At 72.2% G+C, this 111,092-nt stretch carries 111 protein-coding genes and 1 pseudogene (2 of these 112 only partly in view); 59 read left to right on the forward strand and 53 right to left on the reverse strand.

Features of this window, described 5'->3' with window-relative positions:
- The 7 genes in view from ACZ7CH_RS14465 to ACZ7CH_RS14495 are tightly spaced (at most 9 nt apart) and all read left to right on the forward strand, a layout consistent with a single transcriptional unit that may run on beyond the window.
- On the forward strand, positions 1 to 837 hold the 3' portion of the coding sequence (locus ACZ7CH_RS14465) for an ABC transporter substrate-binding protein (protein ID WP_470374089.1). Its footprint begins 168 nt before the window's first position; 837 of the gene's 1,005 nt are visible here — the last part of the coding sequence; its start codon lies beyond the left edge, outside the window; it ends in the stop codon at positions 835 to 837.
- Complete coding sequence (locus ACZ7CH_RS14470; RefSeq protein WP_360384008.1) at positions 834 to 1,655, forward strand: ABC transporter ATP-binding protein; 822 nt, start codon at positions 834 to 836, stop codon at positions 1,653 to 1,655. The genes ACZ7CH_RS14465 and ACZ7CH_RS14470 overlap by 4 nt, the downstream gene beginning before the upstream one ends.
- Positions 1,652 to 2,503 carry an ABC transporter permease gene (locus tag ACZ7CH_RS14475; RefSeq protein ID WP_470374090.1) on the forward strand — a complete coding sequence of 284 codons (852 nt, stop codon included), beginning with the start codon at positions 1,652 to 1,654 and terminating at the stop codon, positions 2,501 to 2,503. Before ACZ7CH_RS14470 ends, ACZ7CH_RS14475 begins: the two co-directional genes overlap by 4 nt.
- A gap of 9 nt (positions 2,504 to 2,512) precedes the next feature.
- Complete coding sequence (locus ACZ7CH_RS14480; protein ID WP_470369085.1) at positions 2,513 to 4,069, forward strand: FAD-dependent oxidoreductase; 1,557 nt, start codon at positions 2,513 to 2,515, stop codon at positions 4,067 to 4,069.
- Complete coding sequence (locus ACZ7CH_RS14485; RefSeq protein WP_470369084.1) at positions 4,066 to 4,419, forward strand: 4Fe-4S dicluster domain-containing protein; 354 nt, start codon at positions 4,066 to 4,068, stop codon at positions 4,417 to 4,419. Before ACZ7CH_RS14480 ends, ACZ7CH_RS14485 begins: the two co-directional genes overlap by 4 nt.
- The gene (locus tag ACZ7CH_RS14490) at positions 4,416 to 5,576 is read left to right on the forward strand and encodes an ROK family protein (protein ID WP_458432484.1); all 1,161 of its coding nucleotides are present in this window, start codon (positions 4,416 to 4,418) and stop codon (positions 5,574 to 5,576) included. The genes ACZ7CH_RS14485 and ACZ7CH_RS14490 overlap by 4 nt, the downstream gene beginning before the upstream one ends.
- Before the next feature lie 2 nt (positions 5,577 to 5,578).
- Positions 5,579 to 6,925 carry an LLM class flavin-dependent oxidoreductase gene (locus tag ACZ7CH_RS14495; RefSeq protein WP_458432485.1) on the forward strand — a complete coding sequence of 449 codons (1,347 nt, stop codon included), beginning with the start codon at positions 5,579 to 5,581 and terminating at the stop codon, positions 6,923 to 6,925.
- 21 nt (positions 6,926 to 6,946) lie between these two features.
- On the opposite strand, the gene ACZ7CH_RS14500 is transcribed toward ACZ7CH_RS14495, so the two are convergent.
- The 3 genes from ACZ7CH_RS14500 to ACZ7CH_RS14510 are packed head-to-tail and all read right to left on the reverse strand — an operon-like array spanning position 6,947 to position 9,427.
- Complete coding sequence (locus tag ACZ7CH_RS14500) at positions 6,947 to 8,527, reverse strand: hypothetical protein (protein ID WP_470374091.1); 1,581 nt, start codon at positions 8,525 to 8,527, stop codon at positions 6,947 to 6,949.
- Entirely contained in the window at positions 8,520 to 8,993 is a 474-nt protein-coding gene (locus ACZ7CH_RS14505; RefSeq protein ID WP_470369081.1) for a P-loop NTPase family protein, read from the reverse strand. The genes ACZ7CH_RS14500 and ACZ7CH_RS14505 overlap by 8 nt, the downstream gene beginning before the upstream one ends.
- A gap of 35 nt (positions 8,994 to 9,028) precedes the next feature.
- Complete coding sequence (locus ACZ7CH_RS14510) at positions 9,029 to 9,427, reverse strand: VOC family protein (RefSeq protein WP_470374092.1); 399 nt, start codon at positions 9,425 to 9,427, stop codon at positions 9,029 to 9,031.
- A 92-nt stretch (positions 9,428 to 9,519) separates the two neighbouring features.
- Here ACZ7CH_RS14510 and ACZ7CH_RS14515 point away from each other — a divergent pair, with 92 nt between their 5' ends.
- Both ACZ7CH_RS14515 and ACZ7CH_RS14520 read left to right on the forward strand, forming a co-directional pair.
- Complete coding sequence (locus tag ACZ7CH_RS14515; protein ID WP_470374093.1) at positions 9,520 to 10,497, forward strand: helix-turn-helix transcriptional regulator; 978 nt, start codon at positions 9,520 to 9,522, stop codon at positions 10,495 to 10,497.
- 147 nt (positions 10,498 to 10,644) lie between these two features.
- Positions 10,645 to 11,181 (forward strand): GNAT family N-acetyltransferase, encoded by a 537-nt coding sequence (locus tag ACZ7CH_RS14520; protein WP_470374094.1) that lies wholly within the window; start codon positions 10,645 to 10,647, stop codon positions 11,179 to 11,181.
- A gap of 76 nt (positions 11,182 to 11,257) precedes the next feature.
- Here ACZ7CH_RS14520 and ACZ7CH_RS14525 read toward each other — a convergent pair whose 3' ends face one another.
- The 7 genes from ACZ7CH_RS14525 to ACZ7CH_RS14555 are packed head-to-tail and all read right to left on the reverse strand — an operon-like array spanning position 11,258 to position 19,003.
- The gene (locus ACZ7CH_RS14525; RefSeq protein WP_360384040.1) at positions 11,258 to 11,467 is read right to left on the reverse strand and encodes a DUF2795 domain-containing protein; all 210 of its coding nucleotides are present in this window, start codon (positions 11,465 to 11,467) and stop codon (positions 11,258 to 11,260) included.
- Positions 11,468 to 11,522: 55 nt separating this feature from the next.
- On the reverse strand, positions 11,523 to 13,361 hold the full coding sequence (locus tag ACZ7CH_RS14530; RefSeq protein WP_470374095.1) for a glycoside hydrolase family 3 protein: 1,839 nt from the start codon (positions 13,359 to 13,361) through the stop codon (positions 11,523 to 11,525).
- Positions 13,362 to 13,375: 14 nt separating this feature from the next.
- Positions 13,376 to 14,947, reverse strand: a complete 1,572-nt coding sequence (locus ACZ7CH_RS14535) for a glucoamylase family protein (RefSeq protein WP_470374096.1) — start codon at positions 14,945 to 14,947, stop codon at positions 13,376 to 13,378.
- Between the two features lie 11 nt (positions 14,948 to 14,958).
- Positions 14,959 to 15,771 carry a carbohydrate ABC transporter permease gene (locus ACZ7CH_RS14540; protein ID WP_360384049.1) on the reverse strand — a complete coding sequence of 271 codons (813 nt, stop codon included), beginning with the start codon at positions 15,769 to 15,771 and terminating at the stop codon, positions 14,959 to 14,961.
- 2 nt (positions 15,772 to 15,773) lie between these two features.
- On the reverse strand, positions 15,774 to 16,670 hold the full coding sequence (locus ACZ7CH_RS14545) for a carbohydrate ABC transporter permease (protein ID WP_458432493.1): 897 nt from the start codon (positions 16,668 to 16,670) through the stop codon (positions 15,774 to 15,776).
- The gene (locus ACZ7CH_RS14550; protein WP_360384055.1) at positions 16,667 to 17,941 is read right to left on the reverse strand and encodes a sugar ABC transporter substrate-binding protein; all 1,275 of its coding nucleotides are present in this window, start codon (positions 17,939 to 17,941) and stop codon (positions 16,667 to 16,669) included. The genes ACZ7CH_RS14545 and ACZ7CH_RS14550 overlap by 4 nt, the downstream gene beginning before the upstream one ends.
- Before the next feature lie 36 nt (positions 17,942 to 17,977).
- Positions 17,978 to 19,003, reverse strand: coding sequence for a LacI family DNA-binding transcriptional regulator (locus ACZ7CH_RS14555; RefSeq protein WP_458432495.1), 1,026 nt, complete (start codon positions 19,001 to 19,003; stop codon positions 17,978 to 17,980).
- A gap of 352 nt (positions 19,004 to 19,355) precedes the next feature.
- Here ACZ7CH_RS14555 and ACZ7CH_RS14560 point away from each other — a divergent pair, with 352 nt between their 5' ends.
- Both ACZ7CH_RS14560 and ACZ7CH_RS14565 read left to right on the forward strand, forming a co-directional pair.
- Positions 19,356 to 20,840, forward strand: coding sequence for a family 43 glycosylhydrolase (locus ACZ7CH_RS14560; protein ID WP_470374097.1), 1,485 nt, complete (start codon positions 19,356 to 19,358; stop codon positions 20,838 to 20,840).
- A 48-nt stretch (positions 20,841 to 20,888) separates the two neighbouring features.
- A complete protein-coding gene (locus tag ACZ7CH_RS14565; protein WP_360384063.1) occupies positions 20,889 to 21,476 on the forward strand; it encodes a histidine phosphatase family protein in 588 nt (195 codons plus the stop codon).
- Between the two features lie 136 nt (positions 21,477 to 21,612).
- On the opposite strand, the gene ACZ7CH_RS14570 is transcribed toward ACZ7CH_RS14565, so the two are convergent.
- From ACZ7CH_RS14570 to ACZ7CH_RS14580, 3 genes are read right to left on the reverse strand one after another with little or no spacing between them, the layout of a single operon-like run.
- The gene (locus tag ACZ7CH_RS14570) at positions 21,613 to 22,890 is read right to left on the reverse strand and encodes a PEP/pyruvate-binding domain-containing protein (protein WP_470374098.1); all 1,278 of its coding nucleotides are present in this window, start codon (positions 22,888 to 22,890) and stop codon (positions 21,613 to 21,615) included.
- On the reverse strand, positions 22,878 to 23,480 hold the full coding sequence (locus ACZ7CH_RS14575; protein ID WP_470374099.1) for a transcriptional regulator: 603 nt from the start codon (positions 23,478 to 23,480) through the stop codon (positions 22,878 to 22,880). Before ACZ7CH_RS14575 ends, ACZ7CH_RS14570 begins: the two co-directional genes overlap by 13 nt.
- On the reverse strand, positions 23,477 to 24,544 hold the full coding sequence (locus ACZ7CH_RS14580; RefSeq protein ID WP_470374100.1) for a TetR/AcrR family transcriptional regulator: 1,068 nt from the start codon (positions 24,542 to 24,544) through the stop codon (positions 23,477 to 23,479). Before ACZ7CH_RS14580 ends, ACZ7CH_RS14575 begins: the two co-directional genes overlap by 4 nt.
- Positions 24,545 to 25,093: 549 nt before the next feature.
- On the opposite strand from ACZ7CH_RS14580, the gene ACZ7CH_RS14585 reads away from it, so the two are divergent.
- Together ACZ7CH_RS14585 and ACZ7CH_RS14590 are read left to right on the forward strand one after the other, a co-directional pair.
- On the forward strand, positions 25,094 to 26,443 hold the full coding sequence (locus ACZ7CH_RS14585) for a glycoside hydrolase family 10 protein (RefSeq protein ID WP_458432503.1): 1,350 nt from the start codon (positions 25,094 to 25,096) through the stop codon (positions 26,441 to 26,443).
- Between the two features lie 93 nt (positions 26,444 to 26,536).
- Positions 26,537 to 27,799, forward strand: a complete 1,263-nt coding sequence (locus tag ACZ7CH_RS14590; RefSeq protein WP_470374101.1) for a cellulose binding domain-containing protein — start codon at positions 26,537 to 26,539, stop codon at positions 27,797 to 27,799.
- Between the two features lie 233 nt (positions 27,800 to 28,032).
- Here ACZ7CH_RS14590 and glgX read toward each other — a convergent pair whose 3' ends face one another.
- Positions 28,033 to 30,144, reverse strand: a complete 2,112-nt coding sequence (gene glgX / locus ACZ7CH_RS14595; protein WP_470374102.1) for a glycogen debranching protein GlgX — start codon at positions 30,142 to 30,144, stop codon at positions 28,033 to 28,035.
- Between the two features lie 80 nt (positions 30,145 to 30,224).
- Between glgX and ACZ7CH_RS14600 the strand changes: the two genes are divergently transcribed.
- Complete coding sequence (locus ACZ7CH_RS14600; protein ID WP_470374103.1) at positions 30,225 to 30,617, forward strand: hypothetical protein; 393 nt, start codon at positions 30,225 to 30,227, stop codon at positions 30,615 to 30,617.
- Between the two features lie 108 nt (positions 30,618 to 30,725).
- On the opposite strand, the gene ACZ7CH_RS14605 is transcribed toward ACZ7CH_RS14600, so the two are convergent.
- The gene (locus ACZ7CH_RS14605) at positions 30,726 to 31,478 is read right to left on the reverse strand and encodes an alpha/beta fold hydrolase (RefSeq protein WP_470374104.1); all 753 of its coding nucleotides are present in this window, start codon (positions 31,476 to 31,478) and stop codon (positions 30,726 to 30,728) included.
- A gap of 148 nt (positions 31,479 to 31,626) precedes the next feature.
- Here ACZ7CH_RS14605 and ACZ7CH_RS14610 point away from each other — a divergent pair, with 148 nt between their 5' ends.
- From ACZ7CH_RS14610 to ACZ7CH_RS14640, 7 genes are all read left to right on the forward strand, one after another.
- Complete coding sequence (locus ACZ7CH_RS14610; RefSeq protein ID WP_360384087.1) at positions 31,627 to 32,526, forward strand: SDR family oxidoreductase; 900 nt, start codon at positions 31,627 to 31,629, stop codon at positions 32,524 to 32,526.
- 221 nt (positions 32,527 to 32,747) lie between these two features.
- Positions 32,748 to 33,368 carry a DUF47 domain-containing protein gene (locus ACZ7CH_RS14615; RefSeq protein WP_360384090.1) on the forward strand — a complete coding sequence of 207 codons (621 nt, stop codon included), beginning with the start codon at positions 32,748 to 32,750 and terminating at the stop codon, positions 33,366 to 33,368.
- Positions 33,368 to 34,357 (forward strand): inorganic phosphate transporter, encoded by a 990-nt coding sequence (locus tag ACZ7CH_RS14620; protein WP_458432506.1) that lies wholly within the window; start codon positions 33,368 to 33,370, stop codon positions 34,355 to 34,357. Before ACZ7CH_RS14615 ends, ACZ7CH_RS14620 begins: the two co-directional genes overlap by 1 nt.
- A gap of 116 nt (positions 34,358 to 34,473) precedes the next feature.
- Entirely contained in the window at positions 34,474 to 36,342 is a 1,869-nt protein-coding gene (locus ACZ7CH_RS14625; protein ID WP_470374105.1) for a sigma-70 family RNA polymerase sigma factor, read from the forward strand.
- 68 nt (positions 36,343 to 36,410) lie between these two features.
- Positions 36,411 to 37,469 carry a DUF1996 domain-containing protein gene (locus ACZ7CH_RS14630; RefSeq protein WP_470374106.1) on the forward strand — a complete coding sequence of 353 codons (1,059 nt, stop codon included), beginning with the start codon at positions 36,411 to 36,413 and terminating at the stop codon, positions 37,467 to 37,469.
- Positions 37,469 to 38,035, forward strand: a complete 567-nt coding sequence (locus ACZ7CH_RS14635; RefSeq protein WP_470374107.1) for a DUF305 domain-containing protein — start codon at positions 37,469 to 37,471, stop codon at positions 38,033 to 38,035. Before ACZ7CH_RS14630 ends, ACZ7CH_RS14635 begins: the two co-directional genes overlap by 1 nt.
- Positions 38,036 to 38,081: 46 nt before the next feature.
- On the forward strand, positions 38,082 to 38,897 hold the full coding sequence (locus ACZ7CH_RS14640; protein ID WP_470374108.1) for a lipoyl protein ligase domain-containing protein: 816 nt from the start codon (positions 38,082 to 38,084) through the stop codon (positions 38,895 to 38,897).
- 275 nt (positions 38,898 to 39,172) lie between these two features.
- On the opposite strand, the gene ACZ7CH_RS14645 is transcribed toward ACZ7CH_RS14640, so the two are convergent.
- Together ACZ7CH_RS14645 and ACZ7CH_RS14650 are read right to left on the reverse strand one after the other, a co-directional pair.
- Complete coding sequence (locus ACZ7CH_RS14645) at positions 39,173 to 39,736, reverse strand: M15 family metallopeptidase (protein ID WP_470374194.1); 564 nt, start codon at positions 39,734 to 39,736, stop codon at positions 39,173 to 39,175.
- Positions 39,737 to 40,022: 286 nt separating this feature from the next.
- Positions 40,023 to 40,211 carry a hypothetical protein gene (locus ACZ7CH_RS14650; protein ID WP_360384110.1) on the reverse strand — a complete coding sequence of 63 codons (189 nt, stop codon included), beginning with the start codon at positions 40,209 to 40,211 and terminating at the stop codon, positions 40,023 to 40,025.
- Positions 40,212 to 40,557: 346 nt separating this feature from the next.
- Here ACZ7CH_RS14650 and ACZ7CH_RS14655 point away from each other — a divergent pair, with 346 nt between their 5' ends.
- The 5 genes from ACZ7CH_RS14655 (at position 40,558) to ACZ7CH_RS14675 (ending at position 44,606) form a co-directional block, all read left to right on the forward strand.
- Complete coding sequence (locus ACZ7CH_RS14655) at positions 40,558 to 41,577, forward strand: GAF and ANTAR domain-containing protein (RefSeq protein ID WP_470374109.1); 1,020 nt, start codon at positions 40,558 to 40,560, stop codon at positions 41,575 to 41,577.
- A 40-nt stretch (positions 41,578 to 41,617) separates the two neighbouring features.
- Positions 41,618 to 42,385 (forward strand): IclR family transcriptional regulator, encoded by a 768-nt coding sequence (locus ACZ7CH_RS14660; protein WP_470374110.1) that lies wholly within the window; start codon positions 41,618 to 41,620, stop codon positions 42,383 to 42,385.
- Between the two features lie 105 nt (positions 42,386 to 42,490).
- Positions 42,491 to 43,525: a Rieske 2Fe-2S domain-containing protein gene (locus tag ACZ7CH_RS14665; protein ID WP_470374111.1), complete on the forward strand. Its 1,035-nt coding sequence runs from the start codon at positions 42,491 to 42,493 to the stop codon at positions 43,523 to 43,525.
- Entirely contained in the window at positions 43,522 to 43,680 is a 159-nt protein-coding gene (locus ACZ7CH_RS14670; protein WP_360384125.1) for a hypothetical protein, read from the forward strand. The genes ACZ7CH_RS14665 and ACZ7CH_RS14670 overlap by 4 nt, the downstream gene beginning before the upstream one ends.
- Positions 43,677 to 44,606, forward strand: a complete 930-nt coding sequence (locus ACZ7CH_RS14675; protein ID WP_360384128.1) for a PDR/VanB family oxidoreductase — start codon at positions 43,677 to 43,679, stop codon at positions 44,604 to 44,606. Before ACZ7CH_RS14670 ends, ACZ7CH_RS14675 begins: the two co-directional genes overlap by 4 nt.
- Before the next feature lie 13 nt (positions 44,607 to 44,619).
- On the opposite strand, the gene ACZ7CH_RS14680 is transcribed toward ACZ7CH_RS14675, so the two are convergent.
- On the reverse strand, positions 44,620 to 45,780 hold the full coding sequence (locus tag ACZ7CH_RS14680) for a beta-ketoacyl synthase N-terminal-like domain-containing protein (protein WP_360384131.1): 1,161 nt from the start codon (positions 45,778 to 45,780) through the stop codon (positions 44,620 to 44,622).
- A 203-nt stretch (positions 45,781 to 45,983) separates the two neighbouring features.
- On the opposite strand from ACZ7CH_RS14680, the gene ACZ7CH_RS14685 reads away from it, so the two are divergent.
- Entirely contained in the window at positions 45,984 to 48,743 is a 2,760-nt protein-coding gene (locus tag ACZ7CH_RS14685; RefSeq protein ID WP_470374112.1) for a sensor domain-containing protein, read from the forward strand.
- Between the two features lie 42 nt (positions 48,744 to 48,785).
- Here ACZ7CH_RS14685 and ACZ7CH_RS14690 read toward each other — a convergent pair whose 3' ends face one another.
- Together ACZ7CH_RS14690 and ACZ7CH_RS14695 are read right to left on the reverse strand one after the other, a co-directional pair.
- Complete coding sequence (locus ACZ7CH_RS14690) at positions 48,786 to 49,883, reverse strand: ricin-type beta-trefoil lectin domain protein (protein WP_470374113.1); 1,098 nt, start codon at positions 49,881 to 49,883, stop codon at positions 48,786 to 48,788.
- 133 nt (positions 49,884 to 50,016) lie between these two features.
- Positions 50,017 to 50,661 (reverse strand): TetR/AcrR family transcriptional regulator, encoded by a 645-nt coding sequence (locus ACZ7CH_RS14695; RefSeq protein WP_360384140.1) that lies wholly within the window; start codon positions 50,659 to 50,661, stop codon positions 50,017 to 50,019.
- A 217-nt stretch (positions 50,662 to 50,878) separates the two neighbouring features.
- Here ACZ7CH_RS14695 and ACZ7CH_RS14700 point away from each other — a divergent pair, with 217 nt between their 5' ends.
- Complete coding sequence (locus tag ACZ7CH_RS14700; RefSeq protein WP_470374114.1) at positions 50,879 to 52,162, forward strand: YncE family protein; 1,284 nt, start codon at positions 50,879 to 50,881, stop codon at positions 52,160 to 52,162.
- Here the strand turns inward: ACZ7CH_RS14700 and ACZ7CH_RS14705 are convergent.
- Positions 52,131 to 52,433 carry a hypothetical protein gene (locus ACZ7CH_RS14705; RefSeq protein WP_470374115.1) on the reverse strand — a complete coding sequence of 101 codons (303 nt, stop codon included), beginning with the start codon at positions 52,431 to 52,433 and terminating at the stop codon, positions 52,131 to 52,133. The genes ACZ7CH_RS14700 and ACZ7CH_RS14705 overlap by 32 nt on opposite strands.
- On the opposite strand from ACZ7CH_RS14705, the gene ACZ7CH_RS14710 reads away from it, so the two are divergent.
- Positions 52,419 to 52,772 carry a hypothetical protein gene (locus ACZ7CH_RS14710; RefSeq protein WP_470374116.1) on the forward strand — a complete coding sequence of 118 codons (354 nt, stop codon included), beginning with the start codon at positions 52,419 to 52,421 and terminating at the stop codon, positions 52,770 to 52,772. The two genes, ACZ7CH_RS14705 and ACZ7CH_RS14710, sit on opposite strands and share 15 nt — an antisense overlap.
- Here ACZ7CH_RS14710 and ACZ7CH_RS14715 read toward each other — a convergent pair.
- On the reverse strand, positions 52,748 to 53,479 hold the full coding sequence (locus ACZ7CH_RS14715; protein WP_470374117.1) for a hypothetical protein: 732 nt from the start codon (positions 53,477 to 53,479) through the stop codon (positions 52,748 to 52,750). The genes ACZ7CH_RS14710 and ACZ7CH_RS14715 overlap by 25 nt on opposite strands.
- A gap of 85 nt (positions 53,480 to 53,564) precedes the next feature.
- A complete protein-coding gene (locus ACZ7CH_RS14720; RefSeq protein WP_470374118.1) occupies positions 53,565 to 54,446 on the reverse strand; it encodes an NmrA/HSCARG family protein in 882 nt (293 codons plus the stop codon).
- A gap of 99 nt (positions 54,447 to 54,545) precedes the next feature.
- On the opposite strand from ACZ7CH_RS14720, the gene ACZ7CH_RS14725 reads away from it, so the two are divergent.
- The 3 genes from ACZ7CH_RS14725 to ACZ7CH_RS14735 all read left to right on the forward strand — a co-directional run bounded on the left by ACZ7CH_RS14725 (position 54,546) and on the right by ACZ7CH_RS14735 (position 58,959).
- The gene (locus ACZ7CH_RS14725; RefSeq protein ID WP_458432526.1) at positions 54,546 to 55,103 is read left to right on the forward strand and encodes a TetR/AcrR family transcriptional regulator; all 558 of its coding nucleotides are present in this window, start codon (positions 54,546 to 54,548) and stop codon (positions 55,101 to 55,103) included.
- A gap of 132 nt (positions 55,104 to 55,235) precedes the next feature.
- Entirely contained in the window at positions 55,236 to 56,366 is a 1,131-nt protein-coding gene (locus tag ACZ7CH_RS14730) for a BMP family lipoprotein (protein WP_470374195.1), read from the forward strand.
- 274 nt (positions 56,367 to 56,640) lie between these two features.
- Complete coding sequence (locus ACZ7CH_RS14735) at positions 56,641 to 58,959, forward strand: DUF7617 domain-containing protein (RefSeq protein ID WP_470374119.1); 2,319 nt, start codon at positions 56,641 to 56,643, stop codon at positions 58,957 to 58,959.
- A gap of 99 nt (positions 58,960 to 59,058) precedes the next feature.
- Here ACZ7CH_RS14735 and ACZ7CH_RS14740 read toward each other — a convergent pair whose 3' ends face one another.
- A complete protein-coding gene (locus ACZ7CH_RS14740; protein ID WP_470374120.1) occupies positions 59,059 to 60,645 on the reverse strand; it encodes a molybdopterin-dependent oxidoreductase in 1,587 nt (528 codons plus the stop codon).
- A 266-nt stretch (positions 60,646 to 60,911) separates the two neighbouring features.
- Here ACZ7CH_RS14740 and ACZ7CH_RS14745 point away from each other — a divergent pair, with 266 nt between their 5' ends.
- A complete protein-coding gene (locus ACZ7CH_RS14745) occupies positions 60,912 to 61,661 on the forward strand; it encodes a GH12 family glycosyl hydrolase domain-containing protein (protein WP_360384162.1) in 750 nt (249 codons plus the stop codon).
- A 24-nt stretch (positions 61,662 to 61,685) separates the two neighbouring features.
- Here ACZ7CH_RS14745 and ACZ7CH_RS14750 read toward each other — a convergent pair whose 3' ends face one another.
- Positions 61,686 to 62,954 carry an ArgE/DapE family deacylase gene (locus tag ACZ7CH_RS14750; RefSeq protein WP_470374121.1) on the reverse strand — a complete coding sequence of 423 codons (1,269 nt, stop codon included), beginning with the start codon at positions 62,952 to 62,954 and terminating at the stop codon, positions 61,686 to 61,688.
- A 106-nt stretch (positions 62,955 to 63,060) separates the two neighbouring features.
- Between ACZ7CH_RS14750 and ACZ7CH_RS14755 the strand changes: the two genes are divergently transcribed.
- Positions 63,061 to 63,498, forward strand: a complete 438-nt coding sequence (locus ACZ7CH_RS14755) for an Lrp/AsnC family transcriptional regulator (protein ID WP_360384166.1) — start codon at positions 63,061 to 63,063, stop codon at positions 63,496 to 63,498.
- 35 nt (positions 63,499 to 63,533) lie between these two features.
- On the opposite strand, the gene ACZ7CH_RS14760 is transcribed toward ACZ7CH_RS14755, so the two are convergent.
- Both ACZ7CH_RS14760 and ACZ7CH_RS14765 read right to left on the reverse strand, forming a co-directional pair.
- Positions 63,534 to 64,646, reverse strand: coding sequence for a carboxylate-amine ligase (locus tag ACZ7CH_RS14760; protein WP_470374122.1), 1,113 nt, complete (start codon positions 64,644 to 64,646; stop codon positions 63,534 to 63,536).
- 297 nt (positions 64,647 to 64,943) lie between these two features.
- Entirely contained in the window at positions 64,944 to 65,531 is a 588-nt protein-coding gene (locus ACZ7CH_RS14765; protein WP_470374123.1) for a TetR/AcrR family transcriptional regulator, read from the reverse strand.
- A 109-nt stretch (positions 65,532 to 65,640) separates the two neighbouring features.
- On the opposite strand from ACZ7CH_RS14765, the gene ACZ7CH_RS14770 reads away from it, so the two are divergent.
- From ACZ7CH_RS14770 to ACZ7CH_RS14780, 3 genes are all read left to right on the forward strand, one after another.
- Entirely contained in the window at positions 65,641 to 66,429 is a 789-nt protein-coding gene (locus ACZ7CH_RS14770) for an SDR family NAD(P)-dependent oxidoreductase (RefSeq protein ID WP_360384172.1), read from the forward strand.
- Between the two features lie 65 nt (positions 66,430 to 66,494).
- A complete protein-coding gene (locus ACZ7CH_RS14775; protein ID WP_470374124.1) occupies positions 66,495 to 66,983 on the forward strand; it encodes a MarR family winged helix-turn-helix transcriptional regulator in 489 nt (162 codons plus the stop codon).
- 1 nt (position 66,984) lies between these two features.
- Positions 66,985 to 68,085 (forward strand): amidohydrolase family protein, encoded by a 1,101-nt coding sequence (locus ACZ7CH_RS14780; RefSeq protein ID WP_470374125.1) that lies wholly within the window; start codon positions 66,985 to 66,987, stop codon positions 68,083 to 68,085.
- A gap of 3 nt (positions 68,086 to 68,088) precedes the next feature.
- Here ACZ7CH_RS14780 and ACZ7CH_RS14785 read toward each other — a convergent pair whose 3' ends face one another.
- The gene (locus ACZ7CH_RS14785; RefSeq protein ID WP_360384178.1) at positions 68,089 to 68,649 is read right to left on the reverse strand and encodes a CGNR zinc finger domain-containing protein; all 561 of its coding nucleotides are present in this window, start codon (positions 68,647 to 68,649) and stop codon (positions 68,089 to 68,091) included.
- Between the two features lie 54 nt (positions 68,650 to 68,703).
- Here ACZ7CH_RS14785 and ACZ7CH_RS14790 point away from each other — a divergent pair, with 54 nt between their 5' ends.
- Positions 68,704 to 69,684, forward strand: a complete 981-nt coding sequence (locus ACZ7CH_RS14790; protein ID WP_470369056.1) for an EamA family transporter — start codon at positions 68,704 to 68,706, stop codon at positions 69,682 to 69,684.
- On the opposite strand, the gene ACZ7CH_RS14795 is transcribed toward ACZ7CH_RS14790, so the two are convergent.
- On the reverse strand, positions 69,681 to 70,271 hold the full coding sequence (locus ACZ7CH_RS14795; RefSeq protein WP_458432532.1) for a GNAT family N-acetyltransferase: 591 nt from the start codon (positions 70,269 to 70,271) through the stop codon (positions 69,681 to 69,683). The genes ACZ7CH_RS14790 and ACZ7CH_RS14795 overlap by 4 nt on opposite strands.
- A 251-nt stretch (positions 70,272 to 70,522) precedes the next feature.
- Here ACZ7CH_RS14795 and ACZ7CH_RS14800 point away from each other — a divergent pair, with 251 nt between their 5' ends.
- Positions 70,523 to 70,798: a hypothetical protein gene (locus ACZ7CH_RS14800; protein WP_360384184.1), complete on the forward strand. Its 276-nt coding sequence runs from the start codon at positions 70,523 to 70,525 to the stop codon at positions 70,796 to 70,798.
- A 44-nt stretch (positions 70,799 to 70,842) separates the two neighbouring features.
- On the opposite strand, the gene ACZ7CH_RS14805 is transcribed toward ACZ7CH_RS14800, so the two are convergent.
- From ACZ7CH_RS14805 to ACZ7CH_RS14840, 8 genes are all read right to left on the reverse strand, one after another.
- On the reverse strand, positions 70,843 to 71,865 hold the full coding sequence (locus tag ACZ7CH_RS14805) for an LLM class flavin-dependent oxidoreductase (RefSeq protein WP_360384186.1): 1,023 nt from the start codon (positions 71,863 to 71,865) through the stop codon (positions 70,843 to 70,845).
- 112 nt (positions 71,866 to 71,977) lie between these two features.
- Positions 71,978 to 72,772: an MBL fold metallo-hydrolase gene (locus ACZ7CH_RS14810; RefSeq protein ID WP_458432534.1), complete on the reverse strand. Its 795-nt coding sequence runs from the start codon at positions 72,770 to 72,772 to the stop codon at positions 71,978 to 71,980.
- Between the two features lie 3 nt (positions 72,773 to 72,775).
- On the reverse strand, positions 72,776 to 72,982 hold the full coding sequence (locus ACZ7CH_RS14815; protein ID WP_470369053.1) for a hypothetical protein: 207 nt from the start codon (positions 72,980 to 72,982) through the stop codon (positions 72,776 to 72,778).
- A gap of 39 nt (positions 72,983 to 73,021) precedes the next feature.
- Positions 73,022 to 74,227: a PP2C family protein-serine/threonine phosphatase gene (locus ACZ7CH_RS14820; protein WP_458432536.1), complete on the reverse strand. Its 1,206-nt coding sequence runs from the start codon at positions 74,225 to 74,227 to the stop codon at positions 73,022 to 73,024.
- 112 nt (positions 74,228 to 74,339) lie between these two features.
- Positions 74,340 to 75,305, reverse strand: coding sequence for a TIGR03564 family F420-dependent LLM class oxidoreductase (locus ACZ7CH_RS14825; protein WP_470374126.1), 966 nt, complete (start codon positions 75,303 to 75,305; stop codon positions 74,340 to 74,342).
- Between the two features lie 47 nt (positions 75,306 to 75,352).
- Positions 75,353 to 76,285 (reverse strand): LysR family transcriptional regulator, encoded by a 933-nt coding sequence (locus ACZ7CH_RS14830; RefSeq protein ID WP_360384196.1) that lies wholly within the window; start codon positions 76,283 to 76,285, stop codon positions 75,353 to 75,355.
- A 39-nt stretch (positions 76,286 to 76,324) separates the two neighbouring features.
- Positions 76,325 to 76,741 (reverse strand): nucleoside deaminase, encoded by a 417-nt coding sequence (locus tag ACZ7CH_RS14835; protein ID WP_458432539.1) that lies wholly within the window; start codon positions 76,739 to 76,741, stop codon positions 76,325 to 76,327.
- The gene (locus tag ACZ7CH_RS14840) at positions 76,738 to 77,565 is read right to left on the reverse strand and encodes an LLM class flavin-dependent oxidoreductase (RefSeq protein WP_458432540.1); all 828 of its coding nucleotides are present in this window, start codon (positions 77,563 to 77,565) and stop codon (positions 76,738 to 76,740) included. The genes ACZ7CH_RS14835 and ACZ7CH_RS14840 overlap by 4 nt, the downstream gene beginning before the upstream one ends.
- Before the next feature lie 94 nt (positions 77,566 to 77,659).
- Here ACZ7CH_RS14840 and ACZ7CH_RS14845 point away from each other — a divergent pair, with 94 nt between their 5' ends.
- Positions 77,660 to 78,118 carry an Lrp/AsnC family transcriptional regulator gene (locus ACZ7CH_RS14845; RefSeq protein ID WP_470374127.1) on the forward strand — a complete coding sequence of 153 codons (459 nt, stop codon included), beginning with the start codon at positions 77,660 to 77,662 and terminating at the stop codon, positions 78,116 to 78,118.
- Between the two features lie 36 nt (positions 78,119 to 78,154).
- Here ACZ7CH_RS14845 and ACZ7CH_RS14850 read toward each other — a convergent pair whose 3' ends face one another.
- Positions 78,155 to 78,547, reverse strand: a complete 393-nt coding sequence (locus ACZ7CH_RS14850) for a hypothetical protein (RefSeq protein ID WP_360384204.1) — start codon at positions 78,545 to 78,547, stop codon at positions 78,155 to 78,157.
- A 172-nt stretch (positions 78,548 to 78,719) separates the two neighbouring features.
- Between ACZ7CH_RS14850 and ACZ7CH_RS14855 the strand changes: the two genes are divergently transcribed.
- Together ACZ7CH_RS14855 and ACZ7CH_RS14860 are read left to right on the forward strand one after the other, a co-directional pair.
- The gene (locus ACZ7CH_RS14855) at positions 78,720 to 79,655 is read left to right on the forward strand and encodes a patatin-like phospholipase family protein (protein WP_470374128.1); all 936 of its coding nucleotides are present in this window, start codon (positions 78,720 to 78,722) and stop codon (positions 79,653 to 79,655) included.
- Positions 79,656 to 79,819: 164 nt separating this feature from the next.
- Entirely contained in the window at positions 79,820 to 80,602 is a 783-nt protein-coding gene (locus ACZ7CH_RS14860) for an MHYT domain-containing protein (protein ID WP_470374129.1), read from the forward strand.
- Positions 80,603 to 80,672: 70 nt separating this feature from the next.
- Here ACZ7CH_RS14860 and ACZ7CH_RS14865 read toward each other — a convergent pair whose 3' ends face one another.
- Complete coding sequence (locus tag ACZ7CH_RS14865; protein WP_360384210.1) at positions 80,673 to 80,849, reverse strand: CsbD family protein; 177 nt, start codon at positions 80,847 to 80,849, stop codon at positions 80,673 to 80,675.
- Between the two features lie 66 nt (positions 80,850 to 80,915).
- Positions 80,916 to 81,812, reverse strand: coding sequence for an AraC family transcriptional regulator (locus tag ACZ7CH_RS14870; protein WP_470374130.1), 897 nt, complete (start codon positions 81,810 to 81,812; stop codon positions 80,916 to 80,918).
- 81 nt (positions 81,813 to 81,893) lie between these two features.
- On the opposite strand from ACZ7CH_RS14870, the gene ACZ7CH_RS14875 reads away from it, so the two are divergent.
- On the forward strand, positions 81,894 to 82,718 hold the full coding sequence (locus ACZ7CH_RS14875) for an NAD(P)H-binding protein (protein WP_470374131.1): 825 nt from the start codon (positions 81,894 to 81,896) through the stop codon (positions 82,716 to 82,718).
- A gap of 55 nt (positions 82,719 to 82,773) precedes the next feature.
- On the opposite strand, the gene ACZ7CH_RS14880 is transcribed toward ACZ7CH_RS14875, so the two are convergent.
- Genes ACZ7CH_RS14880 through ACZ7CH_RS14895 form a run of 4 tightly spaced genes read right to left on the reverse strand, consistent with a single transcriptional unit; the run spans position 82,774 to position 88,152 of the window.
- On the reverse strand, positions 82,774 to 85,167 hold the full coding sequence (locus tag ACZ7CH_RS14880) for a bifunctional salicylyl-CoA 5-hydroxylase/oxidoreductase (protein ID WP_470374132.1): 2,394 nt from the start codon (positions 85,165 to 85,167) through the stop codon (positions 82,774 to 82,776).
- Positions 85,164 to 86,750 (reverse strand): AMP-binding protein, encoded by a 1,587-nt coding sequence (locus ACZ7CH_RS14885; protein ID WP_470374133.1) that lies wholly within the window; start codon positions 86,748 to 86,750, stop codon positions 85,164 to 85,166. Before ACZ7CH_RS14885 ends, ACZ7CH_RS14880 begins: the two co-directional genes overlap by 4 nt.
- A gap of 26 nt (positions 86,751 to 86,776) precedes the next feature.
- Positions 86,777 to 87,673: an acyl-CoA thioesterase gene (locus ACZ7CH_RS14890; protein ID WP_360384222.1), complete on the reverse strand. Its 897-nt coding sequence runs from the start codon at positions 87,671 to 87,673 to the stop codon at positions 86,777 to 86,779.
- A complete protein-coding gene (locus ACZ7CH_RS14895) occupies positions 87,670 to 88,152 on the reverse strand; it encodes a cupin domain-containing protein (RefSeq protein ID WP_360384224.1) in 483 nt (160 codons plus the stop codon). Before ACZ7CH_RS14895 ends, ACZ7CH_RS14890 begins: the two co-directional genes overlap by 4 nt.
- 40 nt (positions 88,153 to 88,192) lie before the next feature.
- Between ACZ7CH_RS14895 and ACZ7CH_RS14900 the strand changes: the two genes are divergently transcribed.
- The 3 genes from ACZ7CH_RS14900 to ACZ7CH_RS14910 are packed head-to-tail and all read left to right on the forward strand — an operon-like array spanning position 88,193 to position 90,359.
- The gene (locus ACZ7CH_RS14900; protein WP_470374134.1) at positions 88,193 to 88,615 is read left to right on the forward strand and encodes a RidA family protein; all 423 of its coding nucleotides are present in this window, start codon (positions 88,193 to 88,195) and stop codon (positions 88,613 to 88,615) included.
- A 33-nt stretch (positions 88,616 to 88,648) separates the two neighbouring features.
- Entirely contained in the window at positions 88,649 to 89,536 is an 888-nt protein-coding gene (locus tag ACZ7CH_RS14905) for a fumarylacetoacetate hydrolase family protein (protein WP_470374135.1), read from the forward strand.
- Positions 89,526 to 90,359 carry a PaaX family transcriptional regulator gene (locus tag ACZ7CH_RS14910; RefSeq protein ID WP_360384230.1) on the forward strand — a complete coding sequence of 278 codons (834 nt, stop codon included), beginning with the start codon at positions 89,526 to 89,528 and terminating at the stop codon, positions 90,357 to 90,359. Before ACZ7CH_RS14905 ends, ACZ7CH_RS14910 begins: the two co-directional genes overlap by 11 nt.
- Before the next feature lie 21 nt (positions 90,360 to 90,380).
- Here the strand turns inward: ACZ7CH_RS14910 and ACZ7CH_RS14915 are convergent, their stop codons facing one another.
- Positions 90,381 to 91,169: a PRC and DUF2382 domain-containing protein gene (locus ACZ7CH_RS14915; RefSeq protein WP_360384232.1), complete on the reverse strand. Its 789-nt coding sequence runs from the start codon at positions 91,167 to 91,169 to the stop codon at positions 90,381 to 90,383.
- Between the two features lie 169 nt (positions 91,170 to 91,338).
- On the opposite strand from ACZ7CH_RS14915, the gene ACZ7CH_RS14920 reads away from it, so the two are divergent.
- Both ACZ7CH_RS14920 and ACZ7CH_RS14925 read left to right on the forward strand, forming a co-directional pair.
- Positions 91,339 to 91,746 (forward strand): SRPBCC family protein, encoded by a 408-nt coding sequence (locus ACZ7CH_RS14920; RefSeq protein ID WP_360384234.1) that lies wholly within the window; start codon positions 91,339 to 91,341, stop codon positions 91,744 to 91,746.
- A 91-nt stretch (positions 91,747 to 91,837) separates the two neighbouring features.
- On the forward strand, positions 91,838 to 92,296 hold the full coding sequence (locus tag ACZ7CH_RS14925; RefSeq protein ID WP_360384236.1) for an RDD family protein: 459 nt from the start codon (positions 91,838 to 91,840) through the stop codon (positions 92,294 to 92,296).
- Here the strand turns inward: ACZ7CH_RS14925 and ACZ7CH_RS14930 are convergent.
- The 3 genes and pseudogenes from ACZ7CH_RS14930 to ACZ7CH_RS14940 all read right to left on the reverse strand — a co-directional run bounded on the left by ACZ7CH_RS14930 (position 92,289) and on the right by ACZ7CH_RS14940 (position 94,569).
- On the reverse strand, positions 92,289 to 92,933 hold the full coding sequence (locus tag ACZ7CH_RS14930; protein ID WP_360384238.1) for a response regulator transcription factor: 645 nt from the start codon (positions 92,931 to 92,933) through the stop codon (positions 92,289 to 92,291). The two genes, ACZ7CH_RS14925 and ACZ7CH_RS14930, sit on opposite strands and share 8 nt — an antisense overlap.
- Positions 92,934 to 93,350: 417 nt before the next feature.
- Positions 93,351 to 94,082: pseudogene (locus ACZ7CH_RS14935) on the reverse strand (histidine kinase); the annotation flags it as partial.
- A gap of 37 nt (positions 94,083 to 94,119) precedes the next feature.
- Complete coding sequence (locus ACZ7CH_RS14940) at positions 94,120 to 94,569, reverse strand: hypothetical protein (protein ID WP_360384242.1); 450 nt, start codon at positions 94,567 to 94,569, stop codon at positions 94,120 to 94,122.
- A 210-nt stretch (positions 94,570 to 94,779) separates the two neighbouring features.
- On the opposite strand from ACZ7CH_RS14940, the gene ACZ7CH_RS14945 reads away from it, so the two are divergent.
- Entirely contained in the window at positions 94,780 to 96,180 is a 1,401-nt protein-coding gene (locus tag ACZ7CH_RS14945) for a M1 family metallopeptidase (RefSeq protein WP_360384244.1), read from the forward strand.
- Positions 96,181 to 96,249: 69 nt separating this feature from the next.
- Here ACZ7CH_RS14945 and ACZ7CH_RS14950 read toward each other — a convergent pair whose 3' ends face one another.
- The 3 genes from ACZ7CH_RS14950 to ACZ7CH_RS14960 form a co-directional block, all read right to left on the reverse strand.
- Positions 96,250 to 97,185 carry a LysR family transcriptional regulator gene (locus tag ACZ7CH_RS14950; protein WP_470374136.1) on the reverse strand — a complete coding sequence of 312 codons (936 nt, stop codon included), beginning with the start codon at positions 97,183 to 97,185 and terminating at the stop codon, positions 96,250 to 96,252.
- An 84-nt stretch (positions 97,186 to 97,269) separates the two neighbouring features.
- A complete protein-coding gene (locus ACZ7CH_RS14955; protein WP_470374137.1) occupies positions 97,270 to 98,565 on the reverse strand; it encodes a purine-cytosine permease family protein in 1,296 nt (431 codons plus the stop codon).
- Between the two features lie 4 nt (positions 98,566 to 98,569).
- On the reverse strand, positions 98,570 to 99,250 hold the full coding sequence (locus tag ACZ7CH_RS14960; protein ID WP_360384250.1) for a tRNA-dependent cyclodipeptide synthase: 681 nt from the start codon (positions 99,248 to 99,250) through the stop codon (positions 98,570 to 98,572).
- Between the two features lie 182 nt (positions 99,251 to 99,432).
- Here ACZ7CH_RS14960 and ACZ7CH_RS14965 point away from each other — a divergent pair, with 182 nt between their 5' ends.
- The 4 genes from ACZ7CH_RS14965 (at position 99,433) to ACZ7CH_RS14980 (ending at position 102,564) form a co-directional block, all read left to right on the forward strand.
- Positions 99,433 to 100,371 (forward strand): LysR family transcriptional regulator, encoded by a 939-nt coding sequence (locus tag ACZ7CH_RS14965; protein WP_470374138.1) that lies wholly within the window; start codon positions 99,433 to 99,435, stop codon positions 100,369 to 100,371.
- 88 nt (positions 100,372 to 100,459) lie between these two features.
- Positions 100,460 to 100,822: a rhodanese-like domain-containing protein gene (locus ACZ7CH_RS14970; protein ID WP_360384254.1), complete on the forward strand. Its 363-nt coding sequence runs from the start codon at positions 100,460 to 100,462 to the stop codon at positions 100,820 to 100,822.
- Between the two features lie 53 nt (positions 100,823 to 100,875).
- Positions 100,876 to 101,322: a thioredoxin family protein gene (locus ACZ7CH_RS14975; protein WP_360384256.1), complete on the forward strand. Its 447-nt coding sequence runs from the start codon at positions 100,876 to 100,878 to the stop codon at positions 101,320 to 101,322.
- A 99-nt stretch (positions 101,323 to 101,421) separates the two neighbouring features.
- Entirely contained in the window at positions 101,422 to 102,564 is a 1,143-nt protein-coding gene (locus ACZ7CH_RS14980) for an MFS transporter (RefSeq protein WP_470374139.1), read from the forward strand.
- 120 nt (positions 102,565 to 102,684) lie between these two features.
- Here the strand turns inward: ACZ7CH_RS14980 and ACZ7CH_RS14985 are convergent, their stop codons facing one another.
- On the reverse strand, positions 102,685 to 105,150 hold the full coding sequence (locus ACZ7CH_RS14985; RefSeq protein ID WP_470374196.1) for an ABC transporter permease: 2,466 nt from the start codon (positions 105,148 to 105,150) through the stop codon (positions 102,685 to 102,687).
- Positions 105,150 to 105,914 carry an ABC transporter ATP-binding protein gene (locus ACZ7CH_RS14990; protein ID WP_360384260.1) on the reverse strand — a complete coding sequence of 255 codons (765 nt, stop codon included), beginning with the start codon at positions 105,912 to 105,914 and terminating at the stop codon, positions 105,150 to 105,152. The genes ACZ7CH_RS14985 and ACZ7CH_RS14990 overlap by 1 nt, the downstream gene beginning before the upstream one ends.
- A 145-nt stretch (positions 105,915 to 106,059) precedes the next feature.
- Here ACZ7CH_RS14990 and ACZ7CH_RS14995 point away from each other — a divergent pair, with 145 nt between their 5' ends.
- The 6 genes from ACZ7CH_RS14995 to ppk2 form a co-directional block, all read left to right on the forward strand.
- On the forward strand, positions 106,060 to 106,611 hold the full coding sequence (locus ACZ7CH_RS14995) for an RNA polymerase sigma factor (protein WP_360384968.1): 552 nt from the start codon (positions 106,060 to 106,062) through the stop codon (positions 106,609 to 106,611).
- The gene (locus ACZ7CH_RS15000) at positions 106,608 to 107,399 is read left to right on the forward strand and encodes a cupin domain-containing protein (protein WP_470374140.1); all 792 of its coding nucleotides are present in this window, start codon (positions 106,608 to 106,610) and stop codon (positions 107,397 to 107,399) included. Before ACZ7CH_RS14995 ends, ACZ7CH_RS15000 begins: the two co-directional genes overlap by 4 nt.
- Positions 107,396 to 108,163 carry an ABC transporter ATP-binding protein gene (locus ACZ7CH_RS15005; RefSeq protein WP_360384264.1) on the forward strand — a complete coding sequence of 256 codons (768 nt, stop codon included), beginning with the start codon at positions 107,396 to 107,398 and terminating at the stop codon, positions 108,161 to 108,163. The genes ACZ7CH_RS15000 and ACZ7CH_RS15005 overlap by 4 nt, the downstream gene beginning before the upstream one ends.
- A gap of 25 nt (positions 108,164 to 108,188) precedes the next feature.
- Positions 108,189 to 109,547: a hypothetical protein gene (locus ACZ7CH_RS15010; RefSeq protein WP_470374141.1), complete on the forward strand. Its 1,359-nt coding sequence runs from the start codon at positions 108,189 to 108,191 to the stop codon at positions 109,545 to 109,547.
- The gene (locus ACZ7CH_RS15015; RefSeq protein ID WP_470374142.1) at positions 109,544 to 110,062 is read left to right on the forward strand and encodes a hypothetical protein; all 519 of its coding nucleotides are present in this window, start codon (positions 109,544 to 109,546) and stop codon (positions 110,060 to 110,062) included. Before ACZ7CH_RS15010 ends, ACZ7CH_RS15015 begins: the two co-directional genes overlap by 4 nt.
- Before the next feature lie 77 nt (positions 110,063 to 110,139).
- Positions 110,140 to 111,092: the 5' portion of a polyphosphate kinase 2 gene (gene ppk2 / locus ACZ7CH_RS15020; protein ID WP_458432568.1), read on the forward strand. It continues 13 nt past the right edge of the window; only the first 953 of its 966 coding nucleotides appear in the window; its start codon is at positions 110,140 to 110,142; its stop codon lies off the right edge, out of view.

Consider the following 111,092-nt stretch of genomic DNA (forward strand, 5'->3'; position numbering starts at 1 on the left):
CTCGGCGACGTGAAGCTCGAGTGGGTCGGCAACACGATCAGCGGCCCGCAGGACATCCAGTCCGCCGCCACCGGGCAGGTCGACTTCGGCGGCGCGTTCAACGGCGCCGTGGTCAAGCTCAAGGCCGCCGGAGCGCCGATCCGGTCCGTGATCGGCTACTACGGCGCCGACGAGAACGCCTACAGCGGCTTCTACGTGCTCGACGACAGCTCGGTCCGCACGGCCCGCGACCTGCTCGGCAAGAAGGTCGGCATGAACACCCTCGGCGCGCACCACGAGGCCATGCTCGGCATCTACCTCAAGCGGGCAGGCCTGAGCCAGGACGAGGTCAAGAAGGTCGAGCCGATCGTCGTGCCCCCGGTCAACACCGAGCAGTCGGTGCGGCAGAAGCAGATCGAGGTCGGTGTGCTCGGCGGCATCCTGCGCGACAAGGCGCTGGAGAAGGGCGGTGTGCGCAAGCTGTTCTCCGACTTCGACCTGCTGGGCCCGTTCACCGCCGGCACGTACGTCTTCACCGAGAAGTTCCTGCGCGACAACCCCGGCACGGTCCGGACGTTCACGAGCGGCATCGCGAAGGCGATTGAGTGGAGCCGCACCACCCCGCGCGAGGAGGTGGTGGCGCGCAAGGTCGAGGTCCTCACCCGGCGCGGGCGCAACGAGGACCCTGCGGCGCTCAGGTACTGGAAGTCCACGGGGGTCGCCGAGAAGGGCGGCAAGATCCTCGACCGGGAGCTGTCCATCTGGGTCGACTGGCTCGCCGAGCGCGGGGAGATCACCCGGGACCAGGTGCGGCTCACCGACCTGTACACCAACGAGTTCAACGAGCTGGCCCGATGAGCGCGCACATCGCCTTCCGCGGCGTCACCAAGCGGTTCGACGTCAAGGTCCGCGGTTCCCGGCAGCGCACCGGGTTCACCGCCGTCGACCGGATCGACCTCGACGTCGAACGGGGCGAGTTCGTCGTCCTCGTCGGCCCCAGCGGGTGCGGCAAGTCCACGCTGCTCGACCTGCTCGGCGGACTCACCGAACCGAGCGAGGGCGAGATCCTGCTCGACGGCCGCCCGATCACCGGTCCCGGCCTCGACCGCGGCATCGTCTTCCAGCAGTACGCGCTGCTGCCGTGGCGCACCGCACAGGGCAACGTCGAGTTCGGGCTGGAGGCGACCGGGGTGCCGCGCAGGCAGCGCGCAGGGCGGGCCCGCGAGTTCCTCGACCTGGTCGGGCTGACCGGGTTCGAGGACCGGCACCCGCACCAGCTGTCCGGCGGCATGCGGCAACGGGTCGCCATCGCCCGCAGCCTCGCCTACGACCCGCAGGTGCTGCTGATGGACGAGCCGTTCGCCGCGCTCGACGCGCAGACCCGCGAGTCGTTGCAGGACGAGCTGCTGCGGATCTGGCAGCGCACCGGCAAGACCGTCGTGTTCATCACGCACTCCATCGACGAGGCGGTCCACCTCGGTCAGCGGGTGGTCGTGCTGACCTCGCGGCCGGGCCGGGTGAAGGAGGTCGTGCCGATCGACCTCGGTGACCGGACCCGGCAGGACGACCTGCGCTCGAGCCCCGAGTTCGCGCGCTGCCGGCACCGCATCTGGGACCTCCTGCACGACGAGGTGTCCCGTGCCCAGCAACAGGAGAAGGAGGTGGTGGGCGCATGACCGCGCTGCTGGAGACCCCGTCACGGACCGAGGACCACGCCCCGCCGGCACCGGCGCGGCCACGCGGGGCGGTGGCCCGGCTGGCCGACGCGCTGCTGACCGCCGTGGGCAAGGTCGTGGCCATCGCGGTCGTGCTGGCCGTCTGGGAGATTGCGCCCCGGTTCGGCCTGGTGGACTCCACGTTCCTGCCGCCGTTCTCGACGGTCCTGGAGTCGTGGTGGGACCTCGCGGTGAGCGGGAAGCTGCTCGACAACACGCAGGCGAGCCTGGTGCGGTCGCTGTCCGGCTTCGGGCTCGCGGTCGCGGCCGCGGTCCCGCTCGGGCTGCTGATCGGCTGGTACAAGCCGGTCGCGAACCTGCTCAGCCCGCTGCTGGAGGTCTTCCGCAACACCGCCGCGCTCGCGTTGCTGCCGGTGTTCGTGCTGCTGCTGGGCATCGGTGAGACGTCGAAGATCGCGATCGTCTGCTACGCCTGCACCTGGCCGGTCCTGCTCAACACGATCAGCGCCGTGCGCGCGGTGGACCCGACGCTGCTGCGGCTCGCGCGGTCGATGGACCTGGGCGGCTTCCGGTTGTTCCAGAAGGTGATCCTGCCCTCGGCGGTGCCCACGGTGTTCACCGGCGTCCGGCTCGCCGGCGCGTTGTCGATCCTCGTGCTGGTGGCCGCGGAGATGGTCGGCGCCAAGGCCGGTCTCGGGTACCTGATCAACGCCTCGCAGTTCAACTTCGCGATCCCGCAGATGTACGCCGGGATCATCACCCTGTCCGCCATCGGCGTGCTGTTCAACCAGGTGCTGGTCGCTCTGGAGCGCCGGTTCACCTCGTGGCGCGTCCCGGTCGGGGCCTGAGGAGGGGTCATGACGCTCACAGCTGACGTGCTGGTGGTGGGTGGCGGTCCGGCCGCCACGTGGGCCGCGCTCAAGGCCGCCGAGCAGGGTGCCTCGGTCGTGCTGGCGGACAAGGGGTACTGCGGGACGAGCGGCGCGACCGCGTCCGTCGGCACCGGTGTCTGGTACGTGCCGCCGGAGGAGAAGGCCCGTGAGGCGGCCATGGCCAGCCGTGAGGCGCTCGGCGGGTACCTCGCCGACCGCCGGTGGATGGCCCGCGTGCTCGACGAGACCTACGAGCGGGTCAACGAGCTGGCCGATGCCGGGCGCTACCCGTTCCCCACCGGACCGGACGGCACACCGCTGCGCAACGGCCTGCAGGGGCCGGAGTACATGCGGCGCCAGCGGATCCGGGTCAAACGCGCCGGGGTCGTCGTCCTGGACCACAGCCCGGTCACCGAGCTGCTCACCGCCGACGACGGCGCGGTCGCGGGCGCTGCCGGGTACCGGCGGCAGGCCGGTCGGCCGTTCGAGGTGCGCGCGGGCGCGGTGGTCGTCGCCACGGGCGGGTGCGCGTTCCTGAGCAAGGCGTTCGGGTGCGACGTGAACACCGGCGACGGGGCGTTGCTCGCGGTGGAGGCCGGCGCCGAGCTGTCCGGCATGGAGTTCTCCAACGCCTACGGCATCGCCCCGGAGCACACGTCCGTCACGAAGACCGCGTTCTACAACTACGCCACCTTCTACCGCGCCGACGGCGAGGTGCTGGAGGGCGCGGGCAGCCAGCGCGGGCGTTCGGTGATCGCGAGGACCCTGTTGTCGGAGAAGGTGTTCTGCAAGCTGGACCTGGCCGACGACGCGGCGCGCAGGGCGATGCGGCTGGCGCAGCCCAACTTCTTCCTCACGTTCGACCGGCTGGGCGTCGACCCGTTCACCGAGCCGTTCGCCGTGACGCTGCTGGCCGAGGGCACCGTGCGCGGCACCGGTGGCATCCGGATCGTCGACGACGGCTGCGCCACCACCGTTCCCGGTCTGTACGCCGCCGGTGACGCCGCCACGCGCGAGCTGATCTGCGGCGGGTTCACCGGCGGTGGCAGCCACAACGCCGCGTGGGCCATCTCGTCCGGCTCGTGGGCCGGCCGGTCCGCCGCCCGGTTCGCGCTCGCGCTCGGCCGCGGCACCCGGCGGGTCACCGCGGCCGGTGGCGCGGGCCTGCGCCCGACCGGCCGTTCCGCGGAGGTCGACGTCGAGGAGGTGGTCCGTGCGGTGCAGGCCGAGGTCCTGCCCTACGACAAGAACTACCTGCGCCACGGCGACGTGCTGCGGGCGGCGCTGGGAGAGCTCGACGAGACCTGGCGGTCGGTGCGGTCGGGCCTGCGGGCCGAGGGTGCCGCGGTCGTGCGGGCCCGGCAGGCGGCGGCGATGGTCGCGCACGCGCGGTGGATGTACACCTCCGCCCTGCTGCGGGAGGAGAGCCGCGGCATGGCCAGGCGGCTCGACCGCCCCGGCCTCGACCCCGCCCAGCACCACCGGATCACCTCCGGCGGCCTGGACGAGGTGTGGGCCCGCCCGCAGGAGGTGGCGGCGTGATCGAGCTGGTGTCGGCGGCGCAGTGCATCACCTGCGACAAGTGCATCGAGGTGTGCCCCACCAACGTGTTCGACCGGGGTGCGGACGGGCTGCCGGTGGTCAGCAGGCAGTCCGACTGCCAGACGTGCTTCCAGTGCGAGGCCAACTGCCCGGCGGACGCGCTGTTCGTGGCACCGCAGACCCACCCGCTGCCACCGGGGTCGCCCGCGCACGACGAGGACCACCTGCGCCGGACCGGGCTGCTCGGCAGCTACCGCAGGGAGATCGGGTGGGGCCGCGGCCGCACGCCGGGCGCGGCGCGCGCCGTCGGCCCCGCCCTGTCCCCCTCCGCCCCGCCGCTGATCTCGTGAGCGGCACCGCGTCGGTCGTGCTCGGCACGGTGCTGCGGTGCGGGCCGATCGCCCGCAGCACCATCGCCCGCACGTCCGGTCTGAGCCCGGCCGCGGTGACCCGTGCCTGCGCGGCCCTGACCGAGCTCGGGCTGCTCGCCGAGGTGCCGCAGGCCGTGCCGTACCGGGGCATCGGACGGCCGCACGTGCCGGTCGACGTCGACACGAGCCGGCACGTCGTGGCCGGCGTCCACGTCGCGCACCTGTTCAGCACGATCACGCTGGTCGACCTGCGCGGCCGGGTGCTCGTGCGGCGGACGATCCCGCACACCGCGGCGGACGACCCGCACGAGGTGCTGACGACGGCCGCCGACGAGCTGCTGCGGCTGCACGCCGACCGGTTCCCCGGCCACATCCCGATCGGTCTCGGCGTGGCAGCGGGCGGCTGGGTCGACCCGACCGGCGGTGTGGTCGTCCGGCACGCCTCGCTGGGCTGGCGCGACGTCGAGGTCGCCGCGCTGCTCACCGCGAGGACCGGGTTGCCGGTGCGGGTCGACAGCCACGCCAGGGCGCTGGCACGGGCCGAGCAGCTCTTCGGTGCCGCCCGCGGCCGCGAGTCGTTGCTGCACCTGTTCGTCGGCAACGTCGTCGACGCGGCGATCGTGACCGCCGGCACCACCCACCGCGGGCCGCGGTCGGCCGCAGGGGACGTGGCGCACCTGGCGCTGGGCGACCCCGGCGTCCGGTGCGGGTGCGGCAAGCGCGGGTGCCTGGAGGCCACCGTGTCCGACCGCGCCTGGGCCGAGCGGGCCCGCCTGGCCGGGGTGGTGCGGCGGCCGTCGATCTTCGACCTGGTCGACGACGCCGTGGCCGGGTCACCCGCGGCGCGGGCGGACCTCGTCGAGCGGGCCCGCGTGGTCGGGAGGGCGGCGGCCGTGCTGTTCGACTTCCTCGACCCGGAGGTCCTGGTCGTCACCGAGATCGGCACGAACCGGCTGCCCGACTGCGCCGCCGCGCTGCGCGAGGAGGTCGCGGCCATGTCGCGCGCGTCCGCGGACGCGGTGCTGGCGAGCAGCTTCGGCGAGGACGTGCTGGCGGTCGCGGCGGGTGCCGTACAGCTGGACGCCCTCTACGCCGACCCCTTGAACATCCGAAACCCAGTCTGGCAGGGAGTCTGAAGTTGTCCGCACGCGAACTCCACCTCAACGCGTTCCTGATGGGCGTCGGCCACCACGAGGCCGCCTGGCGGCACCCGCGCACCGACCCGCGGGCGCTGGGCGACGTCACGCACTTCCAGCACCTCGCGCGCACCGCCGAGCGCGGCACGTTCGACTCGGTGTTCCTCGCCGACGGCGTGCAGATCTGGGGCGACGTCCGGCACACCGCCGCCGGTCACTTCGAACCGCTCACCCTGCTCACCGCGCTGGCGCAGGCGACCGACCACATCGGACTGATCGCCACCGCGTCCACCGGGTTCAGCGAGCCCTACAACCTCGCGCGGCTGTTCTCCTCGCTCGACCACATCAGCGGCGGCCGGGCCGGCTGGAACATCGTCACGACCGCCCAGGACCGATCGGCGCAGAACTTCAACCGCGAGGTCAACACCGAGCACGCCGAACGCTACGAGCGCGCAGCGGAGTTCCTGGACGTGACCACCGCCCTGTGGGACTCCTGGGAGGACGACGCGGTCGTCGCCGACCCCGGTTCCGGCGTCTACGCCGACGAGGCGAAGGTGCACGAGGTCGGCCACCGCGGCCGGTTCTTCTCCGTGCGCGGGCCGCTCAACGCGGTGCGCAGCCCGCAGGGGCGTCCGCTGCTGGTGCAGGCCGGGTCCAGCGAGGACGGCAGGGCGTTCGCGGCGGCCTGGGCGGAGGCGGTGTTCACCGCCCAGCAGACGCACGAGGACGCCACCGCGTTCTACGCCGACCTCAAGCGCCGGGTGGTCGCGGCCGGTCGACCGGCGGACGGCGTGAAGGTGCTGCCCGGCATCGTCCCCGTGCTCGGCGGCACCGAGGCCGAGGCGCGGCGCCTGGCCGCGGAGCTCGACGAGCTGATCATCCCCGAACGGGCGGTGCGGCAGCTGACCGACATGATCGGCGTCGACCTCACCGGCCACCCGCTCGACGCGCCGCTGCCCGCGTTGCCGCCGGTCAGCCGCATCAACGGGGCCAAGAGCCGGTTCGAGCTGGTCCGCGACCTGGCCGAGCGGGAACGGCTGACGCTGCGGCAGCTGCTCGGCCGGCTCGGCGGCGGCCGCGGCCACCAGGTCGTCGCGGGCACGCCCGAGCAGATCGCCGACCACGTCGAGCTGTGGTTCACCACGGGTGCCGCCGACGGGTTCAACGTGATGGCGCCCCTGCTGCCGTCGGGGCTGGAGGAGTTCGTCGACCACGTCGTGCCGCTGCTGCGGGCGCGCGGCCTGTTCCGCACCGAGTACACCGGCCGGACGCTGCGCGAGCACTACGGGCTGGCCAGGCCGGTCAGCCGGTACGCCGCCGGGACGGAGGTCGTCGCCGAGGTCGGGTGAGCGCCGACGGACGCGCGGCGGTCACGTTCGCCGTGCGTCCAGCCGGGCGCCGATGTCGGCGAGCCGTTGGTCCAGCGGCACCCGGTGGGCGACGTCGAGGCGTTCGAGCACGGCGATCAGCGGTGGGCACCCGGCCAGGTCCCGGCTTCCCAGCTCCGCCGCGTCGACCACGTGGGGGAACCGGGCGAGCGCGGGGTGGTCCTTCGTCAGCCGTTCACCACCGGTCCTGGGCAGGAACGCCTGCGTCATCGGGTCGTCGAGCCGGTCGAGCACGACCAGCGTGTCCTCGCCGCGCCCCTCGGCGGTCAGGAGCTCCAGCTCCCGCGCCAGTCCCGGCGTGAGCTCCGCCGCCCACACGACCACCTGGGCGGTGACGGTGATCAGCGTCGACACGGTGTCGAACCACGTCTCGTGCGGCAGGTAGAGCCGGACCGGCGCGGTGAACTGACCCCAGTCCTGGTGGTCCAGCTCCAGCTCACCGGCGGTCGTGCTGGCCACGAGGACGAGCGGCACGGAGGCGGCCAGCTCGGTCAGCGCGGGTGTGGCGCCGCCGCCGAGGCTGATCACCTGGACGTGGTCCGCCGGGTCGTCGGGGCCGGCCAGGAGCGTCGAGGTCCCGGAGCGTTCGGTGAGCTCGAAGTTGCGCAGCAGCAGGACGAACGGCTCTCCGGTGCACAACCAGCTCCGCACCGTGCCGACGGACCTGCGGTGCACGGCCCCGGCCTGGCGGACCAGCTCGCGCAGGTGGTTGCGCGGTGCGCCGGCCCGCAGCCAGGACGCGAACCCGCGCGGGGTGGACCGGCGCCGCCGGTCCCAGTACCGCTGGCGTTCGAGGTGGCCCAGCTCGAACTCGGGCTCGCCCACGTGGAACCGGTCGAGCACCCCGGCGGCGTGCCGTGCCCGGACACGCCACAGGTCCACGTCCTCCGACGCACCCGGCGGGTCGGCCGCGAACTCGGCCGCGATCAGGTCGAGCAGCCGGCGTGCGGGCTCCTCGTCCCCGAGCTGGAGCCGCAGCAGGGCCTCGTTGCCCAGCCCCTGCGCCCGCCACCCGCGCAGGCCGGGGTCGGCGCTGCCGCGGCACCGGGTGCCCAGCTCACGCCACAGGGCGGCGACCTCCTCGACCCCCGCCCGGCCGGACGTGACGTGCCGGCCGCTCAGGTGCGCGAGGGTGGACAACGCCCGGCACACCGCGTCCTCCACCTGGACGTCCCCGGCTGCGCGAACCCCGTCCACGACCTCGCGCAGCACCCCGATCGCCAGCGCGGCCGACTCCCGGTCGACCGCCCGCACCGCGCACGTGTCGGTCAGCGCCATGACCGTGCGCACCGCCGTGTCACCGGCGGGTGCACGTCCCACGTGCCGCGCCAGCCAGCCCAGCAACAGGAACGCGTCGGGGGCACGCCCCCGGTCGAAGAGCTCGACCGCCGTCTCGAACGTCAGGAACGCGAAGGTGTGCGGATCGCCGTGGGTCGACACGACGTCGAAGTACCAGCGCCGGAACTGCTCGTCACCGGCCCTCCCGGCGTCCCGCCGCAGCTCGTCCCAGCCGGCGAGCGTGTCCGCCACGACCCGTGGCACGGTGAACTCGTCCTCATCCACCGGCACTCCCGGCGCTCGCCAGGAACGCGGCGGTGGCACGGGGGTCGCGCAGCACGTGCAGCGTCGCGCCGGGCGCGTGCTCGTTGACCGCCTCCAGCAGCAACGGCCGGCTCCGGCGCCGCCAGAACCACAGCCACACCCAGAAGTCGGCCCGTTCGCGCGACCGCAGCAACGCCCGCCAGGCACAGCGCCAGAACGGGAAGTCGAGCAGCACCACCGTGTCGGCCCGCCGCAGCCGCACGGCGAGCACGTCGTGCGGACCCAGGTCGCCGTCCATGACCCACCGGTCCGCCTCGGCGAGCTCGCCCTGCACGATCGCCCACAGGTCGTGCGTCATCGGTTCGAGCTTCGGACCCCAGAAGTGCTTGTCCAGCTCGACGACGGGCAGTCCAGTGGCCTTGCCCAGTGCGACCGCCAGCGTCGACTTCCCCGCTGCACCGCGGCCCAGGAGCACCACGCGTTCCATTGCCGCCATGTTGCCAGTGGATCACAGACGGGCCGTCAGCGTGCGAACTTCGCGACAGCCTTCGGGGTCACCGGGGTGAAGAAGTTGACGAGGTTGCCGTCGGGGTCGCGGAACAGCAGCGCGCGGTTGCCCCAGGGCATCGTGGTGGGCTCGGTGACGAACTCGTCCACGACCCCGGTCAGGTTCCGGTGCACGGCGTCCACGTCGTCGACCAGGAACTCGATGATGACGCTGCGGTTGTCGGCGGGCCGCGCGGAACCGGGCGCGAACAGCGGCACGGTGCGGGTGCTGCCGATCGCGAGGGTCGCGCGACCGGTCCTGATCTCGGCGAAGTCCTCGGTCGCCCAGTCGGCGCGGATGCCGGTGGCGCGTTCGTAGAACCCGGCGAGGCGGGCGACGTCGGCGGTGATGACGCGGATCGAGACGAGGTCCATGAGCTTTCTCCCTTTGTTCGTCGGTACCTGTGCCCGCACGCTAAAGCGGATACCGGGCAGAACCCGCCCGGTATTTCCTGGAGACTTGTGCCATGACCCGGCCCACCGCCCGAGTGCTCACGCTGCTGGAGCTCCTGCAGTCCGGCGGCGTGCGGACCGTGGCCGAGCTCGCCGACCGGCTCGGCGTCAACGAGCGCACTGTGCGGCGCTACGTCGACCACCTCCTCGACCTGGACGTCCCGGTCGAGTCGGTGCGCGGCCGCTACGGCGGCTACCGGCTGGCCCCCGGCTACCGCATGCCGCCGCTGATGCTGACCGACGACGAGGCCTTGGCCGTGCTGCTCGGCCTGGTCGCGGGCCGCCGGACGGGCCTGACGACGGCGGCGGGCGCGGCCGGTGAGACGGCGGCCGCGAAGATCCGCCGAGTGCTCCCGGACCACCTCGGCCGCCGGCTCGACGCCGTGCTCGGCTCCCTCGCGTTCACCGCTCCCGGCGCGGAGGCCACCGTCCCGGAGGGCGCCGTGCTGCTGACCCTCGCCGACGCGGTGGCGCACCGGCGGCCGGTGTCGATCCGGTACACCGGCGCCGACGGGCGGCGCAGCGAGCGCACCCTGCACCCGTACGGGCTGGTCAACCACGCGGGCCGGTGGTACGTGCGGGCCGAGGACCCTGCGCTCGGTGAGGGCCGCACGTTCCGGCTGGACCGCATCGGCGGCGCGCGGACGTTGCCCGGCACGTTCGCCGTGCCCGAGGGGCTCGACGCGGCGGAGCAGGTGGTGACGGGACTCGCCACGGCACCGCACCGGTACGAGGTGGCGTTGCGGGTGCGGGGCGACGAGGAGCAGGTCCGCGCGCGGCTCCCGGCCGGGGTGGCGGTGGTGGAGCCGGAGCCGGACGGCGGGGAGTGGGTGCGGGTCGGGCTGCGGGTGGAACGGCTCGACTGGCTGCCCGGTGTGCTGGCGGCGCTGGACCTGCCGTTCGTTGTCGACCGGCCGGACGAGCTGCGCGGGCTGGTCGCGGAGTTGGCTGAGCGACTGGCGCGGTCGGCGCGGCGGCGGCAGGAGGACTAACCGCGCCGGTTCAGCGGCGGGCGCGGTCGGCACGTCGGCGGCCGGAGGATTAGCCGCGCGGTCGGCACGCCGGAAGCCGGAGCGCTGGTCGCGCCGGCTCAGTGAAACCGGACGCTCTGAGCCGTCCGCAGCGCCTACTCTGTCCGCGTGCTCCTCACCAGCGCCCGTCTCACGCTCCGGCCGTTCCGCCCCGAGGACGCACCCGCCCTCGCCGCTTACCGGTCAGACCCGGACGTCGCTCGCTACCAGGGCTGGGACGCCCCGTTCCCGCTCGACGCCGCCACCCGCATGATCGCCGAGATGACCGACCCCGCCGCACCCGGCTGGTTCCAGTACGCCCTCGACCGCGACGGCACCGTCATCGGCGACGTCGGCGTGAACACGCACGACAACCTCGTGCAGGCCGAGATCGGCTACACCCTCGCTCCCGCCCACCAGGGCCGCGGATACGCCACCGAGGCCGTGCACCGGATGCTGGAGCACCTGTTCACCGACCGCGGCCTGCACCGCGTGTCCGCCGAGACCGACGCGCGCAACGAGCCGTCGGTGAAGGTGTTGCTGCGGCTGGGTTTCCGGCAGGAGGGCCACCGCGTCGAGCACACCTGGACCGGTGGCGAGTGGACGGACGACCTGCTGTTCGGGTTGCTGGCGCGCGACTTCCGGCCGTCCGGCACGACGCCCTGACGCGGGTGAGGCACCAGGGCGGCGCCGGGTGCCCGTCCGGCCGGTGACCGAGCGGAACGAGCACCCGGCGGAGCGGTCAGGCCTCCCGGGACTGGTCCACGGCCACCGCGTCGAGCACCTCGTCGAACGACCCGTACAGCTGGTCCGGCACGGCGTGCAGCGCGTGGACCGTGTCCTCGTCGGCGTTGTTGCGCGAGGCGTGGTCGACCAGCTGGCCCTTGTCGGCCGGGTAGGTGGCGTCCGCCAGCACCGTGCGCAACCGGTCGACCGTGGTCGTGTCGCTCATCGCTCTCCTCCGCATCGGGGTGTGGTGGCCCCCGGCTACCCGTGACCGCGCGGGACTAACCCGCCGGGTGGAGGCCGTGCCCGAACGGGAACAGCGGGTCGTCGTACCCCGCCACGTCCTCCGGGTGCCGCCGGACCTGCTCCATCGAGCGCGGCAGGTCGAACGGCAGCCGTCCCCGCGGCGGGATCGCGCCCGTCAGCGCGTCGGCCAGGGCCTCATCGGTGGAGCCGTAGCTGACGACCAGGGTGGAGGCGATCGGCAGCAGCGGGGTGAGCACCGCGGCGCGGTCCAGGGTCACGTCCACGACCAGCGGGCACGCGGCGGCGATGCGGGCCAGGCGTGCGGGCAGGCCCGGTGGGAACTCCAGCGAACCCTGGTGGAACCACGACTCCAGGAACAGGTCCGAGCGCGGGTCGAACGGCGCCATGAGCCGCACGAGCGCCAGGTCGGCCTCCTGCGGGGTGGCGACGACGGTGCCCAGGCGGGCGGCGGCCTCGGGTGAGACGTTCTCCACGTAGAGCTTCAGGCCGGGCCGCAGGGGCAGGGCCGCCGCCGAAGAACCGGTCTGCAGCACCGTGACCGAACGGGCCTGCGCGGCGTGGCCCTCGTCGCGGAAGTCCTGCCGTCCCACCACCTCGGCCGCGCGGTCCTCGTCCACGAACGGGTCGTCGAAGAGGCCGAGCCGGAACTTCGCGGTGAGCAGGCGGCGGGCGGACTCGTCGATGCGGGCCTGCGTCACACGGCCCTGGGCCACGAGGTCGAGCAGCACGTCCACGCACTCCTCGCCGCCGAACTGGTCGGCGCCCGCGTGGAGGATCAGCTCCATCCTGCCGTGCGCGTCGAGGTGCTCGACGCCCCAGGCGCGGGCCGGGAGGACCTTGTCGCCGACGTGGTTGTCCATCACCAGTTCCCAGTCGGTGAGGACCACGCCGTCGAAGCCGAGGTCGCCGCGCAGCATGCCGGTGACCACCTGGCGGTTGTAGCCGAAGCCGACCGCCTCGATCGGCTCGCCGTCGACCTCCAGGCCCACGGGCATGCCGTAGTAGGGCATCACCGCCGCCGTGCCCGCCTCGACGACCGCGCGGAACGGGGCCAGGTGGTCGGCGAAGCGGCCACCGGGGTAGACCTGCTCGCGGCCGTACGGGAAGTGCGCGTCCTCGCCGTCCTTCTGCGGGCCGCCACCGGGGAAGTGCTTGCTGGTGCAGGCGACCGACCCGGCTCCCAGGGACGGCCCCTGGAAACCGCGCACGTACGCCACCGCGAGCTCGGCGGTCAGCGCCGAGGACTGGCCGAAGGTGCCGGCCTGCCGCGCCCAGCGGGGTTCGGTGGCGAGGTCGATCGCCGGGTGCAGGGCGCAGCGGATGCCCACCGCGACGTACTCCTGGCGGGCGATGTCCGCGAACCGCTCCACGAGTGCCGGGTCGCCGAGCGCGGCCAGGCCCAGCGACTCGGGCCACTGCGAGAACGCCTTGGCGGTGAAGGAGACGCCGGCGTTCTCCAGGAACGCGTGCCGCGGGTCGGTGGAGATGGTCACCGGGATGCCGTGCGGGGTGCTCTCCGCGATCAGCTGGAGGTTGTTGTGCCAGCGCGCGGCCATGCGCGCGTCGTGCAGCGCGTGAACGTTGAAGTGCGACAGGTGTTTCTGCGTGACCACGACGCTGGTGGGCGACTTGCTGATGGCGCCGGGCGCCTCCTTCACCGTGCCGTCCTCACCCGCCTCGATGACGGTGTGGAACAGCAGACCGGCCTTCTCCTCCAGCGACAGCCGCGCCAGCAGGTCCTCGACCCGGTCGGCCACGGGCAGGCGCGGGTCCTCGTAGGGGTCCATGACGCCGTTGCCGTTGAGGTCGCGGTACTCGACGCCGTCCTCGGATGTCAGCCGAACAGGCCGCATGTCAGAAACCTCCATCACATTCGGCTCGCGCCGAACTCCTCGACACCGATCACCGGGCGCAGCGCGCGTTCGACGGCAGGGGTCGAGAACGCGCGGCGGACCACGTCACGGCACAGGACGTTGCCGATGGCACCCATGACCATCGCCTGGTCCAGGGACAGGTAGCGCCGTGCGACGGTGCCCGACCGCACGGCGACGGCGTCGAAGAAACCGCCGCGGCCGTAGGCGCGCAGGTCCCGTTCGATGCCCAGCAGGTTGGTGTACGCCTCGTCGCGCTCGTGCATCATCGCCAGGAACGCCGCGTGCGGGGTGACCACGCCGTCGCCGTAGGACGGGGTGGGCGCGGTGGCCGGGCGGCACGTGCCGAAGCCGGCGTCGTAGTTCGTCATCTCCTGGTCGGAGAAGTAGCCGTTGGCGCCGTTGCCCGGTTCGTTGCCGGGTCCCATGCCGAGCGCGTCCACGCCGTACTCGCGGTAACCACCGGCCGGGTTGCTCGACGGGCTGAAGCCCCAGAAGCCGTACTTCGCCTCCAGCAGGCCGTGTTCGCGTTGCGCCCGCACGTGCAGCGCGTGGTTGCGGCCCCACGACCGCGGCGCCCACCTGGCCTCGGGCACGAACACGTCCGGCATCAGCTCCTCGAACATCGAGCCGCCCCAGCCGGGCACGATCCGCATGCCGCGGTAGGTGTAGGCGCCTTCGAAGACCTCGATGCCGTAGTAGGTGCGGTTCTCCCCCACCGGCTGCATCTCGTGCCACGACCAGTCGCACGACGCCGGGAACGTCCGCCACATCGCGAAGTACTGCTTCGCCGGCACCTGGCCGGTGATGATGCCGAGGTAGCTGGTGATCCGCGTTTCGGACACGGTGGTGTCGTAGTGGTGGGTGGTCAGCCACACGGGGTCGCCGCCGATGTGCGTGCCCTGGTACACGCCGCCGGGCCGGTCGTGGTCGAACGGGAAGAACCCGCCGTGGATCAGGCCGCCGGGCCGCACCGCGGGGTGCGCGGGGTCGTCACCGGGGTTGTAGAAGGAGTCCCAGCGCATCCGGGCGAAGATCCGGCGTGCGAGGCCCGCCGCCGCGCGGTCGGCCCCGGCCACCACGAGCAGGGCGGCGCCGAGCCAGCCGTTGTCGACGCTGGAGCAGAACGGGTGCACGACGGTGCCGGTGCCGGGCCAGGCGCGCAACGCCTCCCCGGTCTCCTCGTCGTACCAGTTGAAGTACATGCCGCTGGGGACGTGGTGCTCCATCCGGTCCAGGGTGGTGAGCGTGCGGACCAGCCGGGCGGACGCCTCGTCCTTCGAGATGAACCCGAGTTCCCTGGCCACGACGGTCGACCACAGGTAGCCGCCGATGTTGGTCGGCGAGGTGTAGCCGGACCGGTCTGCCGGGGCGAGCGACTCGGGGATGTTGTCGGCGGGCAGGCCGGTGCTCGCCGGGGTCATGGCGACCAGGCTGCGCCACGTGTCGCGGGCCCAGCCGCGAACGCGTTCCCGGTCGAACCCGCGGGCGGCGGACGCGGCCCCGGGCACCACGAGTGCCGCTGTCGTTCCCAGCAGGACGGTTCGGCGGGTGATCCTTGCAGTCATGTGAGACCTCGTCACTTGATGCCGGTGGTCGCGATGCCTTCGATGAAACGCCGCTGGAAGACCAGGAACACGGCCAGCACCGGCACGACGACGATGGTGGCCCCGGCCAGCAGCAGGCCGTACTGGATGGAGTTCTGGCCGGTCGAGTAGAGGGCGAGCGCGACCGGGAGCGTGTACTCGCTCTCCTGCTGCGCCACGACGAGCGGCCACAGGAAGTTGTTCCAGCTGCCCAGGAACGTGAGGATGCCGAGCGTGGCGAGCGCGGGCCCGCACAGCGGCAGCACGATCCTGGCGAAGATCCGCAGCTCGCCCGCACCGTCGACCCGGCCGGCGTCGAGCAGTTCGCTCGGCAGGCCGGCGATGAACTGGCGCATCAGGAAGACGCCGAACGGCGAGACGAGGAACGGCAGGATCAACGCGGGCAACGAGTTCGCCAGCCCGGCGTTGACGACCAGGACGTACAGCGGCACGAACGTGACCACGCCCGGGATCATCAGCGTCGCCATCACGACCAGGAACAGCGTCCGCCTGCCGCGGAACTCCAGCTTGGCGAGTGCGTAGCCGACCATCGAGCAGAACAGCAGGTTCCCGGCCGTCACGGCCACCGCGACGATCGTGGAGTTGAGGAAGTACGTGCCGAACTGCAGCCGGGAGAACAGCTGCGTGTAGTTGTCCAGCGACGCCGTGCCGGGCCACCACGTCGGCGGGTTCGCCCGGATCTCGCCCTCGCCCTTGAAGCTGCCCAGCACCATCCACGCGAACGGCGCGACGACGGCGGCGAACGCGACCGTCAGCGGGACGTAGAGCCACCAGCGGTTCCTCATGCTCAGCCCCTCTCCCGCAGCAGCCGGAACTGCAGGGCGGTGACGACGGCGATGACGACGAAGATCAGGTAGCTCATCGCGGAGGCGTAGCCGTAGTTGCCGAACCCGAACTGCCGGTAGGTGTACATCGACGCGGAGATCGTCGAGTTGAGCGGGCCGCCGTTGGTCATGACGTAGGGCTCCTCGAAGAACTGCAGGTAGCCGATCGCCGTGGTGACCGACACGAACAGGATCGTCGGGCGCAGCAGCGGCAGCGTGATGTGCCGGAACCGCTTGAGCGCCCCCGCGCCGTCGATGGACGCCGCCTCGTGCAGCGACGCGGGCACCGCCTGCAACCCGGCCAGGAAGATGATCATCGCGGTGCCGAAGTTGCGCCACGCGGCCATCAGGATCAACGCGGGCATCGACCAGTCCGGGTCGCCGAGCCAGTTCGGCCCGTCGATCCCGAACCAGCCGAGCACGGTGTTGACCAGGCCGAACTCGTCCTGCAGCAGGAACCGCCACACCACCGCGACCGCGACGATCGAGGTGATCACCGGGGTGTAGAAGCCCAGCCGGAAGAACGCGCGGAACCGGGTGATGCCCTTGTCCAGCACCACGGCGGCCAGCAGCGCGATGCCCAGCGTGAGCGGCACGCCGACGAGCACGAAGTACGCGGTGTTCGCGGCGGCCGTGCGGAACAGCGGGTCCGCGAACGCCCGCACGTAGTTCTCGAGCCCGACGAACTCCACCGCGAACGGCGTGCGCAGGTCGCGGTTGCGGGTGTCGGTGAGGCTCATGAACAGCGACTGGAGCACCGGCCAGGCCGTGAACACGAGGAACAGCACGCAGAACGGGACGACCAGGCCCCACGCCGCCCGCTCGACCCCGCGGCGGCGGGCCGCGGCGGGCGAGCTCACCTGCCGGTGCCGATGGAGTCGGCCGCCGACTGGGCCGCCTTCAGCGCGCCGGCCGGGTCGGCACCGGAGCGGGCCACCTTCTCGACCTCGGTGTCGAGCGCGGTGATCACCTGCTCCCAGGTGGCGAAGGTGGGCGGCGACTGGGCGGTGTCGAGCTGCTTGCCGAACGTCGCGAGCTTGGTGTCGGCGGTGAGCGCCGGGTCCTGCCACGCGCTCTTCACCGACGGCAGGTCCGTGGACTGCCGGTACCACTTGACCTGCGTCTTGGCGTCGGCGAGCCAGCTCACGAACTTCCAGGCCGAGTCGCGGTTCTTCGTCTCCTTGAACACCACGAAGTTGGAGCCGCCGACGAAGCTCGACGAGGTCTTCTTGACCGGCATCGGCATGACGTCGTACTTGTCCTTGAAACCCTCACCGCCGAGCTTCTCGACCGCGGACATCATCCAGGGACCGGAGATGAACATCGGCACGCGGCCGCTGACGAAGTCGGGTTCGGTCGTGGGCTGCGCGGGTGCTTCCCCGTCCGCGATGCCCTCGGAGAAGTAGGAGCCGTAGTACTCCAGCGTCTCCTTCAGCTCCGGGCTGTCGAAGTTGTAGGCAGCACCGTCGTCCTTGGTCAGCTGCGCGCCGTTGGACCAGGCGAAGGGCAGCAGCGACTGCCACGAACCGGTTCCGCCCGCCTGCAGGCCGATCCCGAACTTGGCGCCCGCCTTGGCCTGCATGGCCTTGGCCATCTCCTTGAGGCCGGCCCAGTCCTTCGGCGGCGTCTCGAAGCCCGCGGTCTTGGCGAGGTCCTTGCGGTAGTAGACGAGCCGCGTCTCGACGTACCAGGGGATGCCGTAGGAGGTGCCGCCGACCTCGGTGGTGCGCTGCGCGCCGTCGAAGAACGCGCCCTTGTCGATCGACGACGGGGTCGGGTCGAGCGCGCCCATGCCCGCGAACTCCCCCATCCACGTCGAGCCGACCATGGCCGCGTCGGGCGCCTGGCCCGCGGTGATCGCCGAGGTGAACTTGTTGTGCGCGGCGTCCCACGGGATCGCGGTGACCTGGACGTCCACACCGGGGTTGGCCTTCTCGAACTCCTCGGCGAGGGCAGGCAGCTTCTCCCCCTCGGCGCCCATGGCCCAGACGGTGACGGTGCCCGTGGCGGGTCCCTGGGAGATGTCGCCTCCCTGCTGGCCACCGGCCCGGTCGTCACCGCGCCCGCACGCGGCGAGCACCAGCACCAGGGCGGACAGGCCCGCGAGCGACTTGGCGGTCTTGCGCACCATTGGTTTCCCGCTTCCTCTCTGAAGTGGACGGTGTGATCAGGGGCAGCCGCACGACGAGCGCACGACCAGCTGCGTCGGCAACGTCTGCGCGTTCTTCCGCACCGGCTCCCCGCTCACCAGGTCGTGCAGGCGGCTCGCGGCCAGCGCGCCGAGCGCGTGGACGGGCTGGCGGACGGTGGTGAGCCCCGGCCGCACGTACCGCGAGGTCATGACGTCGTCCCAGCCGACCACCGCGATGTCACCGGGCACGTCCTTCCCGGCGTCCTGCAACGTGGTCATGACGCTCAACGCGAGCTCGTCGTTGGCGCACATCAGCGCGTCCACGTCGTGCTCGCCGCGCAGGAGGTCCCGCGCGAACGCGGCACCGTCGGCCTCGCGCAACCCGACCCCGACCGGCTCGGCGGCCGTGCGCCCGCGGTCTTCGTGGGCGGCCACGAACCCCGCGTACCGGTCGCGGATGTCGGGCCCGCTGTCCGGGTCGCCGACGAACAACGCCCGGTGCCGCCCGTGGTCGAGCACGTGCCCGGCCAGCTCCCGCGCGCTCTCCAGGTTCTCCGCCGCGACCGCCTCGACCCCGTCCAGCGGCTCACCGGCGATGACGACGACGGGTTTCCTGGCGTGCAGCAACCGCACCACGTCCCGCGAGATCGCCGCCGCCCCGAACACCGCGATGGCGTCGACCCTGGTGGCGAGCTGCCGCACCGCCGCGGCCAGGTCCGTCCGGCTGTCGGTGAGCACCAGCACGACCGACTGCGCGAGCTCGGCGGCCCGCGCCTCGAACCCCATCAGCAGCTCGGCGTAGTAGGGACCGGACAGCTCCGGCAGCACCAGCCCGTGCGCCTCGTGGTGCCGCACCGCCAGGCTCCGCGCCGCCCCGAGCGGCACGTACCCGAGCTCCTCGACCGCGGTGAGCACCTTCTGCCGGGTCGTCTCGGCCACGACGGTGGCCCCCTGCAACACCCGCGAGACGGTGGCGATGCTGACCCCGGCACGCTCGGCGACCGAGTAGATCGTCGCGCCCGCGGGCTTGGCCTCCTGGGAGGCGTGGTGCTGCTTTGCCATCGTGCTGCCTGCCACCTCGTCGTCACTGAAGGTTCCATGTAAGCGCTTACATGTCACTATTTGTGATGTAAGCGCTTACATAGGCTTGATGGGGCAAATATAGGCACGTGTTGCGGCGGGACACAAGACCGACGACTGCCGGCCAGCTCGCCACGACACCAGAAAAGCGCTGTTCAGGCGCGTGTTGGAAAGTTTCGAGGATTGTCGGTGAGCTGCCCGCCGGGCCAAGGGCGCGACCGATTGCTGTCCAGGACAGATCCGCCCCGCAACCTGGACAGTGTTCATCCGCTGGTGTTTGGATGATTACGCACCGTGCTTACAACGTTGTATCCCGGCAGATTGGACCGAGACGTTGACCTCCAGGATCGTCGCCTCCGCCTTGGCCGCCCTGCTGCTCGGCAGCGTGCCCGCCGTGGCCTCGTCCACGGCCGCCGTACCCGACTTCGCGACGGCGGAGGCCGGCAACCCCTTCGTGGACGGGTGGTACGCCGACCCCGACACCGCGTTCTACGAGAACAGGTACTGGGTCTTCCCCACCTCGTCGCGCCCCTACGACGAGCAGACCTACCTCGACGCCTTCTCCTCGACCGACCTGGTCACCTGGACCAAGCACCCGAACGTCCTGACCACCGCGTCCGTCTCCTGGGCCCGCCGCGCCGTCTGGGCACCGGCCCCCGTGCAACGCAACGGCAAGTACTACCTGTACTTCGGCGCCAACGACATCCAGTCCGACTCCGAGCTCGGCGGCATCGGCGTCGCGGTCGCCGACCGGCCGGAGGGACCGTACCGGGACGCGATCGGCAAGCCGTTGATCGCGCAGTTCGTGAACGGCGCGCAACCCATCGACCAGGACGTCTTCATCGACACCGACGGCCAGGCGTACCTGTACTACGGCGGCTGGGGTCACGCGAACGTCGTCAAGCTCAACGCGGACATGACGAGCCTCGGCACGTTCGCGGACGGCAGCACGTACAGGGAGATCACCCCGGCGAACTTCACCGAGGGGTCGCAGATGTTCAAGCGCGGCGGCAAGTACTACTTCATGTGGTCCGAGGACGGCTGGACCGGCCCGAACTACGCCGTGGCCTACGCGATCTCCGACTCCCCCACCGGCCCGTTCACGAAGGTCGGCCGCGTGCTTAGCCAGGACCCAGCGGTGGCACGGGGTTCCGGCCACAACGGCGTGATCAACGTGCCGGGCACCGACATCTGGTACATCACCTACCACCGCCGCCCGTTGAGCAAGTCCGGCGCCAACGACCGCCAGCTCGCCTACGACCGCATGACCTTCAACGCCGACGGCACCATCCAGCCGGTCACCATGCGGGTCAAGGACAACTTCGCCGACGACAACGCGATCGGCTGGACCACCCACGGCGGCACCTGGGCAGCCCGCGCCGGCCGCTACGAGGCCGGCTCGTCGTTCGGCGGGAAGTCGTTGCTGGACACCAACTTCACGAACTTCGTCCAGGACGTCGACGTCATCCCCCGCTCGGCCGCAGGTGACAGCGGCGTCGTGTTCCGCGTGACGCAGGCGGCCACCGGCACCGACAGCTACCGCGGCTACTACGCGGGGATCACCGGCAACGGCCGGGTGGTGCTGGGCAAGGCGGACAACAGCTGGACGCAGCTGGCGTCTGCGCCGGCGACCGTGCGGCCGAACGCGGCGCACCGGCTGCGGGTGGAGGCGGTCGGGTCGTCGATCAAGGTGTACGTCGGGGACCTGACGACGCCGAAGATCTCGGTGACCGACACGAGCTACGCCAGCGGGGCCAACGGGGTGCGCGTGTTCAACACGGGTGCGGCGTTCGACAACTTCGCGGTTGCGCACCGGTGAGCCGTCTGTTGTTACCATCCGGATGTTGACGACATCCAGGATTGGTGAATGGCTACTCGGCACCTGTACGTGGTGCGGCACGGCGCGGCGGACCCGTTCGGCGAGCTGACGGAGGTCGGGGAACGCCAGGCGCACCTGCTCGGTGAGCGCCTGGCGGAGTCGCCGATCACGGCGGTGTGGCACTCCCCTCTGCCCAGAGCCGTGCGCACCGCCCGGATCCTCGGCACGCACCTGCCGGGGGCGACGGTGGCCGAGGCACCGGAGCTGGTCGACCACGTGCCGCACGTGCCGGAGGACGTCCCACCGGCGTGGGCGGGGTTCTTCGACGGCTACGACGCCGCGGAGGCCGCGGCAGGCGCACGGTTGGCGGAGGCCTTGACCGCGCGGTTCGCCGGGCCGGCCGCTGCCGAGTCGCACGAGGTGCTGGTGACGCACGCCTACCAGGTGGCGTGGCTGGTGCGTGACGCCCTCGGGGCGCCGCCGGCCCGGTGGCTGGGGATGAGCTGCGGGAACGCGGCGTTGACGGTGGTCGAGCACCGGCACGGGAGTCCGCCGGCTTTGGTGGTCTACAACGACATGGGGCACCTGCCGGCAGAGCTGCGGTGGACGGGGTTCGGGCCGGGGCTGCGGCCGTGAGGTGAGGAGGCCGGATCGTCCGGCTGCGGCCGTGCGGTGAGGACGCCGGGTCACCCGGCTGCGGCCGTGCGGTGAGGACGCCGGGTCACCCGGCTGCGGCCGTGCGGTGAGGGAGCCGGGTCACCCGGTGGTGCCCTTATCGGCGCAGCACCGCCTGCGCGGCGACCAGCCGCTCGACCTCGCCGCCGCCCCCGGCTCCTCCGACGACCTCGTCCGCCCACCCGAGCAACCGCTCCAGGCGCGAATCCGCCTCTCCCGTCACCACTTCGGGCCGCCCGAGCACGACCTCACCACTCGTCCCGTCCAGCGTGACCACCACACCGGCGGCGAGGGTCAGCTCCCCTGCCCCGACAACGGCCGGCTTCCCCATCGACCGCGCCACCACCGCCGCATGACTCGCCGGCCCACCGCGCGCAGTCACCACGCCGGCCGCCACGGCCAGCCCGCGGATGTCGTCCGGTGATGTCTCCGGCCGCACCAGCACGACGGGACCACCCGCGGCCGAACGCACCGCGTCGTCGGAGGTCAGCGCCACCTGCCCGGTCGCGACCCCGGGACACACGCCCACGCCTCGCGCCACCACCTCCGTTCCCGCGGCGATCCGCGGCACGCGCACGTGCCGCAGGTGCGAGGGCGACACCCGCAGCAGGGCCTCGGCGCGGGTGATCAGGCCTTCGTCGGCGAGGTCGGTGGCGGTGCGAACGGCGGCGGCCCCGGTGAACCGTCCCGGCCGCACCTGCAGCAGCCACAGCCGGCCGGACTCGAAGGTGAACTCGACGTAGCAGGCGTCGCGGTGGTGCCGCTCGATTCGGTGCAGCGCGTCGTGGAGGTCCTGCCGCACAGGGGGTTCCAGTGCGGTCAGCGGCAGGGTCAGTGACCGGCCGGAGACGACGGCCTCGCCGTGGTGTCCGAAGAGGACCTCGCCGAACGGCGTGCGCGCGCCGGTGCTCGGGTCGCGGCTGAAGGCGACGCCGGCGCCGCTGTGGTCGTCGCGGGTGCCGAACACCATCTGCTGCACCACGACGGCCGTGCCGAGGTCGTGCGGGATGCCGTGCAACGTGCGGTAGGTGCGGGCACGGGGTGTGTTCCACGAGGCGAACACGGACTCGACCGCGTCGTCCAGGGAGGTCGGGTCCACGTCGAGGATCGTGTCCATCATGCCGGGCATCGACACCGCGGCGCCGGAGCGGACCGAGACCGCGGACATCCCCGCCACGGCCGCCGCGAGCTCGGCACCGAGTCCGGGTGGAAGCCTGCCGTCGCGCAGGAACGCGCGGCACGCGTCCGTGGTCACGACGACCGCGGCGGGGACGGGCAGGCCGAGGCGGTGCAGCAGGGCCAGGCCGTGCGCCTTGCCGCCCACCACCTCCGGCGGCTCGTGCAGGTCCGCGGAGACCGTCCTCACCCAGCCCATCGCTGGATCCCCATGGTCGCGAGGAGGTCCTCGTGCAGTTCGGCCCACACGGTGTGGAACGAGTCGATCGTGTCGGTGAGGTGGTCCCGCTCGCCCGCTTCCGCGCGGGCCAGGGCGGTGCCGAGGCGGGTCTCGTAGCGGCCGAACCGGGGCAGCGCGGCGGCCAGAGCGGCGATCACGACGAGCGCGCGGTCGTGGAAGTCGCGGAACAGGCCCACGACGCGGTCGTCGTAGGCAGCGTCCGTGTGGTCGTTGATGGTCGTGGCGCCGTCGACCGGGCGGATCTGCCACGCCGTGCAGAGGTCGAGCAGCTCGGGGTTGAGGACGAGGAACTCCTCGAACGCGGCCTTCAGCTCGGTACGGGTGCCGGCCCCGTCCAGCTCGGCTGCGGTCTGCTCGGCGTCGGCGGCCTTGCCGTCCCCCGTCAGCGACCAGCCGCCGAAGTCGCGGTGGTGGGTGACGAGGCCGGCAACGGCGAGGTCGATCAGGTCGGACTCCACTTCGGACGGTGACAGCCCGGTGAACGCGGCCACCCGCGTCACGTTCGTGGCACCGGTGCAGCGCAGGGCGTGCAGCACCAACGGGTTCACGACGTCGCCTCCCGCCTGCGCGCACCGGCCGCGTGACTGGCGCCCAGCCCCTGAGCGCGGGCCACGACCACGCCGTCGCGCACCCGGACCGCCGCCTCCGTGTCGTCGCCGGCGTTCCCGAGCCCGAGCGCGGACGGCACCGCCGCGTCCTCGTCGAGCACCAGCCGTACGTGCCGCCACACGTCGGGCGCGAACACCCGCCGCAGGCAGCCGACGAGGTCGGTGAGCCGCAGCCGCACGAGGCGGCCGGTCTCCTCCTGGTCGCCGGTCACCACGACCAGCACGACCTGTTCGCCGGGCCGCACCGACCGCAGCGCCTCCTCAGCCGCGCCGAGCCGGCCGGCGCCGAGCACCGCGACCAGGCCGTCGGTCAGGTCGACCGGGCCTCCGCCGATCAGGTCGACTAGACCCTCCGGCGCGGTCCAGGCGTCGGCGCAGGTCCGCGCCGGGGCGACGTAGGGCAGGTGCGGTGGCGCCCAGGTGTCCGCGAGGTCGACCTGCGCCAGGTGCCGGCACGCGTGCGCCACGTCGAACGGGTCGCCGAAGCCCGGCGCCGACTCGGCCCGGTGCGCCGCGCCGTCGAGCAACGTCAGCACCACCTGCGCCAGCCGCACCTGTCGCGCGGGACCACCGCGTTCCAGCGCCGTCGCCAGCAGGACCGCCTCCAGCGCCGCGACCTGGGCGAGCACCGGTCCGTGCCGGTCTTCGAGCACACCGTCCAGCGACCTGAGCTGCAACCGCCCGCCCGCGGCCGAGTCGCCCACCAGCGGCAACCGCTCCAGCCACACCCGCGCGAACACGCCCAGCGCGTCGACCGCCGACGACGGCGACACCTCGGCCGGCATCCCGCTCGCGGCACCGGCCAGCTCGATCAGCACGGCGAGGTACAGCGCGCGCTTGCCGGGGAAGTTGGAGTACACCGCGCCACGGGTCAGCTCCGCCCGCTCCGCGATGCGGTCCACCTTGGCCCCGGCGTAGCCGTGCTCGGTGAACTCCTCCTTCGCCGCCGCCAGCACGGACGCCCGCGTGCGCGCCTGTTGCTGTGCCCTCGTCAGCCGCACCATCGGCCACCCCCCGCTACCGTTCAGATGTTGTGAACATCCAGATTACCGCAACGTCCGAATCAGTTCAGGACCGCCGCCCCGGCGGCACATGCTTGAGGGTGGGTCCCGCCGTGGTGCCGCCCGCGACACGAATGGCGGAGCACAATTCATGATCGTCGGCACGCGCACGGGTCCTGATCAAGAACCACACGCGCCGGAGTTTTCGAAAAGAGTTTCGAAACTTCGCCGATTCACGCGTCGGCACAGCGAGTCGGAAGCACTCGCACAAGAGTGAATCCCATGTAGTCGAACATGTCGTTCACCTGGTCGTTCGACAACGATTCGACACGGGTCTTGACAGCTTCAACGGTCCTCCCCGGACCGCACCAAGGCCTGTGAGCAGCGCGAACGCGACCCTTGATCCGTCGAACGGATTCGGTTAATACTGCTCGCAGTTCGGCGTCGGGCGGGGTGGTTTTGGCGCAATCCGCATCGCCCGCACCGGATAGATCAGCAACTGAACCCATTCCACCCGCGAAGCTGCGGGTGCAAACTCAGAAAGCGCCGAATATGACGCTGACAGCGAAGTCAGTCGCACGGGTGACCCTCGTGTCCAGCCTTGTCGCCGCCACCGTCGGTGCCGCGATCATCGCGGCGTCGCCCGCCAGTGGGGCCGCGTCCACACTGGCCGCGGCGGCCCAGCAGAGCGGCCGGTACTTCGGCACCGCGGTGGCCGCGAACAAGCTCGGCGACTCGACCTACGTGGGGATCTTGAACCGCGAGTTCGACATGGTCACCGCCGAGAACGAGATGAAGATGGACGCGACCGAGCCGAACCAGAACCAGTTCAGCTACGGCAACGCGGACCGGATCGTCAACCAGGCCCGCAACCAGGGCAAGCGGGTGCGCGGGCACGCGCTGGCCTGGCACATGCAGCAGCCCGGCTGGATGCAGAACATGTCCGGCACCGCCCTGCGCAACGCGATGCTCAACCACGTCACGCAGGTCGCCACCTACTACCGGGGCAAGATCTACGCCTGGGACGTGGTGAACGAGGCGTTCGCCGACGGCAACAGCGGCGGGCGTCGCGACTCGAACCTCCAGCGCACCGGCAACGACTGGATCGAGGCCGCGTTCCGCGCGGCCCGTGCGGCGGACCCGAACGCGAAGCTCTGCTACAACGACTACAACACCGACAACTGGTCGCACGCCAAGACCCAGGGCGTCTACCGGATGGTGCAGGACTTCAAGTCCCGCGGCGTCCCGATCGACTGCGTCGGCTTCCAGGCGCACTTCAACAGCGGCAACCCGGTTCCGTCGAACTACCACACCACGCTGCAGAACTTCGCGGCGCTGGGCGTGGACGTCCAGATCACCGAACTGGACATCGAGGGCTCCGGCAGCTCGCAGGCCCAGCAGTACCAGGGCGTCACGCAGGCCTGTCTCTCCGTGGCCCGCTGCACCGGCATCACGGTGTGGGGCATCCGCGACACCGACTCGTGGCGCGCCTCGGGCACCCCGTTGCTGTTCGACGGCAGCGGCAACAAGAAGGCCGCGTACAACTCGGTCCTCAGCGTCCTGAACAGCGGCACGGGCGGCACCGACCCCACGACCACCACCACGACGACGACCACGACGTCCAACCCCGGCGGCGGGGGCTGCACGGCGACGTACTCCGAGGGTGAGAAGTGGGGCGACCGCTTCAACGGCAACGTCACGGTGTCGGGCACTGACAACTGGATCGTGACGGTGACCGTGAGCTCGCCACAGCGGATCATCGCCACCTGGAACACCAGTGCCTCGTGGGACTCCGCGAACGTGATGACCGCGCGCCCCAACGGCAGCGGCAACACGTTCGGCTTCACCATCATGCACGGCGGCAACTGGAACTGGCCCAGCATCTCCTGCCGGGTCGCCTGATCACACCAGCGGAGGGCCCCGGTGACCACCGGGGCCCTTCCCCCGTCCGCGCTACGCCACTCCGCCGCCACCCGGACTGGACGGAGCAAAGCCATGCACTCCACCGATTCCCGCACGTTCAGAGCAGCCGCGGCCATGGCCGCCGCGGTGCTCGTCACGACAACGGCCGCCGTGGCCGGGTCGCAGTCCGCGGCAGCCGCCGCCGGCTGCAGGGCCGACTACAGGATCGGGTCCCAATGGCAGGGCGGCTTCACCGCCGAGGTCGTCGTCACGAACCTCGGTGACGCGGTCACCGGCTGGCGGCTCGCGTGGACGTTCCCCGGTGACGAGCGGATCACGCAGTCGTGGAACGGGTCGCACACCCAGTCCGGCGCGAACGTGACCGCCGTCAACGCGGCCTGGAACGGTGGCATCGCCACCGGCGCGACCGTCTCGCTCGGGTTCAACGCCACCGCCAGTGCGCGCGCGGCGACCCCGGCGGTGTTCACCCTCAACGGCACCGCGTGCACCGGCACCACCGACCCCACCACGACGACCACCACGACCACGACCACGACGAGCACGGACCCCCAGCCGGGTCGGCCCGCGATCGAGAACAACTTCCCCGTCACCCGCGAGGGCGCGTACGGCGACAACCGCTTCACGGTGTTCCGCCCGGCGAACCCGCAGGCGGCCGACCGGCCACTGCCCGTGCTGGCGTTCGGCAACGGCGCCTGCGCGCACACGAACAACAGCGAGGTCACCCGCATCCTGACGTTCGTCGCGTCGAAGGGCTTCGTGGTCGTGGACACCGGCTCGGTCGACGGCTCGCCCAACGGCGTGCCGAGCGGGTCGCCGATCCCCTCCCTGCTGACGGACGCGATCACCTGGGCCGAACGGGAGCAGAACCGCTCCGGCGCCGCCCTGCGCCAGCGCCTCGACCTGACCAGGGTCGCCACCGCGGGCCACTCGTGCGGCGGGCTGGAGGCACTGGTCGCCGCGCAGGACCGCCGGGTGTCCGCCGTGATCGCGTTGAACAGCGGTTTCTTCGCCGACGGCGCCTTCGGCTACCCGCGCTCCGAGCTCGGCAAGCTGCACACGCCGGCGCTGTTCATGGACGGCGGCTCCTCCGACATCGCCTACGCCAACAACCAGGCCAACTACGACCTGGCCACCGTGCCGTCCGTCCTGGCGCGGCACCCGCAGGCCGGGCACGTCGGGTTCATCACCGGCAGCCAGCTGACCGACGGCATGACGACGGTCGTGCAGTTCCTCGACATGGTGCTCAACGGCAACCAGACCGCCCGCAACTACGTCCTCAGCCCGTCCGGCCTGGCCGCCAAGGCGCCGTGGGTGGTGGCCAAGAAGAACTTCTGACCCGGTTCCAGACCCCGGCAGTTCCAGACCCCGGCAGTTCCAGACCCCGGCAGTTCCAGACCCCGGCAGGGCGGGGGCCGCCGCAACGCCGTGACGGCGCAGGGGCGCAGGGCGCACCCGCACGGCGTTGCGGCGTCGGGCTGCGCGGGTCACCGGCCGGTTCCGGGCACTGCCACGGGTGGCTGCCGCGGACGTCCGCGGCAGCCACCCGTGGCCTACCGGTCACCTGACCGTCAGCCCACCCGCTTCAGCACCACCAGCGACCGCGCCGCCAGGACGAGCTGGCCGGTCGCGGGGATCGGCTTCTCCCGTTCGCCGACCTCACCGGTCGCGGTGTCCACCACGACCACCCACTCCGGGCCGTAGGTGGGCTCGGGCAGCGTCACCTCGATGTCCTCGTGGTGGGCGTTGAACGCGATGAGGAACGAGTCGTCGACCACCCTCATCCCGCTCTGGTCCAGGTCGGGGATGCCTTCGCCGTTGAGGAAGACGACGATGCACTTGCCGAAGTCGTCCCCCCAGTTCTGCTCGGTCATCTCCTCACCGGAGGGGGTGAACCACGCGATGTCGCGCAGCTCCTCGCCCTTGCGGATCGGCCGGCCGACGAAGAACCGCTTGCGCCGGAACACCGGGTGCGCCTTGCGGAACGCGGTCAGCGCCGAGGTGAAGTCGACCAGCTCGGCGTTCGCGTCGGCCAACGTCCAGTCCACCCACGAGATGGCGTTGTCCTGGCAGTAGACGTTGTTGTTGCCGTCCTGCGTGCGGCCGAACTCGTCGCCGTGCAGGATCATCGGCACGCCCTGCGACAACAGCAGCGTCGCCATCATGTTCCGCCGCTGCCGGGCGCGCAGCGTGAGGACGCCCTCGTCGTCGGTCGGTCCTTCGGCGCCGCAGTTCCACGAGCGGTTGTGGCTCTCGCCGTCGTTGTTGTCCTCGCCGTTGGCGTCGTTGTGCTTCTCGTTGTACGACACCAGGTCGTTGAGGGTGAAGCCGTCGTGGGCGGTGACGAAGTTGATCGACGCGTAAGGCCGGCGGCCGTCGTTCTGGTAGAGGTCGGAGGAGCCGGTGATGCGCGAGGCGAACTCGCCCAGCGTCGCCGGCTCACCGCGCCAGAAGTCCCGGACGGTGTCGCGGAACTTGCCGTTCCACTCCGTCCACAGCGGCGGGAAGTTGCCCACCTGGTACCCACCGGGACCGACGTCCCACGGCTCGGCGATCAGCTTGACCTGCGAGACCACCGGGTCCTGCTGCACGACCTCGAAGAACGTCGCCAGCCGGTCCACGTCGTAGAACTCCCGCGCCAGCGTCGCCGCCAGGTCGAACCGGAAGCCATCGACGTGCATCTCGGTGACCCAGTACCGCAGCGAGTCCATGATCAGCTGCAACGTGTGCGGCGTCCGCACGTTCAGGGAGTTACCGGTGCCCGTGTAGTCCATGTAGTACTGCGGGTCGTCCTCGACGAGCCGGTAGTACGCCTCGTTGTCGATGCCCTTCATCGACAGGGTCGGCCCGAGGTGGTTGCCCTCGGCGGTGTGGTTGTAGACCACGTCGAGGATGACCTCGATGCCCGCTTGGTGCAGGGTGCGGACCATGCCCTTGAACTCCTGCACCTGGTCGCCGGAGCCGGCGAGGGAGGCGTAGGCGTCGTGCGGCGCGAAGAAGCCGATCGTGTTGTAGCCCCAGTAGTTGGTGAGGCCCTTGTCGGCGAGGGTGTGGTCGCTGATGAACTGGTGCACCGGCATCAGCTCGACCGCGGTCACACCCAGCCTGGTCAGGTGGTCGATCATCACCGGGTGCGCGAGGCCCGCGTACGTGCCGCGCATCCGCTCCGGGATCTCCGGGTGGTCGATCGTGAGGCCGCGGACGTGCGCCTCGTACACGACGCTCTCGTTGTAGGGCGTCCTCGGCAGCCGGTCCTCCGCCCAGTCGAAGAACGGGTTGACCACCACGGACTTCGGCACGAACGGCGCCGAGTCGTCGTCGTTGCGCTCGTCCGGCGCGCCGAACCGGTAGCTGTAGAGGGACTCGTCCCACCGCAGCCCGTCGCTGATCGCCTTCGCGTACGGGTCGATGAGCAGCTTGGTGGGGTTGCAGCGAAGGCCCCGCTCCGGGTCGTACGGCCCGTGCACGCGGTACCCGTACCGCTGTCCCGGTCCGACGCCGTGCAGGTAACCGTGGTGGACGAAACCGCTCACCTCGGGCAGGTGAACCCGCGTCTCGGTGCCGTCGTCGTCGAACAGGCAGAGCTCGACGCGGTCTGCCACCTCCGAGAACAACGCGAAGTTGGTACCGACGCCGTCATAGGTGGCGCCGAGCGGGTAGGACGTTCCAGGCCAGGCTTTCACGCGCGAGGTATGCCCAGGATCACCCGATCTAACTCTTTCGAGTGCAGGTTGTGCTCGCGATCACCGGGTAACCGGCTCTCATGGCAACACATGATCTGGGCGCGGGCGACGACCAGGCGTCCTACACGCCCCCGCACGACACCGGCTCACCCGACTCGGTCGAAACCGATCCCGCGGCCCTGAACAGCGCGGAGGACCTCGACGAGGACCGCCTCAAGCTGGACCCGCTCGAAGCGGGGATGGACCCGCCGGAGCGGTGGACGGCCGCCGACAAGTACGGCACGACGCCGTACGAGCAGGCCCACCCGCGTCCGCTGGACGACCGGCTGGCAGAGGAACAGCCCGACGTGCCGGTCGTGCCGAGCGAGCTGGACGAGGAGTCGCAGACCGAGGCCGTGGGACGGGGCCAGCTCGCCGACGAGCCCGGTGGCTCGGTGGCGAGCACGGCACGGACGCCCGACGAGCCGATCTGATCCCGCAGCGGCCGCGCCCGCCGGACGCAACCGTCCGGCGGGCGCCGTTCTGCGCCGAAGACCGCGTCACCGGCTGAGACGTCCGAACAGGACCTCGACGCCGCTCAGCTACCCGGTCACCCCGGCGATCAGCTGCGCCGTCATCCCCCCGCGGTGGAACAGGAACGCGTGGGCACCGGGTACCACCACCGCCCGCCCGTCCGGTGCCGCGGCGGCGAGCCGTTCGACCCAGTGCACCGGCGACAACGCGTCGTGCTCACCGCGCACCACCAGCACCGGGCAGCTCACCCGCGCGACGACCTGCTCCGGCCGGTCCCGCTGGGCCGAGCGGACGAAGCGCGCGATCTCCACCGGACCGGCGCGCAGGTAGTCGGGCACCGTCCCGCGCACCACCGAGGGCGGCTCGTGCGGCAGGGTGCGCAGGAACCCGCTGACCAGGCCGCCCAGGCCGCGTTGTTCCGGTGGGAAGGTGGGGCCGAGCAGCACCAGCGACCGCACCAGCTCGGGCCGGGCCGCGGCGGCGTGCAGTGCGGCCTGGGCGCCGGTGGAGTGCCCCGCCAGCACCACCGGTGCCGCGACCACCTCCTCGACCCAGTCGCACACCGCCCGCGCGACCGCGCCGATCCCGGCCGGGCACACCCGTGCCGCGCGGTGGCCGAAGCCCGGCACGTCGAGCAGGTGCGCCCTGGTGAAGGCACCGCAGCCGGCGAGGGTGTCGGCGAGGTAGCCGAGTGCGCCGAGGCCGGGCACCAGCACGACGTCGGGCCGGTCGCCGACGCGGTGCCCCGCCGTCAGGCTGCGGAACTCCCGGTCCCCGACCCGGTCCCACCGTTCCCGCACGTGCCGCGGGCGGTCCGGCATGGCTGGCTCCCTCCGTCGTGGTCCACACCGGAACTACCGCTCCCCTGATCGGCGAAACGTGACGCACGGCGGAGATCCGCGTGATTGGACGTCCGGTGCGCGGGAACACCTGCGGTTCCGACGTTCGATCATCGTGAGGTGACCGCCCATGGCAGCAGACCAGTACACCCGGCAGGACCCGAGGGAGCAGTACCCGCGTCCCGGCCGGCAGGAGGGCCAGGAGCAGGAGCACCCCGGCACCGGCAGCCGGATGGGTCCAGAGCCCGACCACGGCGAGCACACCTACCGGGGCAGCGACCGGCTGCGCGACACCAAGGCCGTGATCACCGGCGGCGACTCCGGCATCGGCCGCGCCACCGCGATCGCGTTCGCCCGCGAGGGTGCTGACGTGCTGCTCTGCTACCTGGAGGAGGAGCAGGCCGACGCCGAGCGCACCGCCGAGCTCGTGCGCGAAGCTGGCCGGCAGGCCGTGCTGGTCCCCGGCGACCTGCGCACCGAGGAGGCGTGCCGGGAGGTCGCCCGGCGCGCGGAGGAGGAGTTCGGGCGGATCGACGTCCTGGTCAACAACGCGGCCTACCAGATGGCGCAGGACGAGGGGCTGCTCGGCATCAGCAGCGACCAGTTCGACCGCGTGTTCAAGACGAACGTCTACGCGATGTTCTGGCTGACCAAGGCCGCCGTGCCGCTGATGCGACCGGGTGCGGCGATCATCAACACGTCGTCGATCCAGGCGTTCCAGCCCTCGCCCGAGCTGATGGACTACGCCGCCACCAAGGGCGCGATCGTCAACTTCACCAAGGCGCTCTCCGCCGACCTGGTCGACAAGGGCATCCGGGTCAACTCCGTGGCCCCCGGTCCGGTGTGGACACCGCTGATCCCCGCGACCATGCCCGCCGAGAAGGTCGACGACTTCGGCGCGCAGACACCGCTGGGCCGGGCCGCGCAACCGGCCGAGCTGGCACCGGTCTACGTCTTCTTCGCCTCGCAGGAGTCCAGCTACATCACCGGCGAGGTCCTCGGCGTCACCGGCGGCCAGCTGCTCACCTGACGAGGTGACAACGCGCTGTTTGCCCGCGACCCCGCCGGGTAACCGAGCCGCGTGCGCACCACCGACCGCATCCGCACCACGAGCCTGCCGGCGGTGCCACGCCGGCGGGCTGCGGGCGGGCAACCGCCGGGCTCCCCACCTCCCCCGGACGCGCACGCGACTGACCTCGGGCACGTCCGGAGACGCCGCACGACCCACCACGGCGAGGGAGGAACGACCGCATGCGCATCAGCCGCAAGCCCACGGGTGCCAAGTTCTTCGAGCTGTTCACCGAGATCGGCGCGAACATCGGCAGGAGCGTGGAGCTGCTGGGCGAGTTCGTGCGGGCGCCCGCCGACCGGCGGCAGGAGCTGGCGGAGCGCATGCACGCGCTGGAGAACGCCGGTGACGACGCCACGCACGCGATCATCGAGCACCTGGACCGGTCGTTCGTCACGCCGTTCGACCGGGAGGACATCTACCGGCTCGCGGCCAGGCTGGACGACGTCGTCGACCACATGGACGCCGCGGTCGACCTGGCGACCCTCTACCGCGTGGGTGAGCTGCCCGACGGCGTGAACGCGCAGGTGGACCTGCTGTGCCGGGCCGCCCAGCTGACCGCGGCGGCCATGCCCCGGCTGGCAGAGCCGCAGGAGCTGACCGCCTACTGGGTGGACGTGAACCAGGTCGAGAACGAGGCCGACCAGGTCTACCGGCGGCTGTTGTCGGAGCTGTTCAACGGGCAGCGCGACGCCCTGGAGGTCATGAAGCTCAAGGAGGTCGTGGACGAGCTGGAGGCAGCGGCCGACGCGTTCGAGCACGTGGCGAACGCCGTGCACTCGATCGCGGTCAAGGAGGCCTGATGCTCACCGCGGGCCTGGTGCTCGTGGTGGTGCTGGCACTGGCCTTCGACTTCACCAACGGCTTCCACGACGCCGCCAACGCCATCGCCACCGCGGTCTCCACCCGTGCGCTCACCCTGCGCGCCGCACTCGCGCTCGCGGCGGTGATGAACCTGGTCGGCGCGCTGCTGGGCACCGGCGTCGCGGTCACCATCGCCTCCGGTCTCATCGACACCCCGGTCGGCGACGACGCGCTGCACGTGGTCACCGCCGCCCTGGTCGGTGCCATCGCCTGGAACCTGGTCACCTGGTACTTCGGGCTGCCGTCGTCCTCGTCGCACGCGCTGGTGGGCGGCCTGGTCGGTGCCGCGCTGGCCTCCGCGACCACGGTGCACTGGGCGGGCGTGGTGGAGAAGGTCGTGATCCCGATGGTGGTCTCACCCGTCGTCGGCCTGCTGCTCGGCTACCTGGTGATGACGGTGATCATGTGGGCGTTCCGCAACGCGAACGCGCACCGCGCGGGCCGGCTGATGCGCCGCGCCCAGGTGTTCTCCGCGGCGAGCCTCGCGCTGGGCCACGGCCTGCAGGACGCCCAGAAGAGCATGGGCGTGATCGTCCTGGCGCTGGTCGTCAGCGGCAACCAGGCCGGCTACTCGGTGCCGTTCTGGGTGATCGGGGCCTGCGCGCTGGCCCTGTCGGCCGGGACGTACGCCGGTGGTCTGCGGATCATGCGCACCCTCGGCCGGCGCATCTTCCACCTCACGCCGCCGCACGGCTTCGCCGCCGAGCTGTCCGCCTCCTCGGTGCTGTACCTGACCGCGTTCGTCTTCCACGCCCCGATCTCCACCACGCACGTCATCACCTCGGCGGTGATGGGCGTCGGCGCCACCACCCGCCGGTCCGCGGTGCGCTGGTCGGTGGCGGCGGACATCGCGAAGGGCTGGGTGCTGACGCTGCCCGCGTCCGCTACCGTCGCCGCCGGTGCCTACGGGCTCGTGGCGCTGCTCTGAGCTCCTGCCCGCGGCGGCGGCGGAGCGCTCGAAAGTTCTTCGAAGTTTTTTCGTTATTGCCGGGCGCCGGGGACATCTCCTGGTCAGAGGACCCTGGACCGGCAAGTGGGGTGGGCATGGCGGTGGCCGAGGAACCCGGCGTCGCGACGGTGGTGGCCGCACGCGACGGCGACCAGCGCGCGCTGGACGACCTGGTGAGCGGATACCTGCCCCTCGTCTACAACATCGTGGGGCACGCGCTCGGCGGTCACGCCGACACCGACGACGTGGTCCAGGAGACCATGCTGCGCGCGGTGCACGGGCTGTCCTCGCTGCGCGACCCGGCCGGGTTCCGGTCGTGGCTCGTCGTGATCGCGATGAACCAGATCCGGCTGCGGCACCGCGAAAGCCAGCGGGTCCCGGTCACCGGACCGGTCCTGGAGGACGTCGCCGACCCCGGCGCTGACTTCGTCGACCTCACGATCATGCGGTTGCAGCTGTCCGGGCAGCGGCGCGAGGTCGTCGCGGCCACCCGCTGGCTCAGCGCCGACGAACGCGAACTGCTGTCGCTGTGGTGGCTGGAGGCGGCCGGCCGGCTGACCCGCACCGAGGTCGCCGACGCGCTGGAGCTGACGCCGCAGCACACCGCCGTGCGGGTGCAGCGGGTCAAGGCGCAGCTCGACGCCGCGCGGATCGTCGTGCGGACGCTGGAGCGCACGCCGCGCTGCCCCGAGCTGGCCGAGGTCGTCGCCGACTGGGACGGTGACCCCAGCCCGTTGTGGCGCAAGCGGATCGTCCGGCACAGCCGCGGCTGCCCCCGGTGTGAGCGGTGCGGGTACGACCTGGCCGCGGTCGAGGGACTGATCGCCCGGCTGCCGCTGGTGCCGCTGCCCGCCGCGTTCGGGTTCGGGCTCGACCAGTCGGCGCTCGTCGGGACGCAGGTGAGCATCTCCCCCGTCACCACGGCGCCCGCCGCCACCACGACGTCCACGGCGGCGACCGGCAAGTTCGGGGTGTTCCTGCAGGGCGCGCTGGTCAAACCGATCGCCGCCGCGGCGGCCGCCGTGCTGGCCGCGGGCATCGTGGTCGCCGTGCTGCCCTCGAAGGAGGAACCGGTCACCCGCGCGGTGTCCGCGACCACCTCCCAGAGCGCGCCCACGACCACACCGCCGGCCATCACCACCACTCCGTCACCAGCGCCGTCCACGGCGCCGCCGTCCTCGACGACGGTGGCCGCACCGCCCGTGCCCGCCGCGGCGCCGAAACCCGTTGCGGCGTCGGCGAAGAAGGGCGTCAGCACGTGGAACTTCTCCGGCGTCGGCAAGGCGCTCACCGACGTGCGCGCCGGGTGGTACTACAACTGGGCCGTGCACCCGGACGGCATCGCCACGCCGCCGAACGTCGAGTTCGTGCCGATGATCTGGGGCGCGAAGTTCACCGACGACGCCACGATCGCCCGCGCGAAGGCCAACGGGAAGGTGCTGCTCGGGTTCAACGAGCCGGACTTCCCCGATCAGGCCAACATGACGCCGGAGCAGGCGCTCGACCTGTGGCCGAAGCTCGCCGCCACCGGGTTGCGGCTCGGCAGCCCCGCCGTCGCGCACAGCGGTGACAAGCCGGGCGGCTGGCTCGACCGGTTCATGACCGGTGCGGCCCAGCGCGGCCTGCGGGTCGACTTCATCACCGTGCACTGGTACGGGTCGGACTTCAGCGCGGCGGCCGTGCAGCACCTGAAGAACTACCTCGACGCGGTGCACGCGCGGTACGGCAAACCGGTGTGGCTCACCGAGTACTCGCTCATCGACTTCTCCGGCGGCACACCCCGCTACCCGACCCAGGCGCAGCTCGCGGCGTTCGCCCGCGGTTCCAGCGCGATGATGGAGGGCCTGCCGCACGTCGAGCGGTACGCGTGGTTCGCGCTGCCCGCCGACAAGCCCGGCACCGGCCTCTACGCCCCCGGCGGCACCCCGAACCAGGCCGGCGAGGCCTACCGCGACGCGGGCTGAGCTCCCGCTCGCGTCCGCTCGTCCCGTTCCACCCCTGTGTCAGTCCACCCTGCCCGAAAGGACTTCCGATGACCCACGCCCCCACCCCGTCACGGCTGCGGAGGCGCGTCCTGATCGCGGTCCTCGCCGTGGCCGGTGTCGCGGCGTCCGCGGTGACCGCGAACGCGATGTTCTTCTCACCGCCCAAGCCACCGCCGGCCGCGGTCGCGCCGACCACGACCACGACGCCCGCCGCGCAGACCCGCACCGCGACGGCCGTTCCCGGGACTCCCGCTCCCGCTTCCGCACCGGCGACCACCCCGGCCACCACTCCGCCCACCACCGAGGCCGTCGCTCCCCTGCCGCCGCAGGCGCCGATCCCGCCGAACGCGGTGCGCGTGGCGGAGTTCGTGGCCGAGTGCCCGTTCACCCACCGGCTGCCGGACGACCCGATCGTCTTCCCGAACCTGCCCGGTGTCTCGCACATGCACAGCTTCTTCGGCAACGTCTCCACCAACGCCCGCTCGGACGTGACGAGCCTGGGCGGCGCGACGAGCATGTGCAGCCCCAAGACCGACCTGTCGTCGTACTGGGTGCCCACCCTGCTGGTCGACGGCCAGCCCGTCGAGCCGACCGGCACCACGTTCTACTACCTCGGCGAGGGCGTGCGCGACGACGTGATCGCCCGCACCCAGCCGTTGCCGCGGGGCCTGCGGATCGTCGCGGGCAACGCCAAGGCCACCGCGCCGGACGACAGCACGCGGTCGCGCTGGTCGTGCCTGCACGCCGGTCACGTCGGCGCCTCGAAGGACTTCGTGAACTGCCCGGCCGGCACGATGATCGAGTCCTACCTGGACTTCCCGCAGTGCTGGAACGGCAAGGACCTCGACTCCGCCGACCACAAGAGCCACATGTCCTACCCGGTCGCGGGCGACTGCCCGGCCACGCACCCCGTGCCCGTGCCGAAACTGCGCCAGGTGCTGCGCTACCCGGCCAACGGCGACCCGGCGCGGTTCAGGCTGTCGTCCGGTCCCGGCTACACGATGCACGGCGACTTCTTCAACGTGTGGCCCGAGGCCGAGATGGCGCAGCGCGTGCGCGACTGCATCAACCGGATCGTCAAGTGCGGACCGGACGGCCGCCCGTAGTGCGGGTCCTGCACGTCGCGGTGGTCCTGCTGGCGGCGGTCCTGCCGACGGGGTGCGGTGCGGTGGCCGAGGCACCACCGGCCGCTGTCCCGTCGCCTGCCGTCTCGTCGCCTGCCGTCTCGTCGCCAGCCGGGCCGACCGCGACGGACCTGGCGTTCGTGGACCTCGTGATCCCGCAGAACGAGTCGGCGCTGGCCGCCTTGGCGCTGGTCGCCGGCCGTCCCGGCTCCGCGCTGCGTCCGGTGGCCGAGCAGTTCGGTGCCGGTTATCGAGCTGAGCTGGTCCAGGCCAGGGAGGTGCTCGCGCGGGCGGGCCGGCCGGAGTCCGGTGAGCACGCGGGCCACGACATGCCCGGCATGATCACGCCCGCCGAGCTGGCCGCGGCCGGCGGCGCGCGGGACGCCGACTTCGACGGGCAGCTGCGGACGTTGCTGCGTACCCAGTGCGAGGAGGCGCGGACAGTCGCCCTTGCGGAGCTGTCGGCCGGAACGAGCAGGCAGGCACTCGACCTGGGTGCGCGGATCGAGCGCAGCAGGGCGGAGTTCCTGGTGCTGCTGGGGTCGTGACCGGCTCACCGCGACGGTCATCGGGGCGGTGGTCGAGAATCGTCGCGTGTCTCCTGCGAACGACCTCGACCTCCCCCGGCTGCTGGCCACCGGCAGCACCGGCCCCGCACCCACCGAGCTGGTGGTCCCGGCCCTGCTGCTGCGCGCCCCCACCGCGACGTGGTCGGAGCTCGTCCACATCTACGTGCCGCACGGCCCGACGGTCGCGTTCAGCGGCCGTGACCTCCGTTCACCCGGCATCGCGAAGGCCACCGAGGTGGCCCGTGCGGCGGGGTTCGCGACGGTGGTGCGCTCGCCGGGCGGGCGGATGGTCGCCTACGACGCCGGTGCCGTCGTGATCGACCACCTCGACCGCACCACCGGAATCCGGCACGCCGGCAGCGCCACGTTCGCCGCCAACGCCGAGAGCCACGTGCGGGTGCTGCGCGGGCTCGGTGACGTCGACGCCCGCGTCGGCGAGGTCGACGGCGAGTACTGCCCCGGCGAGTACAGCATCAACGTGGCGGGCACCGCCAAGGTCGTGGGCTCGGCCCAGCGGGTCACCGCGACCGGGTCGCTGTTCAGCACCGTCGTCCAGGTCGCCGTGTCGGACGAGGTCCGCGCCGTGCTCACCGCGGTGTCGCAGGCGCTGGGCTACGGACTGCGGGAGAGCTCGATCGCCGGGCTGGCCGACTACGCGCCGGGGCTGTCCTCGGCGGAGGTCGCGGCGGCGTTCGCGGCGGACTACCGCGACCGGCTCGGGTTGGCCGACGGGCAGGTCCCCGCCGCGGTCGCCGCCCACGCGGCCGGGGTGGTGCCGGAGGGAGCGGGACCGTTCCACGTGGACGACTGGACCCGCGCGCACCCGGTGCCCGGCGCCTGACGCCCGATGCCGGTATCCGGGACCGATCCGCTCCGGCAACCCCGCCGCTGCCGTCAGCAGCAGCACGGCGAAGCTCAGCGCGTAGCCGTTGACCGTCCACTCCAGCTCGGTGACCGACGCGCCGAGGTCCGTTCTGACCGCCGTCAGCGCGGTCGTCACGAGCACCCACGTGCGGGTGGCCACTGTCCTTCCCCCTCTGGCTCCGGCCGGTGTCACCCGACGCCGGCACTTCGGGGGTGTGGACCCGTGGAGGCGGTGAAAGGAATCGGAAGGGTTCAGCCCAGTGCGGTGCCCTGCGGTTGCGGGCACTGGCCGCCGGGCGTGGTCAGCAGTTCGAAGTGCCACATCTCGTTGGCGAACGCCTGGCAGAGCCCGTGGTCCGCGCCGTGCTGGACCAACCAGTCCGCGGCGGCGGTCGGCCCGATGTCGATGGCGTGCCCGGTCACGTGCTTCGACTTCTCCGGCGGGTGCACGAGCTTGCGGGCCTCCTCCGCGCTGCGGTACCGCGCGGTGGCCTCGTCCAGCAGCCGCTGCTGGTACCGCTTGCTGCGCCAGCCCGACGTCACCTTCAGCTCCACCCCGCGCGCCGCGGCGTCCACGGCGGCCGCCCGCACCGCCGCGAGCAGTGCGGGGTCGAGGTTGGCGATGGCGGGGTGGTCGTTGTCCTGCAACGAGATGCTCTCGTTCTCCGGGATGCTGCCGTCACCGTCCGCCCGGGAGCTGCCACCTCCCGAGTGGACGGTGCCGGCCTCCGGCGGTGTCGCACAGGCCGTCACCACGAGCACGAGCACCACCGCGCAGGCGGTGCGAAGTCCGTTGCCGCCCGCGTGTCCCCGCATCACCACTGGTCCGTCTCCTCGTCGTCGCGCGCCGGGTGTGTCCGACGTGCTCGACGATGCCGCGCCGATGTGATCGGCCGTCGCGCAAAATGTGCTCGTTCTGCAACGACCTGTCGACGGGGTGCCCGTGAGGACCGCTCGTCCGGGAACAGCGGACCGCGCCGGGTGGGCCGGTCAGGTCACGCAGTTGCCGCGTTCCAGCTCCTTCGCGCGCCGGGCCACCTCACCCGACCACGCGAGCTGCGGCCGGCGAACCGCCGCTGCTGTACCACCGGCTCGTCCGGTCTCACTCGACGTCGTCACCGCCGAGGCCCATGCCGCCGGTCCCGCGGCCGTCCTCGTCGGGGACGTCCTCGGGGGTGTCGCTCGGCGGCCGCCGTGACACCTCGGCCTCCGTCTCGGTCAGGGGTGTGCCGCTCGCTTCCTCCGCGGCTCCCCGCTGCACCGTCTCCTCGTCCCGGTCCGGTCCCGTCACGGCACTCTCCTCCTGGAGGTCGGCTTCCGTCCGTGCGGCATACCCGGCGGCGGCGCGTTGAACCGGCGAACGCGGTGCGGACCGCGCGAACGCAGATCCGCACCGCGCTACCGGACCCGCGCGGTTGCTGGCTGTTGAACAACACTGCCGAACACAGCCCGACCACACGCGCGGTGCCGCCGCGTCCGGCGCACCGGGCCCGGCGGACCGGGAGTTCCCTGCCGGGTCCGGTGCTACGCCTGGTTCCACAGAGGACTGGGGGGTTTTCGTGATCACGATTTGGCAGCGCTCTCGCGGTCGGCCACGGCGGTGCTGCGCGGCTGCGGCCCGGTGTTCCGCGACGCCCATGCCCCCGTGCTCCGCCGCACGCGTGTGGGCAGCGGCTGCCCGCTCGTGCGCACGCGCGGAGCTGATCAGGCTCTCCCGCAACCGCTGTCGTGCCTGCGCCGCGTGCAGGCGCGCCTCGGCCGGCGCGGCCATGGCCGTGCTGACGTCACCCGAGCTCGACGCCCTGCCGGCCCGCGTCTTGAGCCGGGCCCGGCGCGACTCCAGCGCACGGATGCGCCGTTCCACTCCGTGCACCCGTACCGCACCCGTGTACCGGCGGCCGTTCCGGGTAACCACCCGCATGGCCACCGACACCGCAGGCCCGCCGGACGAGGGCCACCTCGGACTCCCCGCCGAGCGCGAGCCGGACCTGGCAGCGCACCTGACCAGAATCGCCCGTGCGCTCCAGCAGCAGCACGGCGAGCAGGAGACGATGGACGCGATCGTCCACGCCGCGGCCGGGACCATTCCGGGTGCCGAGCACGCGGGCATCATGACCGTGCTCGGCCGCAGGGAGATCCGGACCGTCGCCACGACCGGTGACCTGCCGTGCGAGGTCGACCAGGCGCAGCTCGCGTCCGGTGAGGGTCCCTGCCTGACCGCCCTGTACGACGAGAAGATCGTCTCCGTCCCCGACGTCGCCGGTGATGACCGGTGGCCCGTGTTCACCGGGAAGGCCGCGGACCTGGAGGTCGGCAGCATGCTGTCGTTCCAGCTGTTCGTGCAGGACGAGGACCTCGGCGCGCTCAACCTGTACTCCGCGCGAACGGGTGCGTTCGACGACGAGTCGTGGCACGTCGGCAGCCTGTTCGCCGGGCACGCTGCGATCGCGCTCGCCTCCGCCCAGGAACGCAGCCAGCTGAGCGCGGCGGTGGCGACCCGCGACCTGATCGGCCAGGCCAAGGGCATCCTGATGGAACGCCACCAGATCACCGCGGACCAGGCGTTCGCGGTGCTCACCCGCGCGAGCCAGCACACCAACCTCAAGCTGCGCGACATCGCCGAGCAGCTCACCAGGACCCGCCGCCTGCCCACCTGACTTGATCCAGGTCGCACACCACCCCGGGCAAGATGACGGGGTGAGTGCCCCGCGTCGAGGCCGGCCCACCGGTCCCACCGGACCGGTCATCGGCCGTGCGCTGCAACTGCTCGACGCGTTCGACGCCGAGCATCGCGAGCTGACGTTGAGCGACCTCGCGCGGCGGGCCGGGTTGCCGTTGTCGACCGCGCACCGGCTGATGCAGGAGCTGTGCGCGTGGGGTGCCGCCGAGCGGGGTGCGGACGGGCTCTACCGGATCGGGCTGCGGCTGTGGGAGCTCGGCTCGCTCGCGCCGCGCGGTCCGGGGTTGCGGGAGACCGCGTTGCCGTTCCTGGAGGACCTGTCCCAGGTCACGAGGGAGAACGTGCAGCTCGCCGTCCGGGAGGGCACCGAGGTCGTGTTCGTCGAGCGGATCGCGGGGTCGGTCGCCGTGCCGGTGCTGACCCGCGTGGGCGACCGGTTCGCGCTCACCGCCACCGGTGTCGGCCTGGTGCTGCTCGCGCACGCGCCGGTCGAGGTGCAGGAGGACGTGCTGAGCGGTCCGATCGACCGCTACACCGCCAGGACCGTCACCGATCCGGCCCAGCTGCGGCGGATGCTCGCCGCCGTCCGGTCGAACGGCTTCTCGGTCAGCGACCGGCAGGTGACCATGGACGCCCTCTCGGTCGGCGCGCCGGTCCACGACGAGCACGGCGAGGTCATCGCCGCCGTGTCGCTGGTGGTGCGGCACGGCACCATGACGCCGCACGCGCTGGCGCCGCTCGTGCGCACCAGCGCTCAGGCGATCTCCCGAGCGCTCTGCGGCTAACGGCGTCAGGGCTTCCATTTTCCGGAAACGGCGCTTCGCCGCGTGCGGTGGTCTCCGCCACGCTGTGCTCTCCCACCACGGAGCAACACCGGCGAAGGAGCCCGAATGACCGGCTTTCCGCGCGACCAGTGGTACGTCGCCGCGTACGGGTCCGAGATCGAGCACGACCTGTTCAGCCGCACCGTCTGCGGTGAGCCGATCCTGTTCTGGCGCACCCGTGGCGGTGCGGTGACGGCGATGCCGGACCGGTGCGTGCACCGGCGGTTCCCGCTGTCGCAGGCGCCGTCGCGGCTCGTCGACGACCAGGTGGTGTGCGGCTACCACGGGTTCACCTACGACGCGGGCGGCCGGTGCGTCGCCGTGCCGGGGCAAACGCGCATCCCGCGCACGGCCCGGCTGCTGCCCTACCCCGTGGTGGAGCAGGACTCGTTCGTGTGGGTGTTCATCGGCGACCCGGAGAAGGCCGACGCGGCGCGCATCCCGCGGGCGCCGTGGCTCGTCGCGCCGGACTACACGACGGTGTGCGGCATGGAGCCGTTGCAGGCCAGGTACTCGCTGCTCGTGGACAACCTGCTGGACCTCTCGCACGAGACCTACCTGCACGGCGGCTACATCGGCACCCCGGAGGTCGCGTCCACCCCGATCACGACCGAGGTCGACGAGGACGCGGGCATCATCTACGTCTCGCGGCACATGGACGACGCGGAGTGCCCGCCGTTCTACTCGAAGTCGACGGGCCTGGAGGGCCGGATCGCGCGCTGGCAGGACATCGAGTACACGCCGCCGTGCCTGTACAAGCTGCACAGCCGCATCGCGCCGGTCGGGTCCACGCCGAACCCCGACGGCACCGACCCGGACGCGTTCCACGTCGAGGTCGTGTACGCGATCACGCCGGAGACCGAGACCTCGACGCACGACTTCTGGGCCGTGGCACGGGACTTCGCGCTCGGCGACGAGGAGGTCTCGGCGTTCCTCGCGGAGAGCAACCGCACCGTCGTGCTGCAGGACGTCGTGGCGCTGAACGCGCTGGAGCAGGTCATCGCGTCCGAACCGGAGGGCTACCAGGAGCTGTCGATCAACATCGACACCGGCGGGCTGGCCGCGCGGCGGATGCTCGGGCGCCTGTGCGAGCCGGCGTGAACGCGCTCACCGGCGAGCGGGTCAACCGCGTCCACTGGGTGCCCGGCACCGACCGGCTCCGCGCGACCTGCCACTGCGCGGCGGAACGCGAGTTCGAGGGCCCGGTCGAGCTGTGGGACTGGCTGCTCGCCCACCCTGCGGGGCACACGCCGTGAAACTGCTGCTGGAACGCAAGGAACCGGTCGCCGACGGGGTGGTGCTGCTGACGTTGCGGCACCCCGCGGGCGACCCGCTGCCGCGGTGGACGCCGGGCGCGCACGTCGACCTGGTGCTCGCCGACGGGGTGGTGCGCCAGTACTCGCTGTGCGGCGACCCGGCCGACACCGCGGTCCTCCAGGTGGCCGTCCTGCTCGAACCGGGCGGCCGCGGCGGCTCGCGGCACGTGCACGAGGTGCTCACCGCCGGGCAGGAGGTCGAGGTGCACGGGCCGCGCAACCACTTCGAGCTCGTCGAGGCGAAGCGGCACCTGTTCATCGCGGGCGGCATCGGCATCACGCCGATCCTGCCGATGATCGCCGCGGTGACGGCGGCGGGAGGTGACTGGCGGCTCGTCTACGGCGGCCGGACGCGGTCCTCCATGGCGTTCCGCGCGCAGCTGGAGCACCTGCCCGCGGTGGAGCTGCGCCCCGAGGACGAGCACGGCCTGCTGGACCTGGCCGCGCTGCTGGGCGAACCCGAGGAGGGCACGGCCGTGTACTGCTGCGGCCCGGAAGGCCTGCTGGCCGCGGTCGAGCAGCACTGCGCGCGGTGGCCGGAGGGCACCCTCCACGTCGAACGGTTCGCGCCGAAGCCCGGCGCCGGCGAGGGACCGCGGCAGGACTTCGAGGTCGAGCTGGCGCAGACCGGGACCACGGTGCGGGTGCCGGCGGGACAGTCCGTGCTCGACGCCGTCGAACGGGCCGGGGTGTCCGTGCTGTCGTCCTGCCGGGAGGGCACCTGCGGCACGTGCGAGACGGGCGTGCTCGACGGCGTGCCGGACCACCGGGACTCCGTCCTCACCGCGGCCGAACAGGACTGCGGCGACGTGATGATGATCTGCGTGTCCCGGTCCCGCTCACCGCGGCTGGTGCTGGACCTCTGACCGGCGGCGCGGCTCAGGCCGGCGGTGCCAGCACGACCGCGGAGTTGTGCCCGCCCATGCCCAGCGACGACTTGATCGTGATGCCGTCCGCGACCGGTGTGGGCCCGTTGAGCAGCCGCGGGTGTCCCGGTGCGACGACCGGTGGCGCCGGGACGACCCCGCAGTCGTAGGCCATGGCCGTCACCGCGACCTCCACGGCGGACGCGGCGCCCTGGCAGTGGCCGGTCAGCGGCTTCACCGAGTAGATGCCGGTGTCCGGTCCGAACAGCTGTTCCAGCACGGCGGCCTCGGCGGCGTCGCACTGGGCCGTGCCGGGACCGTGGGCGTTGAGGTAGCGCACGTCGGCGGCGCTCACACCGGCGTTGTCGAGCGCGTCGGTGAAGCAGGTGGTGATCTGGTCGAGCCGCGGGTCGATCGAGGTCACGTGGTAGGCGTCGTGCGACATCGCGCCGCCGAGCGTCATCGCGTACGGGTTGGACGCGCGGCGCGACAGGACGAACGCCACGGACGCCTCGCCCATCACGAAGCCGCGGCTGCCCTGCTGGAACGGCCGGCACGCGTCGAGCGGCTCGGCGTCCACGATGGCCACTCCCAGGCGGACGAAGTGGGCCACGTTCTCCGGGGTGAGGGACAGGTCCGTCGCCACGAACACGACGTCGTCGACGATTCCGGCGTCCAGCCAGGCCTTGGCGGTGATGAGCCCGGCGTTGCCGGACGCGCACATCGCCGAGACGTTCATGGCCGGACCGTGGAAACCGTATTCCTGCATGAACATCGACATCGGGGTGGACGGCATCAACGCCAGGTAGTCGTGCACCGGCAGATCGCCACCGCGCGTGACGTAGAACTCGCGCCACAGGTCGACCTCGCCGAGCACGACGGCGTGCAGCAGACCGACCCGGCGCCCCGGCTGCCAGCCGCGCGCACCGGCGTCCTCGACCGCCTCCCTGGCCGCGGCCCGCATGGCCTGGGTGAACCGGCTCGGCCCGTCGGCCGGGTCACCGCCCTCGCCCACGCACGCCGCCCAGACGGTGTCGCCGGGGAAACGGGCCAGCTCAGGCACCACGACGGCGGCCGGTCTCCCGCTCACCAGACCGTCCCAGAGCGACTGGCGGCCCCAGCCGTACGCGCTGACGACGCCGATTCCGCAGACACCCACACCACGCGCGACCATATCCCGCTCCCCCACACCGAGGGCCGACACCTCACACCAGCATAAACGGGTCGGTCGGCTCGCGAACACATCAATCGGCAGTCTACAATGGACTGTTGACGGGACCCCTGGCCGCCCGTCGCTCCCGGCGACCGGATATAACGGCTCACCGTGTTCACGCCAGACGGGTGCGGCTCTGGCACGGTGTGTAGTAGGACTTCACGATGGCCACGCCACCGCGAGTCCGGGGGACGATCGGATCTGGGAGCGACGACGTGAGCGGCCTGACCGGCGACGCCGAGTTCGACCACGAGCTGCTGGCCGACCTCGCGCTCTCGGTCGGTGCCGCCGTGGCGTGGTGGCTGGACCTGGGCACCGACCGGTTCGGCTGGACGGCGGGCCTCGACTCGGTGCTCGGCCTGCCCGGTGCGGACGCCGACGCCGTGCGCGCCCGGCTGACCGAGCTCGTCGCGCCGCTGACCGTGGCGGCGCGGGCGGCCTCGGCGTGGCAGGAGTTCGAGCTGGAGCAGCCGCTGGAGACCCCCGGCGGCCGGCGCTGGCTGCTGTTCCACGCCCGCGTCTCGGCCCGCGGTGGTGAGCGGGCGCTGGTCGGCGTCGCCGCGGACGTGACCCGGCGGCACGCCCAGCAGCAGGAGCTGGCCGACCTCGCCGACCGCTACCGGCTGCTGGTGGACCTGTCGCCGGACGCGATCGTGGTGCACGAGGCCGGTGTGCTCGTGTACGCGAACCCGACAGCGGTCCGGTTCGTGCGGGCGCAGTCCGAGGGCGACCTGCTCGGGCGGCCGATCACCGACTTCGTCCACCCGGACTCGCAGTCCGACATGCTGCGGCGGATCGAGAAGCTGACCGTGCCGGGCGCGACCAGCGACCCCGCGGACGCCGTGCTGCTGCGGCGCGGCGGCGGCACCCTGGACGTCGAGTCGGTGTCGGTGCGCACGACCTGGGAGGGCCGGCCGGCGTTCCAGGTGATCATGCGGGACGTCACCGAGCAGAAGGCGGCCGCCGCGGCGCTGACCTACCAGGCCGCGCTCGTCGCGCACGTCAGCGACGCGTTGATCGCCACCACCGCGGACGGCGTCGTGACCAGCTGGAACCCCAGCGCCGAGCACGTCTACGGGCACCGCGCGGCCGACGCGATCGGGCAGCCCATCGGCGCCGTGGTCGGCGCCGCGCTGTACCCGGCCGCCGTGTTGGAGGCGGGTGGCGTGGCCCAGGCGGAGCACCACCGCTCCGACGGCGAGGCGCTGGCGGTGCGGGTGTCCGTGGCGCGGATGGCCGACGGCTACGTGCTGATCTGCGCTGACGAGACCGCGCGCCGCCGGGCCGAGCGCCACTTCACGGCCGTGGTCGCCGCGATCGAGGAGGGCGTGCTGGTGGTCGGCCCGACCGGCCTGGTCGAGTCGGTCAACCCGGCGGCCGAACGGATTCTCGGCGTGCGCGCGCAGGACGCCATCGGTCAGGCGGCGTCGCTGACCGAGCTGCACGACGAGGCGGGCCGTCCGGTGCCGGTGGACCAGTTCCCGTCCGCGATCACCAGGGCGACGGGCCGCTCGCAGCACGGCCGCATCCTGCGCGCGCTGCGGCCGGACGGCACCCGCGTCTGGCTGTCGCTGAGCGCCCGCGCGCTCAACCAGGACGGCCGGCTGCCGTCGGCGACGGTCGTGTCGTTCACCGACATCACCGAGCGCCGCCTGATGGACAGCAGGCTGGAGCACGAGGCGACGCACGACGCGCTGACCGGCCTGTGCAACCGCACGGTGACGATCAACCGGCTCAGCCCGGCCGCGCGGGCGCACCGCTCGGGGCTCACCGCGGTGCTGTTCATCGACCTGGACAAGTTCAAGGTCATCAACGACTCGCTGGGCCACAGCGCAGGCGACGAGGTGCTGCGGGTCGTCGGCACGCGGCTGAGCCGCAGCTCCCGCCGGGGTGACGTGGTGGGCAGGCTCGGCGGCGACGAGTTCACCGTCATCGCCTACGGCGTGGCCGGCCCCGAGGAGGCGCACGCACTGGCCGGCCACGTGCGCGCCGAGCTCAACCGGCCGATCACCGTGCAGGGCCGGCAGCTGCACGTCGACGCGAGCGTGGGCATCGTGCTCGCCGACCCGAGCGACGCCCGCGACGGTGCTGACCTGCTGCGCGACGCCGACCTCGCCATGTACCGGGCGAAGACCGACGGCCGCGGTCGCATCGCGTTCTTCGACGTGGAGCTGCGCGACCGCATCCAGCGCCGGCTGCAGCTGGAGCAGGACCTGCGCCGCGCGCCGCTGAGCGACCAGCTGTGGCTCGCCTACCAGCCGATCATCGACGTCGCCACGGGCCGCCGCACGGCCGTGGAGGGCCTGCTGCGCTGGACGCACCCCCGCTACGGCCTCATCTCCCCCGGCGAGTTCATCACGCTCGCCGAGGAGAGCGACCTGATCAACATCATCGGCGCGCACATGCTGCACACCGCGACCCGCGAGCTCGCCGTGCTGGCCCCGCACCTGCAGCTGACCGTGAACCTGTCGGCCCGCCAGCTCGACGACCCGTGGCTCGTCTCGGCCATCCGGCACGCCACCCACGAGGCGGGCCTGCCCCCGGAGTCGCTCTGCCTGGAGATCACCGAGAGCGCCCTGATGCGCGACCCCGCACTGGCCGCCCGCACCCTGTCGGCGCTGCGCGACCTGGGCGTGCGGCTCGCGATCGACGACTTCGGCACCGGCTACTCCTCGCTCGCCCAGCTGCTCACCCTGCCGCTGGACACGCTCAAGATCGACCGGTCGTTCACGTCGGGCCTGGGCCGGTCCGCGGAGGCCGAGGCGATCGTCACGAGCATCATCGCCATGGCCCACGCGGTCGACCTGAGCGTCATCGCGGAAGGGGTGGAGCAGGCCGAGCAGCTCGACGTGCTGCGCGAGCTGGGCTGCGACCAGGCGCAGGGGTTCCTGCTGGGCCGGCCGGTGCCGCTGGCCGACCTGTGAGCCGCGGCCGGACCCGTCCGGCCGCGACCCGCCCCGCAGCGGCTACCCGAGCCGCCACTGCTGGTTCGGCTGCCCCGAGCACGACCACAGCACCAGCAGCGTCCCGTTGGCCGTGGCCCGGCCGGAGGCGTCCAGGCACAGGTTCGACGCCGCGTTGGTGATGGTCCCGTCGGCGTTGACGTTCCACTGCTGGTTCGCGCCGCCGGAGCAGTCCCAGGTCACGACCTTCGTGCCGTTGGTGGTGCCCCAGCCGTAGGCGTCGAGGCACTTGGAGCCGTACCCGACCAGCTGCTTGCCCGCGGTGTACGTCCAGCCCTGGTTGGCGCCGCCGTGGCAGTCCCACAGCTGCGCCTGGGCACCGTTCGCCGTGCTCGACCCCGGCACGTCCGCGCAGCGGCCCGAGGGCACGCCCACCAGCCGCTTGCCCGCGGCCACGGGGTCGCCGATGGCGCCCGGCACGGCCCGCAGCGCGGAGTACCAGGTGGCGGCCATCTTGTCGTAGCCGGTCGCGGTCGGGTGGACGCCGTCGATCAGGTCGCCGGTGGTGAGGGCGGCGTGCATGTCCACGAGGTGCACCTTCTTGCCCGCGTTCACCTTGCTCTGCACCATGCCGGGGATCGTGGCGTTGAACGAGCGCGCCGCCGCCTCCTGCGACTGGTTGGCCAGCGGGATGATCGTCGCGACGAACACGTCGGCGTTCGGCACGGTCGCGGTGATCCGGTCGACCAGCGCCGACAGGCGGCCGGGTGCGCCGGCGACGTTGTAGTTCTGGAGCACGTCGTTGGTGCCGATGTGCAGCAGCACGGTGCGCGGGGTCGTGTTGCGCAGCCAGCCGGTGATGTTCGCGTCGATCTGGTCGATGCGCCAGCCGGGGTGCCCCTGGTGGTCGTGGTCGCCCAGCGAGGCGGGGCCGTTGAACTGCGAGCCGACGAAGTCCACCCGGTACCCACCGCCGCCGAACCGCTGCCAGAGCCCGATCCGGTAGCCGCCGGGCACCTGGGTGCCCTCGGTGATCGAGTCGCCCAGCGGCATCACCCGCGTGCCGCCGTTGGACTCGGCGACCGCCGGTGTGGCGGGCAGCAGCGCGGCGGCGACCACCGCGGCAGCCGCCCAGACGGCCTGCCAGGACTTCCTCGGCATCGCGTTCTCCCCTCGCAGCACAACGTTAAGTGAGCGTTAACATTGCAGAGCCGCGCCGGGTCACGTCAAGAACGCGGGCCTGTCACCATCGAATCGATTCGACATCCTCGACGCGGCGCTGTGAGCGCTCACATCATCCGGCGACCCGGTACCGGCCCAGCACCATCTGGGCCAGCTCGTCGGCGACCTCGTCCAGCGTCGCGTCGACCCACCCGACGACCCAGTCGTGCATGAGCCCGTTGACGGCGCCGATGATGGCCGCGGCCGTGGTGCGGTGGTTGCCGGGCGGGATCTCGCCGCGCGCGACGGCCTCCCCCGCCAGCCGGTCGATCAGCTCCACCCACAGCGCGCGCCGTTCGAGCCGCTGGCGGTCCATCCGCGGGCTGACGCCGACCACCTCGACGTAGGCGATGCGGGCGTGCCGCAGGTCGGCGCACGCGCCCTTCACGTAGGCGCGCACGGCCAGCGGCAGGAACTCGGCCGTGCTCAGGTGCAGCAGCCGCGGCAGGGCCTCGGCGACCGCGCCCGCCGCCACGTCGTTGACGTGCAGGTGCAGGTCGGCGAGCAGGTCCTCCAGAGTGCGGAACTCCTCGTAGAACTGGCGGCTGGACAGCCCCGCCGCCTTGCACAGGTCACCGAGCCGGGTGCCCCGGTAACCGGGCCCCGCGCCGAACATCTCCAGACCGGCCTGCCGGAACCGCTCGCGCCGCTCTTCCCGGCGCTGCGCCGCGTCCTTGCCGCCGTAGCGCCCCTCCGCCGGGGTGATCCTGCCTGCCACGGCACCTCCGTCGACTGGCCCGCGGCGGTTGCGCCCCGCAGGTCTTGTGGTCGGCGTCACTCCGACCCTACTATCCAGTAGCAAGATCTGAACTCGGCCGATTTCAGATCTTCCCACGGGGTGAGTTCCCCTCCGAGACCCTGCGAACCTCGTCCCGGCCGCGGAGCCCGCCCGCGTTCCCGCCCCTCCCGGGGCACCGACTTCACTCGGAGAAGCGATGACCGCCAGTTCCGACCTTGCACGGAAAGCCCTTTCCGGGAGCGCTCTCACGCGCCGCGTCACCCGCGTCGCCGCCGCGGTGACCGTTCTCGCCGCTTGCGTCACCACGCCGGCCGCCGCCGCGGGCGCTGCCCCCGACCTGCGCGAGGTGATGTTCGTCGGCAACAACTGGGACGGCACCGCCGACGTCGTCAAGTCCACCGGCGACTTCGCGAGGATCGGTCGCCTCAACGTGATCCCCGACAAGACCCAGCGGCTCACCGAGATCTACCTCAACCCGATCAAGCTCGCGTTCTTCCTCGGCATCCGGCAGGGACCGGGTGAAGGCCACGACCAGTTCGTGGACGACATGTACGCCACGCCCGACGGCACGGCCATGGTCGTCTCCCGCCCGAGCTTCGCCGACGTCGTCTCGATCGAGCTCGCCACCGGCCGGGTCAGGTGGCGGTTCCCGGTGTCGGGCTTCCGCTCCGACCACATGGCCGTCTCCCCCGACGGCACCAGGGTCGCGGTGTCGGCGTCGACCTCCAACACCGTGCACGTGCTGGACATCGACACCGGCCGCCAGCTCGGCTCGTTCCGCACCGGCGACAAGCCGCACGAGAACGTCTTCACCAACGGTGGCCGCTACCTCTGGAACATGTCGATCGGCGAGGTCAACAACGACTTCGACGCCCCGGACCAGGACTGGCTGAAGGGCGACCGGCACATCACCGTGGTCGACACGACCACGTTCCAGACCGTCAAGACGATCGACATGCGCGCCCGGCTCGACGCGTTCGGCCGCGGCGACCTGTCGAACTCGGTGCGGCCCGCGGTGTTCAGCCCGGACCAGCAGAAGCTGTACTTCCAGGTGTCGTTCTTCAACGGCTTCGTCGAGTACGACGTGGCCACCGACCGGGTCACCCGCGTGAAGACGCTGCCGAAGAACCCGAACACGAGCGACGACCGCAAGACGTTCGTCAACGACTCGCGCCACCACGGCCTGTCCATGAGCCCCGACGGCAGCAAGCTCTGCGTCGCCGGGACGATGGACGACTACGCCGCGGTGGTCGACCGCGCGACGCTCGACCAGGGCCCGCTCGTCACCGCCGCCAAGCCCTACTGGGCCACGGTCAGCGGGGACGGCCGCGCGTGCGTGATCTCCGAGAGCGGCTCCGACCAGATCACCGCGATCGACTTCGCCTCCGGGCAGAAGATCGTCTCGGTGCCGGTCGGCGACCACCCGCAGCGCGTCCGCATCGCCCGCATCACCGCCGGGTGGACGGGTCCGACCCGCTGACGACGCGGCCGGGACGCGCGGTCCGGTCCGGCGTGCTGCCCGCCGCCGTCAGCTGGGCGAGCAGCGCCAGCGCGGCCTGCGACGACGACCCGGCCGGTGCGGTGGCGACCACGACGTTCGGCCCGCTGCCGTTGCCCAGCGTCTGCTGGGTGGCGGTGAGCGGGCGGTGCAGCGGGTCGCGCCGCGGGACTGGCGCTCGCGCCTGTCCCCCGCGCTCACCGAGGTGCCGCGGATCACCGGCAGGCCCGGTGCGCCGGTGATCTCGCTGCACGGTCTGGGCGACCTGTTCGTGCCGTTCTCGATGGAGCAGGACTACCGAGCGGACGTCGCCCGCAACGGCCAGTCGCGGTGGCTGGTGCAGCGGGCGATCCGGACCGTGGACCACTGCGAGTTCTCGCCGGCCGAGGTCGACACGGCGTGGGACGACCTCGTGGCGTGGGCAGGCCGGGGCACGCGACCGGCCGGTGACGCGGTGGGTGACCGCGGCACCGTCGCCGCCGCCGCGTTCGGCTGCCGGTTCACCGACCGCGCCGCCCACACCGGTCCCGGCACCGCCGGTTGTTCCCGGCCTGCACCTGACCGCTCTCACCACCCGTCCAGCGAGGTGTAGAGCATCCCGCCCGCGATGGCCGTGAACACCCCGGCCATTGCGAGCTCGCCCACGAGTCCCCAGCCGCCGGGCCAGCCGTACGCCAGTGCGTGGGTCGTCGCGGACACGGGCACGAAGCTCAGGAACATCCAGGCGAACGTGCGGAACGCCAGCATGAACAGTCCGTCCCACCACCCGAGGAACAACCCCCACAGCAGCACACCCAGGCCGAGGAAGCCCAAGTGCAGCCACCAGCGCAGGGTCGAGCCGGACGTGGGCAGGAACCAGGCCTCCGCGCCCGTCACCTGCACGCCGACCACCTCGCCGCGCCACAGCCGCAGCTCGGCCGCGTCGCCCTCGCGGGCCTTGGAGTAGAAGTCGGACGGCACGTCGCGGGCCCGCCGGGAACCGTCGGCCCGCTGCCAGGTGACCTCGAAGTGGGTGGTGGTCGTGGTGGTCGAGTGACCGTTGGCGTCGGTCTGGGTCGACGTCGTGGTGTAAGTGCGCCGGTCGGCGATCGAACCCCGCTCGGTCTCGAAGCACCCGCCCCCACCCTGCTCGCACGCCGCGACCGCGCGGAACTCGCGCGTCTGCCGGTAGGGCTCCGCACCACCGATGAGCGCCACGACCAGGACGCCCAGACCACACGCCGTGACGAGCCACCGGACCGGGGACCTGCCGGGCAACGAGACTCGCGGCAGGCTGCGGCGCCGCCAACGCACCTTCACGGCATTCGATGCTAGTGCTACCGGCGGTGCCGGCGAATGGACAATTCAGTGACAGAAAAGGACTTCCGCCACTGGTCCACTTCCGTCAGCGCAACTCCTGCCGCGCCCACTCGGCGAAACTCGTGAGCGGCAGCCCCAGCTCCCGGGCGAACTCGGGACGGCCCACCATCGGGGTCTCGTTCAACCGGTCGTGACCGGCCCCCATCTCCGGCATCCCGGCGGCGAACGCCTGCTCCTGCGTCAGGTCCGGCGCGGCCAGCTCCCGGCCGAGCACCTCCGAGAGGACCGCGGCGATCTCGGTCATCGACAGGTGGTCGCTCGCGAGCTCCAGCTCCACCCGGTCGAACCGCTGCGGGTCCGCGACGGCCGCGGTCACCACCGTGCCGATGTCCCGCACGGCGACCAGCGACAGCCGGGTCGCGGGCTTGACCATGCTGACCAGGCCGCCCTCGACGCCGCGCGGGAACAGGAACGCCGACGACGGCAGGAAGTTCTCCATGAAGAAGCCGGGCTTGAGCAGCGTCCAGCGCTCGAACCCGGCCGCGCGCAACCGGTCCTGGACGGCGGCCTTGGTGGTCATCGCCGCGGCCCTGATCGGGTAGCGCTCGTCGACGACCTCCCGGTCAGCACCGTCCACCGTGGTCTGGATGAACTGCCGGACGCCCTGCTCCCGTGCGACCTCCATCAGGGTGACCGCCTGCGCGAGCTCGCCCGCGAAGTCGAACCCCCGCTCGGTCAGCGCGGCCATCTGCACGGAGAACACCGCGCGGACGCCCTTGGCGGCACGGGACAGCGACTCGCGGTCGTCCAGGTCGCCGGCCACGAGCTCGACCCCCAGTGCCTTGGCGCGATCGGCGTCCGGGTCGCGGACGAGCGCGCGCACCGGAACACCCGCCGCGGTCAACGCACGGACGGCGGCGCCGCCCTGCTTGCCGGTGGCTCCTGTCACCAGAACTGGTGCGGACATGACACTCCTCAACAGCGAGAACGTAAACGGCGGGGCCCGCCGTTTATCGCTCGGCTACGATATGGCGGCCCCCGCCGTTTACGCAAGCACGAGGTTCCCATGGTCGAGAACCAGCGCGCCGACGCCCGGCGCAACCACGAGCGGATCCTCGCCGTGGCCGAGCAGGAGGTCGCCGCCCACGGCGCGAGCGCGTCGCTGGAGCAGATCGCCCGCGTCGCCGGCGTCGGTTCGGCGACCGTGCGCCGCCACTTCCCCACCCGCCAGGCGCTGCTGGAAGCCGTGTCGTGGCACCGGGTCCAGGCACTGTGCGACCGCGCCCGCGAGCTGACGGGGACCGGTGACAGCAGGGACGCGCTGCTCGCGTGGCTGACCGAGGTGGTGGCGTACTGCGTCACCGCACGCGGACTCGCCACGGCACTGGCCTACGAGGGCGACCCGGTGCACGGCAACTCGTGCGCGGGAGCCCTGGAGGAGGCGGCGGAACCGTTGCTGCGCAAGGCGATCGAGGACGGCGCGGTCGCGCGGGACGTCACGGTCGTCGAGCTGGTGACGTTGGTCGTGGGGATCGCGATGGCCACCGAGGGGCACCAGGACCCGGCCGCCGCGGCGCACCGGTTGTTCGCGCTCGCCGTGGCGGGGATCGGCCCCTCCCGCTGAGCGGGGTGGTCCCAGCAGGTGAGCGTTCACCCGGAACGATCGGGAGGCGAGGTAGCGTCCGTCGCTGTGCCCCCGGTACCGCCATCGGGGTGCGTTCGCCGAGCAGTGAGGAGACGAGCCGTGCGCCGTCGTATGCGTGGCACCGCCGTTGCCGCGATCGCGTTGACCAGCCTGATGGTGGTGAGCGCCTGCGCGAAGGACTCCGGGAGCGGCGGCACCGCGTCGACGTCCACCGGCGCGGCCTGCGAGCTCGCCACCCCGCCCACCGCACCCCCCGCGGCGAGCACCAGCGCGAAGAACAGTGAGAAGGTCGACGGCAGCGCGCTCAAGATCGGCCTGGCCTACGACATCGGCGGCCGCGGCGACGCGTCGTTCAACGACCTCGCCGCCCTCGGCTTCGACCAGGCGATCAAGGACCTCGGGGTGAAGAAGGAGAACACCCGCGAGCTCTCCGCCGCGCCCAACGAGGACGAGACCGCCAAGCAGACCCGCCTGCGCCAGCTCGCGAGCGAGGGCTTCAACCCGATCGTCGGCGTCGGCTTCGCCTACACCGAGTCGCTGAAGGTCGTGGCCCCGGAGTTCCCGAACGTCCGCTTCGGCCTGGTCGACTCGGCCGTCGAGGGTGCCCCCAACGTCACGCCGCTCGTGTTCGCCGAGCAGGAGGGCGCGTTCCTGGCCGGCGTCGTGGCCGCGTACCAGAGCAAGAACTGCCACGTGGGCTTCGTCGGCGGTGTCGACATCCCGCTGATCCAGAAGTTCGAGGCCGGCTACGCCCAGGGCGCGCGCACCGCGGCCCCGAAGGTCAAGCTGGACAAGAAGTACATCACCCCGGCCGGCGACTTCACCGGCTTCCAGGACCCGCCGAAGGGCCAGGAGGTCGCGAAGGGCCTGATCGACAAGGGCGCCGACGTCCTCTACCCCGCCGCGGGCGCCTCCGGCATCGGTGTCTTCGCCGCGGTGAAGCAGGCGGGTGTCCTCGCCGTCGGCTGCGACGCCGACCAGTACAACCAGCCCGCGCTGGCCGCCAACCGGGACGTGATCGTCGCGTCCAGCCTCAAGCGCGTGGACGTGGCGGTGTACGACTTCTACCGCGCCGCCGCGAAGAACGACCTCGCGTCACTGCCGAAGGTCTTCGACCTCAAGGTCGACGGCATGGGCTACGCGACGTCGGGCGGGAAGGTCGACGAGAAGCTCAAGGGCGTCCTGGAGGCGTACAAGGCGCAGATCGTCGAGGGCAAGATCAAGGTGGCGCAGCAGCCCTGACCGCGGCGCACCCGTTCCCGGGGCACACGTCACCTGACCGGTGCCCCGATGGGAGGGTGCCCGATGGGCACTTCGGCGGCGATCAGGTGATCCCCGAGTCGCCGCCGGAGTGGAATCGCATTCCCGGTCAGATGTTTTCCACCCGACCCGCTGAGCTGTTGGGGCGGACGTCCCGCGCACGCGGGTGACGGGGAGTGCCCTGCCGCGCCGGTCTCCCTAGCGTCTGCGGTCTGTTCCCGGACCGGGAACATCCCACCGCAGAAGGGATCCGCCCGTGCGAAGACGATTGCCGGCAACGCTGCTCGCGGCCGTGCTCGCCGGAAGCGCGCTCACCGCCACCACCGCGGTCGCCCAGCCGCTCGCCTCCACCCTCACGAAGACCGTCCAGGGCGTGTCCGACCCCGCGGCGCACGGCGACACCGCGACCTGGGTCGTGTCCTACGCCGGCGGCGCGGACGGTGCCGCCACCATCACCGACCCGATCGGAGCCGGCCAGGCCCTCGTGCCCGGTTCGCTGCGCGTTCCCCCCGGCTGGACCGGCACCGAGGGCAACCCGGTCACCGCCACGAACCCGAACGTGCGCAACGGTGGCACCGCTCTCTCCAGCCTGCTCACGCCACCGGTGCAGGCGAGCGCCAACGCCACCGGCGGCGACGGTTTCACGCCGATCCTGCACCGCACGCCGGACGGACGGCTGCAGTCGTGGAACGTCTACCACCACCTGGCGCCCGCCAACCCGAAGCTCGTGTGCACCGACCTCACCACCAACTCGCCCTGCCCCGGCGGTCCGTGGCCGCGGCCGCTCAACACGGCGCCCGGCCCGTTCGGCACGGGTGCGACCGGTGACATCGGCAGCCCGCTGGAACCGCAGTACGTCCGCGACGAGGCGAACCCGGCGCGGGTCTACTACTCGGCCACGACCGCGACCTCGATCGGCGTCGGCTGCCTCGACCTCGCGGCACCGGGCAACTGCGGGTACTGGCCGCTCGCGGCGCGGTCCGCACAGGTCTTCGAGATGGCCGGGCTCGTCCAGGTCGGCGGGAACCTCTACGGCGTCGCGACGTCCGGTCAGGTGGTGTGCTGGACGGTCGCCACGCAGAGCGCGTGCGCCGGTCAGCCCTACGCGCCGGTCGTGCCGCCGAGCAACAGCGGCGGCTACTACCTGGGCGCGCTGACCGTCGCCGCGGGCAAGGTGTTCGCGTCGTCGTCACAGCCCGCAGGCACCGTTCCCGTGCTCGGCTGCTTCGACCCCGCCACCACCACCGCGTGCGCGGGCTGGGCGACCGCGAAACCGGTCGGTTCCTCCGGCAACTACACCTACAACGCCTACACCGCTTACAGCTCAACGGGTGCGGAGGTCGGCGCGTGTTCCAGCACGACCGGGGTGAACACCACGGTCTGCTACGCCGTCGACGGGTCGCCGCTGGCCGCTCCGGCCGGTCCGACCGGGCTGGAGAACGGCGTGATCGTGTTCAACCCGGAGGTGATCCGCACCGGCAACCGGGTGCGCAGCTACCTCGGCATCTGGCGCGGCCCGTACCTCGGCGCGACGGTCTGCCACGACTGGAGCACCGGCACGTCGTGCGCCGGGATGCCGGCGCGCATCCCGCACCCGACGGTCAACGGCGGTGACACGAGGGACTACGGGTACGCCTACGACACCCCCACCGGCTGCCTGATCGGGCTGGGCGACGCGGGTGTGCTGTTCTCGATGGATCCTGACACGGGGGCGTCGCCCTGCGTTCGCAGCGGCGCCTCCGTGTCGCTCACCCCGGCGCAGTTCTACTGCGACGGCAAAGCGCACCCGGTCGCGTACACCAGGGCACGCCTGGCGGGCGTGACCCCGGCGAACGTGAACTTCGCGGCGTCCAGCGCGAAGGTCGTCGACCAGGACGGCAACCCGGTCGCCACACCGGGTTTCGCACCGGACGGCACCGTGGACCTGAGCGGCGTGACGGCCACGTCGGTCACGGTCACGGCCTCGCTCGTGCTGAACAACGCGGCGGACTTCGGTGGCGGCAACCAGCCGGCGCTGGTCGTGGAGTTCACCGGTGACGCACCGCAGGTGTGCTTCCGCACCACGATCGCCGCGGAGTGCACCGTCACGTCGGTCGCCAACACGGCCGGCGGCACCGACGCGACCGGCTCGTTCTCGTCCAACACCGTGACCCGGCAGATCGCGCCCGGCCCGGCGTGCCTGCCGAACGTGGTGGTGAACAAGGAGATCTGCGGTTCGCACACCCTGGCGCACTGCACGGCGGGCGGTTCGGGACCGTGGCTGAAGGAGGCACCCGTGGGCGTGCTCGGGCTGTTGAACGCGACGGCCTACTGGCGCATCACCGTGACCAACAACGGCCCGATCCCGATCACGGACGCGTACGTGGTGGACGACGTGGAACCGTCCTGCCAGACCGGACCGTTCACGTTGCAGCCGGGCCAGTCGAAGCAGGTGCACTGCTCGACGTACGCGCTGCTGTCGCTGTTCCCCTTGACCAACAAGGCGAAGGCGAAGTACACGCCGGTGAACGGCACGCGGCTGTACAGCGACTGGTCCTCGGCGAAGGCCTGTTCGCTGCTCTGCCTGCTGAGCTGAGGTGGCCGCGGATCGCGGTGCCGAACACCTCCCCGGCTGACGTCCGGGTGCCGGAAATGCCTGTGAGGCAGGCGTTTCCGGCACCACCCGTTCACCGGGCTACGACTGCGCCACCGCCGAGAAGACGATCGAGTGCCACCCGGTGGCACCGTCGGGGACCGGGGCGGCGCGGTCGTTGGTCTGCGTGTACCCGGTGCGGTCGGTGGCCCGGCATTCGACGGTGTGGCCGCCCTCCGGCAGGTCGAGCTCGATCCGCCACATCCGCCACGTGTCGATGTTGACCTCGATGGCGAGGGTCGCCTGCTGCCACGGTCCCCCGTCGACGCGGACCTCGACCTTGTCGATGCCGGTGTGCTGGGCCCAGGCCACCCCCGCCGCGACGAACCGGCCGGGCGGGACCCGTTCGAACGGCTTGGGACGGTCCACCCGCGACATCGGCTTCACCGGCGCCTTCTTGGCCCACCCGCGTTGCGCCCAGTACGGGTCGAACGCGTCGAACGTCGTGAGCTCGGCGTCGACCAGCCACTTCGTCGCGGAGACGTACCCGTAGAGACCGGGCACGACCATCCGGACGGGGAACCCGCGCTCCACCGGCAGCGGTTCGCCGTTCATCCCGATCGCCAGCAACGCACCGCTGCCCGGCGCCATGATCGACGCGACCGGCGTGCCGCAGGTCCAGCCGTCCACGCTGCGGGTCGCCAGCTGGTCAGCGCCGGGCCGGACCCCCGCCTCGCGCAGCAGGTCCGGCAGTGACACACCGATGAAGTTCGACGTCGAGATGTACGGGCCGCCGACCTCGTTCGAGACGCACACCAGGGTGATCGTCTTCTCGACCAGCGGGCGGCGCAGCAGGTCGTCGTAGGTGAGGACCATCTCGTTGTCCACCATGCCGTGCAGGCGCAGCCGCCAGTCCTCCGCGCGCAGCTTCGGCACGGTGAGAGCGGTGTCCACGCGGTAGAACTCGTCGTTGGGCGTGATGAACGTCGGCGTGCCCTCGCGGGCGAAGTCGGCGTTGAACGGGATCTCCGGCGCCTTCACCCCCGGCTGCAACCGGATCGCGCGCCGCGACGACTCCACGTCGACCCGTCCGATGAGGAACTGCCCTGCGGACGCGGCGATGCCCGCGCCCACCGCCACACCGGCCGTGGAGAGCAGGAACCGGCGCCGGTCCGGCGTGGCCGCGGGCTGCGCGGGCGCCGGGTCCGGGGTGCTCGCAGGCGTCGCGTCCGGTGCCCCCGTCCCAGCAGCGGACGTCGCCCCCGCCCCGGCCGCACGCGAGTACAGCCAGCGGAACGCCACCGCCCCGACGACGAGGCTGGTCACCGGCGCGAGCACGGACAGCGGTGTCGTCGTCGGCCGGGCCACCACGGCGGCGATGCCCAGCAGGCCGAGCAGCACGGCGATCCCCACGCCGGGCCACGGGCTGCGCCGCGACAGCAGGCCCGCCACCACGCCGATGACGGCCAGGACGACCGCCATGCCGGCCAGCAGCACCAGCTTGTCGTTCTCGCCGAACGTGCGGATGGCGAAGTCCTTGACCGGGTGCGGCGTCAGGTCGATGGCGGTGTTGCCGACCGCGAGGAACGGCGAGGCCAGCGGGTTCACGAGCGCGGCCACGAGGTGTCCGGCGGCCAGCGCCGCCACCACGGAGACCAGTCCGATCAGGACGGTTCGGGTTGCCTTCACACGGGTGGTTCGCAGCGGGCAGCCGTGCGGCTTGGTCTGTCACCCGATGGGCCCCGTGCGCCCCGCCCCGCGGTGGGCGAGGCGGGGCGCACGGGCGCGGCGCCGTCCCGAACCGGCTGAACCGCATCTGGCGGATCCGCGCACCCGACGTCCGCACGACGGGCCCGCCTCGGTTCGCCTCCGGGGCCCGCGTCAGCACATCGTGTGACCGGCTGTTGACACTCCGGTAATCTGGGAGCGCTCCCAGACCTGCGAGAGGAGTCTTCATGCGAAGGGCCGTTCGTTCTTTCGCCGCTGCCGCCCTGCTGGTCGCAAGCACGGTCGTTGCGACAGCGGGACCGGCACAGGCCGATGTGACGATCTGCGACCAATACGGGTCGACCACCATCCAGGGCCGTTACGTGGTCCAGAACAACCGGTGGGGCACGTCCGCGCAGCAGTGCATCAACGTCACGTCGTCCGGTTTCCAGATCACCTCCCAGCAAGGCTCCAGCCCGACCAACGGGGCGCCGGTGTCGTACCCGTCGGTGTTCCTCGGGTGCCACTACACCAACTGCTCCCCCGGTTCGACGCTGCCGATGCAGGTCAGCCGCATCCGCAGTGCCACGTCGTCGATCGACTACCGGTTCGCCGGCGGCACGTACAACGCCTCGTACGACATCTGGCTCGACCCCACGCCGAAGACCAACGGCGTGAACCAGATGGAGATCATGATCTGGTTCAACCGCCAGGGCTCGATCCAGCCCATCGGCAGCGCCGTCGGCACGACGAACATCGGCGGCCGGAGCTGGCAGGTGTGGCGCGGCAGCAACGGGTCGAACAACGTGATCTCGTACGTCGCCCCGTCGGCGATCAGCTCGTGGTCGTTCAACGTCATGGACTTCATCAACGACGTGCGCAACCGCGGTGCGATCACCAGCTCCTGGTACCTGACCAGCATCCAGGCCGGGTTCGAACCGTGGAACGGCGGTGTCGGCCTCGCGGTCGGCAACTTCTCCGCCTCGGTCAGCGGCTGAGCCGGCCACCGCTGCGCGCGGCGGCTACTCGCAGCCGACCGCGCGCAGCGCGGCCAGCACCAGCGCACGGGTGGCGGTGACGACCTCGGCCACGCCGACCTGCTCGCGCGGGCCGTGGGCGAGGCGCACGTCGCCCGGCCCGTACTGCAGCGTCGGGATGCCCGCCGCGGCGTAGAGCCGCAGGTCGCTGCCGTACGGGGCACCGCGTTCCGCGGGGCGGGCGCTGCCGGTCACGTCCGCGTGCGCGGCGCCCACCAGGGCGGCCAGCGGGTGGCCCGCCGCCAACCGGCCGCTGGCGAACTGACCGCCGGGCCACGTGACGGTGGCCGGGTGGGAGTGCAGCCACGGGTCCGCGGCGCAGGCCTCCGCCACGCACTGCTCCAGCTCGGCGCGCGCCAGCGCCGGGTCCTCGCCGAGGCGGACGCCCAGCCGCCCCTCCGCCACCAGCAGGTCGGGCACGCTGCTCGCCCAGTCGCCCGCCCGCACCGTGCCGACGGACAACGGGTACGGGACCGGGTACTCGGCCATCAGCGGGTCGGCGTCCTCGTTGCGCCGGGACTCCAGCCGCGCCAGCGCGTGGTGGATCGGCAGGTAGGCGTCGATGGCGCTCATCCCGGCGTAACGGGTGCTGCCGTGCGTGGCCTTGCCCGGTACCTCGACGCGGAACGTGAGCGCACCGGCGTTCGCGGTCATCAGCACGCCGCCGGTCGGTTCGGTGATGACGCAGGCGTCGCCGGTGTGGCCGCGCCGCAACGTGCCGAACGCCCCGAGCCCGCCGTCCTCCTCGCTGACGACGAAGTGCGCCGCCAGCGTTCCCCGCAGCCGCGCCCCCGACGACCGGATCGCCGCCAGCGCGGCGAGGACCACGACGAGACCGGCCTTCATGTCGCACGCACCGCGCCCGTGCACCACGTCGCCCGCGACGCGCGGCTGGAACGGGTCGCCCTCCCACTGGGCCAGGTCGCCGGGAGGGACGACGTCGACGTGGCCCTGCAGCACGAGCGTCGGCCCGTCGCCACGCGGCCGGGTGGTGGCGGCGAGGCCCCACGCCTCGTCGCGCGGGGCCTCGCCGCCGGGGAACAGCGGGTCGGATCTCAGCTCCGCCAGGTCCATCGACCACAGGTCGACGTCGAGGTCCAGGTGTTCCAGCCGGCGCGCCAGCAGGTGCTGCAGCTCGGACTCCGCCGCGCTGCCGGTGATGCTCGGCACCGCGAGCAGCTCCACCAGCGTCCGGCCGATCGCCGTCTCGTCCACGGCGGCCAGTGCGGCCGCTTCCACGTTGCTCAGGTTCACGAGCCGTGACAGTAGGTTCGATCTTGGCGCGCAAACAATCATCATCTTCGCCGAACTGGCCCCGGTTCTTTGCAATCTTCCGGCCCCGTTGCCGGATCATTGCGCCATGGACACCATCGACGAGGCGATCATCCGCTGCGTGGTGCGCAACGCCCGCGCCACCTACGCCCAGATCGGCAAGGAGGCGGGCCTGTCCCCGTCCGCCGCGAAGCGCCGCCTCGACCGGCTGGTGGACTCCGGTGCCATCCGCGGCTTCACCGCGCTCGTCGACCCGCAGGCCCTGGCCTGGCACACCGAGGCGTACGTCGAGGTGTACTGCACCGGCAACCCGACCCCGGCCGAGTTGCTGCGCGCGCTGGACGGCATCCCCGAGGTCGTCGAGGCCTGCACGGTCTCCGGCGCGGCGGACGCGCTCCTCTACCTGCTGGCGCGGGACATCCCGCACCTGGAGCAGGCCATCCAGCGGGTGCGCGCCACCGCTCCGGTGGACCGGACGGAGAGCACGATCGTGCTCTCCAGGCTGCTCAGCCGGCCGCGGTTGTGACTCCGTCCCGCGGCCGGCCGGCAGTGCTGACCCGGTCAGCCAACGGGTTTCGCGGCACCGCGGTCGGCGGCGTCGACGTCGACCAGAGCCAGCAGCTCCTGCACGTCACCGTCGCGGAAGACCCGGCGCTGCCGATCCGCACCGCAACCCTGCTCCTCCAGCAGCCGCAGACCCCGTTGCACGACGGGCAGGTCACCGTTCGCCTCGAAGATCGGCGTCAGGTCCCGCACCAGCGCGGTGAGCTGGTCGCGCACCGGAACCAGCTCGCCGGACAGCACGTCCGTCGTGCTGCCGTCGTAACCGTCCTTGGCCGCGCGCCAGCACGCCTGCTGCAACGTCTCCAGCGGCACCGGTTCGGCGGTCACCCCGCGGCCGACGTCCACCACGGCCCTGGCCACCAGCGCGCGGACGAGCGCCGCGAACAGTGCCGCGTCGTCCACGCTCACGGCGACGTCGGCGACGCGCACCTCGACCGTCGGCAGATCGGTGGCGGGGCGGACGTCCCAGTAGACCATCGCCCGGTCCAGTGCCGTGCCCGCCTCGATCACCGCCTCGCACGCGTCCTCGTAGTCCTGCAACGCGGGGAAGAACGGCGGCGGGCCGGAGACCGGCCACCGCGACCACACGGTGGTGCGCCAGCTCGCGAACCCGGTGTCCTCGCCGCCGGAGAACGGTGAGTTCGCGGTGAGCGCGGCCAGCACCGGCAGGTAGGGCCGCACGTGGTTGCACACCTGCACGGCGGTTTCCTTGTCCGGCACGGCGACGTGCACGTGGCAGCCGCAGATCAGCTGCTGCTCGGCCAGCACCCCGAACTGCTCGGCGATCCGGAGGTAGCGCGCGCTGTCGGTGATCTCTCCCGTGCCGTCACCCAGCGGTGGCGCGCCGACGGACACGGCCCGGCACCCGGCCGCCCGTGCGGCGGCGGCGACCTTGCGGCGTGTCTCCAGCAGCTCGTCGCGCGCTTGTTCCACGTCGCGGCAGACAGAGGTGTTGATCTCGACCTGCGCGCCGGTCAGCTCGTGCTCCAGCTCCAGGCCGTGCTGCTCGCGTGCGATCGCGACGACCTCTTCTGCCCGGTTCACCGGCACACCGGTCTCCGGGTCGACGAGCAGGAACTCCTCCTCCACACCGACTGTCGGACTCCACATCCGCTCCGATGGCGGCTTCTCCACTGGCTCACCCGTCCCGCGCTCGTGAAACGGCCGCGCGGCAGACCCGCAGCGACCAGCGGCCGAATACCCTCCCGGGCCATCGCGAAAACCGCCGGATGACCCCCGTTCGGTGCAACCGGTCACGCCAAGTCAGCCCGCCATCCCCTCCCCTGCTGCTGACAGCATCTGCAAGTACCACCAACCCATGATCAAATCGCCGCTGACCACCACCAACCGGTTCGCCGTCCGCTGAACCAGTCCTGAGGCAGCCGGGCGGGCGGAGGGCGAACCTGGCTAGCGAGGGGTGCCGCCCAACGCGCCGGTTACGGCTTGCACGAGCAGTTGCGGGCGTGAACCGGCTGCCATGAGGTCCGGTGCGTCGTCGGGCAGCCGGTTCACCTCGTGCACCAGCGCCAGGAACACCTGCCGGCACCAGTCGGCACCGGTGGCGGTGATGTCCCCCGCCGCGCGCAGCCGGGCGAAGACCTGTTCGAGCCCGGCCGCGACCTCCGGGCTCAGGCCGTCCCGGCAGCCGTCCGACTGGCCCATCAGCTCCATCGCGAACCGGTGGCTCACCTTGAGCTCGAAGAGGATCTCGGTGAGCCGCAGGAACACCACGAGCGGCGCGGCGGTGTCCATCCTGGACTGGTCGAGCGCGCTGAGGTAGCGCTGGTTGAGCTGGTCGGTCAGCGCGTCGAGCAACGCCTGGCGGGAGGCGAACCGGCGGTGGACGGTGGCGCGCGCGAGCCCCGCGGCCTCACCGATGCGTTCCAGCGACGCCGCCGGATCGACGGCCAGGACCTCCGCGGCCGCCGCGAGGATCCGCGCGGTGTTGTTCTCCGCGTCGGCCCGCAGTCGTCGCGCCCCCGTGGACGTGCTCATGTGCTGCCCCTCTCGTCACCGCAAACGATACGACACTGTCGCAGTTGTTGCGCTAAGTGCGACAGGTGTGTATCACTTGAAAGGGATCACCACAGAGAGGAACCACGTCATGGACCTGCAGCTCGAAGGCAAGCGCGTGCTCGTCACCGGTGCGAGCAAGGGCATCGGGCTCGCCGTCGTGCGCGCCTTCATCGCCGAAGGGGCGTCCGTCGTGGCAACGGCCCGGCGCGAGACCCCGGACCTCGCCGCCACCGGTGCCGTGTTCGTCCCCGCCGACCTGTCCACCCCGGACGGTCCCGCCCGGCTCGTCGAGGCCGTGCTCGCCCGCGACCCGCGGCTCGACGTGCTGGTCAACAACGCCGGCGGCGGCGATCGGGCGGAGGGCATGTTCGAGGACCCGTTCAGCGGCGACGACGACGCCTGGGCGACTGTGTTCGCGTTGAACCTCAACGCGGCCGTGCGCGCGACGCGGGCCGCACTGCCCGCACTCGCGAAGTCGCGCGGCGCGGTCGTGAACATCAGCTCCAGCAGCGCCCGCGACCCGCACACCGCGCCGCTGCCCTACGCCGCGGCCAAGGCGGCGCTCAACGCGTTCACCCGCGGTCTGGCCGAGGCAACGGGCAGGATGGGTGTGCGGATCAACGCCGTGACGCCCGGCGCCACCCGCACCGACCTGCTGGTCGGCGACGACGGGTACGCGGCCGGGATCGCCGAACACCTCGGCGTCGAGCGCGACGCGTTCTTCCAGGGCCTGCCCGAGCAGCTGGGAATGGTCACCGGCGACCTGATCGACCCGAGTGAGATCGCCCGCGCGGTCGTGCTGCTGTCGTCCCCGACGATGCCGAGCGCCGTCGGGTCGAACTGGGCCGTCCACGGCGGGCAGCTGAAGACCGCCTGACACCCGCCCCGGCCAGTTGCCTTTCTAGAAAGCTATATTGAAAGGCAACTAGTCGAGGAGGACATGTGGAGACGGACCTGGTGGGCGGGGTGGTGGCGTGGTGGCAGCGCCACGCCCCGGAGCTGCCGGCGCAGACGATCGAGCTCACCAAGCGGGTGGCACGGCTGCACGCGCTCACGGACCGCGTCACGGTCGCCGTGCTGAGCCGGTTCGACCTGAGCCGGGCCGAGTACGACGTGCTCGGCACGCTCCTGACGGCGGACCGCCCGACGCTGAAGCCGTCGGAGCTGTCGGCACGGCTGCTGCTCACGACCGGCGGGCTGAGCAACGTGCTGCGGTCACTGGAACGGCGCGGGCTCACCGTTCCGGCCTCGGACGCGACGGACGGCCGCAGCAAGCGCATCGCGTTGACCCGGCAGGGCACCGAACTGGCCGAGGAGGTCGTCCGCGCGGTCGTCGCCGCCCAGCACGAGCTGGTCGGCAAGGCGGAGCCCGCCGATGTGCGGGCCGCCGTGGCCGCGCTCACGGCCCTGCTCGCGGCGACGGAGGCGTGACATGTCCCGGTTCACGATCACCAACATCCACCCGTTCACCGCGGCGCACACCTTCGGCCCGCTCGGTTCGGTGACCGTCGACAACGGCGTGATCACCGGAAGCACCGGTGGTGGCGAGCTCGTCGACGGACGGGGCGGTTACCTGCTGCCCGGCCTGATCGACACGCACGTCCACATCGGACACGCCGACGAGCTCACCACCGCGCTGCACTGGGGCGTCACCACCGCGCTCGACATGGGGTCGAAGCGGTGGGACGACCTGAGGTCGTTGCGCGACACCGAGTCCGACACCCGAGCCGACGTCCGCGGCGTCTCCCACCCGGCGTGTGCCGTGCGCGGCACCGCCGTGCGCAAGATGGGTTTCCCGGCCTCCACGGCGGTGCGCGGCCCCTTCGACGCCGCCCGCTGGGTGGCGGAACGCCTGCGGCAGGACCCGGACTACCTGAAGGTCGTGCTGGAGGAGCGGCTGCTGCCGTTCCAGCCGAGGCCCCTCAGCCAGGACACCGTCACCGCCCTCGTCGCGGAGGCCCACCGCGCCGGGAAGAAGGTGGTCGTCCACGCCGCCTCACCGCAGGCCTACGCCGCCGCGCTCGCCGCCGGGGCCGACGTCATCACGCACGCCCCCGTCAGCGCCGCGCTCCCCGCCGACCTGGCCGGCCGGATCGCCGCCGCGGGAACGGCCGTGTCCCCCACGATGGTCATGATGCGAACGGTCCTGGAGAACCTCCGCGTGCCGTTCAAGCCGAAGTCGCTGCACTTCGGCCAGACCGTCGCCTCGACCACCGCCCTGCACACCGCCGGGGTGCCGATCGTCCTCGGCACGGACGCGAACGCCGACCCGAGCTCGCCCGCCAGGGTCGCCCACGGCAGCGCGGTCCACGAGGAGCTCGCCCTGCTGGTGTCCGCCGGGCTCACCCCGGCCGACGCGCTCGCGGCCGCGACCTCCCGGGCCGCGACCACGTTCGGCCTGCACGACCGCGGGGTCATCGCCGCGGGCAAACGCGCGGACCTCCTGCTGGTCGCCCGCGATCCCACGCGGGACATCAGCGCCACCCGCGAGATCGCCGGGGTGTGGAAGCGCGGGGTCGCCGTACCGCGCTGACCCCTACTCCCGCCCCTCCTGCGCGCGGCGCTCCCGGAAGGCGATCATGTTCATCCGGTTGCCGCACCGCACGCTGCAGAACCGCTTGAGCCCGTTGCGCGACAGGTCGAGCAGCAGACCGGCGCAGTCGTCGGCCGCGCAGATCCGCAGCCGGTCCACCTCGTCCATCCGGATCACGTCGATGAGGGCGAGCGCGGCCTCCACGCGAATCCGTTCCGCGAGCGGCGAGCCGGGTTCGGTGGCGTGCATGTGCCAGTCCTGCGTGTCGTGCCGCACGAGGTGAGGCAGCGCCTTGGCGTCGCGCAGCATCTTGTTGACGACCTCGACGGCGTCGTCACGGCTGAGCGTCCACGCGTGCCGCAGCTGCGCCCGCGCCTCCTGCACCTCCCGCAGCTCGGCCTCGTCGCGGTCGATGCGGCCGGTGAACCCGACGCGGGTCACCAGCTCCGAGAGCTGCTCGACCGTGGCCAGTTCGTCGGCACCGCTGCGGGACGCCGACGGGTCGGTGTTGCACAGGTCCACGACGAAGGCGAGCGACACCTCCGTGTCAGGGGCAAAACGCAAATTGACTCCTTATCCGAAGCGGCTTAGCGTCAGGGGCATCGGCCAGGTTAGGCCATGACAACGCTCGGAAGCCGGGAGGCGCGCATGGGAGTCCCGTCGAAGTCCACGGGTCTGATCGCGGCAGCGGTCTCGTTCCTCTCCTTCGGCACCTCCGGGGCGTTCGTCAAACCGCTGCTGGACAACGGCTGGTCGCCGACCGCGGCGGTCACGGCCCGCGCGCTCACCGCCGGGCTGGTGCTGCTGCCGTTCGTGCTGCTCTCGCTGCGCGGCCGGTGGTCGTCGCTGGTGCGCGCCCGGTGGTCCGTGGTGGGCATGGGCGTGCTCGGCGTGGCGGTCACGCAGGTGCTGTACTTCGCGGCGATCCAGCGCATCCCGGTGGCGACGGCGCTGCTGATCGAGTTCCTCGCGCCGATCATCCTCGTCGGGTTCACCTGGGCGGCCAGCCGCCGCACACCCGCACCCGTCGTCCTCGTCGGCTCGGTGCTCGCCGTCGGCGGCCTGGTGCTCGTGATCGGGCCCGGCGCACTCCAGGCGGTGGACCCGGTCGGCGTCGCCGCTGCTTTCGGCGCGGCCATCGGCTGCTCGGTGTACTTCGTGATCGCCGCACGCCCCAACGAGGGGCTGCCGCCGGTCGCACTGGCCGGTGCGGGCCTGCTGCTCGCCGTGCCGGTGCTGGCACTGGTCGGCGCCACCGGTCTGCTGCCGTTCACGGCGACGTTCGGCGACCTGCCGCTGTTCGGCACGAGCACGCCGTGGTGGGCGCCGCTGCTCGTCGTCGCGGTCGTCGGCACCGCACTGGCCTACGCGAGCGGCATCACGGCGTCCGGCATCCTCGGCTCGCGGCTGGCGTCGTTCATCGCGCTGCTGGAGGTCGTGTCGGCGTCGGTGTTCGCCTGGCTGCTGCTCGGCCAGGGCCTGTCCCCGCTGCAGCTCGCCGGTGGCGCGCTGATCCTCGCCGGGATCGCTGCGGTCCGCGCGGAACGGGAGCGGGTGGAGCCGGTCGCGGTGCCCGCGGTCGGTGCCGCGACCCCCTAGAACGGCGGATCGGTGCGCAGGCGGCCGTGCACGTGCATGTCGTGCCAGCCGTCCGCGTGCCGGGCGGCTCCGCGTTCCGTTCCCTCGACGGCGAACCCCAGCTTCGCGGCCACCCGGCACGACGCGGAGTTGGCCGTCGAGTGCTGCAGCACCAGCCGGTGCAGGCCGAGCACGTCGAACGACCACCGCGCCACCGCCCGCGTCGCGCGCACCGCGACCCCGGCACCGCGCGCTTCGGGCACCACCCAGTACGACAGGTGCGCCGACGCGACACCCAGCGAGATCATGCGCAAGCCGACCTGCCCGACCGGTCGGTCGTCGGCCCGGCCGGCCACCGCCCAGCTGCCGTCGGTCTCGGCCTCCCACCGCCGCGCCCACTCCCCGACCCACGCGCGGGCCTCGGCGAGCCCGTCCATCCGCCGCACGTGCCACCGCTGGACGTCCGGGCAGTCGAACGCCCTTTTCACGACGTCGGCGTCAGCGGCCAGCCACGGGCGCAGCACCAGGCCGTCGTCGACGTCGAGGTGCGGTTGAGCGAGGGCGCGCAGGGAGCCCGCGGACCGGGCGGGACCGACCAGGGAAGGCACGCGGCCATCCTCGCACCGACGCACCGGCGCAGCAGCCCGATCCGGCCCGGCGGATTCACGACCGCCCACTTCCGCGAATTGGACAGGAATCGGCCAGTGAATTGACGAAATCAGCACCGGAACCGGCAGATTGCGGCAATTTCCGACGGTCCGGTTGACCTCGCTGTTCGGCACCCGGTACCGATGGGACGACAGCTCAGCGAAACCGAGTCGGGAGAACCGTGAGAAGAATTCAACGAATAGTCGCAGCGGTGCTGCTGGTCGGGGGAACCCTCGCCGGAACCGCCGCACCAGCCGCAGCGGGCGGTGGCGTCGACATCAACGGGTGGTGCGTGGCCACCTTCCAGAACCCGTGGCACGCGGAACTCGTCCATTTCCACGTGTTCGGCTGGGCCTGCCAGTACGGCCAGGACCCAGGCGGCCGTCAATCCGTCGACATGAATGCGGCGTGCCGCCGCACTTACGGGTCGAACAGCACGGCGGGCTACACGAGCTACAACAACCCGTATTCCTGGTACTGCACGTGACGCGCCGGTCCGGTGGCGCGGAACACGCCACCGGACCGCCGGGATCACCGCCAGCCGAGCTCCGGCGCCACGTGCAGCAGGATGTTCTCCACCACGTGCGCGCTGTAGTCCACGCCCAGCTGGTTCGGCACGGTCAGCAGCAGCGTGTCGGCCTCGGCGATGGCCTCGTCCTCGGCCAGCTGCTTCGCGAGCACGTCCGGCTCGGCGGCGTACGAGCGGCCGAAGATGGCCTTGTTCGGGCCGTCGATGAAGCCGATCTGGTCGCGGCTCTCGCCGTCGTCACCGAAGTACATGTGGTCGAGGTCGGTGGTGAGCGCGAAGATGCTGCGCGACACCGAGACGCGGGGTTCGCGGTCCCAGCCGGCCTCGGTCCACGCCTTGCGGAACGCGCGGATCTGGTCGGCCTGCTGGACGTGGAACGGTGCGCCGCCCTCGTCGAACTTCAGGGTCGAGCTCATCAGGTTCATGCCCTGCTCGGCCGCCCACACGGCGGTGCCGTTGGAGCCGGCGCCCCACCAGATGCGGTCGCGCAGGCCCGGCGAGTGCGGTTCCAGGCGCAGCAGACCGGGCGGGTTCGGGAACATCGGGCGCGGGTTGGGGCGTGCGAAGCCCTCGCCCTCCAGCACCTTGAGGAACACCTCGGCGTGCTTGCGGGCCATGTCAGCCTCGGTCTCGCCCTCGGCGGGCTGGTAGCCGAAGTACCGCCAGCCGTCCACGACCTGCTCGGGCGATCCGCGGGAGATGCCGAGCTGGAGCCTGCCACCGGAGATCAGGTCGGCGGCGCCCGCGTCCTCCACCATGTACATGGGGTTCTCGTAGCGCATGTCGATCACGCCGGTGCCGATCTCGATGCGCTCGGTCTTGGCGCCGATCGCCGCGAGCAGCGGGAACGGCGACGCGAGCTGCTGCGCGAAGTGGTGCACGCGGAAATAGGCGCCGTCGGCACCCAGCTCCTCGGCCGCCACCGCGAGGTCGATCGACTGCAGCAGCGTGTCCGCCGCGGACCTCGTCTGCGAGTGCGGGCTGTCCGACCAGTGCCCGAACGACAGAAAACCGATCTTCTTCATGTCCTGCCCAACACTTCCGTCCGGTAGCCGGTGCACGGCGGGCTTCCGCCTGTGCCACGGGAACGTGCACCGGCGCGCGGGCATTCCCCGTGCGGCGCGATGGTGCCCGATCTCACCGCCGCACCGGCAGCGGGACCGTGTCGCCGCGGGGCACCACCCGCACGTCCAGGCCGGTGCCGCGCCGGGCGATCTCCGCGGTGAAGTCGGACAGCGGCGACTTCATCACCCCGTACTCCTCGTAGTGCACGGGGACGGTGGTGCGCGGCGAGAGCAGCTCCACCAGGTCGGCGCCCTGCTCGCCGTCCATGGTGAGCAGCACGCCGAGGACCTTGGTGCCGCCCAGGTGCACGACCGCCAGGTCGATGTCGGCGAAGCGGTCGCGGATCTGCCGCAGTGACGGGTGCACGAGCGTGTCGCCGCTGAGGTACACGCGGAACGGCCGCCCACCGGCCTCCTGGTACTCCAGCATGGTGCCCATGACCGGCGGCAGCAGGTGGCCCACCGCTCCCAGCGCGTGCCGGCCGGGCAACGAGGTGATGGTCAGCCGCGCCGTGCCGCGGGTCAGCGTCGTCGTCTCCCACGTGCGCAACGGCTGCGCCTCGCGGAAACCTCGCCGTGCCAGGCGTTTCGCCGCGTGTGGTGTGGTGAGCACCGGCAGGTCGCGGGCCAGCTCCCGGCTCGCCACCCGGTCGAAGTGGTCGCCGTGCAGGTGCGACAGCACCACGGCGTCCAGCTCGGGCAGGTCGGCGATCTCGACGGCCGGGTCGGTGAGCCGGCGCGACACCACGCCCTGCCCGATGTGCGTCCACTGTCCCTTGTGGAGGAAGTTGGGGTCGGTCAGCAGCGTGAACGGCCCCAGCCGCAGCACCGTCGTGGCGTTGCCGATGAAGTGCAGCGAGCCGGTCACCGGTCAGCCCCGGTCCGGGTCGTCGCTCACCGAGTAGTCGGAGAGACCGACGTTCCCGGTCGGGTTCGGCTCCGGGTGCGCCGACCCGGAGCCGCTGCGGCCCGGCACGGTCTCCGCCTCGTCCACCACGTCCGCCCCCGCCTCCTGCAACGAGGTCCGGCTCGCGTTGTCGTAGTCCTGCTCCGCGTTGTCACGCCGTTCAGTGGTCATACCGCTCGGCTACCCGGTCCCGGCGCGGATGAACGTGCGTCAGGGGCTGTGCCGGATCGCCACCAGCGCGATGTCGTCGGTCGCCGGCTGGTCACCGACCATCGTCGCCATCACCTGGATGCACAGCTCTTCCGGCTCCAGCGGTGTCACGACGCCGCGCAGCCGCTCCAGACCGTCGTCGAGGTCCTGGTCGCGCCGCTCGACGAGCCCGTCGGTGTAGAGCACGACCAGCGACCCCGGCGCCAGCTCCACCTCGGCGGCGCGGCGGCCGGAGCTGCCCAGGTCGAAGCCGACCGGCGGTCCCACCGGGACATCGGCGAAGCAGGCCTCCGCACCCGGCTGCGCGATCACCGGGGGCAGGTGGCCGGCCACGGCGAGGCTCATGTGGTGCGTCGCCGTGTCGATGACGGCGTAGGCGACGGTGGCCATGGTCTCGTGCTCGAAGTGGCTCGCCTTCCGGTCGAGCTTGGCCAGCACGACCGCGGGATCGGCGTACTCCAGCGCGTAGGCGCGCAACGCGCTGCGCAACCGTCCCATCACGACGGCCGCCTTCAGGCCGTTGCCGACGACGTCGCCGATCACCACGCCCATCCGCCCGCCGGGCAGGTCGAACACGTCGTACCAGTCGCCGCCGACGCCGCTCTCCGCGCCCGGGACGTACCGTGCGGCCAGCTCCCAGCCCTCGGTGCTCGGCAGCCGAGCCGGGAGAAGGCTTTCCTGCAGCAGTGTCGCGGCGGCGCGTTCGGACCGGAAGCGGTTCACGTAGACGGCCACGGCGAGGCGGTCGGCGATCAGCTGCAGGGCGTCGACCTCCTCCTCCGAGAAGGTGTCGGCGGTGGTGCGGCCGACGTGCACGACGCCGGTCAGCTCGCCCTCGGCGATCATCGCGACGCCGAGCATGACCTGCAGGCCGTGCTCCCACAGCAGCGGGTTGACCACAGTGGACGGGTCGACGTGCTCGATCTGCAGCGGCAGCCGGGACTGGGCGACGCGACCGGCGAAACCCCTGCCGACCGCAACGCGCGCGCCCTGGAAGACCTCCTCGTCCAGACCGGAACTCGCCCGCGCCACCAGCTGGGTGCCGCTGCGGTCCACGAGCAGCACGGTGGTGGTGTCGGCCGAGAGCAGCTCGCGGGTGCGGTCCAGCAGGACGTGCAGGACCTTGTCGAGGTCGAGCTCCTTGAGCGCTCCGTCGGTGATGGCGTCGAGGACGCGCATCCGCAACGACGTCCTGTCCTCCGCCATCCCACCTCCGTCTCGCAGTGCGACGGACAGTTTCCCACGTCTGGCGGAGTCGTGCGGCGAGCCGACCCGGTCTGATCATCGCAAACCGGTTCAAAATCAACTACCACCAGGTTTAGCCGCTGATCACACTCTCCTTCGCAGCACGTGCAAGCGCTCCCGCCAACCGGCGCGTCCTGGTCTGCACCGCGGGGCTGAGGTCGTGGTGCGCGGTGAGGACGACCTCGGTGGCGCCGGCTTCGACGTAGCGGCGCAGCCCCTCTGCGACGGTGTCCTCGTCGCCGAGCAGTGCCAGCTCCTCCGGTCGTTCGGTGCCGTTCAGCTCGAGAACGCGGCGGTAGGAGGCGAACTGCGGGTAGAACGACAGGCCGTCGGCCATGGTGCGGAAGTCCTGCGGATCGGTGGTGACGGCGGCGGGAACGAGCGCCACCACGCGGGGAGCAGGCCTGCCCGCCGCTGCCGCGGCGGCGGTGACGGCGGGCACGATGTGCTCGGCGAGCACCTTGGGCCCCGCGAGGTACGGCACGGTCCCGTCGGCCAGCTCGCCGGTGACGCGCAGGGCCCGCGGTGCCATGGCGGCCACGAGCAACGGGGTCCGCGCCGCACCGGGGACGTGGGTCGGCAGCAGCGACCGCGCGGTGAGCAGCTCGCCCTCGTGCTGGGTGGGTTCGCCGCGCAGCAACGGGCCGAGTGCGGTCAGGAACTCGCGCAGCCGGGTCACCGGCCGTTCCCACGGCAACCCGAACGCCTGCTCGACGATCGGCGGCGCGCCCAGTGCGACCGCGAGGTGGAAGCGGCCGCGGGTGGCCGCCTGCGCGGTCTGGGCCTGGCTGCCCACCAGCAGCGGGTGCCGTGCGAACACCGGCACCGCGGAGACCCCGACGTCGATGCCCGGCACCTGCACGCCCACCAGCCCGGCCAGGCCGATGGCGTCGTAGTCGAGCCGCTGCCCCAGCCACACCGAGTCGGCGCCGAACCCGGCGGCCTCACGAGCCTCGTCCACGGCGGCCGCCACCAGGTCGTCCCCGCCCGTACCGGCCAACGTGACCCCGTACCGCACCGCTTGTGAAGTGATCGACATGCACCCATGTCACCCCCGGCGGCGGCCCCCGGCGCGCGTGATGCCCGTCAACCCGACCGACGATGCCTGCGGGGCATCACCCTGGCCAGCAGCTTCCCGGTTCCGGGGCAGTGCTCCCTCGTCACGGCGAGGAACGCGGCCAGCGGCGGTGACCCGTCGGTGGAGCGGAACGCCATGGTGAGGTCGGGCAGCCGCAGCACCGGGTCGACCTCCACGACGACGGTCTCCGGCCGGGCCAGGCGCCGCGCGCTCGACGGCAGCAGCCCCACCCCCAGCCCGCAGGCGGCCAGGCCGATGACGGTGTGCACGTCCCGCGTCGCGGTGACCCCGCAGGAGGCGCCGAGCAGCGGTGCCAGCACCCGCGCCGCGGCGGGTTCGTCGGCGGCCGACGACGCGATGAGCGGCTGACCGCGCAGCTGCTCTGCGGAGACGGCGGGCAGCCCGGCGAACGGGTGGCCGCGGTGGCACACCAGCACGAGGTGGTCGCCGGCGACCGGCACGGAGGTCAGCAGCTCGGCGCCGTCCCCGGCCGGCGCACCGCGGCAGAACGCCAGGTCGACCTCCCCCGCGCGCAACGCAGCCGCGCCCTGCGCCGTCGACAGCTCACGGCACTCCAGGCCCACCCCGGGGTGCACCGACCGGAACCGCGCCAGCAGCGAGGGCAGCAGCTCGACCAGCGCCTCCCCCACGAACCCGAGCCGCAGCGACCCGGTCTGGCCGCGGGCAGCCCGCCGCGCCTCGGTCGCCCCGGCCTCGACCTGCTCCAGCACCTGCCGGGCGTGCACGACGTAGACCTCGCCCGCGGCGGTCGGCACCACGCCGCGGGCGGTCCGTTCGAACAACGCCGTGCCGAGCTCGCGTTCGACCGCGCCCACCTGCCGCGACAGCGAGGGCTGGGTCATCCCGAGCGCGTGCGCCGCGCGCCGGAAGTGGCGGTGCTCGGCGACCGCCACGACGTACCGCAGTTGTCGCAACTCCACACCGTCCAGCCAACCACCTCGATGCCCACGGGGCATCGGCTACGGGTAGTAGCCCTCCACCGGCACCTTCGCCTCGTCGTAGAGGTGCGGGCCGTCGTTCGGCACGGCGGCGAACCCGCCCGTCGTCTTCAGCCCGTTGAGCTGCTCTGTGGACAGCGCGAACACGACGTTCCCGATGCCCGAGCGGGCCAGCGCCCCCGCGCACATCCCGCACGGCTCGCAGGAGGTGTACATCGTGGTCCCGGCCGCCGTGTCCGCGTCGAGCGACCGCGCGGCCCACCTGGCCAGCTTGAGCTCGGGGTGCGCGGTGATGTCGTCGTCGGTCAGGCAGGTGTTGCGCTCCTCGGCGAGCACCGACCCGTCCGGGCCGACCAGCAGCGACCCGAACGGCGGGTTGCCGCCCGCCCGTGCCTCGGCCGCCAGTGCGAGCGCCCGCCGCAGATGCTCCTCGTTCACCGGAACTCCTTCCGTACCGCTGCCAGTGCGTGCCACGCGGCCTCGGGCCGCCGCGTCTCCTCGGGGTCGCCGATGAACGGGTCGAGGACCACCGCGTGCGCGCCGTCGGCCCGCAGCCTTTCCAGGTCCGCGACGACCTGCTCGACGGTGCCCTCCCCCAGCCGCCGTTCCGCCGGCGGGTCGTCGGTCAGCCGGAGCAGGACCCGCGGCGCCAGACCGGGCACCGGCCGGTCCTGCTCGGCAGCCGTCTTCTTCAACCGCGCCAACGACTCCTGCCACCCGTCCGGTGTCTGCCGCAGCGGGTGCCACGCGTCACCGAGCCGGACCACGCGGCGCAACGCCCCGTCGCTGTGCCCGCCCACCCAGATCGGGATGTGCCCCGCGCGGTAGCCGTCGTCCTCCCACGCCGTGCGCACGGCCGTGATCAGCTCGTCGGTGAGCTCGCCCCTGCGCCCGAACTCGACGCCCAGCGCCGCGAACTCCTGGCGCGCCCAGCCGATCCCGACGCCGAGCACGAGCCGCCCGCCGCTGAGGTCGGCGAGGTTCGCCGCCATCCGCGCGACCAGCAGCGGGTGCCGGTAGGGCGCGATGAGCACGGTCGTGCCGAGGGTGATCCGCTCGGTCACCCCGGCGAGCCAGGACAGGGTGGTGAACGGCTCGTAGAACGGCGCCGGGTACTGCTCGGCCACGTCCGGCGTCACCGCCACGTGGTCGGACACCATGAGCAGGTCGAAGCCCAGGCCCTCCACCGTCCGCGCCCAGTCGCGCAGCACGGCCGGGCTGGTGCCGGGGCCGAAGTTGGGGACGTTCACGCCGATCAACACGTGATCAAGGCTAGGCCGTCGGACCGAGTCCGCTGAAGGGGATCTTCACGGCATCTGCGCGGTCCGGCCGTGGATTTCCCGCTACATTCGCCCGATGACCGAGACGCTCGACGCGACCGACTGGGCGATCCTCGCCGAGCTGCAGCGCGACGGCCGCGTGCCGATCACCGAGCTCGGGCGCCGCGTCAGCCTCAGCGCCTCGGCCACGACCGAACGCGTGAAGCGGCTGGAGGGCGCCGGGGTCATCACCGGCTACCGGGCCACCGTCGACCTCGCCAGCACGGGCTACGGCGTGCTGGCCGTGGTGCGCCTGAAGTACCCCGGCAACCGGCACCAGCCACTGCACCGGTTCCTCACCGAGCGGCCGGAGGTGCTGGAGTGCCTGCGCACCACCGGCGAGGACTGCTACACCCTCAAGGTCGCCGCCACGTCGATGCCGCACCTGGAGCGGGTGGTCGACGAGCTGATGGCGTTCGGCAGCACCACCACCAGCATCGTCTACAGCCAGACCATGACCTACCGCGGTGTGAGCGCGCCACCCGCGGTGCCGTGACGAGTCCCGTTGCGGCACAACGGGAGCGGTCGGGTGTCAGAAGTGGTCGGTGCTCGTCAGCTCGTGCTCGAAGGCGTCGGCGCGGGCGACCAGGAGGGTCAGCGGCCGGCCGAACTCCTCCTGCACGCTGAGGTGCTCCAGCGGGATCGTGTGCTTGAGCAGCGCCACCCCGTCCACCACGGCCGCGCCGCCGACGTCCACCCCGCCGGCCAGCTCGAGCAGCCGCCGCAGGTCGATCTCGTCCGCGCGGCCGACGGCGGAGGAGATCTCCAGCCACTGCGCGCCGTCGAGGTCGGGCAGGTGGTGCACCGTGACCTGCTGGGACCGGCCGTCCTCGGTGTCGAGGCGGAACCGCAGCCACGCGTCCTGCTCCTCCAGCACCTCGTAGCGCAGCCGCACGTAGCTGACGACCTCGGCCCACGACGTCATGTCCCCGAACCCCTCACACCTCGCTGATCCACCGACCGCCACCGTAGTGCCCGCGGAGGGCGGTCGTTGCGGATATGCGCGGATCTTCGTCCCGCATGTCGCCGCGGCCGGGCCGCCGGTCCGGTGTTCGTGGATCATCGGTGGTGTACCCGTGCCGGGAAAGGGGTGGAAGGTGACCGAGTCCGTCCTCCAGCTGCTGCGCGACCGCAAGCGGCAAGGGAGCACACCGGGCAACCGCGCGGACGACGCACGCCTCGTGCTGCTGATCGAGGGCGGGAGCTCGCGCGGCGCGTACTCGAGCGGCATGACCGTCGCGATCGAACAGCTCGGGCTGCTGCCGGCGTTCGACGCGGTCTACGGCAGCTCGGCGGGCTCGTTGAACGGTGCGTGGCTGTTGTGCGGGCGTGCCGACAGCAGCAAACACGCCTGGTGGGACCCCGCGGTCATGCGGACGACCATCAACCCGATGCGCGCGCTGCGCCGGTTGCCAGTCGTGGACACCCAGCACCTCGTGCACACCATCTACACCCAGGTCGTGCCGATGGGCTTCCAGGACATCCTGGACAACCCCGTCGAGTTCCACCCGATGACCACCGACGCCCTCACCGGCGAGTCCACCGACCTGCACGGGCGGATCCACGACGTGCCGAGCCTGCAGGCCGCGCTGCGGGCCTCGACCGCGATGCCGCTGCTGGCCGGCCCGCCGGTGGTGATCGACGGCCGCCCGTACGTCGACGCCGGCATGAGCGAGATGGTCCCGGTGCGCACCGCGCTGGCCCAGAAGGCCACGCACCTGGTCGTCCTGCGCACGGTCCGCTCCGACGAGGTGCCGATGCCGCCGACCCGCAGCGAACGGCTGGTGCTGCGGCGCTGGTTCGCCCGCCACGCACCGGGCGTCGTCGAGACCTTCCTGCGCCGCAAGGACGACCGGCTCGTCGAGGAGGCCGTGCTCGCCTCCCACCCCGCGTGCCTGCAGATCCGCCCGCCGCTCGGCAGCCTGCGCGTCGGCCGCACCGAACGCCGCCCCGCCGTGCTGCGCGCCGTCGTCGACATCGGCACCCGTGCCGCGGCCGACGCACTGGCCGCGAGCGTCCTGGAGTCGCGCTGACGCAGCGTCGCCGACCTGGCACGGCACGCAGCACTTCTGCGGACGGGAGTGCGCTCGGTGACCGGCCGATGGCCCTCTGTCCGCAGTGGACATTCGTTGCCCATGTGACACCGGAGGTTTCCTTGCACATATAGGTGAAGAATGTTTGCATTCGGCCCATGGACATGGGGACCTCTACTCTGATCACCGCGTACCTCGTCGCGTGCGTCGGCTCCGCACTCGGTCTCCTGTCCGCCGAACGCGCACGGACGGCGACCGGAGCGTCACGCAACGGGTGGCTGGCGATCGCCGCGGTGTCCATCGGCGGGCTCGGGATCTGGGGCATGCACTTCACCGCGATGCTCGGCACCTGGATGGGCGCGAAGGTCGCCTACGACATCCCCATCACCCTGGCGAGCATGGTGGTCGCCATCGTGGTCGTCGCCCTCGGCCTGCTCGTGGTCCGCCGCGGCGACAACACCCGGCTCTGGCCGTTCCTGGCGGGCGGCCTGATCACCGGCCTCGGCGTGGCCGGCATGCACTACACCGGCATGGCGGGCATCGTGATCGGCGCCGACGTCACCTACCACCCCGGCCTGGTGGTGCTCTCCGTCGTGATCGCCGTCGCGGCCGCGACAGCCGCTCTCTGGGCCACCGCCAACGTCCGCGGCTGGCTCGCCGTCGCCGGCGCCGCGCTGGTGATGGGCGTGGCGGTCACCGGCATGCACTACACCGGCATGCACGCCATGCACGTCATGCTCACCCCGAACGCCCCGCTGGTCGTCGACAACTCGTCGGAGCTGATCACGTCCCTGATCATCGGCGGTGCCGGTGTCAGCGTGGTCATCATCTTCCTGCTGGCCCTCACGTCCTCCGGTGACGAGGGCGGCGAGGACGCCGAGCTGCTCGACCGCGTGATGCGGCGCAACGAGTCGCACCAGTTCGGGCGCACCGACTCCGTGTCCTGACGTTCTTGCACGCCAAGGGGCGCGCACCTCGTGTTGGGTGCGCGCCCCTTGGTCGGTCCTCGCGGCTTCGTCAGTCCTTCTTGAAGGCGTCCTTGACCTTCTCCGCCGCCTGGCCGAGATTGCCCTTCGCCTGGTCGACCTTGCCCTCGGTCTCCAGGCCGGGGTCGTCGGTCACGTCGCCGACGCCTTCCTTGACCTTGCCCTTGAGCTCGTCGGCCTTGTGGTCGATCTTGTCGTCGGTGCCCATGTGGTCCTCCCCGACAGCTGGGTTCCCTGCGTTGTCGTGACACCGGGGTGCCCACTGGGACGAACCTCAACCATCGCGGTGGTCACTCGGTCGCACTCCCAGCACCCGCTTGAACGCCACGCTCAACGCGAACGCGTCCGAATACCCCACCTTCCGCGCAACGGCACCCACGGTCTCCCCACCGCCCCGCAACAGATCCGCCGCCAACGTGATCCGCCACCGCGTGAGGTAGCCCATCGGCGGTTCCCCGACGGAGGCGCTGAACCGCCGCGCGAACGCCGCCCGCGACACGCCCAGCTCGGCCGCCAGCACCGCCACGGTCCACGACCGGGCCGGCGTGGCGTGCATCAACCGCAGCGCGTCGCCCACCACCGGCTCGTCCAGCGCACGGCACCACGCGGGAGGGTTCGCGGCCGGGTCGGCGAACCAGGTGCGCAGGGCGGACACGAGCAGCAGGTCCAGCATGCGGTCGAGCACCAGGTGATGGCCGGGGCGTCCGCCGGCGATCTCGGCGGCCATCGCCTCCGCGACGGCCGGCGGCGATCCGAAGGGCACCACGAGGACCGGCGGCAACGCGTGCAGCAGGCGTTCGCTCAGCTGACCCCGGCGTTCGAACGCGCCGCTGAGCAGCACGGCGGCGCTGTTGTCAGGGGTTCCGCAGGTGGCCGGTTCCGGGCCAGGTGGGCAGTAGTCGGCGGCGGTCACGTCGTGCGTCGGCGTGGCGGACGGTGTGGAGGCGACGGTGTGGGGCACGTCGCCGCGGACCAGGGCCACGGCGCCCGGTTCGAGCAGCACCGCGTCGGCGCCGTCGGGCACGATCCACGCCTCACCGCGCAGCACGACGGCCAGCGTCAGCGGGGCGCCGCTCGACATCCGCAGCGCCCACGGCGGGGTCAGGGCCGCCTGCCGGAACACAGCGCCACGCGCTCGCACGTCCGCCAGCAGCTGCGAGACGACATCCACGAGCCCCACCGTAGACGATCGAACATCCAGAAGAGTGCCAGAGCCATGGATCGTCTCACCGGACCGAGGTTGGCTGGGCCCATGACTGATCAAGTTCTCGTCACCGGTGCGACCGGCAAGACGGGCAGGCGCGTGGTGCGGCGGTTGCGGGCCCAGGGGGTGCGGGTCCGCGCGGCGTCACGGCGCGGGGAGCACGTGTTCGACTGGACCGACCAGCAGACGTGGGACGCGGCGTTCGACGGGGTGAGCGCCGTCTACGTCGTGCAGGTCGACGGGACCAGGCTCGTGCGCCCGTTCGTGCGACGGGCGCAGGAGCTCGGTGTGCGCAGGGTCGTGCTGGCGTCCGGTCGCGGCATCGACGACCCGGACTACGCGACGGACAGCGGCGGGGTCCTCGACGGGTTGCTGGACAGCGAGGACGCGGTGCGCACCAGCGGTCTGGAGTGGACGATCACCCGGCCGGGCTGGTTCGCGCAGAACTTCAGCGAGGGGTTCTTCTCGGCCGCGGTCGAGGCCGGTGAGCTGCGGCTGCCCGCGGGTGAGGGTGCGGCGAGCTTCGTCGACGCCGAGGACATCGCCGCCGTGGTCGGCGCCGCGCTCACCGAGGACGGGCACGACGGGCAGGTCTACGAGCTGTCCGGGCCCGCGGTCGTGACGCTCGCCGAGGCGGTGGCCACGATCTCCGCTCACGCCGGTCGCGAGATCCGTTACGTGCCGTTGGACGTCGACGACCACATCGCCGAGCTCACCGCGCAGGGCTTCGCGCCCGAGGACGCGCGGGCGTTCGCGGACATGGTCGAGCCGCTGCGCAACGGCACCGACGCGTACCTCTCCGACGGCGTGCAGCGGGCGCTCGGGCGGCCTGCGCGGACCTTCGCGGAGTTCGCCGCGGCGACCGAGTGGTGAGCGACGGCTGCGACACCGCAGGACCCGTCGGCGGCAGGTAGCGGGCTGACGCCGGTCAGACGCGGGTGCCGGTGGCCGGAGGCTCGTCCCGGACCCGCTCCGGTGCGCTGCGCGGTGTCCACCGCAGGTGCACGGTGCGCTCCGGCGGGTCCGCCCGCAGCAGCGACAGCCGCGGGCGGACCGCGTCGGTGCGCGCCGACGGTGGTTTCCGGCTGCCGGCCTGGAACTGCACCGGCCAGTCGACGCGGTGGTCCTGCTCTGCGGCCGCGTGCAGCGTCCAGTGCGGGTCGTACAGGTGGGTGCGGCCGAGTGCGCACAGGTCGGCGCGACCGGCCAGCAGGATGGAGTTCACGTCGTCGTGGGACGCGATGGCGCCGACGGCGATGACGGCCGTGCCGGTGGCGGCGGCCTCGTGGCGGATCCGGTCGGCGAGCGGGGTCTGGTAGGAGCGGCCGTACGCCGGGCGTTCGTCCGCGGTGACCTGGCCGGAGGAGACGTCGATCGCGTCCGCGCCGTGGGCGATGAAGGCGCGGGCGATCTCCACGGCGTCGTGTTCGGTGGTGCCGCCGTCGGCCCAGTCGGTGGCGGAGATGCGCACGATCATCGGGCGCCCGGCCGGCCACACCGCGCGGACGGCGCCGAAGACCTCCAGCGGGTACCGCAACCGGTTCGCGAGCGAGCCGCCGTAGGCGTCGGTGCGCCGGTTCGCGAGCGGCGACAGGAACGACGACAGCAGGTAGCCGTGCGCGCAGTGCAGTTCGAGCAGGTCGAAACCCGCTTCGGCACCGCGCAGGGCGGCCTCGGTGAACGACTGGGTGAGCTCGTCCAGGTCGGCGCGGGTGAGCTCGCGCGGAACGGATGAGGCGGGACCGTACGGCAGCGGCGAGGGCCCGACCGTCTCCCAGCCGCCCTCCGGCAACGGGTCGTCCATGCCCTCCCACATCAGCCGGGTCGAGCCCTTGCGGCCGGAATGGCCGAGCTGCAACCCGATGCGTGCGGTGCTGCGCGAGTGCACGAACGACACGATGCGCGCCCACGAGTCGCGTTGCTCGTCGTTCCACAGACCGGTGCAGCCCGGCGTGATGCGGCCCTGCGGCGACACGCACACCATCTCGGTCATCACCAGGCCAGCGCCGCCCATCGCCTTGGAGCCCAGGTGCACGAGGTGGAAGTCGCCGGGCACGCCGTCGACAGCCGAGTACATGTCCATCGGTGAGACGACGACCCGGTTCTTCAGCTCCAGCCCGCCCAGCCGGAACGGCTGGAACATCGCCGGCGCGGTGGCCGGGAGGCCCTGGGCGGCGGCGAACGCGGCGTCCACGCGGTCGGCGAACTCCGGGTCGCGGGTGCGGAGGTTGTCGTGGGTGATGCGGCGCGAGCGGGTCAGCAGGTTGAAGCAGAACCGGGTCGGCTCCTGGCCGGTGTACATGCCGATGTTCTCGAACCACTCCAGCGACGCCTGCGCGGCGCGTTGGGTGGACTCCACGACGGGACGGCGTTCGGCCTCGTACGCGGCCAGCGCGGTCCCGACGTCCGGGTGCTCGTGCAGACAGGCGGCCAGCGCGAGGGAGTCCTCCATCGCGAGCTTGGTGCCGGAGCCGATCGAGAAGTGGGCGGTGTGCGCGGCGTCGCCGACGAGGACGAGGTTGCCGTCGTGCCAGCGCTCGTTGCGCACGGTCGCGAAGCTGAGCCACTTGGAGTTGTTGGCGAACACCTCGTGGCCGCCCAGCTCCTCGGCGAACAGCTCGCGGATCCGGTCGACGGCGCGGTCGTCGGACGCACCCGGCGCGAACTGCTCGCCGGTGTCGAACCCGGCGCGGCGCCAGACGTCCTCGTGCATCTCGACGATGAACGTGGAACCGCTGTCGGAGTAGGGATAGCCGTGCACCTGCACGGTGCCCCACTCGGTGTCCCTGATGAAGAACTGGAACGCCTCGAAGACGCGGTCGGTGCCGAGCCACATGTACCTGTTGCGCCGGCGGTCCACGGTGGAGCCGAAGACGTCCCCGGCGGTCTGGCGCACCAGCGAGTTCACCCCGTCCGCGCCGACGACCAGGTCGTGGTCCGCGCGCAGGAGCCGGACGTCGGGCGCGGTCGCCGAGAAGTGCACGGCCACCCCCAGGTCGTGGCACCGCCGCTGGAGCAGGCCGAGCAGCTCCTTGCGGCTCATCGCGGCGAACCCCTGACCTCCGACCGTGTGGCTCTCGCCGCGGTAGTGGATGTCGATGTCCGTCCAGCGCGCGAACCGGCTGGCCATCGCGTCGGCGAACTCCGGGTCGGCGTTCTCGATCCCGCCGAGCGTCTCGTCGGAGAACACCACGCCGAAGCCGAACGTGACGCCGGCCGCGTCGCGTTCCCACACGGTGACGTCGTGGGCGGGGTCGAGCTGCTTCATCAGCGCGGCGAAGTACAGCCCGCCGGGCCCACCACCGACGACAGCGATCCTCACGCCGGCACCTCCTGCTCGACGATCCTGCGGAGCGCGAACCGCTGGAGCTTGCCGCTCGCGTTGCGGGGCAACGAGGTGCGGAACCGGACCTCGCGCGGGTACTTGTACGGCGCGATCGTCCGCTTGACGTGGTCCTGGATCTCACGGGCCTTCGCCGCACCGGCCTCGACGCCCTCGCGCAGCACCACGAACGCGCACACGATCGAGCCGCGTTCCTCGTCGGGCTTGGCGACGACGGCGGACTCCAGCACGTCCGGGTGCGTGTCGATGGCCTCCTCCACCTCGGGGCCGCCGATGTTGTAGCCGGAGGAGACGATCATGTGGTCGCTGCGGGCGTGGTAGTGGAAGTAGCCGTCCTCGTCGCGGTGGAAGACGTCGCCGGTGACGTTCCAGCCACCCACCACGTAGTCCTCCTGCCGCGGGTCGTCGAGGTAACGGCAGCCGACCGGGCCGATGACGCCCAGCCGGCCGGGTTCGCCAGGGCCGAGCTCCTCGCCGTCGAGCCCCAGGACGGTGGCGCGGTAGCCGGGCACGGGTCTGCCGGTGGAACCGGGGCGGATGTCGTCCCCGGCCGCGGAGATGAAGATGTGCAACAGCTCCGTGGCGCCGATGCCGTCGATCACGCGCAGCCCCAGCCGGTCCTGAAGCCGCTGCCAGGTCTCCAGCGGGAGGTGCTCACCGGCCGACACCGCCACCCGCAGGCCCGCGAGCTTCTGCTCGGCGCCGTCGCGCAGGATCGCCTTGTACGCGGTCGGTGCCGTCGCGAGCACCGTGACGCCGTGCTCCGCGACGAGGTCCGCGACCTGCGGCGGTGTCGCGGTCTCGGTCAGCAGGGCGCAGGCACCGGCGCGCAACGGGAACACGACGAGCATGCCCAGGCCGAAGGTGAACGCGAACGGCGCCGTGCACGCCACGAGGTCGTCCGGCACCAGCCGCAGCACGTGCCGGCCGAAGGTGTTGTCGATGGAGAGCACGTCGCGGTGGAAGTGCGCGGTGATCTTGGGTGAGCCGGTGCTGCCCGAGGTCGGCGCCAGCAGGGCCACGTCGTCGGCGGCGGTGTCCACGGCGGTGAACTCCGCCGGCTTGCGCTCGGCGCGGGCCGCGAGGTCGTCGTGGGTCACCACGGTCAGCCCCGGCAGGGCCCGCACGTCCGCGGCGAACCGGGGATCGGTCAGCGCGATCGACGGACGCGTCCGCTCGACGACCGGCGTGAGCTCACGGGTGCGCAACGCGGCCATGGCGGTGACCACGACACCGCCCGCCTTGAGCACCCCGAGCCACGCGGCCACCGTCCACGGGTTGTTCGGCGACCGCAGCAGGACCCGTTGCCCGGCAACGAGGTCCAGGTCGTCGACGAGCACGTGGGCGACCTGGTTCGCACGGGTCCGCAGCTCGCCGTAGGACCACACCTCGCCCGCCGGGGTGCGCAGCGCCGGGCGGCCGGGCCCGAACCGCGCGGCGGCGACGTCGACCAGCTCCGCGGCGGCGTTGAGCCGGTCGGGGTAGGCCAGCTCGGGCGTCGTGAACTCGATGGTCGGCCACAGCGCCGGCGGCGGGAGGTGGTCGCGGGCGAAGGTGTCCATGGCGGGTCCTTCCGGCGGCGGCGGGGTCAAGCGGCGCGGATCATGCCCTCCTGGGCGACGGTGGCGAGGTGCCTGCGGTCGCGGGTGAAGAAGCGGCCGGAGCCCAGGCCGCGGCCGTCGTCGGCGGCGACGGCCTCCTGGACGTAGAGCAGCCAGTCGTCGACCGGGCCGGTGCGGTGGAACCACATGGCGTGGTCGAGGCTCGCGGTGACCAGTCCCGGCCGGGCCCACGGCAGGTCGAGCACCCGCAGGACGGGCTCCAGGATCGTGTAGTCGCACATGTAGGCCAATGCGGCGACATCGCGCTGGGCGTCGGTGAGCCCCTCGACCGGGCGCAGCGGGTCGAACGGCTTGAGCCACACGGCCTGGTGCGGCACCCGGTCGCCCTCGACGGCGAGGTAGACGGGGCCGGGCACGTGCCGCACGTCGAAGCTGCGACCGGCTGACCAGTAGTGCTTCGACTCCTCGGTCATGGTGCCGCCGGCGCGGTCCGCGAGGTAGGCCGCCGAACTGGGCAGCTCCTCAGGGCCGGGCAGGTCGTCGGTGAGCCCGGCCGCGAACGTGCCGCCCGTCTCCCCCGCGGCGAAGTTCGCGAGGCACGCGTAGAGCGGCTTGCCGTTCTGGTAGCCGCGGACCTGCCGGGTGCTGTAGCCCCGGCCGTCGCGCAGCAGCTCCACCTCGTAGCGCACCTCGGCACCGATGTCGGCCGGGCGCAGGAAGTAGCTGTGCATCGAATGCAGCACCTTGCCGTCGGTCACCGACCGCACGGCCGCGGCCACCGCCGCCGCCACCAGGTCGCCGCCGTAGGCCTTGGGCCACGGGCAGGGCTGCGTGACGGCGGTGAACGCCAGGTCGAAGTGCTCCGGCTCGGCCCGCTCCAGTGTGATCGCCGAGGTGAAGAACGCGGAGGTGCCCGCGGTCATCGGGTCAGCCAGTCACGCAGGTCCTCGTCGGGCACGTCGTCGAGGTTGACGACGATGTTCTCCGGGGTCCGCGTCGTCATCCACGTCAGCGGGGTGTTGCGGGAGAGGTTGCACTCGATGTGCGGCATGAACGGCGGCACGAAGACCCAGTCGCCCTCCTCCATGTCGACGTAGTCCTCGAACCTGTCGCCGAAGTAGATCCGCGCCCGGCCAGACAGCACGTACCCGCCGGTCTCGGCCTCGCCGTGGTGGTGGGTGACCGAGCGGTAGCCAGGCTCGTTGGTGACCTTGCCGAACCACAGCCGGGTGGCCGGGGTGTGCTGGATGCTCACGCCGGAGATGCGGATCGCGCCGCCGGAGTTCGCGGTGTCCGGGTTCTCGCTGCCGCCCCGCGTCACCACCGGCGCGACCAGGCCGCTGGGCAGTCGGTACGTCGAGTTGTCGCCTTCGAGCTGGTACCTGCTCAGGTCGGGCTCCATATATCGCATTCTTCACCTCCGTCAGATATTGTCAATACGCATGAGGCCTCTAGCGGTGAACCCCGCCGAGCTCCCCCGGCCGAGCGGCTACTCCCACGGAACCCTGGCGGGCACGACGCTGCACCTGGGTGGGCAGACGGCCACCGACGCCGGGATGAAGATCGTGCCGGGCGGCATCGTCGCGCAGTTCCGCCAGGCGTTCGGCAACGTGCTGACCACCCTCCGCGCTGCGGGCGGCGTGCCGGAGGACCTGGTCAGCATCACGATCTACCTCACCGACGTCCCCGACTACCAGGCCAACGGCAAGGAGATCGGCGCGGTGTGGCGCGAGCTCGCCGGCCCGGTCTACCCCGCCATGGCCGGCATCGGCTGCACCGCGCTGTGGCAACCGGAGGCCATGATCGAGATCCTGGGCGTCGCGGTGATCCCCGAAGACCGCCTGATCACGCCAATTCAGAAATAGCGTTTCCATGATCAGCGAAATGGAGGCGCGATAGTGAAGCTCGCATCAGTGACCGTGGACGGTGTCCGCAGGGCCGGTCTCGTCGACGAGACCGAGCAGTCGATCACGCTGCTGGCCACCGCGGTCGACGACGTCGTGCGCGGGGCACCACCGGGTGAGCGCGGGGAGGTCCTGCCGCTGTCCGAGGTGCGGCTGGAGTCGCCGCTGCACCGCTTCAACCGCGACGTCCTGTGCACCGGCTGGAACTACCTCGACCACTTCCTGGAGTCGCGGGGCAGGCGGGAGGGGCAGGACCCGGTCGCGGTGCCCGAGCGGCCGACGTTCTTCACCAAGGGCCCGGACACGGTGATCGGCCCCACCGACCCGATCGCCTACGACCCGGCGTTGTCGGTGCAGTGGGACTACGAGGCCGAGATCGCGCTGGTCATCGGCCGCGACGGCCGGAACATCCCGGAGGAGAAGGCCCTCGACCACGTCTTCGGCTTCCTCGTCGCCAACGACGTCTCCCAGCGCGACCTGCAACGCGCGCACGGCGGCCAGTGGCTCAAGGGCAAGAGCATCGACCGCACGATGCCTCTCGGCCCGTGGGTGACGACGACCGACTCCGTGGACCTCACGGCCATGCAGGTGCAGTGCGAGGTCAACGGGCAGCTGCTGCAGAACGCCTCCAGCGCGCAGATGGCGTTCTCGTTCGCGCGGATCATCGCCGAGCTGAGCCGCGGCATGACCCTGCGCGCAGGGGACGTGGTCCTCACCGGCACCCCCAGCGGCATCGGCAGCGCCCGTGACCCGCAGCTCTTCCTGTGCGACGGCGACCTGGTGGTGACACGTGCGAGCGGTCTCGGCGAGCTGCGCAACACTGTCACCCTCACGGATCTCAGCCGGGAAGGAGAGGGCGCTGAACCTCGCGGTGAACAGTGACGCGGACGTGGCACCCGCCGGTCGTGACCGGCTCGGCCCGCTCATCGTCACGATCTTCGGCCTCTACGCGCGCGGCGAGGACAACTGGCTGTCCGTCGCGTCGGTCGTGCAGCTCATGGCGGACCTCGGCGTGGAGGGCCAGGCCGTGCGGTCGTCGATCTCCCGGCTGAAGCGCCGCGGCGTGGTCCGCAGCGACCGCCGCGACGGCGCCGCCGGCTACGCCTTGGCCGAACCGACCCTGGAGGCGCTCGCCGAGGGCGACGCCCGGATCTTCGAACGCAGGCGCGCCACCACCGACGACGGCTGGCTGGTGGTGGTGTTCTCCGTGCCGGAGTCCGAACGCGACAAGCGCCACGCGCTGCGCACCAGCCTGACCCAGCTGGGTTTCGGCACCGCCTCGCCGGGCGTGTGGGTGGCGCCGGGCAACCTCGCCGTGGAGACCCGCAGGACCCTGGAGCGCCGTGGCCTGTCCGAGTACGTGGACATCTTCGCGGGCCGGCACTTCGCGTTCGGCGACCTGCGCTCGAAGGTGCGGTCGTGGTGGGACCTCGACGAGCTGGCCGACCTGTACGCCGACTTCGTGCGGCGCCACCGGCCCGTGCTCGACACACCGCCGGCCGGAGCCCTGGGGGCGTTCCGGACCTACGTGCCGATGCTGACCCAGTGGCGCCGCCTGCCCTACAGCGATCCCGGCCTTCCCCTGGCCCTGTTGCCGCCGGGGTGGAACGGCGTGACCGCGGAGGCGTTGTTCGAGGAGCTGAACACCACGCTGAGCGCACCGGCGCGGGAGCACGCACTGGCCGTGCTCCACGCGCGCGGCTGATGTCCGCTCCGGTGCTGCTCCTCAGCGGCGGTTCTGGTCGTCGCGCTCGACGTCGACGCGTTCCTTGCGCACCTCACCGCTGACCTGCCGCTGCTCGGTGACGGCGTCCTTCTCCAGCCGCACCCGCTCCACGGCCTCGGCGCGCTTCTGCACCACCGGCTCCTCGCGGTGCAGCGTCACCTCGGCCGCCTCCTCCTCGAACGCGTCCTTCACGGGGCCGTCCACCGGCTCCCGCACCACGCGCACCTCCTCGTGCGACACGGGCACGGTGACGTTGCGCTGCTCGGTGACGACGTGCTTGACCAGCCGCACCCGTCCCGCCTCGACCTGCCGCTTGCCGACCTCGAGGTGCTCCTCGGACCGCGTGACGGACATGCCGTCGCCCTCGCGGCCGCTCCTCGTGCGGCTGTCGTTCGTGCCGCTGTCCCTCATGCCGCTGTCGCGCGTGCCGCGGGTCTCGTGGCTGAGCCGGTCGTGCTCCCCGGTCTTGGCGCTCGGGATCATGCCGTAGTACCGGTAGAGCTCCTCCTGCTGGGCGTCGGACATCTTGTCACCGTCGACGTCGATCTTCGGCGCCTCCTTGACCAGTTCCTTGTCCACCGGCACCGTGATCGCGCCCGCGCTGACCCGCGCCTGCTGGATCGGCACGAAGCTCTCGCGCAGCCCGAACAGTCCGGTGTGGACCTGGGCCCAGGTCGGCTGGCCGTCCTCGTCGTCGAGCCACAACTGCTTCACCGAGCCGATCCGCTCGCCCTTGTTGTCGATGACGTCGCAGTCGTACAGGGCCTCGAGCTGGGTCCGATCGATCATCGTTCTTCCTCTCGCGTCGCTGGCGTCTCTGTGATCGCGAGGTACCCCGCCACCGGTGGCAGGTCCCGGGATACCGCCCATCCAGTGACACCTCTTCCCCCGAAGGTGGTTCACGTTGCCGGAGCGTGACGACGTGCAGACGGGCGGGTCAGCGGGTACCCCCGCTGCCATGACGACCTACACGCACACCGCCGAAGCCGACATCCCCGCCGACACCCTGTTCAGCTTCCTCGCCGACCCCACGAACCTCCCCCGCTACTTCCCGCAGATGACCGCGGCGGAGCCCGAGGGCGGCGAGCAGGTCCACGTCGAGGCCGAGGTGCACGGCCACCACGTCGAGGGCGAGGCGTGGGTGCGGCCCGACACCGAGCAGCGGCGGCTGGAATGGGGTGCCGAGGGCCCCGACGACTACCACGGCGAGCTGCACGTCGAGGAGGTCGCGCCGGGGAGGTCGCGCATCACCGTCAGCCTGCACAGCGTGCGGGAGGCGAAGGGCGACGAGGTGCAGCGCGGGCTCGAGGAGACCGTTGCCGTGCTCACCCAGACCGCGGCCGCCGATGACCGCTCGACCGGCTGACGGCCCGGCCCGGGTAACCCCTCCGAACGCCACGACCGCACCGGCGCCAGGCACCGCACCACCGAGAACTCGCCCCTGGCACCATCTCCGGGTGCTCACCGACGCCGAGTCCCGATCGATCGTCCTGCGCAGGTACTGGCAGCACCTCATCGAGTTCGCGCTGCTGGTGGTGGCCGGCCTGCTGGGCATGGTGCTCGGCCTGCTGCTGGCGATGGCGCTCATCAAGCTCGGCGCACCCGGAGAGGTGTTCTTCGTGCTGCCGACGGGCGTGCTCGTGACGGTGTCGCTGCTGGGCGTGCTGTGGGTGGAGATCTGGTACCCGCACCGGCACGGCGGCGCAACCCCGGCCATGCGGTGGCTGGGGTTGCGGATCACAACGCTGCGCGGCGGGCAGCCGTCGCTGCGGGACTACCTGGTGCGGTGGGTGCTGATGGCCGTGGACGGGATGTTCTTCGGCCTGGTCGGGGCGGTGCTGATCGCCGTGACGCCGCGGCACCAGCGGCTCGGCGACGTGGTGGCCGGGACCGTGGTGGTGCGGGCGGTCACCTGAGCAGGCCGGTGCGCCAGGCCCAGATCGCGATCTCGGTGCGGTTGCGGGCGCCGAGCTTGGCCTGCACGTTGGTGAGGTGCGACTTCACCGTCGACAGCGAGACGCTGAGGCGGTCGGCGATCTCGGCGTTGGTCCAGCCGCGGGCCACGGCGAGCACCACGTCGAGCTCGCGGCCGGTCAGCGGGGTCGGAGGTTGCTCGCGGCCGCCGGTGCCGGTGAAGTGGGCGAGCAGCCGGACCGTCACGGCGGGCGAGACCAGGGCCTCTCCCCTGACGGCCGCGTGCACGGCTTCCACCAGCAGCCGAGGGCGGGCGTCCTTCAGCAGGAAGCCGCAGGCACCGGCGAGCAGGGCGGCGTGGACGTTCTCGTCGAGGTCGTAGGTCGTGACCACCAGGACGCGCAACGGGTCCTCGACGCCGGGACCGGCCAGCAGCTCGGTCGCCCGCAGGCCGTCGAGCTTCGGCATGCGGATGTCCATCAGCGTCACGTCCGGGCGCAGCTGCCGGGCCATCCGCACGGCCGCCTCGCCGTCGGCGGCCTCGCTGATCACCTTGATGCCCGGTTCGGCGTCGAGGACCAGCCGGAAACCGGTGCGCACCAACGTCTGGTCGTCGGCGATGAGCACGCGGATGGTCATCAGACCCCTCGGCAGGGTGTCGAACGCGAGCGGCACCCGTGCGGTGACCACCCAGCGGTCACTCCCCCGTGGACCCGCGACCAGCTCCCCGCCCAGCGCGGCCACCCGTTCTCCCATCCCGAGCACACCGTGCCCGCCGTCCGCTGCTTCCCCGGTCACGCCGTCGTTCTCGACCTCCAGCACCAGCTCGTCCCCGTCGGACCTGGCCGTGACGCGCACCTCGGTGGCGGTCGCGTGCCGGCGCACGTTCGTCAGCGCCTCCAGCAACACCCGGTGCAGCGCCACGGAAACCTGTGCCGGCACGAGCAGCGCCTCCACGTCGGTGGCCACGTGCACCGCCGCGTCCGTGCCCGCCGCCGCCCGCACCACGTCGCCCAGCACGAGGCTCGGCGACGGCAGCGGGTCGTCGCTGCGCAGCACGCCGACCAAGCCGCGGGTGGCGGTCAGCGCCTCGGCGGCGGCGTGCTCGATCTCGTCGAACACCTCGACGGGCTGCTGGGCCAGCGCCTGGGCGGCGCGGGTGCGCACCACGATCCCGGTCACGTGGTGCGCGACGAGGTCGTGCAGGTCCCGCGCGAGCTGCAGGCGGTCCTCGGTGCGGATGCGCTCCAGCTCCCGGCGGTGCCGGGCGTCCGCGTCGCGCAGGATCAGGCCGAGCGCGAGCGCCGCTCCCCACGCCAGCGCGGCGGCCACCGGGAACAAAGCCGCCGGGTAGTCCAGGCCGTAGCGCACGCTCGGTGCGAGCACCACTGTGGCACCGGCGACGACGGCGAGCGCGGCGGCCCGCCACACCGGCAGCCGCCGGCACCCCGCCGCCGCGACCAGCAGCACCGCCAGCACCTCGGTCACCACCGGTTGCAGCGGAGCCCGCGGTGCCAGGCCCGCGACCGCGGTGCCGAGCAGCGACAGCCCCACCACCGCGCCCGCGAGCAGCTCGACCCTGCGCGGGAACCGGCGCCGCAGCACGGCGAGGACGGCCGTGGCCGAGCCCGCATACGGCAGCACCACCGTGAGCAGCGACCCGGTGATCCCACGCGGAACGGCGTCCGCCTGCACCACCAGCACCGCGTCCACGGCCTGCGCCGCGAGCAGCGCGCCGACCTCCGCCACGAACACGCTCCGCCGTGCCGTCGGTACGCCTGCGGTCATACCGGCATTCTGGCCCCGTCCCCCGGCGGTGATCCCGCTACCCCGCCCGCTTGACCGCGTCGACGTAGGCGTTGGACGCCGGCAGGTAGCTCGCCACCACCGCCGCCGCTGCCGCCAGCGCACCCCCGTAGGCCGGCAGCGTCGTGCCCTCGCCGAACAGCACGGCCGCCACCTGGAACACGGTGAAGACGGTCAGCACGACCCTGGCCCAGTTGCGCCCCGACCTGACCTTGAACGCGAGCCACAGCTGCACCAGCGCGATCACCAGCGCGATGCTCGCGAACACGACCTGGGTGGCGGTGGCGGTGCTCTGCAGCTGGTCCTCGGTGAGGGACGGCTGTGCGGCCCGCAGCGCCTCGACGAGTTCGTCGTGCGTGCCCACCAACATGCCCACGGCCGCGACAGCGGAGACGCTGGACACGAGGAACCCCGCGAACGCCGCGGTGATGGTGCCCGGCGGCGTGGTCCTGCCCGTTGCAGTAGTCATGATCACGACCGTAGGACGTGGCGGAAAGCATTGCAGCACAACGGGTTCGGATCTAGTACTTTCGGACGGGGCACCGGTTGCGGGCCTCCGGCGGCAGCCTGAGCATGGCGGGTCGGGATAACGCGGCGGCATGGGTGAACGGCAGTGGGCGGCGGGACGACGGCCGCAGAGACTGACGGGGATTCGAACCCGATCCCGAGAGGTTTCCCCATGGCTGTGCGCATCCGGCGGCTCGCGTCGCCGGTCACCCTGCTGTTGTGCGGCCTGACCGTGTGCCCGGCGACCGCCGCGGCGCAGGACGACACGATCGGCACGGACGGCTACGTCCACGTCGCTCCCAACGGCACCGTGCTCGGCGTCGACCCGTACTACCCGACCGACGGCAACGGCGGGTACGACGTGGCGCACTACGACGTCACCCTGACCTACGACCCGGCGATCCGCTTCCTCACCGCCAGGACCACCGTGCGGGCGGTCGCGACGCAGCGGCTCAGCCGGTTCAACCTCGACCTGCGCGGCCTGACCGTGAGCGGGGTGCAGGTGAACGGCGTCGCGGCGGCGTTCAGCCGGACCGGGGAGCACGAGCTGGTCGTGACGCCGAAGGAGGTGCTCACCGAGGGCGCCGAGTTCACCGTCACCGTCGTCTACTGCGGACGCCCGCAGGCCGAGCTCACCCCGCGCGGCTGGACCGGGTGGCGGACCTCGGTGACCGGTGGCGCGTTCGCGGCCGGTGCGCCGCATTCGGCCACGACGTGGTTCCCGGTCAACGACACCACCGCGGACAAGGCCACGTTCCGCGTCACCGCGACCGTTCCCGGCGGGTGGACCGCGGTGTCCAACGGCGTGCGCGAGTCGGTTTCCGGGTCCACCGTCACGTGGGCGGAGAACACCCCGATCGCCCCGTCCGCCACGATGATCGGCATCGACCGGTACACCGTGCGGGAGTCGGTCGCCGGGCGGACACCGGTCCTCGACGCCTTCGCGCCCGGTGCGAACGCGACGGAGCCGGCGGCGAAGCTGCCCGCGGTGGTGGAGTTCCTGACCACCTACCTGGGTCCGTTCCCGTACGCGTCGACCGGTGGGCTGTACGTGCCGGACCGGCTGGGCTACGCGCACCCGGCGCAGGGCCGCGCGGTGTTCGGGGCGGGTGCCGACGAGTCCGCGCTCGTGCGGGCCGTCGCGGCGCAGTGGTGGGGCAACAAGCTCGCCATCAAGATGTGGAAGGACCAGCCGCTGCCGGAGTCGTTCGCGCGCTACCTCGGGTGGCTGTGGGACGAGCAGCGGCACGGTGTCGACGTCGAGCAGCGCTACCGGGCCGCGGTCGACCGGGCGGGTGCGGCGTTCTGGGCGCGCAAGCTGTCCGATCCGGGCAGGGGCCGCGAGTTCTCGGTGTCGGACAAGGGCGTGCTGATGGTGCACGCGCTGCGCAAGCACATCGGTGACGAGAAGTTCTTCGCCGTGCTGCGGGAGTTCCCGGAGATCAACGACAACTGGAACCAGGGCTGGCACGACTGGGAGCTCTACACGGCGGCGGTGGCCGACATGGACCTGGAGCCGTTCTTCGCGGCCTGGGTCGACGGCACGACCGCGCCCACCGGCTTCCCGGGCTGACCACACGACCCCGGCCCGGGGAACCGTGAGCCGGCCGGATCCCCGAGACCGGCCGGCTCACACCTGGCGTCAGGCCAGGTAGCGCGAGTAGACGGGCGAGGCGTGGCACTCGGCCCGGTAAGCCGCCGCGGCGTCGGCGAGCACCGGGCGCGCGTGCTCGGCCACGACGCCTTCCCGGTGCCACAGCAGCAGGAACCGCCGTTCCAACGCGTCGTCGGCGAGCAGCCGCACCGCCACCTGCTGGTGCCCCTCGCAAATGGCCTGCGACAACCCGACCGCGCCGGTGCGGACCGCGGCGACGGTCGTCGAGTAGTTCTCCGCGACGTGCCGGACCCTGGGCGTGAACCCGGCGGCCCGGCAGGTGGCGCGGAAGTACTCGTGGAACCGCGCCGAGTCCGGTGGCGGCAGCACCCACTCCTCCTGCGCCAGCTGGTCGAGCCGCACGACCTTGTGGCGTGCCAGCGGGTGGTCCTCCGGCAGCACCACCATCGTCGGGTCCAGCGCGATCACCGCGGTGTCCACGCAGGCAGGCACCGCCGCCTCGAACCCCGGGTAGTCCTTGACCACGCCGATCTCCAGCCGCCGCTGGGCCACCAGGTCCACCACGAGGTCGCGGCACTCGCTGTCGAGCAGCGACGCGCCCTCGCCGCGGGGCAGCCGGGCCGCGGCGATCGCCGGCAGGTGGGCGAGGATCGGGGAACACGCCCCGCCCACCCGCACCCGCGACGAACCGGGGCTGGTGCGCGACTCGATGTCGTGCACCAGCCCCTCCATCAGCGGCAGGACGGCGGCGATCCGGCTGATCAGCAGCTCACCGGTCGGGGTCGGGGTCACCGCCGTCGCGCGGCCGCGGTCGAACAGGCGTTGTCCCAGCGCGTTCTCCAGCCGCTTGAGCTTCCCGCTCACCGCGGGCTGGCTGATGCCGAGCACCACCGCCGCCTCGGACAGGCTGCCGGTCTGACCGATCGCCCGCACGAGCCGGAGGTGGTGGACGTCGAGCTCCATGCCGTCACACCCCGTCCACACCTTTACGTGTTTCTTCCGTTCCCTGATCCCCTGCTGGTTGCGGTGGTACTTGCAGATGCCGGGTCAGCCGGGGGTGGTGACGCGGGGGCCGGGCGGTCGCAGGATGCCGGCGGTCCTCCCGATCGCAGCGTAGAGCGCGAACGCCACCACGACGGAGTTGATCGTCGGAATGCCCACGGGCACGAACGCGCCCACCGCCGCACCGACCGCCCAGCACACCAGGGAGGCGGGCACCCAGTCCGGCGGGGCCGGTGGCAGCTCGCCGACCGCGCCCCACTCGGCCAGCTCGCGCCGCCACGTGCGGACCACGAAGTACTCGGCGATCACGATGCCCGCGACCGGTGGCGTGATGATCCCGATCCACGTCAGGAACGTGGTGAAGTGGTCGAGGATGCCCAGCGCGGACAGCAGGGTGCCCAGCGCGCCCAGCGCCAGCGTGGCCCGCGTGCGGGTGAGCGTGCGGCCCAGCAGCACGTCCACGGTGTTGACCAGGCCGAGCGAGGCCGAGTACAGGTTCCAGTCGTTGATCTTCATGATCGCGGTGACCAGGATGAGCGTGCCGAGGACACCGGAGGTCGAGGTGACGGCGGCGACCACGTCGGCGCTGCGGGCGGCGTGCGCGAGCAGCACCCCGGTCAGGCCGATGAGGTACTCCCCCAGCGTCACGCTGATCAGCGTCTGCTTGACGACGTCGCTCACGCGCCGGTTGAACCGGGTCATGTCCGGCGTCATCACCGCGCCCATGATGAACGCGCCCGCGACCAGGGTCGTGCCCTGGGCGACGGACAGCGCCGGGCCCGGCGGCGGCATGGCGACCAGGTCGGCGAGGTCGTGGCGGCGCAACTCCTGCGTGATCGCGTACCCGGCGAGCAGCAGGAACGCCGGCACCGTCAGGTACGCGGTCCAGGCCATGGTGTGGAAGCCGGCGACGACGATGCCGGTCACCACGATCCCGCCGAACACCGCCCACACCCACACCGGCGGGCCGCCCATCAACGAGTGCAGGCCGTGGGCGAACACGTCGTTCTGCACGCCGAACCACCCGGCGAGGCTCAGCGTGACGAGCAGACCGACCAGGCCGGAGCCGCGGCCGCCGAACCCGGCCCAGCGGGCGAGCACGGACGTGGAGACGCCCTCCCGCATGCCGGCCACGCCCATCAGCACGGTCACGACCTCCAGCATCACCGCGCCGAGCGTGATGGCCAGCACGGCGTCCCGGAACGTCATGCCGAAGCCCAGGACCGCGCCGAGCAGGAACTGGTGGAACGAGGAGACCTGCCCGAACCGCTGCACCGCCACGGAAACCCAGGAGCAGCGCGCCGAGTCGGGCAGCCGGCGCAGCGAGTAGTCGTCGTGCACGGGGTCAGCTCTCCTCGTCGTCGGACTGCAGCAGCACGAAGCCCTGGTTCGGGTGCGGCTGCCAGGTCAGCTCGCGGGCGTAGAGCAGCTCGAGGAACTTGACCCGCTGGTGGTAGGCGAACACCGAGCTCTCGGTCCCGGTGATGGCGGGCGTGTCGACGAACAGGGGCAGCTCGGCCAGGAAGTACCGCACGGCGCTGCGCAGCTGGACCTCCGTGGGCACCTCGCCGTCGGGCAGCTTGCGGTCGAGCACCCAGCGGGTGGCGTCCAGGCAGTGGCCGGCGAACTCCTCGTCGTGGTCGAACAGGTCGTGGCCGTTCGTCAGCAGCCGCAGGTAGCACGGGTTCTCGGCCAGGGTCGTGCCGTCGAGCACGTGGTCCTCCGGGCGGGCGACACCGACGTCCCACAGCGCGCGGCACACCTTGTTGACCACGTACTGGCCCTGACGGCGTGCCTTCGTCCTGGCGCGTGCGGGGTCGTAGCCCAGTGCCTCCAGGGTGAAGGCCGCCGCGTGGTCGGGGATGAAGAAGTGGAAGCGCTCGAACTCGGCGATCGCCCAGCGGGCCAGCGCGGTGATGCGCTCGACCGAGAAGTAGCTGTTGAACGGGCTGACGCCGACGCACACGTGCCGGCCGCTTCGCAACGGCCGCGCGCAGTGCTCGGTCAGCGGGGTTGTCAGCAACACCGTTGGCTCCGAGGAATTTCACAGGGGTGCAGGGAAACCGGAAAGTCCGGATTCCGACCACTATGCGGAGCAGTCCACCCGGCAGGTAATGCCGAACGGTCATGCCGCGGCCTTATGCGCTGTCCAGGATTGAGCTGAACGGTCTGGTGACAGGGCGCCGCGGACCGAGCGTAATGAGGTGCATGGAACTCCAGGTCCGGCATTTGCGCGTGCTGCTCGCCATCGCACGCGCGGGCAGCCTCAACCGGGCTGCGGGCGAGCTCCGCCTCCCGCAGCCCGCCGTCAGCCACCAGCTGCGGCGCATCGAACAACTCGTCGGCGACCGGTTGTTCGACCGCGACCCGCGCGGGGTGCGACCGACCCGCATCGGCGCGCTCGTGCTGGCCCGCGCGGAGGCGATCATCCCCGCGTTCGACGAGCTGGACCGCGACTTCCGCGCCCACCAGCAGGCCGCCACGGGGGTCAGGGTGGGCTGGAACGACAGCGCGCTGGCACCGGACGTGTTCCGCTGCGTGCTCGACCTGATGCCCGGTCACGAGCTGACGACCAGGGCGGACATGTCGCACAGCCGGCTGGTGCAGCAGGTGGTGAACCGGTGCGTGGACCTGGCGCTGGTGCTGGTCTGCGGGCCGCGGACGCTGGCGGTGCCCGGTGCGGTGCGAGCCGCGCGGGTCGTGACCGAGCCGTCGTTCGTGGCGCTGCCGTCGTGGCACCGGCTCACCGGCGCGGCCGCGGTCGACCTCGCGGACCTCGCCGACGAGCGGTGGATCGTGTCGAGCTGCGGCGACGGCTGCCGGATCGTGTTCAGGGAGATGTGCCTGGCGCACGGGTTCACCCCGCGCATCGCGCACGACGTGGACACGCTGCGGTTCCGCCTGGTCGCCGGTGGGCACGGGGTGTGCCTGGTCCAGCCGACCACGCCGGAAACGCCGGGAATGGTGCTGCGGCCGTTGACGGGAACGCCGATGACGGTGCAGCACCTGCTGTTGTGGCGCACCGACCACCCGTTGGCCGCGCAATTCGAGGAAGTGCACGCCGCCGCGGTGAGCTCCTACCGGAAACTCGCCCGCGACAACGCGGTCTACCGCGCGTGGCTGGAGGCGGATAACGGCACGGCATAGCCGAGCGGCATTGGGCGCGGTGGCACGGCGTGGACACACTCGGTGGACCGCCGCAATTGCGCCGAGGAGCCGGAAAGGGACTTCTGCCATGCTGCCGCTGATCACCCGCGACGAGCTCAGGAATGGCATCGACACGGGCACGCTCGTCGTGGTCGACACCATGCCCGTGGCGTACTACGAAAGGGAGCACCTGCCGGGTGCGGTGAACATCCCCGGCTATCCCTACGACGACGCGGCGGCGTTCACCGACCGGCACGCCCCCGACGTGCTGCCCGACAAGTCCGCGGACATCGTCGTCTACTGCGCCAACGCCCCGTGCCGCAACAGCGACTTCGTCGGCGCCCGGCTGGCCCAGCTCGGGTACGCCCACGTGCGCAAGTACCGCGGCGGCATCGAGGACTGGGTCGGTGCCGGCCTGCCGACGTCCACTTCGGACACCTCCAGCGCCTGAGCGCTCCCGAGACGTTCCGCCGCCTCACCCTGCCACACCCGAGGAGTTCACCCATGTCCCTGCTCACCCGGCTGCGCCACGTCGGCGTCGCCCTCGTCGCGGTCGCCGCCACCCTGCTGGTGGCCGCACCCGCCTCCGCGGCCCCGTCGGTCACGGCCGACGGGAACGTCGTCAAGGTCACCTCCGCCAACCACGCCGAGATCCTGGAGATCTCCCGGACCAAGCTGGTCGTCCTCGACTTCGGGGCCACCTGGTGCGGTCCGTGCCGGCAGATGAAGCCGGTCATCGAACGGCTCGCCGCCGAGTACGACGGCCGGTTCCTGCTCGGTGAGGTCGACGTCGACGTCAGCCGCGACCTGTCCTCCAAGTACCGCATCCAGTACCTGCCCACGCTCGTCCCGATGCGCAACGCGGCGGAGCTCCCCGGCTCGCGCAACGTCGGGTACCGCGGCGAGGCCGCGCTGCGGTCGTGGATCGACGCCCAGCTCGCCAAGGGCTGACGCGGCCGGCCGGCGCCCTCGTGCCAGGGCGCCGGCCGTTCGCCCACCCGGCCACCGCGGCGCCCCTGCCGCCGCGTTTCCCTGCGAAAGGAGCCGGCCGTGCTCCCGTACCGCGCGCTGCTCGCGCTGTCCGTGATCGTCCTGCTCGGCTGCCTGACCGAGGTGCTGCCCGCCGGGTTGCTGCTGGGCATGTCCGCCGACTTCGGCGTGCCGCCCTCGACCACCGGTCACCTGGTCACCGGCTACGCCCTCACCACCGCGCTGGCCGCGGTGCCGCTGACCGCGCTCACCTCCCGGTTGCGGCGCAAGCCCGTGCTGCTCGGGCTCGTGTTCGGCTTCGGCCTGACCAACCTCGTCATCGCCGTCTCCCCCTGGTACGGCCTCGTCCTGGCGATGCGGATCGCCTCCGGCGCGATCACCGGCGTGATGTGGGGGCTGGTCGCGGTGTACGCGATGCGGCTCGCGCCACCGCACCTGTCCGGGCGCGCACTCGCGGTCGCCATGGCCGGTACCCCGCTGGGCTTCGCCGTCGGCGTGCCGGCGGGCACCGTGCTGGGTGAGCTGGTGGGGTGGCGGTGGGCGTTCGTGCTGATGGGCGTGATCGCCGTGCCGTTGCTCGGGTGGGTGTCGGCGGCGGTGCCCCCGGTGGCGCCCGAACCGGTGCGGGTCAGCATCCCCGCCGCGCTGCGCGTGCCCGGCATGGTCCCGGTCGTGCTGATGGTGCTCACGTTCTCGTTGGCGCACAACATGTTCTACACGTACCTGGGTCCCGCGCTGGAGCGGGTGGGCAGGGAGTGGTTGCTCAGCACGGCGTTGCTGGTGTTCGGTCTCGCCGCGGTCATGGGCCTCCTGGCCGTGGGCAGTGCGCTGGACCGGTTCCCGCGCGGGGTGCTGGTGGCGTGCCCGGCCGCGGCGGCGGTGGCCATCGCGCTGGTGCCGCTCGCCGACGGCTCCGCGCCCCTGCTGCTCGCGATGGCGTTGTGGGGCTTCGCCTTCGGTGGTGCGCCGACCGCGTTCCAGGCGGTCACGGCACTGGTAGCGGGCCGCACGGCGGACTCGGCGCAGTCGCTGACGATCGCCTCCTGGAACGCGGCCGTGGCGGGCGGTGCGACCGTCGGCGGCCTCGTCCTCGACACCGAACCGACCGCACTGGGCGCGGCCGCCGCCGCCGTGATGGTGCTGCCGCTGCTGGTGGTGCTGCGGACCCCGGTGGCGAACCGGGTTCCGCAGCACACCGGGTGATGCCACCCGCCGGTCCGCGCACATCGGGCTGACCGGCGTGAAGGCCCGCAACTGCTCGTCGCCGCCGAACACGGTCAGGCGCCGACCCGGAGCAGCACGCGGGCCGGGCCCCGGTCCGGCTCAGTGGTCGGACAGACCGGCCACGATCGACGCGGAGGCCGCCCGGCGGGCCGGCAGCACCGCCGCGAGCACACCCGCGACGCCGACCGCGAGGAACAACGCCACCAGCTGCCCGAACGGCACGGACACGACCATCCGCAGCTCGTCGTCCCGCGACAGCGCCACCACGAGCAGCACCGCGGCCGTGCCCCCGACGAGGGCGCCCAGCACGGCACCGGCGAGGGCGATGAGGCTCGATTCGACCAGCAGCACCCTGCGCAGCTCCGCGCGGGTGAACCCCAGCGCGCGCAGCAGGGCCGACTCCCAGCGCCGTTCCAGCACCGACAGCGTCATGGTGCTCGCGATGCCGAGCAACGCCGTCAGCACCGCCAGCCCGATCATCGCCCAGACGAACGCCAGCAGCCGGTCGACCTGCGCGGTGAAGCCGGCCCTGACGTCGGCGAAGCTCACGACCTGCGCGGTCGGCACGGACTGGGTCGCCGCGGCCAGCACGGCCCTGCCGTCGGTGCCGGGTGCCGTCTTGACCGCGATCGTGTCCACGCCGGTACCGGGCCAGGCGGCACGGTCGGTGTAGGCGTCGGCGCCGCCAGCCGGTTTCACCACCGCGGCCACGCGCAGGACTCGGGAGGTCTCCTCGACGGTGCCGGTGACCTCGCTGCCGACGTCCGCGCCGATCCTCCGGGCCGTCTCCTCGGTGAGCACGATCCCGTTGCCGCGCATCGAACCCAGGTCGCCGCGGACGACCTCGGGGCGGATCAGCGTGCCGAGCGCTTCCGGGGTAACGGCGGTCATGTTGGCCCACCGGCCGGTCTCCCCCGGCCCGAAGGTGAACGGGAGCCAGGTCTGGCCGCCGGCCGCCTCGACACCGGGTGCGGTGCTGATCCGCTCCAGCAACGCCGACGGCAGCGGGCGGTCGCTCACGGCGCTGCGGACCTCGTAGTCGGCGGGGAACCGCTCGGCCAATTCGGTGTCCCTGGTCTTCTGCACGCTGGTCGCGACCACGGTCAGCATCGTCACGACCGCCACGCCGACCAGCAGCGCGGCCGTGGTGGCCGCGGTGCGGCGCGGGTTGCGGGTGGCGTTGGCCGTCGCCAGCGCGGCCGGGACGCCGAACAGCGACCGCGGCAGGGCGCCCAGCACCCGCAGCACCGGCCCGATGATCAGCGGGCCCGCGGTCACGACCGCGGCGAGCAGGGCGATGCCGGCGGCGACCGCGAGGACCATGGCGAGCTTCGGCCCCGAGGCCTGGGTCAGCGCCAGCCCGGCGCACAGCGCGGCGAGGACCGCCAGCACGACCGCCACGACGGTGCGGGCCCGACCGGTGCGCGCGACCTCCTCGCGGCTGTCGGCCTGGGTGCGCAGCACCTCCATCGGGGAGATCCGGGTCGCGCGCCGGGCCGGCGCCAGCGCGGCCACCAGCGTGACGCCGAGCCCGACGGCGAACGCCCCGGCGACCGCCGCACCACCGACCGGCAGCCGCACCGGCGACGACCCGAGCACCGCCTGCAGTGCCGCCGCCAGGCCGATCCCGGCTGCGAGGCCGAGCACCGAGGCGACCAGCCCGAGCACGGCGGACTCCAGCAGCACCGAGCGGAAGACCTGGCCGCGGCCGGCACCGATGCTGCGCAGCAGGCCGAGCTCACGGGTGCGCTGGGCGACGAGGATCGTGAACGTGTTCATGACGACCATCGCCGCCACCACGAGCGCGACCACCGCGAAGAGGCTCATCGCCAGCGCCACCTCGTCGTTGCCGCCGCTGCGGTCGAGCAGCCGTTCGGTGTAGGCGGCGCCGCTGGAGACGGTGAACTCCTCGCCCAGCGCGGCCCGCAGCCGCTCGACGAGCTCGCCCTGGCCGGCTCCGGCCGAGCGCACCACGACCAGGGCGTCGTAGGGCGGTCGCGCCGGGTCGACGAACGGCGTGACGTCGGGCAGCAGGACCTGGGCGCTGCCGGGGCGTTCGGCGGTGCCGCTGTCGTAGACACCGCTCACGGTGAACCGCACCGGCGCCGAGTCGGTGCCGAGCAGCGTGACCTCGGCTCCGACCGCGAGGCCGCGGTCGCGGGCGGTCTGTTCGCTGACCGCGACCTGCCCGGCGCCGGGCAGCGCGCCCCGCACGACCTCCTGCGGCCGCAGTGCCGGGTCGGCGGCGAGGGGCACGAGGCCGGCCTCGTCCGCACGGCCGGACGCGCCGACGATCGGCACGGGCACCGTGCGCCGCAGCTCGGCGGAGGCGACACCGTCGACGGCGCGCACGGCGGCGACGTCCGGCAACGCGCGCTCGACCGGTTCCACGACGGCGTCGACACCGCGGGCCGAACGGGCGAACTCGTCGCTCATCTCCGCCCGCAGCGCGTCGGCCAGCACCGCCGTGCCCGACACGAACGCGACGCCGACGACGATCGCGAGCGACGACAGCACCAGCCGCGCGAACCGGGCGCGCAGCCCGGCCAGGGTGGTCCGCAGCATCACGCCCCCAGCCTGGAGAGCACGCCCAGCACGGACTCCGGTGTCGGGTCGTGGATCTCGCCCGCGACCCGGCCGTCGGCCAGCAGCACCACGCGGCCGCCGTAGGACGCGGCGACCGGGTCGTGCGTCACCATCACCACGGTCTGTCCCAGCTCCCGCACCGAGGTGCGCAGGAACTCCAGCACGCCGGCGCCGGTGCGGGAGTCGAGGTTGCCGGTCGGTTCGTCGGCGAACACCACGTCCGGCTTGCCCACCAGCGCCCGCGCGCAGGCCACGCGTTGCTGCTGGCCGCCGGAGAGCTCGGCGGGCTTGTGCCGCAGCCGGTCGCCCAGGCCGAGGGTGTCCACGACCGCCGCGAACCACTCGCGGTCCACCTCGCGACCGGCCAGCCGCAGCGCGAGCAGGATGTTGTCCCGCGCGGACAGCGTCGGAAGCAGGTTGAACGACTGGAACACGAACCCGACCCGGTCGCGCCGCAACCGGGTCAACCCGTTGTCGGACAACGCCGTCAGCTCGGCATCTCCGATGTGGACGGTGCCGGCGTCGGCCCGGTCCAGGCCGGCCAGGCAGTGCAGCAGCGTGGACTTGCCCGACCCGGACGGGCCCATGATTGCGGTCAGCTCGCCGGCGCGGAACGCGACGCTCACGCCGTCGAGTGCGCGCACCGCCGCCGGACCGCTGCCGTAGGTCTTCACCAGTTCGTGTGACGACACCGCCCCGCGGACCTCCGCTCGGGACACTGGGGACGTTGGAGACACCGTCATCGCACCTGCTTCGTCTTCGCCGGGATTTGTGCGGCCAGACGACGGCGGCACCGCGACCGGTTCTCCACGGCCTGATTTGTGACGCAGACCACACCAGCGTGAGAACCTGTTCCGCGATCCCGACGTCTTGCGGAGTGTGAGAGCAATCCGGGGTGAGCCCGCCGTCCTCGACGAGGAACACCTCGTGCGCCGAGTCGCACGGGGTGACCGCCGTGCGTTCGAGGAGCTCTACCGCCGCACCGCGCCGTGGCTCACGATCCGGCTGCGCCGGCGGTGCTCCGACGACCAGATCGTCGCCGAGGTGCTGCAGGAGACCTACCTGGCGGTCTGGCGGGCCGCCGACGCTTTCGCCGGTGCCGCCACCGGGGGCAGCGCGGTCGGCTGGCTGTGGACCATCGCGGCCCGGCGGCTGGTCGACGCCTTCCGCCGTCGCGCCCACCACGCCCAGCCGCCCACCGCCGCCGCGGTCGAGCCGGTCGTGCGCGCCGCGGAGGACGAGGCGCTCGACGGGGTGGTCGGCGACGAGGTCGGCGACGCGCTGCGCACCCTGGCGCCGGAGCTGCGGCAGGTGCTGCAGGCGATGGTGCTCGACGGGCTGTCGGTGCGCGAGACCTCGGTGCTGCTCGGGCTGCCGGAGGGCACCGTCAAGACCCGCGCGAGGCGGGCGAGGATCGCTATGCGGGAGGCACTGTCATGACCGCCCACCACCCCGCGGAGCAGCTGCTGCGCCGGTACGCCCGCGGTGCCCAGGACCTCCCCGCCGACCAGCTGTGGGCGGTCGAGTCGCACCTGGAGACCTGCGCGCCGTGCCGCGGCCGCCTCGCTCCCGACCCCGTGGCCGACGCGGCGTGGGCCCAGCTGGCCCCGCTGCTCGACCACACCCCGCAGATGCCGCGCGCGCGGATGTGGCGCCGCCGCCTCACCACGTGGACCTCCCCCGTCGCCGGTCCGTGGCTCGCGATGATCATGCTGGTCACGCTCGCCTCGGTCCTGCTCGACCAGCTCGGGGCGGCCTCACCCGACGACATCTCGCTGGTGCTGCTCATCGCCCCCGTTCTGCCCGTGCTGGGCGTGGCGGCGGCGTGGGGGCGTGCTCTCGACCCGGCCTACGAGCTCGTCGCCGCCACGCCGCGCGCCGGTCTGCCGCTGGTGCTCAGGCGCACCGCGGGCGTGCTCGTGGTCGTCCTGCCCGGCCTGGCCGTCGCCGGGTGGCTCACCGGCGCCTCGCCGGCCCAGTGGCTGCTGCCGTGCCTCGCCTTCACGACCGGCACGCTCGCCCTGGGCGGGCTGATCGGCGTCACCCGCGCCGCCACCGCCCTGGTGGTGCTGTGGGCCGCCGTGATCGCCGCACCGACCGTGGCGCTCAGCCGCACCCCCGTCCTCGACCCCGCCGTCACCCCGGTCTGGGTCGCCGTGCTCGCACTCGGACTGCTCCTGATCGCCCTGCGCAGGACCGCTTTCACGCGCCTGGAGGCCTACCGATGACCGCACCCACCACCTACGCCTGGGAGATCGAGGCGCGCGACCTCGTGGTCAAGGTCGGCCGCCGCCGCACCGCCGTCGACGGCGTCACGCTCACCATGGGCCGCGGCGTCCACGGCCTGCTCGGCCCCAACGGCGCCGGCAAGACCACCCTCATCCGCGCACTGGCCACCGTGCTGCGCCCCGCCTCCGGCACGCTGTCCCTGCTCGGCGACCCCGACCTGCGCTCGCTGCGGCGGCGCATCGGCTACCTGCCGCAGGAGTTCGGCCACTACCGCCGGTTCACCGTCCGCGAGTTCGTCGAGTACATGGCGTGGCTCAAGGAGGTGCCCGGCCCCGAGATCCCGGCCGCCGTGCAGCGCGCCGTCGAGCGGGCCGGGCTCGCCGACCGCGCCGACGACCGCCTCAAGACGCTGTCCGGCGGCATGGTCCGCCGCGCCGGCATCGCGCAGGCCATCGTCAACGACCCGGAGGTCCTGCTGCTCGACGAACCCACTGCGGGCCTCGACCCGGCCCAGCGCCTGCGGTTCCGCGACCTGCTCACCGAACTGGGCACCGACGCGTGCGTCGTCGTGTCCACCCACTTGGTCGAGGACGTCGCCGCCGCGTGCACCGACGTCGTGCTGCTCGCCGAGGGCAGGCTCGTGTTCCAGGGCACGCCGGCGCAGCTCGCGGCGGCGGGGACCGCCGGACACGCCGGGGACAGCCCGATCGAACGCGGCTACAGCGCGTTGCTCGCCTCGCCGCGGCAGCGTGGGACGTGGTGAGGCCCTCACCCCGGCGGTGGCGGCGGTGAGGGCCCTGCGCCTGGAGCTCCGGCGCTCCCTCGCCCCCTGGGCCGGCCTGCTGCTCGTCGCCGGCGCGGTGGCCGTCCTCTACAGCCTCAGCGCCCCGTGGTGGAAGGGCCGCGAGGCGTGGGACGCGCAGTGGCACACCGCCGCCGAGTGGCTGCGGTTCCTGCTGGTCTTCCTGTGGCCGCTGACCGTGGGAGCGGGCGCCGTCGCGGGCCTGCGCGACCACCGCGAGGGCACCCGGGACCTCCTCGCCACCACCGCCCGCCCCACCTGGCACCGCGGCGCGGCCACCGCCGGTGCCCTCGCGATCTGCCTGGCGCTCGGCTACCTGGCGGTCTTCGCACTCGGCGCGGCCCAGGCCGTGTGGCACGGCGGGATCTTCCACCTCGCCTGGCTGCCGACCACCGCCGTCGGCGCGCTGGCCGTCGTCGCGGGCGGCTGGCTGGGCATGGGCCTCGCCCGCGTGTTCCCGTCCGTCCTCACACCGCCGCTGCTCGCCGTGAGCGCGATGGTGGCGCTGGTGTTCCTCACCATCTCGCAGGACCCGGGAACACAACCGGAGCAGGTCCTGCCGAACCAGGTCGTGCTGCTGTCACCGGCGCTGTGGGCGGTGCGCAACGTCTACGCCACCGTCTCCGGCGCGGTCCACCTCGGTCAGGCGATCTGGCTGACGGGGCTGGCGCTGACCGGCTTCTGGCTGCTCGTCGCCCCGTCCGCGCGGCTGCGGGTGGCGGCGCTCGTACCCGTCGTCGTCGGGGCGGCGGTCGCGTTGCCGGTGCTGCCCGCCCGCACCTTCGTGCGCAACGAGGCCGTGTCCGCACTGGTGTGTCGCGGGCCCGCGTGCGTGGCGCGGCTCGACCAGTCCTCTTTGGACAAGCTCGCACCGGCGGCCGAGGAAGCCCTGCGCCTGCTGCGGAAACTCCCCGACCCACCCACGTCCGTGCGCGACGCCGCACAGCCGAGCCGGTCGCTGCACACCGTCCCGCGCACCCCGGACGTCGTGCTGATCCACCTGACCGGCGGCGCGTTCGAGTACTTCGAACCCGCTGACTGGCACACCGAGCTGGTGGCCGGCGCGGGCACCCCCACCTGCTTCACCGACCTCGACAGCGACCGCGCCACCGTCCGCGAGACGGCGGCCAGGACCGCCACCGCGGCCTGGTTCACCGGCCGGCTCACCGACCTGCACAACTACCGCTTCCTGCGCGAAGCCGCCGCCGAACCCGCCCGCCAGGCCTGGGACCTGCTCCGCGCCCTCCCGCCGGAGCAGCAGCTGCGTCAGGTGAGCGCGGCCCGCGCGGTCGGGTTGTCGTGCCGGGGCGACCAGCTCACCGCGCTCACCGGCGGGGTGCTGTGAGAGCCCTCCTGCTCTACGCGCGCAGCCGGCAGGTGCCCGCGTCCGGACTGGCAGCGGTGGTGTGCTGCCTGCTCGTCCGGGTCGTGGCCCCGTCTGCGCCCGACCCGAGGTGGCCCGCGCTGGCCATCACCGCCGCCGTCTGCGCCCTGGCCACCGGACTGTCCGGCCAGGACGCGGACCTCGACCGGACGGCGGCCTGGCCGTGGCCGCTGTACCGGCTGGGCCACGTCGCCGCGATCACCGTCGTGGCCGTGGTGCTCGTCGCCGGCACCGCGCCGCTGCCGTTCGTGCTGCGCGGGTGCGTCGGCATGGCGGGACTTGCCGCGCTGGGCGCCGCGTTCTTCGGCGGGCACCTGGCCTGGCCGCTGCCGTGCGCGGCGTTCGCCGTCACGTTCTTCACCGACAGCTGGTTGGTCGCGCCGCCGGACTCGGTCCAGGCCGGTGTGGTGATGGTGGCATTCGGTGTTGCCGGAACTGCTGTCTACGTTTTATTTCAGCCTGCACTGAACTTATAGTGAGCTAAGACATCCTTGGGCCCCGCCAGAACATGAATGGCGGTTTCTTTTCCGTTCCGCCGGGTATGTACGATTTCGTGACGGACCTGACTGTCGACTCAGCGGACCTGCTCGCCGAGGGATACACCGCCGAGTTCCCCGACTCGGACGCGGACGAACCGATCCTGCGCGACGCCAGCGGGCGCGAAGTGCTGACGTGGCGGGAGAACTACCCGTTCACCGAGCGGATGTCGCGCCCGGAGTACGAACGGGTCAAGCGGCTGCTGCAGATCGAGCTGCTGAAGCTGCAGCACTGGGTGACCGAGACCGGGCAACGGCTCGTGATCCTCTTCGAGGGCCGTGACGCCGCCGGCAAGGGCGGCACCATCAAGCGCTTCAGCGAACACCTCGACCCCCGCGGCCTGCGCACCGTGGCACTCGGCAAGCCGAGTGAGCGCGAGCGCGGCGAGTGGTACTTCCAGCGCTACGTCCGCGAGCTGCCGACCGCGGGCGAGATCGTGCTGTTCGACCGGTCCTGGTACAACCGGGCCGTCGTCGAGCACGTCATGGGTTACTGCACGAAGGACGAGTACGACCTGTTCATGAAGCAGGCGCCGGAGTTCGAGCGGATGCTCGTCGAGGACGGCGTGCTGCTGGTGAAGCTGTGGTTCTCGGTGTCGCGCAACGAACAGCGCACCCGGTTCGTGATCCGGCAGATCGACCCGGTGCGGCAGTGGAAGCTCAGCCCCAACGACATCAAGTCGCTGGACCGCTGGGACGACTACACCGAGGCCAAGGTCGCGATGTTCCGGTCCACGGACACCGAGATCGCGCCGTGGACCGTGGTGAAGAGCAACGACAAGAAGCGCGCGCGGATCGAGGCGATGCGCAGCGTGCTGGCGCGGTTCGACTACGCCGACAAGGACGTCGAGGCCGTCGGGACGCCCGACGTCCGGGTCGTCGGCGCCGCGGCGACGTTGCTGGAGGAGGGCGAGGACGACACGGCGTTGAGCCCGACGCCGATCGCGCCGAGCGCCGAACCGGGACCGGG

It is taken from the genome of Lentzea sp. NPDC037011 (assembly GCF_055607425.1).

Coding starts and splice junctions, on each gene's coding strand:
- ACZ7CH_RS14515 (WP_470374093.1), top strand. CDS start 9,520: ATGACCCGGCCCACCGCCCGAGTGCTCACGCTGCTGGAGCTCCTGCAG.
- ACZ7CH_RS14555 (WP_458432495.1), bottom strand. CDS start 19,003: ATGGCAAAGCAGCACCACGCCTCCCAGGAGGCCAAGCCCGCGGGCGCG.
- ACZ7CH_RS14525 (WP_360384040.1), bottom strand. CDS start 11,467: ATGAGCGACACGACCACGGTCGACCGGTTGCGCACGGTGCTGGCGGAC.
- ACZ7CH_RS14805 (WP_360384186.1), bottom strand. CDS start 71,865: ATGAAGAAGATCGGTTTTCTGTCGTTCGGGCACTGGTCGGACAGCCCG.
- ACZ7CH_RS14540 (WP_360384049.1), bottom strand. CDS start 15,771: ATGAGGAACCGCTGGTGGCTCTACGTCCCGCTGACGGTCGCGTTCGCC.
- ACZ7CH_RS14765 (WP_470374123.1), bottom strand. CDS start 65,531: ATGAGCACGTCCACGGGGGCGCGACGACTGCGGGCCGACGCGGAGAAC.
- ACZ7CH_RS15000 (WP_470374140.1), top strand. CDS start 106,608: ATGACCGCCCACCACCCCGCGGAGCAGCTGCTGCGCCGGTACGCCCGC.
- ACZ7CH_RS14585 (WP_458432503.1), top strand. CDS start 25,094: ATGACGCTGACAGCGAAGTCAGTCGCACGGGTGACCCTCGTGTCCAGC.
- ACZ7CH_RS14860 (WP_470374129.1), top strand. CDS start 79,820: ATGGGGACCTCTACTCTGATCACCGCGTACCTCGTCGCGTGCGTCGGC.
- ACZ7CH_RS14760 (WP_470374122.1), bottom strand. CDS start 64,646: ATGTGGAGTCCGACAGTCGGTGTGGAGGAGGAGTTCCTGCTCGTCGAC.
- ACZ7CH_RS14990 (WP_360384260.1), bottom strand. CDS start 105,914: ATGACGGTGTCTCCAACGTCCCCAGTGTCCCGAGCGGAGGTCCGCGGG.
- ACZ7CH_RS14895 (WP_360384224.1), bottom strand. CDS start 88,152: ATGGAGCCCGACCTGAGCAGGTACCAGCTCGAAGGCGACAACTCGACG.
- ACZ7CH_RS14470 (WP_360384008.1), top strand. CDS start 834: ATGAGCGCGCACATCGCCTTCCGCGGCGTCACCAAGCGGTTCGACGTC.
- ACZ7CH_RS14930 (WP_360384238.1), bottom strand. CDS start 92,933: ATGACCATCCGCGTGCTCATCGCCGACGACCAGACGTTGGTGCGCACC.
- ACZ7CH_RS14770 (WP_360384172.1), top strand. CDS start 65,641: ATGGACCTGCAGCTCGAAGGCAAGCGCGTGCTCGTCACCGGTGCGAGC.
- ACZ7CH_RS14975 (WP_360384256.1), top strand. CDS start 100,876: ATGTCCCTGCTCACCCGGCTGCGCCACGTCGGCGTCGCCCTCGTCGCG.
- ACZ7CH_RS14755 (WP_360384166.1), top strand. CDS start 63,061: ATGGACACCATCGACGAGGCGATCATCCGCTGCGTGGTGCGCAACGCC.
- ACZ7CH_RS14605 (WP_470374104.1), bottom strand. CDS start 31,478: ATGCCGGACCGCCCGCGGCACGTGCGGGAACGGTGGGACCGGGTCGGG.
- ACZ7CH_RS14645 (WP_470374194.1), bottom strand. CDS start 39,736: ATGCGGGGACACGCGGGCGGCAACGGACTTCGCACCGCCTGCGCGGTG.
- ACZ7CH_RS14885 (WP_470374133.1), bottom strand. CDS start 86,750: ATGGACACCTTCGCCCGCGACCACCTCCCGCCGCCGGCGCTGTGGCCG.
- ACZ7CH_RS14945 (WP_360384244.1), top strand. CDS start 94,780: ATGGCTGTGCGCATCCGGCGGCTCGCGTCGCCGGTCACCCTGCTGTTG.
- ACZ7CH_RS14875 (WP_470374131.1), top strand. CDS start 81,894: ATGACTGATCAAGTTCTCGTCACCGGTGCGACCGGCAAGACGGGCAGG.
- ACZ7CH_RS14690 (WP_470374113.1), bottom strand. CDS start 49,883: ATGCCGAGGAAGTCCTGGCAGGCCGTCTGGGCGGCTGCCGCGGTGGTC.
- ACZ7CH_RS14665 (WP_470374111.1), top strand. CDS start 42,491: ATGACCGGCTTTCCGCGCGACCAGTGGTACGTCGCCGCGTACGGGTCC.
- ACZ7CH_RS14920 (WP_360384234.1), top strand. CDS start 91,339: ATGACGACCTACACGCACACCGCCGAAGCCGACATCCCCGCCGACACC.
- ACZ7CH_RS14965 (WP_470374138.1), top strand. CDS start 99,433: ATGGAACTCCAGGTCCGGCATTTGCGCGTGCTGCTCGCCATCGCACGC.
- ACZ7CH_RS14820 (WP_458432536.1), bottom strand. CDS start 74,227: ATGGCGGAGGACAGGACGTCGTTGCGGATGCGCGTCCTCGACGCCATC.
- ACZ7CH_RS14865 (WP_360384210.1), bottom strand. CDS start 80,849: ATGGGCACCGACGACAAGATCGACCACAAGGCCGACGAGCTCAAGGGC.
- ACZ7CH_RS14940 (WP_360384242.1), bottom strand. CDS start 94,569: ATGACTACTGCAACGGGCAGGACCACGCCGCCGGGCACCATCACCGCG.
- ACZ7CH_RS14825 (WP_470374126.1), bottom strand. CDS start 75,305: ATGTCGATCACTTCACAAGCGGTGCGGTACGGGGTCACGTTGGCCGGT.
- ACZ7CH_RS14890 (WP_360384222.1), bottom strand. CDS start 87,673: ATGACCGCGGGCACCTCCGCGTTCTTCACCTCGGCGATCACACTGGAG.
- ACZ7CH_RS14550 (WP_360384055.1), bottom strand. CDS start 17,941: ATGGTGCGCAAGACCGCCAAGTCGCTCGCGGGCCTGTCCGCCCTGGTG.
- ACZ7CH_RS14530 (WP_470374095.1), bottom strand. CDS start 13,361: ATGCGGCCTGTTCGGCTGACATCCGAGGACGGCGTCGAGTACCGCGAC.
- ACZ7CH_RS14685 (WP_470374112.1), top strand. CDS start 45,984: ATGGCCACGCCACCGCGAGTCCGGGGGACGATCGGATCTGGGAGCGAC.
- ACZ7CH_RS14510 (WP_470374092.1), bottom strand. CDS start 9,427: ATGGACCTCGTCTCGATCCGCGTCATCACCGCCGACGTCGCCCGCCTC.
- ACZ7CH_RS14600 (WP_470374103.1), top strand. CDS start 30,225: ATGGCAACACATGATCTGGGCGCGGGCGACGACCAGGCGTCCTACACG.
- ACZ7CH_RS14480 (WP_470369085.1), top strand. CDS start 2,513: ATGACGCTCACAGCTGACGTGCTGGTGGTGGGTGGCGGTCCGGCCGCC.
- ACZ7CH_RS14950 (WP_470374136.1), bottom strand. CDS start 97,185: ATGGAGCTCGACGTCCACCACCTCCGGCTCGTGCGGGCGATCGGTCAG.
- ACZ7CH_RS14570 (WP_470374098.1), bottom strand. CDS start 22,890: ATGGGCTGGGTGAGGACGGTCTCCGCGGACCTGCACGAGCCGCCGGAG.
- ACZ7CH_RS14745 (WP_360384162.1), top strand. CDS start 60,912: ATGCGAAGGGCCGTTCGTTCTTTCGCCGCTGCCGCCCTGCTGGTCGCA.
- ACZ7CH_RS14580 (WP_470374100.1), bottom strand. CDS start 24,544: ATGGTGCGGCTGACGAGGGCACAGCAACAGGCGCGCACGCGGGCGTCC.
- ACZ7CH_RS15005 (WP_360384264.1), top strand. CDS start 107,396: ATGACCGCACCCACCACCTACGCCTGGGAGATCGAGGCGCGCGACCTC.
- ACZ7CH_RS14680 (WP_360384131.1), bottom strand. CDS start 45,780: ATGGTCGCGCGTGGTGTGGGTGTCTGCGGAATCGGCGTCGTCAGCGCG.
- ACZ7CH_RS14475 (WP_470374090.1), top strand. CDS start 1,652: ATGACCGCGCTGCTGGAGACCCCGTCACGGACCGAGGACCACGCCCCG.
- ACZ7CH_RS14790 (WP_470369056.1), top strand. CDS start 68,704: ATGACAACGCTCGGAAGCCGGGAGGCGCGCATGGGAGTCCCGTCGAAG.
- ACZ7CH_RS14970 (WP_360384254.1), top strand. CDS start 100,460: ATGCTGCCGCTGATCACCCGCGACGAGCTCAGGAATGGCATCGACACG.
- ACZ7CH_RS14700 (WP_470374114.1), top strand. CDS start 50,879: ATGACCGCCAGTTCCGACCTTGCACGGAAAGCCCTTTCCGGGAGCGCT.
- ACZ7CH_RS14630 (WP_470374106.1), top strand. CDS start 36,411: ATGACCCACGCCCCCACCCCGTCACGGCTGCGGAGGCGCGTCCTGATC.
- ACZ7CH_RS14915 (WP_360384232.1), bottom strand. CDS start 91,169: ATGATCGATCGGACCCAGCTCGAGGCCCTGTACGACTGCGACGTCATC.
- ACZ7CH_RS14655 (WP_470374109.1), top strand. CDS start 40,558: ATGCCCCCGTGCTCCGCCGCACGCGTGTGGGCAGCGGCTGCCCGCTCG.
- ACZ7CH_RS14615 (WP_360384090.1), top strand. CDS start 32,748: ATGCGCATCAGCCGCAAGCCCACGGGTGCCAAGTTCTTCGAGCTGTTC.
- ACZ7CH_RS14815 (WP_470369053.1), bottom strand. CDS start 72,982: ATGACCACTGAACGGCGTGACAACGCGGAGCAGGACTACGACAACGCG.
- ACZ7CH_RS14725 (WP_458432526.1), top strand. CDS start 54,546: ATGGTCGAGAACCAGCGCGCCGACGCCCGGCGCAACCACGAGCGGATC.
- ACZ7CH_RS14505 (WP_470369081.1), bottom strand. CDS start 8,993: ATGGAACGCGTGGTGCTCCTGGGCCGCGGTGCAGCGGGGAAGTCGACG.
- ACZ7CH_RS14780 (WP_470374125.1), top strand. CDS start 66,985: ATGTCCCGGTTCACGATCACCAACATCCACCCGTTCACCGCGGCGCAC.
- ACZ7CH_RS14730 (WP_470374195.1), top strand. CDS start 55,236: ATGCGTGGCACCGCCGTTGCCGCGATCGCGTTGACCAGCCTGATGGTG.
- ACZ7CH_RS14610 (WP_360384087.1), top strand. CDS start 31,627: ATGGCAGCAGACCAGTACACCCGGCAGGACCCGAGGGAGCAGTACCCG.
- ACZ7CH_RS14900 (WP_470374134.1), top strand. CDS start 88,193: ATGAGGCCTCTAGCGGTGAACCCCGCCGAGCTCCCCCGGCCGAGCGGC.
- ACZ7CH_RS14565 (WP_360384063.1), top strand. CDS start 20,889: ATGGCTACTCGGCACCTGTACGTGGTGCGGCACGGCGCGGCGGACCCG.
- ACZ7CH_RS14720 (WP_470374118.1), bottom strand. CDS start 54,446: ATGTCCGCACCAGTTCTGGTGACAGGAGCCACCGGCAAGCAGGGCGGC.
- ACZ7CH_RS14850 (WP_360384204.1), bottom strand. CDS start 78,547: ATGACGTCGTGGGCCGAGGTCGTCAGCTACGTGCGGCTGCGCTACGAG.
- ACZ7CH_RS14985 (WP_470374196.1), bottom strand. CDS start 105,150: ATGCTGCGGACCACCCTGGCCGGGCTGCGCGCCCGGTTCGCGCGGCTG.
- ACZ7CH_RS14590 (WP_470374101.1), top strand. CDS start 26,537: ATGCACTCCACCGATTCCCGCACGTTCAGAGCAGCCGCGGCCATGGCC.
- ACZ7CH_RS14535 (WP_470374096.1), bottom strand. CDS start 14,947: ATGACTGCAAGGATCACCCGCCGAACCGTCCTGCTGGGAACGACAGCG.
- ACZ7CH_RS14625 (WP_470374105.1), top strand. CDS start 34,474: ATGGCGGTGGCCGAGGAACCCGGCGTCGCGACGGTGGTGGCCGCACGC.
- ACZ7CH_RS14845 (WP_470374127.1), top strand. CDS start 77,660: ATGACCGAGACGCTCGACGCGACCGACTGGGCGATCCTCGCCGAGCTG.
- ACZ7CH_RS14620 (WP_458432506.1), top strand. CDS start 33,368: ATGCTCACCGCGGGCCTGGTGCTCGTGGTGGTGCTGGCACTGGCCTTC.